Here is a 115,343-nt window from a genome sequence, read left to right as displayed (position 1 = left end):
ATCATGAACTTACTCGTTACTTTGAAACGTCCTATGAAGAACCTTGTTAGAATTGATAAGCTGCAGAGAGCTTGAAGTTGCGACCCGGCTCGTAGTCATCAAGCGTGAAGCCACGTGCAGTACCCGAACGAGACGCATGAGAGCTGTACAACTCGTCAAATACATTATCAATACCAAAGGTCACCGACAGTCCATCAATATCAGACGGCACCCATTGAGCGTATAGATTATGCACATCATAACTTGCTTTCTTTGGCTGACCATCAAAGACGTTGTCTTCCTCTAGAACAAACATTGAGTTCCACCCGAAGATCGTTTCTAAAGCGTCTGACTGGTAATCCAAAGTTAGAGCAATGCTATCACCCATATCAATGCTACGCCCATTGCCCCCAGCAACAGGACCACCAGTATTCTTGTTTTTGGTGTCCGACCTAGAGTAAGAAAGTTTGCTGTTAAACTTGTCGTAACCATAAGAAGCACTTGCCTCAAAGCCTTTAATCTCAACATCACCTAAGTTGTAAATCAGGTAAGTTTGAGTCGCGTTTTGGTACTGGTCTGCAATGTAATTATCAATTTCCGTTTGGAATATCGTAATATTCGCCCCAAAGAAATGCTTATCAAAGGTTTTATCAAAACGAACACCACCCTGCGTGTTCAATCCCGTTTCTGGCTTTAACCCATCCTCTAAAAATGCAACGTCTTGGTAAGCAATAAAGGTTTCCATTAGCTCTGGACCTTTAAATAGAGAGCGTGCACTCGCAAACAACGTCCAATCTTGCGTCACCGCCCATTCTGCTGCTAGAGCCCAAGTTACATCATCATAATTACTGGTTCCTGTCTCAGCTTTGCGTTTGTAATCATCAAAGCGCATACCTGCAGTAATAAAGAAGGCATCAGAGAAGAAGAACTGATCTTCTACAAACAGTGCGGTTGAAATCGCCGATTCGTCCATAAACTTACGACTACCGTAGTAACTCGAAGACGTTTTATCCATGTAGTCGAAGCCATAAGTGACTCGATTATCAAACTCACCTAACATAACATCTGACTGGAATTTGCCATTCAAACCAAAGTTTTGGTTTTTGGCGGTGTTCTTTGATAAACGGTTCGAGGGCCAACGAGGGGCCATCACCGTTTCGTCACGTTTAATTTCTGTCTCGGTATTATAAAGAGTGACGTTTCCTTGGTGTTGTTCGCCTCGCAACTCGTAACTCAAGGTAACGGTATCGCGGTCATAATCCGTAGGGATAAGTAACTTGCTCGACAGGCTATTATTTGCACTACCAGACATATCAGGACGCGGACTGTAATCTCCACTGTCTCGGTACATGTCATAAGAGAGCTCAAAACGATGGATGTCATTTAGTTCATACCCCAGCTTAGCCAGAATGTTGTAAACATCACCTGCAGCACCATAGGTTTTATTGCCATCACCATCTTCAAAATCATCACGCGTAACGTAATGGCCATAGACCATCGCATCAATGTTTTCGGACAAAAGTCCGTACAGTGTCAACGAACCTTGTTGGTTGTCGTTGGATGCATAGCCGCCATAAACACGCGCACCAAACTTTTCATCGTAACGAAGTAAGTCACGAGCGTCTTTCGTTTCAAAGTAGACCGAACCGCCTAACCCGTTTTGAGTCACAGAGTTATTACCTACCTGAATGTCCGCAGATTTGAGAATGTCAGGGTTCAACGTCAAGTTACCAATATGATGGAACATGCTCGCATGCTGAGAAGCACCGTCAAGACGAATGTCCAAATCGGTTTCGCTCAAACCACGAATCGTAATACGTTGATTCACAGAGTGTGTTCCACCAACATCCACACCGGGAATATCGCGCAGTAAATCAGACATATGATCCGCTTGCTTCAGTGACATGTCGTCCGCAAACATCGACTCAGTGTTGCTGGAAACTTTCGTTCCCCATACAACGACCTCTTCAAAATGTGACTCAGTATCTTGAGCTAAAACAGGGGTTGATAGCGCCATTCCCACTGCAAGGCAAAGGCTTGAAAGCTTGATAGGTGAACAAGCAGGGCTTTCCATAACTTCATTCCTAAATATTAATGATAATAATTCTCAGGTATAATAAGCATGAGTTTTATAAATACAAAGGCGATTTGGTTATGCGAAATCGCACAAGTGTTATGAGGAAGTGTCAAATGCAGGAAGTCACAACAAAACGAACTAAAATTGCCAAGATAGCTTTAACCCAAAGACTAGAGGCGACAGAGAAACAATGGATTGTCACGCAAGGCCAACCTTGTCAAACTCAACTGGCCGAAGGTAAGTTCCTATCATATCAGTATAATGATCAAATTTTTGTTCATGGCGGGCGTTGTCTAGAACTTATTGATTCGAATATTGTTTCTACTGCACACGCCTCACTGCTGGTCACTATTCTTTTAGAAGGTAGACTCTCGTTTGGCTACGACGATTTGCAATTTGATTTAGACGCGAGCGACGGCCCTAAGGGTGTAGTGGTGAACTTACTCAAACCTGCAAATTTTCGTCGTTCACTGCTCAAAGATAACCTCATTAATAAGATCAACATATTGGTTAAGCCCCAATGGCTAGAGGCCCGCCTTGAGCAAAATTGTAGCCATCGAGCCTTTTTTAACTCTCATCAGGCGTTTCAACAGTTGGAGCTTAACCAGACGCTATGCGAGCTGGCTGACACGTTAACAAATAGAGAAACACCGCAAGAGTTCCAAGAGAAGCTAGAGGTCGAAAGCTTGATCTATCAAATTTTACATCAAGCCACCAAGCAAATTCCTAAGAATTTCAGTGCTAAAAACAGCAGTATTGAACGACACATTGACGGTCGGATTGAGGATATTGTCAGCTATATTGAAACTCACCTTGATCAAGAACTACGCTTGGAAAAGTTGGCGAGCCAATTCTCAATGAGTGTTTCAAACCTGCAGCGCCGATTTAAACAATCACTTAATATGACCATAAACGGCTACATTCGTTTTCGACGTCTTGAGATTGCTAGGCAACATTTGGAACGTGGCCTAGTGACGATAACAGAAGCCGCCTATGAAGCCGGATACCACCACCCTTCTAACTTCACTTATGCCTTCAAAAAGGCATTTGGTGTGCCACCACATGAAGTGATTAAAGAGTAAGGGGACTCTAGGTAACTGACTGTTATTTAGGAGTGTCTTATCCACAACATCGGTATATACTCGCCTTAAACGTTATGGAGGTTAAACATGAATATTGGTGCTGTCGCGAAGCTCACAGGGCTTTCATCTAAGTCGATTCGATTATATGAAGACAAAGGGATCATATCTCCACCAGCGCGCAGCGACTCTGGCTATCGCGAATATTCAGATAATCATATTCAAGAGCTTAACTTGGTATCACGCGCAAAAAGCGCAGGCTTTTCGTTGCAAGAATGCAAAGAGTTCGTACAACTTGCTCATAACCCCAACCGCAAAAGTAGCGAAGTAAAAGCAAGAACCATGGACAAACTGAGAGAGGTTGAAGAAAAAATTGCACACCTCATGGAGATCAAAACGCAACTTGAAGGTTGGGTTTCTTCTTGTCCTGGAGATGCAGAGAGCCGATGCCCAATCATAGACGAGCTCACCAAGTAAGCCCGCCTATCTATTGATCTCGTTAAAAACGAACTAGCTCGCTTAATGATAAGTACACATACGCTTACCGTTTAACTCTATGATGTTAAATGGCGTTTCGTAGATGTCCTCTAGCGTAGACGCTTGAATAACCTCTTCAACCGCACCACTCGCCACAACTTTACCTTTCTTAAGCGCCAATATGACATCTGAGTAACACGCCGCGAAATTAATATCATGAATCACGACCACCATAGCTTTATTCATGTCATGGGCTAACTGCTGCACAACTTTCATGATCTGAAGAGAGTGTTTGATATCTAAGTTATTAAGAGGTTCATCAAGAAAGACATAATCTGTATCTTGTGCAATCACCATAGCAATAAATGCAAGCTGTCGCTGACCACCACTTAATTCATCCAAGTATTTGTCTTGAATATCTTGCAAATCTAAGTAGTCGATCGCTTTTTCTATGACCTCATGATCTTCTTTAGTCAGATTTCCTTTAGAGTATGGGAAACGACCAAAAGAGACTAACTCTTTTACGGTAAACCGCATTGTAATCGAGTTAGCTTGGCGAAGTACTGCCAGTTTTTTCGCTAGCTCTTTTGTGTCCCATTCCGCGATTTCCTTGCAATCAATGATAACACTACCGCCATCTCGCTCCGTTAAGCGCGAGGCCATAGATAACAACGTGCTCTTTCCCGCGCCATTTGGACCGATAATCGATGTTACCTTGCCCTTTTCAAACTGAGTATTGGCCTCGTCTACGACTTTGTTTGAACCGAAAGCCTTCGTTAATTTGTCTATTACTATCATATTTATACAACTTTGTTTTTCAGCAGCAGGTATAAGAAATACGCACCGCCGATAAAGTTAATTACGACACTCAACGTCGTCTCAAAACTGAACACGTTTTCGATTATCCATTGCCCAGCAAGTAGTGAACTGATGGATAGAAACGAACATCCGACCAATAGCGTTTTATGTTGGTAACTTCGGAACATTTCTCGGCTTAAGTTGGTCACTAGTAAACCAAAGAACATGATTGGCCCTACCAAAGCCGTAGAAATAGCAATCAAAACCGCCGAGATAATAAACACATTTCTCGTCACTTTAGGTACATCAACACCCAAACTTTTCGCATTGTCTTGGTCGAGCCAAAACACATCTAAAGTGCGATGCATCCTAAACAACAACCAACATGCAAACATCAAAGCCGGAGCACTAAAGTAAACCAAGTTCACTTTGACATTATTGAAACTGGCGTACAGTTTCGACTGAACAATTGCATATGTGTTTGGGTCCATCAGCAAAGAAAAGAATGACGCCGCATTGGAAAATAGCTGACCAAAGATCAAGCCGACCAATAGCAACGTAATCAGGTTCTTGCTGCCTTTTGAAAAGTAAAACCCAAACAGCAGTAGCGAAAACGACACCATTACAATGACTGCAATCGCGAAATTGACGTACAAGTTAAGAACTAAGGTACTCAACCCACCAAAAATCAACACGATCAAAATTTGGGTTAACACATACAGCGCATCAAAACCCATGATACTTGGCGTCAAAATTCGGTTGTGCGTAATGGTTTGAAATACAAGTGAAGACTGAGCAATGGCCACACCCGCTAGCACTATCGCCAATACTTTAGGAACTCTACGAGACAAAAAATATTGGTAGTTGTCAGCCGTTAGCCCAATACCAATAAACAGACACGCGAAAAGAATCGCAATGCCACCTAGCAGCAGGATTTTCGTTGAATCACGCATGTTGCTTACCTCGCAACAACATAGCGATGAATACCACGCCACCCAATATGCTGATCACGATAGAGATTGGCATTTCATGAGGGAAAATAATTAAACGACTCACCAAGTCGCAACACAACACTAAAATCGCCCCATACATGGCCGTAAGCGGAATGTTCTTTTTGAGATTATCGCCATAAAAGTGACTCACGAGATTCGGCACAATCAGCCCTAAGAATGGCAACTGGCCAACAATCATCACGACACTTGCTGACATGATGGACACCAATAGCACGCCAATCGTCACAACCTGCTGATAATTCAAACCCAAGTTAATCGCGAAATCTTTTCCGATACCTACGGCAGAGATCCTTGCGGCAAAAAGATAGCTGAGGATAACCATTGGTACCGCGATGTACAGCAGTTCAAAATCACCACGCAAGATGTTAGCGAAGTTTGCGACTGTCCAAGCATTCAGACTTTGAAGTGCATCATATTTGTACGCGATAAACGTAGTCATGGATTGGATGACATTGCCGAAAATAATCCCGACAAGAGGCACAAAAACCACGCTCTTAAATTGAATGCGCTGAATAAAGAAAACAAACGCTAGCGTCCCAAATACCGAGATGCCAAATACGAGCCAAAGGTGATTATCATTACCAAAGAAAACCACGCTCAGTACGTAGCCCAACATGGCACATTCGATCGTACCAGTTGTAGAAGGTGCCGCAAATCGGTTCTGGCTGATTTGCTGCATGACAAGACCCGCAATACTCAAGCCAGCACCAGCAAGCAGTATGGCAAATAAACGTGGTATACGGCTGGTAAAGAAAAGCTCTAATGCTTTCTCATCACCTGAAAAGAGTTGTTGGGGCGTCATGTTTGCCACCCCAACAAATAACGAAACCGTGCTTAAAACCACAAGGGTTAGCAATAACTTCTTCAAAGTTAACCTCTGCTATCTTGGATTACAGTTCAACGGTTTGCTTTATCTCACTGACCATTTTTTCTGTTGCTGTCACACCAGACATCGACAAATACCACGCGTCCACATCTAAATAAGTGATTTTGTGATTTTTATATGCTGCGGTCGCTTTGACTAAGTCGTTATCCATGGATTTACGAATATCGTTATCCGGCGTACCTGTCAGAGAATTACGGTCAACCACGAGAATATTTTTCGGGTTAGCTTCACGAATAAACTCATAAGAAATGACATCTCCGTGAGTGCCCGTTTTCACGTGCTCAACCGTTTCCAAGAAGCCAAAGTCGTTATAAATGACGCCAAATCGCGACTGGGCACCAAACGCGCTGATGTTGTCACCCATGCTTAAAATCGTTAATGCATCATTTTTGTTCGATTGGTTGTAGTCGCGGATTGCTTTGAATTGAGTATCTAACGCTTCAATTTTCTGCTCTACTTTTTCTTCGATATTGAAGATCTTACCAATATTGCGCCATTGCGCTTGCGTGCCTTCCCAATAGCCTTGGTTTTCTTTCGCCGCGAAAACAACTGTAGGGGCAATTTCACTCAGCTCTTCATATTTCGCAGACGCTCGCGGACCAACCAAAATCAAATCCGGTTTTTGCATGTAGATGGTTTCAAAATCAGGTTCAAACAAACTACCCGCAGAGGTGTAGTTATCTTTGCTGTATTTTGAAAGGTAACTAGGAAGATTAGAAGAGTTAGATACTGCAACGGGATCGATACCAAAGTTGTCCAGCGCATCTAGCGGGCCAAAGCCAATCACAACCACACGCTCTGGGGATTGTTCTAGCTCTGTTTGACCCATGTAGTGGTCAATCACAACTTTAGCAGCGAAAGAAGGAGAAACAGTAAATAACGACAGCATAGCCGCACCGACGAATTTTTTCATTTTGTTAAGCCTTAATGAGATCTATTATCATACGCGTTCGCAATATAACGCTACTCTTTAATGCATTCAACAAAATTTAAGGTACTTTACATTAGTTACGTTTACTCAAGACTTAGATATATCAAAGACTTATAAAACCCATCAGTTTCAATACCTGGGCGTATCATTCATGCGCTTCAATAAACGCTTTGAGTGCCAGCTCATCAATAATCTCCAAACCGTTGTCCGTTTTTGTAATCAATCCCTTTTCAATCAAGTCCTTAACTGCACGTCGATAGACTCGGCCTGAGGTGCCAAACCGCTCAGCCTCTTGGTTCACTTTATCAAAGCCACCAAGGAGCTTATCCGTCTGATTACGGACGAGAAGATCATAGGCAATGTTGTAAGTAATGGGATGCAACAAACGATTAGTGTAGATATCCATGGAGTCTTGATAATCCTCAGCCAATGCTGAAGCGAAGAACACCATCATTTGGGGATAATTTTGCAGCGCTTCGGTTAGTTTTTGGATACAGATAACATCAACCTGCATATGTTCATCTGCTATCACATTCCATTGACAAGGAGTCCGAGTGAAGAACTCCATTTCACCATAAATATGATAGTCGCAGTTAGCTTCCCCTAATTGAAAACGTCGTCCATTTGCGGCCAATATGTTCATCGAGACTCGACCTACTGGCACAACATACAAGTACTGAAGTTGCTCACCTTGGCGGAGAATTGCTTCCCCAGCATCAAAGAAACGCGAATTTATTTGGCATTGATAAATCAAATCGCGAAAGGTGGCACTCTTTTCTTCAAGGTATGTTTTGAAGCGACCAGTCGGATAAGGGCTGATTTTCATTTTCTGCTCTCTCAGAAAAAGTTACGGACAACTATTTAAGGTGGATTGTACCCCGTAACTCCAAATAAAAAAGCGACAGTGACCTGTCGCTTTACATCTATTCTGTTTATGTGACTTACTGAGATAGAGACTGGCTAACGCTGAGCAACCAAGGCTTCTAATGCCGTAATCGCGGCACTCTTCTCACCTTGCATCATTACTTTGGCTTCATCAACGTACTGACCAACACCTTCTTTCACATCTTGTTGATACAGCACCACGTTGTTTAATATCGAAGCCACATGAAGGCCTCGTAGTCGACCGACCGTAAACAGCGCAGAGGTTTCCATATCGGCACCTAAGATGCCTTTCTTGTTCCAATGTTGGCATATTGCATCTTCGTCATCGGTATAGAAACTGTCGTGAGAACGCACCACACCAAAATGATAATGCACTTTTTGCATCGACAAGTAACGCTCAACTTCCTTTAACAGTGAAAAGCTTGCGTAGGCTGGATAAGACGAATCGACATACGCTTTAGAGCCGCCCTCATCTCTTACCGCGCCTTCGGCAATGATCAACTCGCCAAGGTGAATGCCTGATTGCATTGCCCCCGCAGATCCAACACGTACCACATGAGTCACACCGCACTGTTTTAGCTCTTCCACTGCGATGATCATCGATGGCGCACCTATACCTGTACTACACACTGAAACAGGCTTGCCTTTGTAGTTGCCGGTAAACACACGGTACTCGCGGTTTTCCGACACCATTTCTGCATCATCAAATAATGCCGCGATACGATTCGCTCGATCTGGCTCGCCGCATACAATAACGAGAGGAGAGATTTGTGTTTCATCCACTCCGATATGAGGTTGTTTGGCCATTTTTCGTTCCTTACACAGCAGCGTGCGCTAAGGTTTTATCGCCATTGCGCTTAGCGCTACGAGCCCACTCACGCGTGCCATTGGCAGCGATGAACATAAGAATCGCGTACTGAACAGACATTGCGTAAACACCTTGCGTCGCGTAGATACCCACACTGATAATGTTAATCACAACCCATAGAATCCAGTTTTCGACGTATTTACGTGTCATCAGAATTTGTGCAACAACAGACAGTACTGTCATGGTTGCATCCCAGAACGGGAACGCGTCAGGTTCAAGCACCGGTTCAGCCAAGCCAGCACCAAAGAGATTCAAGCTATCAACAGCAATGTTTGCTAGCGCAAAGAAAAATGGGTCGATATAGATCGTTAATAATGCGATACATGCAACGCTAATAGAGGCAGTAGTAATAAGTTTCTGTTTATTTAACCAGCGAACTTCCAGCGTTTCACCTTGTGCGTTTGGACGGGTCCACGCATACCAGCCGTAAATGTTCGCACAGAAGAAAAACAATTGAAGAAGCAATAATCCGTATAACTGAATTTGAAAAAAGATAACGGCAAAAAGCGTGACATTCAGCAAACCGAATAAGTAGTTGATGGTTTTTTCTTGGCTGGCAAACCAAATGCAAAGCAGTCCAAAAACGGTACCGAAAGCTTCGATCCAACTCATTGCGTAGCCGTCGCCGATCGGAATGTTAAAGAGAGTATTATTAATATCGAGTAAGGCAAAGAGGTCCATAACATGTCCTTTATTATTTTGTTTGGAATACGCCTATATTAGAACGTGATATCCAACAAAAAGGAGGACATTTGTCCTCCTCTTGATGCACTCGATCATAAATCAGATTCATTACTTACTTGAAAGTACCTATTTATCTCAATTATTCATTCCAAATGAACTAGGACTCGTGTCCTAGGTAGCGCTTTTTGAACGTCGATGCTGACGCGAACAGTAAAGTCGAAGCAAATGTAAACACCACGCCAGCCAAGTATACATACTCTTCATTCGCAAGTAGTTCATAAACACTCACGACAAACACCGTTAATACTAGTGAAATATTGAAACGGTGAAACCACGGCCTCTTTACTGAATACTGTGCATATCTCTTAACTAACATAAAGATTTTCCATTCATCTCAATAATTTATAAATCTAATTATAGGCTTTATTAATAATAAGCTTTTTAAGCACTATCGACACGAAATCTTTCGAGTTACTCGCAAAAAATCACACTTTTCAAATGTTGAGTTAATAAATTAGAACATCTGTTTTGCATGCTTATTTATTTTTTAGCCCATTTTTTATAAATTATATGCACTAAATTTGTTAACCATGCGTTTGTTTTTAATTAAGAGAAATTCGTCACACTGTTGCGTACAACCAATGTTGGTTCCAGTTGAACGACTTGAGCGTCGTTAGATTTGTCGTCCAGTCTTCGTACAAGAGTCTCAACGGCAGCCTGCCCCAAACGGTACTTAGGCTGATGAATGGTAGTTAGCGATGGCGACATAAATTTCGCGATATGGATGTCATCGTAACCAATAATGGATAGGTCGTCCGGCACTTTAATACCGAGCTCATTTGCGGCGTTAATCACACCCATCGCCATCATATCGTTAGAGACGAAAATCGAGCTGGGTAATGCGCCACGTTGAGCCATTTTTTTGAACGCTTGATACCCACCCTCACATTCGAAGTCCGATTCAATGATCCAATTGGCATTAAATTCCAAGCCCGCTTCGTTCATTGCTCGCTTATAACCTTCGTATCGCATTTGCGCTTGGTGTTTAATCAAAGGGCCAGTGATGCACCCAATTTCGGTATGGCCGCAATCAATTAAGTATTTCGCCGCTAAGTAACCGCCACGAAGTGAGTTGTCTTGGATTTTATCGCTTGTAAATAGCATCGGCCCCCAGTCCATTACCACAACTGGGATATCTGGGTAACGCTCAAATACATCGATACGCTCTCCTTCTAGCGACGAGCACATCAAGATCAAACCATCGACACGCTTTTGCAATAGCGTATTAATGGATTGACGCATACGTTCGTTATCACCCTCGGTGTTACATAAAATGAGGCTGTAGCCTTTTTGGTAGCAGCTGCGTTCGACGCCTTTTACGACTTCGCCAAAGAATGGGTTGGTTGAGGTTGTCACGAGCATACCAATGGTTTTGGTACGATTGACTTTGAGGCTACGCGCCAACGCAGAGGGCGCGTAGTAGTTAAGCTCTTTTGCGGCATTGTTAACGCGTTCAGAGATCTCTTCGCTCACAAAACGCGTCTTGTTAATAACATGGCTCACTGTTGAAGTGGAAACCCCTGCCAGTTTTGCGATGTCTTTCATCGTCGCCATGTTACTACTCCTATTTCAATGAGGCGTTGTGCGCCTTATTGTTCAGCGAGAAACGCGTCCATCTCTTCGCGGGTTGGAATCGACGTTTGCGCGCCAAAGCGGGTCACAGAAATTGCAGCCGCCGCATGTGCAAACTTAATCGCTGATTCTAAAGGTAAACCTTCTAGGAGACCAGTGACGAATGCCCCATTAAATGTATCGCCCGCTGCGGTAGTATCCGTCGCTTCAACGCGGAAACCCGAGATGATTTCGCCTCGACCGTTTTGGCTTAGCCAAACGCCTTTTGCACCGAGTGTGATCATGACAATTTCTATACCTTTACCATGTAGCACATTCGCCGCTTCTTGCGCGCTTTCGTTGTCTGTTACAGTAATACCTGTCAGAACTTCAGCTTCCGTTTCATTTGGCGTAATCACGTCAATGTAAGACAGTAATTCATCTGACAATTCACGAGCTGGCGCAGGATTCAAAATTACGTTGGTTTTGGCATCTTTCGCTACACGCGCAGCTTTCTCAATGCCGCACATCGGCGTTTCCAATTGCATTAGCAAGTAATCTGCTTGGCGAATACGCTCTAAATCTGGCTCAATCGCTTCTGCTGTCAGTTTGGCGTTCGCTTCAGCTGAAATGCAAATGCTGTTCTCCCCACTGTCCGACACTTGAATCATCGCGATACCTGTCGGGCAATTTGGCTGCATCTTCACACCAGTGATATCGATGCCATCCATTTTGAAGTTTTCGCGAATGTTAATGCCGAATGAGTCGTCGCCCACACAAGCGATAAAACCGATGTCTGCATTTAATCGCGCCGCCGCGACGGCTTGGTTGGCACCTTTGCCACCTGGGATAACTTGATAGTTGCGACCATGCAGTGTCTCGCCTGGGCGAGGGAAAGAAGGCACTTGAAGAACATGGTCAGCGTTTACACTACCTAACACCACTAACTTATTCATACGGTTATCCTCGGTTCTGAATGAACCCTTTTTAAAAACTGTTTAGGAAAATACATTAGATGACTTTAACTTCTCTTCCTGACGAAGGAGTCTCGACAAAAAGCCAAAGGCATCTATACCCCACACTTTGCAGTATTTTGGGTAAGCTTGCCCTCACCTCCTAAACGACAGATATAAACGGAGGAGAGAGCAAAAATTAGGATGATTTATTGAACTTAAAACTTACTTAGTGACTACTTTTAGTGGTACTGGGATGTACTCTTCTACTTCTTCACCTTTCAAAACTTTGTCAGCCGTTTCAACACCTAAAGCACCGATAAGGTCTGGTTGCTGAGCAATAGTTGCCGCTAGTTTGCCACGGTTAACTGCTGCAATGCCGTCTTCCGTACCATCAAAACCAACGATAACGACATCTTTGCCAGAAGCTTGAACTGCGCGAAGTGCACCTAGCGCCATTTCATCATTCTGTGCAAATACCGCTTGTACATCCGGGTTAGCCGCTAGCAGGTTTTCCATTACGTTTAGACCTTTCGTGCGGTCAAAGTCAGCCGGTTGGCTAGCAAGAAGATCCATATCGCTGCCCTTCACGGCATTCATAAAGCCTTCACCGCGCTCACGCGCTGCCGATGTGCCCGCAATACCTTCAAGTTGAATGACTTTTGCTTTTTCGCCGACTTTTTCCATGATGTAGTGGCCTGCCATTTCACCACCAATTACGTTGTCCGAAGCGATGTGACTCACAACTTCACCACGGCTTGCACCACGGTCTAATGTCAACACAGGGATCTTAGAACGGTTCGCCATACGAATTGCATTAGACACTGCATCAGAATCCGTTGGGTTGATAAGAATTGCTTTTACGCCGCGAATACTTAAATCCTCGATGTTCGACAGTTCTTTACTTGGGTCATTTTGCGAGTCCAGTACAATTAAGTCGTACCCCAATTCTTTCGCTTTTGCTTCCGCACCGTCTTTCATCGTTACGAAGAACGGGTTGTTTAGCGTCGAAACCACAATCGCCATGGTATCTTGAGCTTGCGCCGCTACCGATACGGTTGAAGAAAGAAGTGCAGCAGAGATAAGAGTTGCAAGTTTTTTCATCGTTCTAGTCCTTTGTGTAGGGTGAGCCAGTACACGTCCCCTGACTCGGTTTGTATTCACTGTTATATATACAGATTGTTATGAATTACTTGTTTTTGTTGTCTACCAATACCGCAAGCAAGATAACCACTGCTTTTGCAATCATTTGGTAGTAAGAAGAAACATCAAGTAGGTTAAGTGCATTGTTCAAGAAACCGATGATCAGCGCACCAATCAAGGTACCCATGATACGGCCTTTACCGCCCATCAAGCTGGTACCGCCAAGAACAACCGCTGCGATAGCGTCTAGCTCGTAGCCCATACCCGCTGTTGGCTGCGCCGAAGAAAGACGAGACGTTACAATAATGCCTGCAAGCGCTGCTAACATACCGCAGATGGCGTAGACACCAATCTTCACTCGGTCTACATTGATACCTGATAGGCGAGTCGCAGACTCATTGCCGCCTAGTGCGTAAACATAGCGACCAAAGCGCGTGTGGTTAAGTAAATACCAAGCCGCAGCGAACACAACCACCATTAACCAAACAGGAACTGGAATGCCTAGCGCGTAGCCAGTACCAAACCATGCGAACGCATCTGCGGTGTCAGTAAAGCCTGTCGAGATTGGACGACCTTCGGTGTACACCATGGTCACACCACGTAGTAACGTCATGGTAACCAGCGTAGCGATAAATGCCTGCACCTTACCCTTCGCAATAATGATACCGCTGATCGCACCTAACGCTGCACCTGCGACTAAAGCAGTTGGAACCGCCACCAGCACCGGAACCTCAAGCGCAATCATGCTTGCCGCAAAGGCACCACACAATGCCAATACCGAACCAACACTTAAGTCGATGCCTGCTGTTAAAATAACTAATGTCATACCCACTGCGATAATGGCATTCACGGAGGTTTGACGAAGAATGTTGAGAATGTTGTCGACCGTAAAAAAGTTCGGGTTCAAAAATGACACAACAACGATCAGAAAGATCAAAGCTATCAGTGATTTTTGCTCAATCAGCCACTCTTTTGTGAACAACTTCTTGTTGCCAGTTTCGGTTGGTTTGCTCATGGTATTCGTACTCATGCTGCTTCCTCATTGATCTCTTTGCCTACGGCACAGGCGAGTAATTTTTCTTGATCGGCGTCTTTCGCATCAAATTCGCCAGTGATACGACCTTCATGCATCACTAAAATACGGTCGCTCATGCCGAGCACTTCAGGCATCTCGGAAGAAACCAAGATGATGCTCATGCCTTCGGCCTTAAACTTGTTGATGAGCTGATAAATCTCTTTTTTTGCTCCGACATCAACACCACGTGTTGGCTCATCCAGAATCAGAACTTTAGGTTTCGTCATTAACCCTTTCGCAATCGCAACTTTTTGCTGGTTACCACCAGATAAGTTGCCGATGATTTGATCTCGCGTTGGGGTTTTAATGTTGAATAACTTAATAAAATCTTCCACTGCAATCACTTCGTCGCTGTGTTGAATCTGGAAGCCTTTGGTCAGCTGGTTTAGCGAACAAAGTGACATGTTCTCCTTAACTGAAAGACCTAAAACCAAACCATCGCCTTTGCGATCTTCAGAGATGTAAGCGATACCATTTGCCAAGCCATCTTGCGGGCTAACCGGGTTAATAGTTTTGTTGTCAAGATTGATAACACCATGCTCACTAGGTAATGCGCCGTAAATGACTTTCATGAGTTCAGTGCGGCCTGCGCCCATCAAGCCAGAAATTCCGAGAATCTCACCGCGCTTGAGAGTAAAGCTCACATCCTGAACGCCAGACCCAGTCAAACCAATGACTTCAAGACAGGTTTCGCCATGTTGGACATCAATACGTGGATATTGCTCTTCTAATTTTCGGCCAACCATCATTTCAATTAGGCCATCTTCATCAGTGTCGGACACCTTGCACTCACCGATAAACTTACCATCACGAAGCACGGTAATATCATCACAGATTTCAAAGATTTCTTTAAGACGATGCGAAATGTATACGATGCCGCATCCTTGCTCGCGGAGCTCATTAATCACTTTAAACAGTGATTCCGTTTCGGTATCGGTCAGTGCGTCCGTTGGCTCATCCATAATGATGACTTTCGACTCAAACGAAAGTGCCTTTGCAATTTCCACCATTTGTTGTTCACCAAGGCTTAAATCGCCAAGCAATGTTTTTGATGAATGCTTTACATTGAGACGTTTTAAAAGCTTGTCAGCTTCGTCATACATTTTGCCCCACTGGATACGCCCTAAGGAGCCGGTGAACTCTCGTCCCAAGTAAATATTTTCGGCAATCGTCAGTTCAGGAATCAGGTTCAGCTCTTGGTGAATAATGCTAATACCAGCTTCCTGTGAATCGCGTGGACCTTTAAAGGCCGCCGGCTGACCTTGATATTGAATGCTCCCCGCATCCATGTGGTAAATGCCTGTCAACACCTTCATTAACGTTGACTTGCCTGCTCCATTTTCACCCATCAGCGCCATAACACGGCCTGGATAAACATTCAGGCTTGCTTTGTCGAGTGCTTTTACGCCCGGAAACGCCTTCTCAATTTCGCTTAGTTGTAGAATGGCTTGAGTCATAATCTGTCCTCAATATCTCTGGCTTAAAAAACCACGCCCGCTTGGAAAATAACGTTCGCATATGGCGAGCATTCGCCGGTTCTTACGATAGCGCGACTTTGGGCCGTGCGTGCTTTAAACGCTTCATGTGACACGTAGCTCACCTCAATAGATTTGCCCGTCTCTTCACTCTCTTTGCTCAGTTCGTTGAGCAACGCTTCATGCAAAACTGGGCTTGCATCAGAGAACTCTTCCGCAATGATGACCCCTTCGATTTGGGACTCAGATAGAATTACGCGAACAGTATCAAGAAAACTTGGTACCCCATGCGTTAGCGCCAAATCGATTCGCTGAACATGCTCTGGGATTGGTAGACCAGCATCACATATCGTGATCTCGTCGGTGTGGCCTAGCGTCGCCACCAAGTAAGAAATATCTGAGTTAATTAGGGTACTTTTTTTCATCTCATCGACCTTTCGGTTACACGTTCATACAACCATGAGCGCCTGTCTTAAAGTGTTTTCGTTATTAACAGAAAACTCATCGAAACGTTTCGATGAAATAATAATTCGTCATCGCAATTTGACCAGTGTGAGATCGATAAGGTGTGAGAATGATCTGTAATTCAATTGTCATTGAATAGGAAAAGTGCACTTGAGTCACACTTTATCATCGAAACGTTTCGATGATGGTATTTCCCTGTCATTACGGTTAGGTTTTATACAGGGAGGAAGGAAAAGAGACGTCCAACTACTGAGAAAACCTCTAGTTAATAAGCTCGAAACCTTTCACGTCATCACAATTCTTAGATAGCTGCCTGATTTTGGAGAACGCTCACCTTACAATCTGGTTACAATTTGCCAAAACACATCATCCGTTCAGTACCTTACCTGGTACGCGACGTTTGTAGGGACACAAACGGAAACTAAGAACCATAATGAAGTTAAGCAATAGAGTCATTTTGCTTGTCGCGCCAGTGATCTTATTAAGCGCGTTAGTATCTAGCTATATTATTTATAGCATTCAAAAAGTGACGCTCATCAAGCGGGAAGACAGCTATATTCAGTTGCAGATGGAAAAGCTGGCCGGGCAGTTTCGACAAGCGAATATTTTTCTTAATAGCTATGCCTATACGCTCAGTAAAAGTGATGTATTACAAGACTATTTGGTTAATCATAACAACCCCTATCGTGAGCGAGTCTTGTTTAATCGATTAGACGAGACCGCTGAAGTATTAAGCCATGGTTACAAAGGCGATGCGAGCATGGCGATCCTCGACGGCAAACAAAACCTTCTCTACTACACAGAAAACAAATATTACGAATCATCGGGCGTGGTCGACCCAAAGGTATTAGAGTACATATCACGAAGTTTCAATGACAGAGAGGCTTTCAGTCACACTGGCTTTATTTATAACTCCAGTGGACAAAGCATTCTTCTTCAATATGAGGTCGTCGACAAAAGAACGGGGACTCACCCTTTGAGCTTTGACTCGAAAAATGTGTTTTTTGTGGTAGTTTCCGTATCACTTGAAGCCTTTAACGAGATTAAGCATGACATCGAGTTTGACACACACAGCGTGATTACTTTCGCCGACAAACCCATTTATCTTGATATTCCTCTCGCTCAAACCATTGAGCTGCTGCCGCACTTTTATGCCGTGCTTTCTCCTGCCGAATATTTAATGTGGAATAAAGTCGATAAAGTGTGGCTAGAACTTGCTTTCTCCTTTGGCGTAGCGGCGTTTTTCACCATCACATTAATCATTTTGGTGTTGTACCGCTATGTGTTGCGCCCTGTTTCTCGCCTTGATAAGCAGCTGAACGAACTTGAATCTAATCAACGTGACAATATTGAAAAGCTAGAAACAAACGATGAAATAGGACGCCTCTCTGCACGCTTTTTTGATATGTATGAGGAACTTAATGTCATCTATAAAAAGACAAAACGCCTAGCTGAAACGGATCACCTGACGCAACTCGCCAATCGCCATCGTTTTCATGAGCTTGCCACTCGTGAACTTATCTCCCCTTCGCAGTTTCTGTGGGTTGTTTACGTCGATCTTGATAACTTTAAATACGTGAATGATAAATACGGGCATGAATTGGGAGATAACTTATTAAAAGTGTTCTCATCACACATCAAGAATGCCTGTCAAAAGTTCTCGCACGATTACAACAGCCCCTGCTTTGCCGCCAGGTTGTCTGGTGACGAATTTGCAATTTTGCTGAGCTCAAATCAAGAGGTAAAACGCTTACCTGATTTGCTTGCATCAGAGCTGCTAAAACCGATTAGTAATCTCAGTTCATCTTGGAGTAATTCATTTCCCGTTACGGCAAGCGTAGGTATTGCACAATATCCTCAAGACGGTACTGACATCGCAAAGTTACTCTCCAGTGCCGATGCGGCTATGTATCAAGCAAAACGGGCAGGGAAAAATCAATACGCCTATTATTCAGCCGCTCTCAATATTGAGTCTCAAAGACGAAGTCAACTTGAACGTGCGCTCCGAAAAAGCAATGTAGAGGAAGAGTTTCACCTTGTTTTTCAACCCTATATGAACAATCGAAGCAACGAAATTGAGGGGTTAGAAGTCTTGTTGCGCTGGGAAGCCGAAGGTATCGGCCCTATCCCTCCAAAGGAGTTTATTCCAATTGCAGAGCAAGCCGGATTATTTGATAAAATTGACCGCTGGGTTTTCGCCAATGCAACGGCGGAATACCATCAATTAAGGAATATTTTCGGTAAGGATATTGTTCTTTCGGTCAATCTTTCATCAGCAGAGCTAAACTCGATAGAAATGGCAAACTACATCCATGAACAAGCGACACTGCACAGTGTTAAACCAGAATGTATTGAGATAGAAATAACCGAAACCTTTGCCGCAGAACAACAAGGCACGGCTCTACTTGATGAGCTATCAAAACGTGGCTACCGTCTTGCAATTGATGACTTTGGTTCTGGTTACACATCGTTAACTCAGCTCGTTCAGTATCCGGTTCAAAAAATCAAATTTGATCGAGAGTTCCTCGTTACATTGATGAACACCAACAACGGCCATGTGATCAAACCTATTATTGAGCTATGCCATGCCCAAAATAAAACGGTTACAGCAGAAGGTATTGAACACAATATGATGCATGAATGGCTATCGGCATACCGCTGCGACTATATGCAAGGCTATTTATTTGGCAAACCAATGACTAAAGAACAATTGAGCTTGTGGTGGCAATCGGCAAATGACGACAGTCGATTTGATGCGTCCATGGTCAGCTCAATTAGGGTTTCAAGAACATAAGTTAAGGGGAGACATACAGCAGTCACAACTGTGGCGGCTGTATTTAGCTGTATATGAGCTTCATTGATAGATGCTCAGCTTTTGTTCCCCCATACCTATATCTATGACTTTAGTTGAGTAAATCACTATTTATTCGTTTTTAAACCAGCACTTCCTTGAAATCCAAACCGGTCAAATTCAGCGCTTTGACGCTATCGTACAAGCCACCTTTTTTGTCCGTGCAAAACGTTCTGAGCCCAGCACCTTTTACTCTGAACAAGTCAGATTCATTAACGGCTTCTCTATTCAAAACGAGTTTCTTAAACGGTCTGCACGACTTAGCTTACCATGACGAAGATTATACTCGGTAGCAGAGGTATCAATGGCATCAATTTGAGTGACAATGTTTAATGCTCGCCAAGGCTTTCCTTGTAGATTTAATGGTAAAAATTCGACATTCTCGCTCAACACATCGAGCTTATCCGCAATAGAAGCGGATACAGCAAGAGTAAAAGATCCCCATGCTGCAATATCAGGCCTGGGCAATGGCTTTTCACCCATAACGTCTAACCATTCAATATCAATACTTTTCCAACTGGCTTTAACAGACTCTCCATAGAGTTGGATAGGTTTGCTTGCCGTTACTTGAAGAGACATTTCCAATGGCGACTCTTGCAACATTGCAAAATCATTAACATTGGGAGAGACAATAAACACTTTATTAAATGCTGTCATAACCGTCCTTAAATAAATTCTAGCGCTTTTCTTAATGAGATGAGCGCTTTCACACCAAACCAAACCAAACCAAGCATAATAGATAGAGTTTAATTTCATGTTCAAAAATTTAATGAATTAAGATCTGGCGTTCTTATCTTTTAATTTCGAAGTTTTATTATTTATATATTTTAATCCACACGATAGAATTATTTTTTCAATTTTTACTATGTACCCTTCCTTATGTAATCGAATAAATTAGAAAATAAACAGTAGCACGCGTCACTTCACTTTTGTTGAGCTCATCACCCTCACTTAAATGATACATTCACAAGTTCAATTTTTGAACGACTTAGACTTAGCTTTGTCAATCGTGAATTAAAAACAACCGATTCACCGCTGTTTTACTGCCTTTTCTTACCACCCTGTTGTTTATTCATACATTATAAATGCACTTATACACATAACGATTCGGCGTTACGATTTGTTACGAGTTAAGTCACAAACTTTTGAGGTATTGGATAAAGTGTAGAAAAAGAAAACACATTGAAATAAAAAGAGTTTCTAAAGTACGAAAAATAAAACGCCGTTTTTATAAATTAGCAACTTCACAAATATCCTTAAACACAGTTTTATTAATTACATATATCAGATATTATTTACGCCGAAGTTTATAGAAACCATCGTTAAACTTCATATTTTATATAAGTTTCAATCAGTTAGTTTTTAACTCGAAAACTTATCGTCAACCCAATATCAAGCACCTAAGCGTGCAATAAGAAACATTGGGAATAGAATTATATTGATGTGCATGTTGTTTTAACGAATGCATGAAGCAATCGGTAAATTTGTAACACCATAGAGTTTTATTTAGCCAAGATGAAAAAATTAATTATATTATTTACATGTGCGCTGTTGTCTGTATCACCTTTTGCTTTTGCAAAACAATCAGATAACGAACCCAGGGATCATTTACGACCAAAGCAAGTTGAACATGTGTTTAAACAAGCCAAGCTAGATGGCATAGTAGACTTTAAGTTGTTCAGTGACGCTTACATCGCTTATCAGAAGACACCCGATAGAAAGAAGTCGGTACTAACGATCATCGACTATAGTAAACCATCAACTGAAAAGCGTTTTTATGTGGTGGATTTAGATAAAAAGAAGCTAATCTACAATACGTATGTTTCTCACGGCGTGAACAGCGGAAAGAAAACAGCGACACAGTTTTCAAATGTCGTGAACTCGCGAAAAACATCATTGGGCACTTTTTTGACTGATACCACTTACTACGGCTCAAATGGCTATTCACTTCGATTAGATGGGCTAAGCTCTGGATTAAACGACAAAGCTCGCGAGCGTTACATTGTCGTGCACGGTGCCGATTACGCAAACCCTTCCTTCATCAAGAAGAATGGATACCTCGGACGCAGTTGGGGTTGCCCTGCTTTGCCAGAGAAGTTGTCTCGCGAGATCATTGACACCATAAAAGGCGGCAGCGTTATTTACGCAAGCGCATAATATCGATGCGACACATATGGGGAAGAAAAAGAAGATTCTATTTCTTCCCTAGTAATAATCCTGTTAGCTTAATCGTCCTGTGCAACGACTCTCTTTCCATTTTCGCTTACTCGAAAGCGAAAATTATTGTGTTATTCGCTGATATACCTAAGTGCGATCAGAAAACTCTGTTCATCCCCCTTCCATCTCGTTAGTATACGCTGAGTTGATCAGACACTGGCTTTCATCGTTATCATAGTTCCACTAAGATTCCTTAATCATGGTGGGTAACTGTGGCTTTATATGTTTAGGGTTACTTCTTGCGTTATCTACACCGTATATTATTGATGCTTTCTTTGTCCCTGTTCTCAGGGCTCATCACAGCTTCATATGCGCATGAGTGGCACCACACCAAACATTACACTTCCGAGCGCCTACTTAAACTCTCTCAACAGGACGATTTTGAGCTAGCACACACTGATTTTCATGCCTCAGCTTCTCTGAGCTCTTGGGGTTCAGAAAGTTACTACCTACATATAAAGCGCGAGTTGTTCGGGCTTGTCTCCTGTCGCCGAACATCAGCTACTGATGGCGTTTTATCATCAGATTTTACTCCTGATTATTTTTTACTTATTGCTTTCTCTTCTCCACCACTACTGGAGTTGGCAAAACAAGCATCTCGCTTACCTCTAGACAGTTATGGCGGACTCATGAGTCAACGCTCTCTTTATCGCCTCTCAGGAAGAAAGGAAGCGAACTTAATGTACGTCTTTACTCATGGTCGCAACGCCTTCTCTGTTGTTTAACTTTTTATGACATACAGAGAACACAAAAATGTAACGATAAGAACCAATATGCTCATTGTTACTAGAACCAATTTGAGGTCCATATAATGACAAGAATCGCTACAACCATCGCACTAGCATTACTATTTGCAGCGGGCTCAACCTTAGCAAACACAGAAACTAAGCCAGAAGAAATGAGTAACGACACTCTGTTAGAGTGTGCCAACGTTTCTAACGCACGTATTGCAGTTCCGGAACACAGAGCGATGTTCAGACACTACTTAATGTCTGAGAGAGACTACAGCTTTGACCAGCTATCGTCTGCCGAACTTGAATTTAAAGCAGCAGATAAGAATGAGTCTGAAGTAGAGAACATCTACAAGTCTCAGTGCAAAGAAGTTGGCGAATACCTATATAGCATTGGCTATTAAATTCGAAACCCTAACGACACTCAAAAAGAAAGGCGCAATGTATGCGCCTTTCTTTTTACTGACAAAAACCTGTCGATTAGAGGTCTAATCTGCATACAAGCTTAAAAGTGCAAATCAAAGTAAACTTATTGGGAAAACTCTGACACATCCTTGGGTTTACAGGTCGCTCGACGTGCTTTAACAAACAAGAAACTAAGCACTCCAATCACAAGAGTAATTATTGGTGCCGCCATTAATAGCATTGTGATTGCTTTGCTCATATTTTCTGGTAGCAAAGGAAGTAATGAACCAAAACCGCATAATATCAGCGTCCATAAAATCGCACTCAGCCACGCAAAGTAATGGAATTTACTAATACGTTTCACTCGCAACCCCATCATTAATGGCAATAGGGAACGAACAACCGGAATAAACCGCGCGCACAAAAGCGCAACCAATCCATGTTTACTGAGTAATACGTCGACTTGTTCCAAACGCTTTTGAGGAACCGCACTCACCCAGCCTTGAACCTTAGGTAAGCGATTTAGCCACTTGCCTTGTAAATAAGCCGCCCAACTTCCCAACCCCGCACTAACAGCTATCACCAACATGATCATAATTGGGTCAAGGACGCCAACCGCCGCCAGCGTACCGGATAATACGACGACACTGTCGCATGGGAAAGGTGCAGCAGGAATAAAACCACTTTCCAAAAAGATACTCACAGCAACAACAAAATAAACCAAACCTGCACTGCCTGGCGCCATTAACGCCGTGAAATCTTGATGCCAAAAAGCACTCAAGACCTGAATGATCGAATCAAACATAAACCGCTCCTAAGCATAATTAACCAAAAGTTGCAAAAACATGGAATGTGTTAGCGAGCATGTATAAAGCGGTATATGAAATTCGATTCTTTTCTCACGCCTATTCTGTATTTAGAGTGAGTAAAAATACATTCAATACAACAATCTAAAGCCTCATTACCGATGCGTTTTAGCCGCTTCATCGAGTAAATTTCCGAACGATGCGCCCACCATGTTACATCAAGCATTTCAAACCATTCGGGTTCTACATCGTCGTTCGAGCTCATTTCCTTAGCATGGCTAACCCTCAATACATTCCGGCTGTTTAAACTCGGAAAGTCTTGTTGTATTGAAGAGATGGGATGTTCTGAAAAGTGCTTCGACTTAGCGTCAACAGCGATATTCTGGTTATGAACGGAAAGAAAATTTGGGTGTGAGTGCGCAAGGCTCATGCTCGGAGCCAACAAGCAGAAAAGTAGTCCGAGTAAAGCAATCAGAGTCGTACGCACAAAGGTAACCAGAACCAAAATGATAAGTTCTTTTAACCCTGTGCGTAACTATTGGCAATTAGTATTCTTAATCGTTAAGAATACTAATTATTTTTCACCGTAAGGGTAGCTTTCAAACATCTTCGCGATTTCTTCTTGGATGAGAGATTCTCTTTTCTCAGAGCTCATTGACTCAGACAGTTTACGACTTGAAACGCCTTTCCAAACGACTTGATTAGCCTTTGCATCAACCAGTTCAACCACCAACTTCCCATACTTACGTTCTTTATATCTTTCTGGGCTTGAAGTGATCACACCAAAGCTATTCCAGCCATAGCCAAAGCTCACCGACGATCCTGAAGAAACAAGCTCGGATTCTTCTACGATATCATGATGTACGTAAAGGTCACCGCCACTATTTACCTTAATTAAACCCTTACCCTCAAGCTGTTCAGCAAGCCCTTGCTCAATACGTCGACCATCAATACTGGTAGGAGCTTCCGCCTGAGCACCGAAGTCAAACGTTCTGTAAGCTGAAAAGTCGGCTTGTTTATCTACATCAGTTGTAACGGTAGTACAAGCAGATACCAGCATCACCACCAGCCCTAATATCAAACCTCTCATCATGTTAAATCTCCTTTGGTTAAGCTGACTGTTTCAGCAGAATTACCCTGTGTTATACATACGCATCAACAGTAAAAAGTAATCATTTCAATATCTAGTCTTGACCATGAAACGTGACTGTTCAATAAACGAGATTAACCTTTACACAGAAAATCTTGAATATCATCAACATCTAAACACCTAAGAATTCGGTGTTTACGACCTAATTGGAAGCCCCTAGGCTTAGTAGCGGAATCGCGAGTGCCACAAAAAACCAGAGACAATGAACACTTTAACATCAGTCCGATACTTTTTTAGGCAACTGACAAACATTTGATGAGAAAAGACTTTTCTTTTTCGTCCAGTGTGGCATATTAACTGAGTCCTATCGATGCGCGGGCATCGTATAATGGCTATTACCTCAGCCTTCCAAGCTGATGATGCGGGTTCGATTCCCGCTGCCCGCTCCAATCTCTTTATCTCAATTTACTCATAAAAATCCGATGGCGGAGCGAACAAACGGCGGCAGCGTTGTTTCCATGATAAGTTTGGTCGAGTTACGTCATAAAACATGTCTTTCCATTCTGCAAACGTCACGCGGATGGGATTAAAGCTGTTTACAGGTTTAGAAACCCCATACCGAACCGTTTCCACCTCTGGTTCAAACGTTCCGAACATTCGATCCCAAATAATTAATACACCCGCATAATTTTTGTCGATGTACTGACGGTTCACACCATGATGAACGCGATGATGAGACGGCGTGTTAAATACCCACTCTAGTGGCCCGAGCGAACGAATTGATTGGGTGTGAACAAAAAACTGTAAGCCCAGATTAAACAACACAACGAAGACAACCCATTTTGGCTCAAAACCAATAATCACCAAGGGCAACCAAAAAATCCACATCCCCGCTAGCGGATACATTAAACTTTGACGAAAGGCGGTACTGAAGTTCATTCTTTCCGAACTGTGATGAACAACGTGCGCGGCCCACATCCAACGAATACGATGGCTAGCCCGATGAAACCAGTAATAGAAAAAATCTTGCAGGACAACAAGTAAAAGAAAAGCTGAGACGCTCATTTCGATATCAAACAAACGCCAATCAAACCACCACAAATACAACTGAGCAATCAGTAAACCCGTGAGTATGTCTGTCGCTTGGTGTAAGCCCGCAAGAACAAAATTACACGCTACTTCAGGGAAGTAATACGTCGCGCTTTCAGGCAAGCGTCCCCTTCTTTGTCCGAACCAATATTCGGCAAGCATGCAGAAAAAGAAAACTGGAGCCAGAATCATCAGAAGTAATTCTGGGCGGTCCATCAACTGCGTCCAATCCATTGTGTTTCTACCATTTTGCATAGTGATCTTCAGTAAGACCCATAACTTCTTCTAACTGATGTTTGATGCCATTTCCATCGATAATATAGCCAGAGAAATAACCGATGTACTGACGAAAGTTACTTTTGAGAAGCCAAAAATTTTTCTTCTCTGAGCGTCGATTCAAAGGCGTGAACTGTAAGTTAACTCGTTTATCTTCAGACGTAATATGCCACTTTTGCCCTTCATCACTTCGTGAAAACTGAAACTGCACAGGTTGCAAAAAGTGACGCTGACCATTAATCCACAATACATTTTCGCAATAGCCAGTTTCATTAACGCCAGCTGCCAAGTTCAACCCCAGACGCCTGTCATCCTCAAAGCAATTGATACTTGCCCAGCGCCAACTTGTTTCTCGTCGCATGTACCCAGCGGAAAAATCGTAACCAGCAGCCACCTCTGATAGATCTTGCTCTTTTCCTAATATGAACAAGTTACCGTCTACTGCTAACGCATTGTGCTTCTGAGTATATGTCCAACCCGCATAACCTGTTGGCGTACACAACATTAATGGCAAACTCATATTTTCTGGACGTAAATAGAGATCCGCATTGACTGACTCTGTCACAAAGTGGACGTGCCAAATACCATCCTTAATAGAAAACTGAACTCTTTTGTTAGCAAGATGGGCAAGACTGCACCAACTGGAAGGCTGAGTTTGATAACCTATATTAAAAGGTTTCAACCATTGTTGCTCAATCAACTTATTCTTTTTAATATCAAACAGGTAGCAAAAGCCGGATGCTAAATACCGTATATCCGCAATCGCTACTCCAATGACGTAATCAGGTGTGACCAAATTGACGAACTGAAACTGCTTATAATCGCGGTAACGGCGCCACTTAGACACTGGCTTATCCATCTCATCGAGGTAAGTAAATTTATCTAGCTGTAACGATGTTGGAATTCCATCAAGGTGGCCAAACGCTGGTAGACCATTCTGCTGAATAAACGAGTTCAGAACCTTAAGCTCATCCATATAGTTGTCTTTTCACAAGTTATCACACACAAAAACTTTAACATGACGTTAACATAAACAATTTGCGTAACTGCACAACAACATCGACTAAAGTGATTTCTGCTTGTTATATGTGAAACTGATCACTCAACCACCCGCTTACTTAGCTCACCCTACCTATCTCAACCAACACTGCCCGGGTTATAAGCTGCACATTCTCATCCGCAGGAAATACCACTACAACCATTGAATCTTGGTCAAAATCACTATTTAATGGAAATACATTCATATAAACTGATTGCTTATTCAGATCAAGGAAGAAATCTATGTCATACATACACGATACTATTGTTGCGTTGCAACACAGTAGCCCTGCGCAAAAAGAATTTTACCAAGCGGTAGAAGAAGTATTAACTTCTCTCGCGCCGGTAATAGAAGGCAATAATAAATATAAGGAACAAGCGATTATCCAGAGGATCGTCGAGCCAGAACGTCAAATCATGTTTCGAGTTCCTTGGGTTGATGATGCTGGAAATGTACAAGTAAACAAAGGTTATCGAGTTGAATTCAACTCTGCTTTGGGGCCGTACAAAGGAGGATTGAGATTCCATCACTCAGTCAATGCGAGCATCATAAAATTTCTCGGCTTTGAGCAAATCTTTAAAAACGCACTGACTGGCCTTCCTATCGGTGGCGGCAAAGGCGGTTCAAACTTCGATCCTAAAGGAAAATCCGACGGCGAGATCATGCGATTTTGCCAATCATTTATGAACGAGTTGTACCGTCATATCGGTCCTGCCACCGATGTTCCCGCAGGCGATATCGGCGTCGGGGCGCGCGAAATTGGCTATATGTTTGGTCAATACAAACGATTGACGGGGCGCTACGAAGGTGTGCTTACAGGCAAGAGTCTTCTTTGGGGTGGATCACTCGCCAGAAAAGAAGCGACAGGATATGGCGCCGTCTATTTTGCAGAATGCATGCTCAACGACCGCAACGATTCATTGAAAGGGAAAACTTGCCTCGTTTCTGGTGCTGGCAACGTGGCTATCTACGCCATTGAAAAACTGTACCATATGGGAGCAACGCCGGTTACATGCAGCGACTCTCGAGGTACGATCTATCATGAGCACGGTATTGATCTTAAGCTCCTAAAACAACTGAAAGAAGTGAAAAGAGCAAGCTTAGAAGAATATTTAGAAACTTACCCTGAAGCAGAATACACACCAGAGGGCGACTATCCTAATGAAGGACATGCTGTTTGGCGATATCAGGCTGATGCTGCCTTCCCTTGTGCGACTCAAAATGAATTAACGTCAGACGACGCACTGGCTCTTATCGAAAACGGATGTATTTTGATTAGTGAAGGGGCGAACATGCCAACCACCCGTGATGCTGCCAATATTATCGTGGACTCGGACATAGCTTATGGGCCTGCCAAAGCAGCCAATGCAGGCGGCGTTGCAACCAGTCAACTTGAAATGGCGCAAAACGCCAGCATGCAAAACTGGACGTTTGAACAAGTGGATAGTCAGTTGCAAACCATCATGAAAAATATTTTCATCAATGCAAACGAAACCAGTAAAGAGTTTGGCCAACCTGGAAATTTAGTTTTAGGCGCCAACATTGCAGGCTTTAGAAAAGTCGCTGATGCAATGATTGAGCAAGGTGTCGTCTAGATGAACGAGCCAGCAGGATGACTGCTGGCTTAATATAACTCCGCAATAGGCCGCGCTTTTTGATAAAGAGCTCCACTTAATTCGCAATAAGCGTTGTCACTTCTGTTTTAACGGAGTTGGCGATAAAGCAATTCTCATGGGCCATGTGGTGCAGTTTTTCTAATTGAGATGGTGTCGGTTGTTTTTCACCTGAAAATGTTATCTTAGGGTTTAACGTTACCTTTGATACCCACTCTTTTCCGTTTTCGCCTTTTTCAAGCTCCCCTACCGCTTCATCTAAGTAACTGTCCACAACGTAACGCCGCTTTGCTGCAATAGACAAGAAAACGAGCATATGACAACTAGAAAGTGCCGCGACAAACGCTTCTTCTGGATCAACATTTTCTTCTACGGATAGTGGTAATGGTACTACGTGGGGAGATGGAGATGCTGGGACTTGCAACCCTCCATCAAATTGCCAAATGTGTGCCCTACTATACTTATTATCACTAAACTCTTCGCCAGCTTTACGATGCCATTTGATTAAAGCGGAATGCTTACTCATTCTAACTCCCTGATTTTCCGACGACGAATCAACACTATCCGTCCTTGCCACAGTAAACCACAACAAAATGAGTTAAGGAAAGCATCGCACTCACAGGGACTATAAAATCTGTTGAGGATCGGCATTGTTCTTCTGGATATCATCCAAAAGTCTATGAGACTGATGGATGTTGACCTGTAACCGATTGATCAGCATCTGCAACTGCTCAATCTCGGGACTTTGGTTGGCTTTAAGTTGAGTTTCCAGGGCCTCCGTTTGGCTCGCCAAAATAGGTAAACTTAGGTTCAGTGCCATCCCTTTCGTTTTGTGCAACGTCAGCTCTAATGAAGCAAAGTCTTCAGCCATAAAGTATTCAATAAGTTCATCAACAGAAGTCTCAAAATCGACAATAATGCTTTTTAGCAACTCGTCGAGCGCTTCTGGCTCATCTCGTAAAGAAGTAAACATGCCTGAACGGGAGAGTTCTTCCTCTGTTAACCTTAAGTTCTCGATTGGCTTACGTTGCAATTGAAGCACATTGCTGTCACTCGTTAGTGGCGGATTCTGTTTCGGTTCGAGTCTGGCGGCAAACTGTTTGAGAGCGTCTGAAAAGCTCTCATGCTGTAGCGGTTTCGTAAGCACATGGTCTGCTCCTGCTTCGATAAAGCTATCGTGAGCTTCACGAAATACGTCTGCCGTGTACGCAAAGAGTAATGTCTTGATACCTAACTCTTGTCGGATAACGCGTGTCGCCTCAACGCCATTCATCTCGGGCATATGGTTGTCCATCAAGATCAGGTCGTACTCGTTCTCTTTCGCCTTTTTAACCGCGATTAATCCATTTTCTGCAACATCCACTTCATGCCCAAGCTTTTCGCAAAACCCTTTTGCCACAATGGCATTCACACGGTTATCATCAGCAAGTAGTATCTTGAAATGGTGTGATTTTGCGCGAGGTTTCGGTGCTTCTTGCTGCTTTTTCGGAGCAGATTCTACCCAAGGAATTGGCAACTCAACGATAAATTGACTTCCAACGCCTTCTATACTCTTCAGAGTAATATGGCCACCCATCAAATCGGTTAGTTTTTTGACGATGGCTAACCCAAGCCCTGTTCCGCCGAACCTTCGAGTCGTTGATGAGTCTGCTTGCTCAAACGAGTTAAAAATATGCTCGTGCTTGTCTGGCGCAATACCAATACCGGTGTCGCTCACGCGCATGACCAACAACTGATTCGATTCATCTAACTCAGTTCTAACCAGCACATGCCCTTCATTGGTAAACTTCACCGCGTTACCGGCGAGATTAAACAAGATCTGTCGTAAACGCGCACAATCTCCAGTAAATTCAGTATATTCAGAAACCTCGTTTTCCAAGATTAACTCGATATTTTTTTCATCAACAAGTGGTTTTATTGCGCTACACACCGGAGAAAGCACTTGATCGAGCTTAAACTTAGCTTGCTCAAATTCCAGTTTGTTTTCTTCAACTTTAGAAAAATCCAAAATATCGTTGAGGATAGTCATCAGATGCTGGCCAGAATCAAGAATAACCCTAATATGCTCTTTCGTCGTCGGCTCTTTGGTCTCTTCTGCAATCATTTGAGAAAGCCCTAGTACACCATTCATCGGCGTCCTTAGTTCGTGACTCATTGCAGCGAGAAAATTTGATTTCGCTTTTGCCGCTCGCTCGGCTTTGTTTCTCGCCTCTTCAATTTCAAGATTCAACTGTTTTAAGTTATGCATTCGGTGATGTGACTGATAAACAAACGCGCTAACTAGAAACATCACCGCGATAAATACAAACAACCACGTAAAACGCGCCTCACTTTGAGCAATATTGAGTAACCGATGCTCTGAGCTTTCGACAAACTCAATATAAGTGTGATCAAGCAGTTCATTCGTCAGCAATTCAATTCTTTTATCACTCGTTTGAAGCCGTTTAAGGAAGTTCGCTTCTTTTTCACTCTCAACTTCAGTTTGTGTTAGAAGCAACTGGTTGAGAAATTCAAAATAACGACTGCCACCCAATGATTGACCGCTCTCGGTAGAAACCTCTTGCTGATATAAATTGAACAACATGAGTAATGCATACCGATTTTCTACCTGAACACCAATTAACATATCAAGCTTCAACGTTGTTTGAAGCACTCGCTCCTTAAACTGTTCAAGCGTATCCCTAACTTTTATACGATTGGGTGTCACGGGAAACCAAACTGATGCCTTTGATGATTCCAACAGTGCCTGTGCTGCGATTTCTATCTCTACTAAAGATGTTGTTAACTCATAGTTTTTCCTATCTTCAACGGCATATCGGTTCACGATAACATCACGCTCTTCAATCAACTCATGTCCGATATTCATTAGCCCTGCATGAAATTCTTGAGCGTTTTTTGAATTCATATACGACATATACGCCAGTGTGCAGCACGTCAGTATCCCAATAAAAAAGCAAAAGTTGATCAGTTTGAATTTATTCATTTTCCAACACCTCTAAAATTATGGGTCTAGGTGCTGTCAACGACTGCAAGAATGCTTCAATGTCCGCGACATTCTCATCGTTCATCGTTATACCGAGCTGGGTTTTAGCCATGATTTGTATCGCGTCGGATAACTTATCGACTTGCCCATTATGAAAATAAGGACTCGTTAGCGCGACATTGCGTAAACTGGCTACTCTAAAATAGAATCGCTCTTCATCTTCTATCGTAACGAGTTGCCGGCCCGAGTCCTCTACTACTGGCTTATCCTTGAAATAGGCGAACCTTTGGATCATCGCTCCGCCGATATTTTTGCCCTGATGACACTGCACACAACCTGAAGTCTGAAATGTTTTCCAACCTCTGATTTGCTGTTCACTCAGTACATGCGTGTAACCCAATAAGTAAGCATCGAATGGTGCGCCAGGCGTCTGCAGCCCTTCAACAAACTCCACAATAGCGGACTTGATATTATGAACGTTAATCGGCAATTCATCGTCACGACTAAATAGCGCTTGATAATGTTCACTCTCTTTTACATATTGCTCTATTGTTTGCCAGTTTGAGTCCATTTCCATTGGATTATGGATTGGACCATCAATCTGAGCCATCAAGGTGTTTTCCGTTCCATCCCATAAAAAACGATAATTTAACGCCGCATTAAACACTGTTATAGAATTTCTAATTCCATCACCTTTCACCCCCGTAGAGACTGGTGTATTTTCAGCGCCATTGGTTTGCAGATTGTGGCATGTCGCGCAGCTGACATTACCATTTGACGATAATTGAGGATCGCGGAAGAGATGCCAGCCAATTCTCGCTAGCTTAATATCCACATTAGGATCACCCTGTATGGGCTGAACTAGGGAGATATCACCTAACATCTTCGCGTTTCTTGCGGTTGTTGTTTGGCTCAAAATGAGTGTTACAACAGCTAGTGCGATTGCGCTGAATTGCCTCATCAACTACATACCTTAAACTTGTCATTGATATGAATTTAGTTGCATTTTGGCGTTTTTTCCACCGACAGGAAGTTGAAAAAAACGAGTTAAGTATTGCTTTGTTTAAGGCTTTGGTTGAAGAGGGAGTAATAAGGCGAATAGGAAGAAATCGATCGCCTTATGAGTAGCTAACGTATTGAAATCTGAGTTTAGTGTAGAAAAGCCAAAAACCGTTGAAACCAAGTCACCTCTCCATACGAGATCAGATCGAAAATAGTAAAGAATACGGCACAGATAACGGCCAACTTAATCAAACGCTGAACAATAAACATAAACATCACAATTACCAATAATTTGCTTTAGTTTACTATCTCACACAGCGTTTATATATAAAAAAGTAGTCTCCTAATTAGCCTCGGCAACTTATTCATTAGAACCTATACTCAAGCATCTCTAAGTTATTTGGATATACTTGAATTAGGATTTCAAAAAGTCCCTGTGACCACACAAGGAGGACTGCATGAAACGACTATGGATATGGTTCTTACCTTTACTCTTGATGGCCAGTCAAGCACTGGCGAATACCGTTTGGATTGTTCCTGTCAAAGGCGCTATAGGGCCTGCTACTAGCGACTATTTATCTCGTGAAATAGACGAAGCTCAACTAAACGGTGTCAGTTTAGTGATCTTAGAGATGGACACACCAGGCGGCTTAGACAGTGCAATGAGAGATATTATTCACGCGATTACCACCTCCTCCACTCCAATTGCGACTTGGGTTGGCCCGTCAGGATCTAGAGCGGCTAGCGCAGGGACATACATTTTACTCGCCAGCCACGTTGCCGCAATGGCTGAAGCCACCAACCTTGGCGCGGCAACGCCCGTCGCGTTAGGTGGTGCCCCTCAGCCCCCTTCATCGGATGATGGCAAAGATCAAAACGCGGAAGAAACGTCAGAAGGAACCAACGAAGGTTCAGAGAAAGTTCCCGCGAAAACCGCAATGGAGAAAAAGGTGATTAATGATGCTAGAGCCTATATTAAAGGCTTAGCAAAGCTTCATGGCCGAAATGCAGAGTGGGCAGAGAAAGCAGTGAGCGAAGCAGCGAGTTTGGACGCCACAGAGGCATTGGAATTAAACGTTATTGATTATATAGCCAACTCACCAGAGGATTTAGTCAAAGCCATTGATGGACAAACTGTTAAAGTTAACAATCGTGATGTGACATTGTCACTGGAAAATCCCGTATGGATTGAAAGAACACCCGATTGGCGAGCAGAAATGCTAGCCGTTATCACCAATCCAAACGTTGCCTACATTCTAATGCTCATCGGCATCTACGGTTTACTTCTTGAATTTTACAACCCAGGAATTGGCTTACCCGGTGTGCTAGGTGGGATTTGTCTGCTTCTTGCCATGTACGCACTACAAATGATGCCCGTCAACTACGCAGGTCTTGGTCTGCTGTTACTCGGTATTGCACTAATGATAGCGGAAGCATTCAGCCCGAGCTTTGGTATTTTGGGCTTAGGCGGCGTTGTCGCCTTTGTACTCGGTTCGATATTTCTCATGGACAGTGAGTTACCAGGATTCCAGATCGCCCTTCCTTTGATTTTTGGTATTGCCATATTTTCCGTGGCTCTAATCGTGCTGACCGTCGGCCTGCTGCTCAAAATTCGTCGCCGGCGTGTAACGACGGGTTTAGAGACTTACCCTGGGAAGGTCGCCGTGGTAAGCGATGACTTTATCGATGGCGAAGGACGCGTTCAACTCAACGGTGCGTTATGGCGAGCTAAAGCCAAAGACCATCAACAATTCAAACAAGGTGATCACGTCACCATTGTTAATGTTAAAGGGCTGACCTTAACTGTGATGCCTGATGACCGCCAAAATAAATAGGAGGCGCTTTATGATGCTCTATACCGTTGCGGTGATCGTGGTGCTGCTGTTCGCACTAGCGACCCAAATGTTCAAGGTTTTGAGAGAATACGAACGTGGGGTTGTGTTCTTTCTTGGTCGATTTCAAGAAGTCAAAGGACCTGGTTTGATCATCCTTATCCCATTTATTCAGCAAATGGTGAGGGTTGATTTACGTACTGTCGTTTTGGATGTGCCGACACAAGATTTAATTACCAAAGATAACGTTTCTGTTCGCGTCAACGCGGTCGTTTATTTTCGCGTAGTCGATCCTCAAATGGCGATTAACAATATTGAAAGCTACAGCGATGCCACCAGTCAGTTAGCACAAACCACGCTGCGCTCGGTATTGGGTCAGCATGAACTCGATGAATTGCTATCAGAGCGAGAACGCCTCAATAAGGATTTACAATCCATTCTCGATCAACAGACTGATGACTGGGGAATCAAGATTGCTACGGTTGAAGTCAAACATGTTGATTTAAATGACAGCATGGTCAGAGCCCTAGCCCGTCAGGCAGAAGCAGAACGTAACCGTAGGGCGAAGATCATTCACGCTACTGGTGAGTTAGAGGCTTCAAATAAATTAAAAGAAGCAGCGCAAATGCTCAACGAAGCACCGAATGCACTGCAATTACGTTACATGCAGACACTCACTGAAATCACTACAGACAAAACATCCACTATTATTTTTCCAATGCCGATCAATCTTGTCGAAGCTGTCAGTGATATCGCCGAAGCGGTGAAAAAGAATAAAGAGACACAAGATAAGTAAGATTCTGCCCCTAGGAAGTAACGACCACTCACGTTACTTCCTTATTTGGTACTCGCTTTAAGGATGTGCCCATCTTCTTTATCACATTCTTGTTTCATTACTTCTAAGCCCGTTTTAAAGCATGTTCGCCAAGCGGTTTCAACATCGGCATCGTACCCAGAATCACACTGCCGAACCGTTTCTAACAAACTCTCAAGCCAAACATCAAAATCCTGCGGCTCTATACCAATTTCGGCACTTGCATGCTTTTTCCCATACTTTTCCACCATTTTGTGCGCTTCGGTCGAGGTATCTGCCATCATAAAAAATACGATAGACCCTCTAAGCATTCTCACTTGTTGGTGCATGTCTATACCGTCAAACTTCTGTCTAAAGTTGGCACTTTTCGACCATAAATTTTTGTAGAACAAGTCGAAAAACTCCTGTTCTGAAGTACAACGTTCATAGCTATCATTAAAAACTTCAATCACGTTCATGTTGCTTTCCCCTACGCCTAAATATGAGTTTAATTTAATATCAGATAAAAGCTTCCAAATAAGGACTTTTAAGTTTCAAACCGATCAACCCACATCGATTTTCAACAAAAAGTAAAAAGTGATTTAAATAAACACCCTCTTATCAATGAAAAAATATCCATTATCATGAACCCATATTCGAGGTACGCATGGTTGTCGATGCTAGTGCATCCTCATCTGTCATCACATAAAGAGGATATAAACGTGTCCCATCAAATCATTACCGATCTAAATAGCCGTTACACTGCAAAAAAATATGATGAAACCAAGCGCGTTTCTCAAGAAGACATGGCGATAATCAAAGAAGCACTGCGTTTGTCGGCGTCTTCTATCAATTCACAACCATGGAAATTCATCGTTATTGAAAGTGATGAAGCGAAGCAACGTTTCCACAATACGTTTGCAAATATGCATCAGTTTAACCAACCACACGCGAAAGCCGCATCACATACGATTCTGTTTGCTTACGATCCTAAATTTACTAAAGAGAAATTTGCGAAGCGTGTGGATGCAGAAGTAACATCTGGCCACTTGCCAGCGGAGATGTACAACAACTTTATGGGTGCTTACGCTTTTGCCGATGCAAATACGGACGAAAATGGCTTCAACGGAAACTGGACAAAAGCACAAGTCTATTTGGCACTAGGCAACCTACTACACACATTGGCACGACTTGGCATTGATTCAACACCGATGGAAGGTGTCGATCCGGCTCTGATTGGAGAAGAGTTTAAAGAAGAGCTCGAGGGCCATATTTGTGAAGTTGCGCTAGCGATTGGCTACCATAAAGATGGGGAAGATTATAATCATGGTCTTCCAAAAGCGCGCCTTGCAATGGATGAGGTAATTACGACTCTATAGTCGACCATTGTCTTAGCTTAGCGACTTAAATCATTGTTTAAACTAAAAAGAGCCGCACATTAATGCGGCTCTTTTTTACTTGGTTCTGCGTCAACTTTACGCAACTTGCTCTGACTTAAAATTACCAAGCAATGCATCGTAAAGCTCATTGTCGCTTAACACACCAACCAGCTTATTATCTTCAACCATAAGCAGAGGCTGATTGCTACGCTGTTTAAGTTCAATCGCTTCTCGCATACTGATTTCTGGGCTAACCTGAACCAGAGAATTTTCATTAACTTCGTCAAGGTTCGAAGAGTCGCTCTTCCATTGAATCAACGATTTACCTTTATCCGCTAAACTTAACCCCTTGCTCTCTTGTATCACCCAAATATCTTTATCAGGGCAAATCAGAACACGCGTATCTTCGCGAACCAAATCGTCACGCATTAAGGAACGTCCCTTCAGTACATTTAATGGATTAGTGTGAGCAACAAAGTCCGCCACATAATCGTTTTCTGGAGCAAGAATGATCTGTTCTGGCTTGCCATGTTGAATCAGCTTTCCTGATTCCATAATGGCGATGTTGTTGCCGATTTTAAGCGCCTCATCCAAGTCGTGACTTACAAAAAGAATGGTTTTGTTTAGCTTTTCTTGAAGCAGAATCAATTCATCTTGAAGCTGAGCACGAATCAATGGATCAAGTGCTGAAAACGGTTCATCCATTAACAAGATATCTGTGTCCATCGCAAACGCTCGCGCTAGGCCAACACGCTGCTGCATACCACCAGAAAGCTCGTGCGGGAATTTGGTTTCCCACTCAGATAAACCGACCATTTCGAGCTGTTCACGCGCCTTTTTACGACGCTCTGCTTTACCAATGCCTTGCATCTCTAGACCAAACGCTACATTGTCTAACACCGTTAACCAAGGCATCAATGCAAACTTCTGAAACACCATGGACACGCGGTGCGTACGAAGGTGGCGCAGTTTCTGTTCGTCACAGTTAGAGAGCTCAACCATATCGTCGCCATCTTTAATTTTCAGAGAGCCACGAGAAATTTCGTTCAATCCGTTAACCGTTCGCAGCAAACTTGATTTACCCGAGCCTGAAAGCCCCATCAAGACACAGATCTCACCCTGTTTCACGTTCAGCGAAACATTATCAACCCCAACCACTTGGCCAGTTTCATCAATGATTTCTTGTCGAGACTTCCCTTGATCTAGTAGTGCTAGCGCCTGTGCTTGTTGCTGACCAAAAACGACATCAAGATTTTTAATAGTAATAGCGTCCATGATTATGCCTCCTTCTGGTTTGGTGCTTTACACAAGCGATCAAGAATGATGGCAACGAGTACAATCGCTAAACCAGCTTCAAAACCTTGCGAGATGTTTACCGTATTCAGTGCGCGTACGACTGGTTTACCAAGTCCATCAGCACCAACAAGCGCCGCAATGACTACCATAGACAGAGACAACATAATGCACTGCGTAACGCCAGCCATAATACTTGGCAATGCCGCAGGTAACTCCACCTTAAACAGTAGCTTCATGCGGCTGGCACCAAATGCTTTACCCGCTTCAAGTAGCTCCTCCGGCACTTTAATAATGCCGAGGTACGTCAATCGAATTGGCGCAGCGATAGCGAAAATGATGGTCGAGATTAGACCAGGGACAATACCTAAGCCAAACAGAACCAAGGTTGGAATTAGGTAAACGAATGTCGGTACGGTCTGCATCAAATCGAGTATTGGCCGCAACAAGGTGTATAACCAAGGACGGTGCGCCGCCATAATGCCCAACGGCACGCCAATTAATACGGAAATCGTTGTCGCTGCAAACACAAGGACAAAGGTTTCCAGCATTTCTTGCCAGTAACCAAGGTTGAGAATTGCGAGTAAGGCCAACACGATAAATACGACAAGAGGAATGCTGCGATGTAAGAACCAAGCAATTGCCGCCGTCATAATGATTGGCGCTGCAGGTGGCATCCATTTAAAAATGTCCACCACGAAAAGAATGATCGTTTCAAGTGTAATAGAGATTGCATCGAAAAAACCCGATGCATTGATGGTTAACCAATCGACGCCAGTTTCCATCCATTGGCCCAACGGTAGTTTGTTGTCCGTAATAAAATTCAAAATAAAACCTTTGTGTTAATGAAGCGGGCAAAACTCTGCCCACTTTCTTTAAAAAAACGAGCTCAAATACTGCTTATTAAGCGTTTGTTTTTAAGTAGTTTGTAATAGCTGTTAGCGCATCTTGGCCATCTACCGTTTTCACGCCCTCTAGCCACGCTTCAATTTGCTCTTGGTTTGCATTCAACCATGCTTGCGCTGCTTTTGATGGCTTCTGTTTCTGGTTAAGAATCGCTTCCATCAGTTCATTTTCCATTTCTAGGTTAAACTCTAGATTTTTCACTAGCTGACCTACATTTGGACACTCAGCGAGGTAATTTTTACGTACGTTTGTGTAGACGTTCGCGCCGCCGTAGTTAGGACCGAAGAAGTCATCACCACCCGCTAGATATTCCATTTCAACGTTACTATTCATTGGGTGCGGCGCCCAACCTAGGTACACAATCCATTGATTGCGGCGTGCGGCACGTGATACTTGAGACACCATGCCAGCTTCACTGGACTCAACTAGGCTGAAATCTTTTAGGCCGAATGCGTTACTATCAATCATTGACTGAATTAAGCGGTTGCCATCGTTTCCAGGTTCAATGCCGTAAATGCGGTCTTTAAATTTGTCGGCATGTTTTACTAGGTCAGCGAAGTTGGTTACGCCTGCGTCATAAACGTATTTTGGAACCGCTAGCGTGTACTTTGCGCCAACGAGATTCGCGCGTACGGTTTCAACAGTACCTGCATCACGGTATTTCGCGATATCACCTTCCATCGTTGGCATCCAGTTACCTAAGAAAATGTCGATATCGCCATTAGCCATAGAGGAGTAAGTTACAGGCACAGACAGAAGATCGGTCTTCGTTTTGTACCCCAACCCTTTAAGTAACTCTGATGTAACGGCAGTGGTCGCTGTGATGTCAGTCCAACCTACATCTGCGAAACGAACCGTTTCACATTGGTTGGCGTAAGCGCCTGTTGCTAAAGTACTTAGTGCAATTGTTGAGAAGATTTTTGTCATCTTAGACATGTTGAATTCCTTGTAATGATTACTGACTTTTTCATTTTATGAGATCGAATCGAGATCTCTTTTTGGCGGATGCATTCGTTGCATCTCTTGCCAGTCCGGTGCAATCCAAACTGGTACGTTGTTCGACGTTTCTAGGGCGTTATCCAAAATCATATCCGCGGCGCGTTCTGCCACCATAATCGTTGGCGCATTTAAATTACCGTTCGGAATGGTTGGGAAAATAGAAGAGTCCACCACACGCAAGCCTTGAATACCGCGTACTTGGCATCGCTCATTTAAGACGGCTAATGGGTCATTATCTGCGCCCATTTTGCAGGTACAAGATGGATGGTAAGCACTCTCGACGTTTTGCTTCACCCATTCATCAATCTGTTCATCCGTTGTGATGTTCAGACCGGGTTGGATCTCATCCCCACGAAACTCATCCATGGCTGGCTGATTGAGGATCTCGCGAGTAAGGCGAATACAATCACGCCAATCCTGCTTATCTTGTTCAGTGGAAATGTAGTTAAACTCAATCTTCGGCTTATCATTCGGATTCGCAGAGACAACTTCGACCGACCCGCGACTTTCTGGCTTGTTAGGTCCAACGTGCACTTGGAAACCATGACCATCAAAAGCAGCTTGCCCGTCATAACGCATTGCCGCTGGCAAGAAGTGATATTGAATATTTGGCCACTTTAGCCCTTTTCGAGAGCGGATAAACGCACACGATTCAAAGTGGTTAGTAGCACCAAGGCCTTTGCGAGTTAATATCCACTCAGTGCCAATCAAGCCCTTGCTCACCAAACCTAATTTGCTGTTGAGCGTGATAGGTTGTTTACAGTGATATTGGAAGTACACTTCTAAGTGATCTTGCAGGTTTTTACCTACTCCCTCCAACGAGTGTTTCACCTCAATGCCCGCTTTTTCTAATACTGCCTTAGGGCCAATGCCTGAAAGCTGCAACAGCTGAACGGAGCCAACCGAACCCGCACTCGAAATCACTTCATTATTCGCAAAACATTGCTGAATTGAACCTGACTTTTCAAATTCAACGCCTACCGCTTTCTTGCCTTCTGAATCAGTTTCTTCTAATAAAACTCGATGAACAGTCACCCTCTTCATTAGGGTGAAGTTTTTGCGTTTTTTAGCACGGCTTAAGTATGCATTAGAGGTTGAAGCGCGTACGCCTTTGTCGACGGTCATATGCATTGGGCCAAAGCCCTCTTGTTGATAACCGTTGTAATCTTTTGTTTCTGGGTAACCCGCTTCTTTGCCTGCATCAATAAAAGCTTGGTACAGCGGGTTGAGCTTCATATCGTTGCCGTTACATGTGCCGACTGGACCGTGATCGCCCCGATATTCATCAGCACCACCAATCCAAGACTCTGCTTTACGGAAATAAGGCAAACACGACTGATAGTTCCAGCCTTTCGCGCCTTCCTCTTCCCACTGGTCAAAGTCACAAGCGTGTCCGCGAACGTAAACCATGCCGTTGATAGATGAGCTACCGCCCAGAACTTTTCCGCGAGGACAATGAAGTTGGCGACCATCCAACCCTTGCTCTTCAACCGTCTCAAACTGCCACGCGTATTTTTCAGTGTTCATCGGGTAAGAAAGCGCTGTTGGCATTTGGATAAAAATACTTTTATCCGACCCACCCGCTTCGAGTAATAGGACCGAATTTTGACCACTTTCACTTAAGCGATCCGCTAACACACAGCCGGCCGAACCCGCACCGACGATGATGTAATCGTAGTGTTGTTGCATTTTTATTCTCCTAGGAGTTAATACTAATCACCCTAGATAAGTGAACGAAATTAGCGTAGGAAAAATGCTTGAGAACAAGGCGGAAATTTTGATAAGTAGTTAACCTACAATCAAAATTGACAACGTAGTTATCGAGCATTTTAACAAGCTAAAGTGGTCAGTTATCTACTATGAGTAGTATCATTTGTAAGGGCTTTCGAAGTCGCTTAGCTGAACCAGAACACTCTTCGTTTGTGTGTAATGTTTAAGGGTTTCGACTCCGTTTTCACGGCCAACACCTGATTGCTTGTAGCCGCCAACTGGCATTTCCGCAGGTGAGTCACCCCATGTGTTCACCCAACAAATACCCGCTTGAATTTGATGGATCACACGGTGCGCACGAGATAGGTTTTGAGTAAATACACCTGCCGCTAAGCCATAATCGGTGCCATTTGCACGCGCAATCACTTCCGACTCATCGCGGAATTTCAGAACTGACATTACCGGGCCAAAGATTTCTTGTTGAACGTGGCTCATGTCATCATCGCAATCGACAAATACGGTTGGAGCAACAAAGTTACCATTGGCTAGGCCATTGTCTGTTACTTTGTAGCCGCCAGTCAGTAACGTCGCGCCACTCGCTTTCGCGACTTCAATCGCTCCTAGAACTTTCGATTCATGATCTTTAGAGATTAGCGCGCCAATTTGCGTGTTCTCATCAAGCGGATCGCCGACGACTAACAGCTCGGTTCGGGCTTTAAGCTGTGCGATAAAGTCGTCATAAATACCTTCATGGACAAATACACGTGTACCGTGCGTACAAACCTCACCTTGGGTGTAGAAGTTCGCCACCATGGCCGCAGAAACGGCATCGTTTAACTTCGCATCATCAAAAATAATCAGTGGAGACTTACCACCAAGCTCCATCGTTACTTGTTTTAGTGTCTTAGCGCTGTCACTCATGACGACTTTACCGGTGCCTGACTCACCCGTGAATGACACTTTTGCGATATCAGGATGCGCCGTTAGCATCTGTCCTACTCGGTAATCCCCTTGCACGACATTAAATACGCCATCTGGCATGCCCGCTTCTGAATAAATTTCGGCGAGCTTAAGCGCCGTTAATGGTGTTTCTTCTGATGGCTTGAAGATCATTGCGTTGCCCGCAGCCAGTGCTGGCGCCGATTTCCACATCGCAATTTGAATTGGATAATTCCAAGCGCCAATACCCGCGCAAATGCCCAATGGCTCACGACGTGTATAGAAAAACTGATCGTCGCTGAGTGGCTGCTGTTCACCTTGTAGACTTGGAGCAAGGCCAGCGTAGTACTCAAGAACATCGGCACCTGTTGTTATATCAACTGCGATAGCTTCTTGAATGGGCTTACCAGTATCTGCCACTTCCAATGCAGCCAGCTCGTCATTACGCTCACGTAAAATGGCAACGGCTTTGTGTAAAATACGGCTGCGCTCAATCGCAGTCATCGCCGACCATGCAGCAAAACCTTTCTTTGCCGATTCAATCGCTGCTTGAAGATCGTCTTGGTTCGCTTGTTTAATGTTGGCCAATGGCTCACCATTCGCCGGATTGTAAGTGGTGAAGTGTTCATCTGAACACCCGTCGTACATCGCACCATTGATATAGTGTGCTTTCATTTCCATTTTGAAGACCTGTAACTTTTATATTTTTTCAGAATAAAACGTAAGTTGTTTTTCGAGATAATCGTTGATGATGATTCTCGCTCTTTCTGCATCAATGCCTTGCGGGTTGAGCGTTCCGCGCAACCAAATTCCATCAATAAGTGATGCAATACCATGAGCAACCAATTCAGCCTGCTCTGCATTTAATAATGCTTTGAGTTCTTTTCTTAGGTGGGACAATAGACGTCGTTCGTTGACACGCTGTAAACGCTTGAGCTGCTCGTCATGCATTGAGTACGACCAAAACGCCAGCCAAGTCTTAGCAACTTGGTTTTCTGCCTGATAGCCGACAAAGTTACCATCAATGATGGCGTTAATTCTTTGGTGATGAGCATCACTTGGCAGCTCACGTAACTTCTGTGTGATAGTGGACGAAAGCTGACGCAAGATTTCGCGCATCGTTTCCTCCAGCAATCCGTGCTTACCACCGAAATAGTGGTTGATAATCCCCGTTGATACACCGGCTTCTTTGCTGATTAACGAAATACTCGCCGCGTGTAAACCGACTCTATCAATCACTGACATTGTCGCTTTCACAAGCTGCGGTTTTCTGATTTCAGGCATCCCCACCTTTGGCATTTTGCGTCCCTGTTATTTTTAATTGAACGGTTAGTTAAATATAAAATGCCTGAAAATTAATTCGAACTCAAATTATTTTTAAAGGAAAATGTTAGTAAAAAAGGATGAAAAGTTGAGGGTGTACGAAAAATTGCTCAGCAAGAACTTGTCGGGATAACTAGATTTTAGTTTAAGAAAAAACAAATAATAAAAACAAAATCAAGCATTTAACTCTTGTTCCATTTTTAAAACGATGATGAACGAGTTGATTTTTGAACAACAAAAATCTGTGCCACAAAAAATTTATATCGACCACTAATCATTTCACCTGTACGCGGTTTATTTGTACAAAGAATAGACACACTAGTTTGTTATAGTTTTGTAGACACAAGTGGCATTCGCACTTTGAAGGTGAAGGAGGCAAAAAGAGAGGTTATGTTGAACGCCATGAATATGCGATTCGATATCCTTAAGCCATTTTTAAGTAATATCGCCAAGTGACTTTAAGATGTTAGATTCAGCGTTTTATATTCGAAGCAAGGATCTCAAAGTCACTTGGCTATCAAAGTAAATGGGAGGGATAAGTTCAGATTCATCGTGCGATGAGCCTGAACTTTTGATTTCTGTTACGCTAGCGAGCGACCTTTCACGCAGTTGCGTCCGTTCGCTTTTGCTTGATAAAGCAATTTATCGGCCTGATCGCAAAGTGATTTAAAACTCATCTCATTATCTTCAGTGGTAACGACTCCAAAACTACAGGTCACTCTCACTTCTTCTTTCTGTTCCGTAACAAAGCCATGTAGGGATAAAGCGCTACGTAAACGTTCTGCAGTAATAAGGGCGTTTTTATGGTCTGTATTGGGCATAACAACAACAAACTCTTCACCACCAAAGCGAGCAACAATGTCGTTCTCACGCACAGTTTCCTCCAACACTTTGGCAACGCCCGTTAGTACGGTATCTCCAAACACATGCCCATAGGTATCATTTACCTGCTTGAAATAATCCACATCGATTAACGCTAAAGTTACTGGCCCCGATTGTGGTTTATTTGGCACCATTTTCTGTTTATCGAGTTTGCTATCTACCCATTTATTTAAAGCTAGATAACCGTACTTAACTTGCTCGACTTGCTCAAAAACAAAGTGTTGTATTTTTTCTTGCTTAGATTGATGTACCGGTTTCTCTTTTCGCTCACGCCTCACTTCTACTGGCTTAGTGAACCAGTCCTCTAAAAAACGGCGATTGAACAACCCTGTCAATGTGTCTGTCTTTGCGAGGCGACGCATTCTCAAACGCGAGCGATTGACGACGAGAAATACTACCGCCATCAAAAATAGAACACCGATGAGCGCAAGTAGCGCTTCACCCAATAAGTAAAAAGTACGACGGTTATTTTCTAGCTCCATACGCTGCAAAACATTGTTCCAGTTGAGATCTTCGTTCTCATATTCAAGTCGTTCCAACTCAAATAACGTCTGCTGGCGCTCAAGATTTTCAACTTCTCTTTGATTGCTAAATTGGATAAATTTATCGTGATAGTTACCGTAAGTTTCGAATGCTAGTTTAAAGTCATTGCTTCCCGCATAGGCCATAGCGGCGACTTTTAGTAGCTCCATTTGCTGTTGCTTGACGTATCGACTCTCTATAATCTCCGGCAGCATTGGCGCGATCATCGCTAAAAGTATTTCAAATTGCTGCTGCTCTAACATATATTCGGCTTGTAACAACTTAAATGTTGCCAAATACGCGCTAGACGTTTCTCTGTACTGTAAATTCTCTGCCAGCTTCAAGTGGTTAACCATCTTCTTTTCTTGATTCGTCTCGCGATATAAAGCTGCAAGTTCAAGGTTAACTCGAAATCTAAAGCGTCCATCACCGATAATTTGAGCCAGCTTTAACGCTCGCTGATATGACGCTATCGCCTCTTCGTATTGGAACTGTGCTTTATGAAGTTTCGCTATCGTCAAAACGCTCAACAACTCATTGAACGACATACGCCTATCCCTAAAATAGCGATATGCTTGTTCCAAAAGCGCCTCAGATCGGTCGTAACCCTGAATTTTGACAAGTACGTCACCTAGCTCTAGTGCTGCACGTTCTACCAGCCCGTGAACACCTGAAGATTCAGCCGCATCCATGGACGACATAAGTGCAGCATAGGATTTTTTAAACTCACCTTGCTCATCGTAATAGCGTCCTTTTAGCAACAGGATTTCTGATTCAAGTTGCTTATCACCATTCTCACGCGATGTTTCCAACAAGCTATCCAACGCAGAAAGCGCGGTATCGATATCGCTCTTTCCAACCATAGTTCGCATCTGAATCAACTTAAACAGGAGATACTCATGGCTCTGTGGACGCACAAGCTCCAATCCTTTTTGAACGACACTCTGACTCTCTTCTACGCGCCCTAGCAGCTCTAAAACCGTGGCCTTGGCAAGCCAGTAACGCACCAACAGCGCTGTTGGTTGGTTTTGTAGTAAAGACTCTTCTTCTAACGCTTCAATCAAAGCTAAAGAACTCTGAGGTAATGCGTAAATTTGATTTTCGATGCCTTCTAACGACTGTAAAAACTTACCTTCCTGTTCCACCTTTTCTGTGGAGGCCTGAACAGAAAAACACAGACACCCCAATAATAGCGGCATAGTCCTAAGCGAATGAAATAGTGACATTATTGCTCTTCCCTAATGGGTAGTTACTTCAGTGTAATTGAGAATTCTGATTATTTATTATTAAGACAACTGAAGGTTATTCAGTCAGCCTCATATTCCCATGTATTTTGCGCTGAATAATAAATCACCATCTTTAGATGCCGAAATAGTTTTCGGTTACAATATGACCAATAAGAATGTTTTTTACACACCAAGAATGACGATCTCGTTAGTGAGACAAAAGATCGTCTTAGTTGTGAGTTGATACATTTACATGACAAGCAATATAGAACTAACCATTCACATTAGAAATAGAATCAATTTTTATACCGTTCGATGAGATAGCAGTCGACGATGCATCCAATACATTTTTCAGATAGAAGCAATAAAAGAAAGGAGAAAATGGAAGGAAGCGAACAATCAAACTCGCTCCCCTTTTTTATGTTGCAGAAGGGGTTACATTCGCATTCCGCCATCAACTTCGAACACTCGTCCGGTCACGAATTCGTTGGTTAACACGTATTTTATGGTCGATGAAATTTCATCCGCCAAACCTAAACGTCCAACCGGAATCATTCCGATTAAACGTTCCATCGCTTCAGGTTTTATTTGGTCTGTCATGGCAGTTTTGATGACACCCGGAGCAATCGCCACTGAGCGAATTCCGAAACGCCCTAACTCTTTCGCCCACACCGTTGCCATGGTGGCTACCGCCGCTTTAGATGCTGAATAGTTGGTTTGACCAATATTCCCGGCACGCGCAACGCTGGATATGTTGATCAGAACCCCTTTGCTATCGGTGTTCAGCATTACCTTGCTCGCTTCACGGCCACACAGGAAAGTGCCTGTTACATTCACATCTAGAACAGACTGAAATTGTTCCAGCGACATCGTGTTAACCTGACCATCTTTGACTTTAATGAACATACCATCACGCATAATACCTGCGTTATTGATAACGCCATTGAGCTGCTTGAAATCTGCCTCAATTTGCTCAAAAGCAGTGCATACCTGCTGTTCGTCAGTCACGTTCGTCACATAAAAACGAGCGGTAACGCCGAGAGATTCACATTCCGCTTTCGTTTCAGCCAGTTGCTCTGAATTGAGGTCGATAAGCGCAAGATGAACGCCATTTTCCGCCAGTGACAGTGCCATTTGTTTACCCAGCCCCTGCCCTGCCCCCGTGATCGCAATAACCTTATTTGCTAGATCCATACGCACTCCTTAGGCCTGATTTTGCTTTTGGTAGAACTCAAACAAGCTTGAGAAATCTTTTTGCCCGTTGTCCTGACCGTTGTGAAAATTAAACAGGTTACGAGCCAAGCTGCCCATTGGCGTCGATGTTTGACTGGCAACTGCCGCTTCCATCGCAAGACCCAGATCTTTAGCCATTAACTGGCTCATAAAGCCGCCTTGATAACCATTGCTTGCAGGCGTATTTTCCATCACACCTGGACAAGGGTTATAAAGCTCTAGCGCCCAGTTACGCCCTGAACTTTGCAACATGATGTCGGAAAGCACTTTGGGATCGAGTCCGTTTTCCATCCCTAAATTGAGTGCTTCACAGGTGCCGCTCATCAAAATGCCCAACATCAAGTTATTGCAGATCTTCGCGACCTGACCAGCTCCAACATCGCCCGCATGGAAGATGTTTTTACCCATGTGGCTAAGCACCGCTTTGGCTTGAACAAAGTTCTCTTGTGAGCCGCCAACAATGAAAGTTAACGTACCTGCTGCTGCGCCCGCAACGCCACCAGATACTGGTGCATCAACAAAACTGATACCAAGTTGCGATGCTTTTTCGCCAACCAAACGAGCAGTCGCAGGATCGATGGTGGATGAATCAATCAGCAAGGTGCCTGATTCGACGCTATCTAATATGCCATCTTGACCAAGATAAACGCTTTGAACGTGTTGGCTCGCTGGCAGCATAGTGACAACCACCTCCACACCTTGTACTGCCTGCTGAACGGAACCGGCACTTGAAGCGCCCAATGCGGTCAACTCCTCAACTGCGCTTGGGTTCAAATCAAATACTTCGACATTCAAGCCCGCTTTGAGTAGATTCTTAGCCATAGGCGCACCCATGTTACCAAGGCCAATAAATGCAATTTTGTCCATATCGTATTTCTTCCTTGTACTAAAGTGCCGCTATAGCTACCGACGATGCGGTCAGTGGGTATTCTGCTGAGTCAATTGGCGAGAAGAAGCGCTCCAAAACTTGTGGCGTTACGTCAGAAACCGTGCGATGTTGCCAAGTCGGTTGATTGGTTTTATCAATAATCAGCGCACGAACCCCTTCTCTAAAATCACCTTCTAAGCCACAACGTAGTGTTAGGTTAAATTCCATATCAAAACACGCTTTCAAAGAGAGGTTTTGATACTGCGTTAACTGCTGATAAGTGATACTGAGCGACAACGGACTGCCATAGTTCAGTGCTTTTTGCGCATTGACGAACCACTTGTTATCAACGTTAGCACGGCTGATTGCATCAACAATTGACGCTAAGTCACCCGAACATAATTGCTCAATCAATTCCGCATAGGGCATCAACATCCCTTCGGTTGGCTCGTCCACGTGTACCGAACGCAGCGTAGTGGCGATTTTTTCGTTGATGTTCGCTTCACCTTTCCAACTTACCGATGCAAGCAGATCCAGCAGCACTTGCTTGTTTTCTGGCTGTGCAATCCATTGGCTTAACCCCAACTCTTTCATATCTGTTGCGTTAATTTGACAAGCAGTCAAACTTAAGAACAGTGCCAAATGTTTTGGCAACTGGTTTAGGAAGTACGTCGCACCTACATCTGGGTAAAGGCCAATTTTAATCTCTGGCATTGCAAAGCGTGTGGTCGTTTCTGCAACGCGATGGCTGGCACCCATAAATAAGCCCACACCGCCGCCCATCAAATAACCATGTCCCCACGCGATGATCGGTTTTGGATAAGTATGAATAAGATGGTCACAGCGATATTCGAGGTCAAAGAAGGTTTCCATCGCTGAAAACGCAGAATCAAAATCTTGCTCTTTGTTTTCAAGTGCGCGATAGATCGCTTGAATATCTCCGCCAGCACAAAACGCTTTTTCACCTTGAGCATGCAAGAATACCGCGACGACGCTGTCGTCCGTTTGCCATTCATTAAGCTGTTTGTACAACTTCTCAATCATCACGTAACTCAACGCGTTGAGAGCTGCTGGGTTATCAAGCTCTAGCACACCAATAATAGAGCCATCAGCGCACTCAAGTTTTGAAACATTTACTGTACCTGTCATTTGGCCTCCGCTAGCTGTTTGTCCATTGTGGCTTGCGCTTTTGCAAAAACGCATTCACACCCTCAGTCTGATCTTGTGTATTGAACAGCTGTAAAAACAGTTCACGCTCCAAAACCAACCCAGCTGCATGAGTTTGGCTGCGTCGACCTTGAATTAGCGTTTTGCACGCAGACACAGATTTCGGTGATTGACCTGCAACACGCTGTGCTAGCTCCATAGCCGCTTCGAGTGCTTGACCTTTCGCCACCACCTCTTCGACTAACCCAATTTTTTCCGCTCGCTCGGCCGTCACACGCTCGCCACACAGGATCATACGCTTCGCCCAACCTTCACCTACCAACGCGGTCAGGTTTTGCGTCCCACCCGCACACGGCAACAAACCTACCGATGCTTCAGGAAGTGCCATTTGTACTTGTTCTTCTGCGATACGAATGTCACACGCCATCGCCACTTCCAGACCGCCGCCCATCGCATAGCCATTAATCGCTGCGATAGAAACCCCATCGAATGCAGACAGCGCTTCAAACGCTTCACCAAATGCGAACGCCATGTTTGCTGCTTGTGATTTATCACCCGATGCAAAGTTATTAAGATCTGCTCCAGCAGAAAAGAATTTCTCGCCTTCGCCTGTTAAAACCAACGCATAAATAGAGCGATCATTACTGAGTTCAATCGCCAACTCTTTTAGCTGATTCAAAGATTCAAGCGTCCAAGTGTTTGCTGGCGGGTTACTAATCGTGAGCTTGGCGATATGCGCTTCACGCTCTAATTTGATTTGTGCCGTCATAATCTTTCAGTCCTTTGTTATTTCTTTAGGTATGGCTGTGTCTCGCTGACTAAAGCAGCTCTACGCCTTCCGTGAGTAAACGTCTTGAAATGATCAGACGCATGATTTCGTTGGTACCTTCAAGAATTTGGTGAACACGAACGTCTCGGAAATGGCGCTCGACTGGATATTCTTTGATGTAGCCATACCCACCGTGAATTTGCAGCGCCTGATCGCAGACTTTAAAGCCCACATCAGTAGCAAAGCGTTTTGCCATGGCACAGTACGCACTTTTTTCTGCGTGCTGAGCATCGAGTTTAGCGGCAGCGAGTCGCACCATTTGACGCGCAGCGACCAGCTCAGTCGCCATATCAGCAAGCTTGAACTGCAACGCTTGAAATTGCGCCAGTGAACGGCCGAACTGTTTGCGTTCGTTCATATATTGCTTGGCTTCGTTCAGTGCTTGTTGCGCAGTACCGACGGAACAAGTAGCGATATTGATTCGACCGCCATCAAGGCCAAGCATGGCGAACTTAAAGCCCTCTCCCTCTTCACCCAACAGATAGTCAGCCGGAATGCGGACATTTTCGAAGGTAATCATGCGAGTTGGCTGGCAGTTCCAACCCATTTTGGCTTCTTTTTTACCGTAGCTAATGCCTTCGCAATCAGCAGGAACAACGAATGCAGAAACGCCACCCGCTCCTCCACCACACGAACGCGCCATCACGACCAATACATCTGTATCACCCGCACCCGAGATAAACACTTTTGCGCCATTGAGGACAAACTCATCGCCATCACGCACTGCGCTAGTCGTTAGAGAAGCGGCGTCAGAGCCGGCATTAGGTTCGGTTAAACAGTAGGAAGCGAGCTTTTCACCAGAAATTAGATCCACGCTAAATTGCTGCGCCACTTCGGCTTTGGCAAAGCTGGTGATCATCCACGTCGCCATGTTGTGAATGGTCATAAACGCAGTAGTCGCGGTACAACCCATAGCCAACTGCTCGAAAATGATCGCCGCATCCAAACGAGATAACCCCAAGCCACCATGCTCTGGAGGCGTATAGATGCTCAGAAAACCAAGCTCACCTGCTTGACGCAGTACATCTTTAGGGAAGTGATGGTTTTCATCCCACTCGGCCGCATGAGGCGCTAACATTTGGTCTGCAAACTGCTTTGCTACTTCGGCAAACGCGAGTTGATCTTCGTTTAATTCAAAATCCATCTTGAAGTCCTAAGGTCTAATTCGTTGCATTTGTATCCGAGCCAAGCCCTCTAAAAGGATGAAGGGCTTGGCTAGAGGTGTCGCTAATCCAGTAATTAGCTAAGTTGAATAGTCATGTTTGGACCGCTTGGAATGTCATCTTCAAACCAACGCGCGGTGACAGTTTTCGTCTCGGTGTAGAAGCGAACCGCTTGTTTACCGTAAGCATGCAGGTCGCCGTAGAAGCTGCCTTTCCACCCAGTAAACGAAAAGAACGGCAATGGCACCGGAATCGGTACGTTGATTCCTACGTTACCTACTTCGATATTGTGTTGATACTTTCTCGCGGCAGCGCCGTTCGCCGTGAAAATAGACGTACCATTACCAAAGCGGTTTGCATTGATCAGTTCAATCGCTTCATCTAGGTCATCCACTTCCATAGTTAACAGTACAGGCCCGAAAATTTCTTCCTGATAAATCGACATGTCTGTGGTCACGTTAGTAAACAGTGTTGGCCCCACCCAGTTACCGTTCGGGAAGCCAGGTACTTGGCAGTCTGTCCCGTCCAGAACACAATTCGCGCCTGACGCTTTGCCTTCATTAATCAGATTCACCACTCGCTGCTTCGCTTGAGGGCTAATCAGTGGACCATAACCAGCGGTTTCATCATCCCACGCGCCAGGCTGAACCTGAGCTAACGCCTCTTTAAGCTCTGGAATCCATTCTTTGGTTTCGCCGACAAATACGGCAACCGAAATAGCCATACAGCGTTGGCCTGCAGCACCAACTGACGCGCCAACTAGGTTATTGATGACTTGCTGTTTGTTTGCATCCGGCATGATGACCATGTGGTTCTTAGCACCTGCAAATGACTGCACGCGTTTCAGGTTGTCTGTACCTGTTTTGTAGATGTACTCACCAACGGGCACAGAGCCAACAAAAGAGATCGCACGAACAACTGGATCAGTCAGAATGCGGTCGACTTGCTCTTTGGTCCCGTGAACAACTTGCAATACGCCTTTTGGTGCACCAGCTTGTTCAAATAGCTCTGCCAATTTCATTGCAGTCAGCGGAACTTGTTCCGAAGGTTTTAGAATAAAGGTGTTGCCACAAGCGATCGCCATCGGGAACATCCACAATGGGATCATCGCAGGGAAGTTAAAGGGTGTGATGCCAGCACAAACACCGAGCGGTTGAATGTAAGAGTAACCATCAATATTGGTCGCGACGTTTTCCACCGTTTCGCCCATCATTGAGCTACAAATGTTCGCCGCTTGTTCTACGACTTCAATCCCACGCCAAATGTCACCCTTTGCATCCGCGAGGGTTTTGCCTGTCTCACTTGAAAGCAGTATCGCCAACTCATCGTGTTGCTCTTTTAGCAGATGTTGGTAACGCAACATCAATCTAGCACGCTCCGGCGCTGCAACTTCTTTCCAGCGTTTGAACGTTTCTGTTGCGCTGGCAATCGCCGCATTCATTTCCGACTCCGTGGCACAAGGTACTTGTGCAATCACTTCGTTGGTTGCCGGGTTGGTTACATCTAGCCATTGTTTTGAATCGGAGATGGCAAATTCACCACCGATATACTGCTTTACTTGTTCTGTCATGATGACATCCTTGTATTTTTCAGCTTGTTACTGACTACTGTTATGTAAGTGAAACTTTGTTGAGAGTGATTTAGCAGATTTCAATCGCGATAGCGGTAGCCTCACCACCACCAATACAAAGCGATGCAACGCCACGCTTACCACCAGTTTGTTTTAGCGCATGAATCAAAGTGACAAGGATTCGATTGCCACTTGCGCCTATTGGATGCCCCAGCGCACAAGCCCCTCCGCGAGGGTTCACTTTGCTCTCGTCCAGTTCAAGTGCTTTCACCGCGTATTGAGTCACAACAGCAAAAGCTTCATTGATTTCCCAAAGGTCCACGTCCGATTTGTCCCAGCCCGTTTTTTCCAGCAGCGATTCAATCGCGAAGACTGGTGCGATGGTGAACTCATCAGGCTGTCTTGCATGCGAGCTGTACGCGACAATTTTGGCTAGAGGCTGAAGGTTTTCCTGACGACCAAACTCACTATCGACTAAGATCATTGCCGACGCACCATCCGAAATGGAACTAGAGTTTGCTGCGGTTACGCCGCCATCTTTGGCAAACGCAGGGCGTAAGGTAGGAATTTTAGTGACGTCGAGTTTGCTCGGTTGCTCATCATCTACAACCAAGGTTTCGCCGCGTCGACTTTTTACGTTAACGGGCACGATCTCTTCTTTGAACAAACCTTGTTCGATTGCTTGCTGCGCACGAGTCACCGACTGCTGCGCCCAGGCATCCATACTTTCACGGCTGAACTGATACTTTTGCGCCGTCTGTTCTGCAAAGACACCCATCAGCTCGCCTTGGTAGGCATCCTGCAACCCGTCATAAAACATGTGATCAAGCACTTGCTCGTGACCTAAACGGAAACCATCACGCGCTTTCTTTAATAGATAAGGAGAAGACGACATGTTTTCCATGCCACCAGCGATGACAGCATGCGCATTACCAGATTGAATAAGGTCATATGCCAGCATCACGGTTTTCATACCCGATCCACAAACTTTGTTCAGTGTCGTACAACCAATCGATTGTGGCATTTCAGCTTTAAGGCTTGCTTGTCTTGCAGGGGCTTGCCCCACACCGGCGGGTAAAACGCACCCCATCAACACTTCGTCTATTTTGTGCACATCGAGTTGGCTTTCGGCTAGCGCCCCTTGAATGGCTTTCGCACCGAGTTCCGTGACATCTGTTGAAGCTAATGCACCTTGAAAAGAGCCGATAGGCGTTCGCTTAGCGGCAACAATCCATGTTTCATTTTTCATTCCATTAACCTTTTGTTGACGTTTACGTCATAACTATACTAACATTTACGTTAACGTCAAGTTTGAGGTTATTGTTTGTTCGAGTAATTCTTTGATTTCGAGTAAATGCGAGTGATATCAAGGCTCAAGAGTGGATGTTGTTTGTTTACTTTAACGTTAACGAATTGTATATTCATGTAAATGTTATACGAAAGTCGTAAGGTTAAGGAATGAACACATTTAAGATCAGCGAGCTCGCGAAAGAGTTCGACATTACTACTCGAAGCATTCGCTTCTACGAAGATTTAGGTCTCCTAACTCCGGAACGTAAAGGCAACACACGAATCTACAATGGTCGCGATCGAATTCGACTAAAACTGATTTTGCGAGGTAAGCGATTGGGCTTTTCTCTTGCAGATATCAAAGAGTTATTTGAACTCTACGATACCGATCAAAGTACTGAGCAGTTGAACTATATGATTCGGTTGATCGAAGAGAAGAAGGCAGCATTGCAACAGCAAGCAAACGACATTCAAGCGGTAATGATGGAGTTAAATGCTGCGCAGTTGCGATGCCAAAACACACTGAGATCCATGAAAGGCGAAAAAGTCACCTAACACCTCAACTCTGGGATGTAGGTGACGTAAAGGCAAGGACACGCAATGAAATCTACCTACTCTTCCCTGAACTTTGTTTATGACGAAAATACCGATTTGCTTCGCGAGCAAATCAATAGTTTTGCTGCAAGAGAAATTGCGCCGCTAGCGCAATCTATCGACCAAACTAACGACTTTCCAAACCATCTTTGGTCCAAATTAGGTGACATGGGTCTTTTAGGTGTAACCACCAGCGAAGAGTTTGGTGGTGCAGGCATGGGCTATCTCGCCCACGTTATCGCTATGGAAGAAATCAGCCGAGCATCCGCTTCGGTTGCGTTAAGTTACGGCGCTCACTCCAACCTTTGCGTCAACCAAATCCACCGTAACGGCTCACAAGCGCAAAAAGAGAAATACCTACCTAAGCTCATCTCCGGTGAACATATCGGCGCCCTTGCTATGAGTGAACCCGGCGCCGGCTCTGATGTGGTCTCTATGCAGCTTAAAGCCGAACGTAAAGGCGATATTTTCCTATTAAATGGCAACAAAATGTGGATCACCAACGGCCCTGATGCACACACCTATGTTGTCTACGCAAAAACCGACCCAAGCCAGCACTCCAAAGGCATCACGGCGTTTATTATGGAACGCGGATTCCCTGGATTTACTCAAGCACAAAAACTCGACAAGTTGGGCATGCGCGGCTCGAATACGTGTGAGCTGGTCTTCCAAAACTGCGAAGTCCCTGCGGAGAATATTCTCGGCGAAGAAAACCAAGGCGTGAAAGTATTGATGAGCGGCCTCGACTACGAACGTGTGGTGCTTGCAGGCGGCCCACTTGGCATCATGCAGGCGTGTATGGATATCGTTGTGCCTTACATTCACGACCGTAAACAGTTCGGTAAATCCATCGGTGAATTCCAGCTAGTTCAAGCAAAAATCGCGGATATGTACACACAAATGAATGCCGCTAAAGCGTATGTTTACGCCGTCGCTGCCGCTTGTGATCGCGGTGAAACCACACGTAAAGATTCTGCTGGCGCGATCCTCTACGGCGCAGAGCTGGCAACCAAGATGGCACTGGATGCGATTCAACTACTTGGCGGTAACGGCTACATCAACGAGTTTGATACGGGCCGTTTGTTGCGAGATGCCAAGCTGTATGAAATCGGTGCGGGCACGTCAGAAATTCGCCGCATGCTTATTGGTCGCGAATTGTTTAACGAAAGCGCCTAATCATCATACCTAGGCGGTTCGAACTCGAAACAACTTCCTTATTCAATCTAAATCTTATTCAACCTAAATAAAGACGGGTGGTGACACCCGTCTACCGAATGGAGATCGGCTATTTATGGCTTGTTTGACGACCAATATTAATACCCATTCAGAGCAGTATCAGGAAAACTACCGCTCTATGGCGTCACTTGTAGATCAACTTTATACCGTGACTGCGCAAATCGAAGATGGTGGCGGTGAGAAAGCCCGCGAGCATCAGCAGAAGAAAGGCAAACTTCCGGTACGTGAGCGCATTCTTGCCCTACTCGACCCTGGTTCGTCCTTTCTAGAAATTGGTCAATTTGCTGGCTGGGATGTGTATCCAGATTACGTTCCATGTGCTGGAGTGGTTGCCGGTGTGGGTGTAATTGACGGCACCGAGTGTATGATCGTTGCCAACGACGTGACGGTAAAAGGCGGCAGTTACTACCCACTCACCGTGAAAAAGCACTTAAGAGCACAAGAAATTGCAGAAAAATGCCAACTGCCGTGTGTTTACTTAGTCGACTCTGGCGGCGCTAACCTACCCCGCCAAGATGAGGTATTCCCAGATAAAGACCATTTTGGCCGTATTTTCTACAACCAAGCCCGTATGTCGGCCAAAGGCATTCCACAAATTGCGGTGGTGATGGGGCTGTGTACCGCTGGCGGTGCTTATGTTCCTGCCATGTGCGATGTTTCCATCATTGTAAAAGAACAAGGCACGATCTTCTTAGCGGGCCCTCCTCTGGTAAAAGCAGCAACAGGCGAAGAAGTCAGTGCGGAAGATCTTGGCGGCGCAGACGTTCACTGCCGTACATCTGGTGTGGCGGACTATTACGCAGAAAACGACCACCATGCATTAGAGCTGGCAAGACAAGCGGTTTCACAAATCAACCACTTGAAACCCGTCCAACTCAAGCAAAAAACGCCACAGGAACCACGCTTTCCTGCGCGAGAGCTGTACGGCATCGTCGGAACCGATCTTAAAAAGCCGTTTGATGTAAAAGAAGTGATTGCCAGAATTGTTGATGATTCACAATTTGATGAATTTAAAGCCTTGTTCGGTGAAACCTTAGTCTGTGGCTTTGCCCATATTCACGGTATGCCGATTGGCATTGTCGCTAACAACGGCATTCTATTTTCAGAATCCGCACAAAAAGGCGCGCATTTTATTGAGCTGTGCGCACAGCGCAAAATTCCTCTGCTTTTCTTGCAGAACATCACTGGCTTTATGGTCGGTCAGAAGTACGAAGCCGAAGGCATCGCCAAACATGGCGCGAAAATGGTAACTGCTGTTGCGTGTGCAGACGTGCCGAAGTTTACCGTAGTGATTGGTGGATCGTATGGCGCAGGAAACTACGGCATGTGTGGCCGCGCTTATGATCCAACCATGATGTGGATGTGGCCAAACGCGCGCATCTCCGTCATGGGTGGAGAGCAAGCGGCTGGCGTGATGGCGCAAGTGACCCGCGATATCAAAACTCGTAAAGGTGAAAGCTGGAGCGTAGAGGAAGAAGAAGCGTTCAAACGTCCAATTGCGGAGCAATATCAGACTCAAAGCCATGCATACTACGCCAGTGCTCGTTTGTGGGACGACGGCATTATTGATCCCGCCAAAACCCGTGATGTTGTCGGCATTGCTCTGTCTGCTGCGCTTAATGCGCCAATAGCAGACAGTAAATTTGGCATCTTCCGCATGTAGTCGGATGCAAGGCAAGCCTTAACTCCTCGCGAATACCGATGTTTAAAAAGTAATGGTTAGCGAGCATTGAAATACAGACTGAAATGTCAGACAAAGGAAGTCACATGACCGGACTACTGCTTGAAAAAGACAGCAATGGCGTTGCTTGGTTGAGCCTCAATCGACCAGAGAAACACAACGCGTTTAATGATGAATTAATTGCTTCACTTATCGACACCTTGGAAAAACTTGAGAGAGACAACTCTCTACGTGCATTGGTACTAACGGCGCAAAGTAAACACTTTTCTGCGGGTGCGGATCTTGGCTGGATGCAGTCAATGGCCACCAAAACCGAGGGGGAAAATCTGCAAGATGCACAGCAGTTAGCGTTGCTCTTGCACAAACTGGATACCTTTAGCAAACCAACCATTGCTATGGTGCATGGCGCTGCATTTGGCGGCGCACTTGGGCTTATCTGCTGCTGCGATATCGCTATCGGTACACCTGAAAGCCGCTTCTGTTTGAGTGAAGTGAAACTCGGTTTGTTACCCGCGACAATCGGACCCTACGTCATTCGAGCGATTGGACAACGACAAAGCCGACGCTACTTTTTAACCGCGGAACTGATTGATGCCGAAACCGCACTATCGATGAGTATTCTTCATCAGATAGACTCTCAACCACGTGAAGCCGTCAATCGCACCATTGATCACCTGCTCAACAACGGTCCACAAGCCATGCAGGCTGCAAAAGCACTTTGTTTACGCTGTGATAACCAACCTATCGATCATTCATTAATTGAATACACCAGCCAAACTATTGCAACCGCTCGCGTGTCCAGTGAAGGACAAGAAGGACTAGCTGCATTTTTTGAAAAGCGCGCCGCCAATTGGAGGAATCATGTTTAAAAGAATACTGATCGCAAACCGCGGTGAAATTGCCTGCCGAATCATTAAAACCGCAAAAAGCATGGCTATCGAGACGGTTGCCGTCTATTCCGAAGCGGATCGCAGCAGCTTACATGTTAAACAAGCGGATTTCGCTGAATTCATTGGCCCCGCTCCGGCGAGTGAATCGTATCTCGATATCGATGCGATTATCGGTGCTGCGAAAAAATGGCAAGCCGATGCTATCCACCCTGGGTATGGTTTTCTTTCCGAGAACCCGAAACTGGCGAAAACGTGCAGCGAAAATGGCATCGCCTTTATTGGCCCTTCCACCAGCGCAATTGAGGCAATGGGTTCTAAATCTCAAGCCAAGGCAATCATGTCAGAGGCGAACGTGCCCTTGGTTCCCGGCTATCACGGCACAGACAACAGCGTAGAGCACTTATTAGCGGAAGCTGAAAAAATCGGTTACCCAGTGATGCTTAAAGCAACCCAAGGGGGCGGCGGTAAAGGCATGCGAGTGGTCAATAGCGCAGCCGAAATGCCTCTGGCCATCGACGGTGCGCAGCGTGAAGCACTTTCAAGCTTTGGCGATAAGCAGCTTCTAATCGAAAAATGTATATTGCAGCCTCGCCACGTTGAAGTTCAGGTATTTGCTGACCAACATGGCAACTGTGTCTATCTTTCTGATCGCGATTGCTCCATTCAACGCCGTCACCAAAAAGTAGTCGAAGAAGCACCAGCTCCCGGTCTTAGTGATGAACTGCGTAAACAAATGGGTGAAGCTGCGGTTCAGGCCGCTCAAGCGATCGACTATGTTGGCGCTGGCACGGTGGAGTTCTTACTCGATAGCCGAGGTCAGTTCTACTTCATGGAGATGAATACCCGTCTGCAAGTTGAACACCCTGTCACTGAATTGATCACCGGCGTTGATTTGGTGGAGTGGCAATTCAAAGTCGCAGCTGGCGAGCATTTACCTATTTCGCAATCGGAAATCACCCACAACGGTCATTCAATTGAGCTGCGAATTTACGCAGAAGATACAGACAATGACTTTATGCCGTCGACTGGCCGCATTGATTACTTAAAAGAACCCGTATCAGACAGTAGTGTGCGCCTAGCGTGCGTACGCGTTGATAGTGGTGTTACCCAAGGCGATAGCATCAGCGAATATTACGATCCAATGATCAGCAAACTGATCGTCTGGGGGCAAACTCGTGATATCGCTCTAAAGCAGATTAAGCAGGCGTTAACTCAATATCACGTACGTGGCGTAACGACAAACATTGGTTATCTGCACAGTATTATTTCGCAGCCAGCCTTTGCCGAGATTGAGCTCGATACAGGTTTCCTCGTCACACATCAACAAGGCATAAATGAGCAGCAAGACGTGCCGGATTCTATTTGGCTAACGTTGGCGGCTGTTGCTCACTGGAATGATCTCATTTCAAAATCAGACAACTCAACGTTACCCGCGCCAACCAAACGAGGTTTTAGACTGTCAGTTGACAACGTTTACCGATTTAACTTCACGGATGCCAATGCCAACCATCAGGTACGTTTGCAACAATCATCGCAAGATACAGGATCTCACTTCACTGTCCGATGCGGTGAGGAGTTGCATCAGGTCATCCTGCTTGAAAGTGGCAACCAGTTTATCGTCGATATTGATAATGTGCGTTACACCTTTAATGCACTTAGCGACGAGCAACAAACAACACTGTTTTATCTTGGCCAGCAACGCACGTTTGCTCATCAACCTAACTTTGACTCTGCAAAAGATATTGACGATGAGCTAAGTCCAACCGCGCCACTCAACGGCATAATTTCGGCTGTCATGGTGACTAAAGGTGACGAAGTGGCGGCGGGCGATCCGCTTTTGGTACTCGAAGCAATGAAAATGGAATACACCATCACGGCTCCGGTAGCAGCAAAAGTCGACGAATTGTTTTATCAGCACGGGGACCAAGTACAGCATGGCTCCATACTGCTGCATTTGGCTTCGTCATCGGATAACACCAGTGAAGATAAGGAGCTCGCGTATGCTGCCAACGAAAGTTAATATTGTTGAAGTCGGTGCACGCGATGGCCTGCAAAATGAAACGGCAGTGTCGCTGGTCGATAAAATACGTTTGATCAATCAACTAAGCACCAGTGGTTTAAAACACATTGAAGCAGGGTCTTTCGTCTCCCCAAAGTGGGTACCACAAATGGCCGATTCCGATCAGGTGTTTGCGGGTATCACTCGACAGCCTGATGTAGTGTACAGTGCGCTAACACCGAACCTAGCAGGGTTGGAACGTGCGCTCGAAAGTGGTGTAAAGCAAATTGCTGTATTTGGCTCTGCTTCAGAGGCGTTCAGCCAGAAGAACATTAACTGCAGCATTGCGGAGAGCCTAGCCCGTTTTGAGCCCGTTATCGAATTGGCGAACCAGCACAACATTCCTGTGCGCGGGTACTTGTCTTGTACCATGGTGTGCCCATATGAGGGAGTAATCAAGCCAGAGCAAACTACCAAGGTCGCCAATACGTTGTTTGATATGGGATGTTATGAGATTTCGCTCGGTGATACTGTCGGTAAAGCAACGCCTAATCGCGTTATCGCCATGCTGGATTCGTTGTTAACGCTACTGCCAAAAGACGCGCTCGCAGTACATTTTCATGACACTTATGGGCAAGCATTAGCCAATATCTATCAAGCCTTGTTAATGGGCATCAACACCATTGATAGCGCAGTAGCGGGGCTCGGCGGCTGCCCTTACGCGAAAGGAGCCAGTGGTAATGTTGCAACGGAAGATGTACTTTATCTGTGTGAGCAACTTGGGATTGAAACGGGCGTTGACCTTAGCGTCATCAATGAAGCGGGTTGGCAAATTTGCCGTGCGTTAGGAAAGTCTCCTGCTTCTAGGGTCGCATTAGCTCTGGGCGATCCGTATAGCTTGTAAATCATCAACAACCAATCAGGTAATGTATTTCAACGGGCATGCAGACGTACGTGCCCGTTTTTTGTTGTTACTCATAAAAACCTTAACGCTCAACGGTCTTCATCACATTAATTAGTGTCTGATTTCAGCTACAATTTAGTTTCAAACCGAACATATAAAACAGGATCAGGTAAATGCTCATAACATTTCGTTGTCGAAGCCACTCAAACGTCACAATGTTTGGTGATATTGCATTAGATATGCTCAAAATGATGGGTCACAGCGGCACGGTGCCGGGATCAATTTCCGCTCAAGATGTTCCTGACGCGCTATCAAGATTAACTTCTGCTCTATCTGCGAAAAATGCAGCTGAAGAAAACCTCCCTACTGATGTAGACGAAGAGGAAGAACAAGCAGAGCCCGCGGTAAGCCTAGGACGCAGAGCGTTTCCACTGATTGAGTTGCTAAAATCAGCAATCAAAGAAGAATGCGAAGTCATGTGGGACAACCAATAACGCCTTCAAACTGGTTTCTAGCGAGGTGAATCCGTGTTGTGACCGCCTCGCTATGGTTACTCGACACCAAGATAAGAACACCAATACCGCTTATCGCCCTATCCGTTTCTCTCCCTAGACAACTTGATTTGCCCATCAATGTGCACATCTCGTTGTGGAAACGCGATTTCAATGCCGTGCTTTTCGAAAGCTTCGTAGATTTCAAAACGTATGGCACTTGCGACCGAGCGAATACCGCCCTCAACCGTTGAGTTAATCCAAAAATAAGATTCGAAGATCAAAGCATTGTCACCAAAGTCTTGAAAAAACACATCTGGCGCTGGCGAACTCAGAACTTGCGCTTGCTGCGAAGTCACCTCCGCCATTAAGGCAGCAACCTGTTTGACATCGCTCCCATACGCGACGCCGACGACGACCGAGCCACGGACTAATCTGTCGCATAACGTCCAGTTGATCACCACGTTCTCAATCAATTGACTGTTGGGAATGAGCATGTGAACGCCATCGGTTCGCCTGATTCGCGTTGAACGCGTATTTATTTGCTCGACAGTGCCTTTGGCGCCCTCAACCTCTAAAAAGTCCCCAATTCGGATTGGCTTTTCACCAATCAAAATCCAGCCACTTATGAAGTTGTTAATGATGTTTTGCGCACCAAAACCGAAGCCGATAGCGATGGCACCAGACAGAAAGGCGAACGCGGTGATTGGCACATTGATCATCGAAAGTGTGGTCATAAAAATAATGGCGAGAGCGATGACAAATAATATCCGTTTAACCAAATGAATAACGTTTGGATCTTTCCCCGATGAGGACATTCTTGACGTAACGGTTTTGATTAAAATTTTGGACAACCATAAAGCGACAATCACCCATGTCGGCACCATCAATATCGCCCACAACGTGATAGGTTGTTCGTTAAAGGTAAACAGTGTTGTTTCTAAAAATGAAATGACCCGTTCGAACATAAAGTGCTCACTCTTGATTCATCGTTGCCAGCAAGCCAGAGCGCATAAGTCATAAATTTTTGGATCAATCGATAGCGCAGCGGCTCAATTAAGTTCTTCTTATTAACTATATTGTAATCTACGTAAAACGCTTCGAGTGGTTTCCCACTTTGGCTTCAACCGATTAAGCCATTTAGGGAATACGTCTTTGTGAACTAAACGAGCCAATCAACCAACTGGATACGCAAGGCAAATCAGTGATAACTTTCTGATTTTTAAGCATCAAATTTTCACTTCGAATCACTCTCACCTATTATGCACCTTATTGCAAATAACATTGATGGAATGATTGTTATGTCAGAACTGACTCGGATGCGCTCTGGAGAAACCTATAATTGTCTGGATGAAGAACTAAAGCTAATGCGCGCCAAAACTGCGCAGCTTGTCTTCCAATTTAACCACGAGCCAAACCCAGATATCCGTAGACAACTATTGGCGGAAATGGGCGTCCAATTAAAAAACAGCGCCTGTATAGAGCCACCGCTACAACTTACCTACGGTTGTCACTTGTCCATCGGAGAAAACACCTACATCAACTGGGATGCCATTATTCTGGACAATGGGCAGGTTGAGGTTGGCGCGAACGTCATGATTGGGCCTAGAGTGCAAATTTACACAGCCGCTCATTCACTCGATACACAAAGACGCTTAGCCGGAGATGAGATCGCCAAACCGGTAACAATTGGCAATAACGTTTGGATTGGTGGGGGCGCAATCATACTGCCGGGCGTGACCATTGGCGATGAGGCCATCGTCGGCGCTGGTTCTGTCGTAACCAAAGACGTTGCGCCGGGCGATCGAGTCGTTGGAAATCCGGCGCGCTCCATTAAACCAAAAAACTGAAGAAAGTCGCTATTTCGCCAAATGATCGCGAATAATGTTGGCAAGCAGATTGAGAGCATGAACGTATTTGTCATTGAGCTCAAAAGAAGCGTTAAGACGAATACAGTGATCGTATTGTTCTGTCAGGCTGAACATCTTTCCCGGTGCGATGCTGATATTATCTTTTAGCGCTTCTCGATATATCTGCAAGGCGTCGATATGCTTGGGAAGCTCTAACCAAATAAAGTACCCGCCGCTTTGGCTTAACACGTTGACTGCTTCAGGTAACAGCTCACTAAGCAGATCCGTCATCTTACTTTTACGTTCAAACAGCTTTTTCCGTAACTGCTTCAAATGCGATTCATAATTGCGGCTTGTTAAATAGTGCACCAATGTCATTTGCACTGGTGCACTCGTCGCTAATGTACTCATTAACTGTAACTTCTGTACCTCTAGCGCCCGCTTTCCCGCCGCAACCCAACCAATACGTAGCCCTGCTATTAATGATTTTGAAAACGAGGAGCACAACATGGTATTGCCCGTGTCATCAAACATTCTTAGTGGGTAAACCGAGTCATTCCCTGGATGCAGTTCGCTGTACACATCATCTTCAATCACTGGCACGTTATATCGCTGTGTCAGCTCAATCAGCTTTTGTTTTTTCTCGTTGGTGAGCGTAAAACCCAGAGGATTTTGGAAGTTCGACATCAGCCAACATGCTTTCACATCGTGTGTTTGCAGCGCTCGTTCCAGTGAGTCTAGGTCAATGCCCGTGACTGGGTCTGTTCTTACTGAGAGCGCTTTCAAACCTAACCGCTCTAAGGATTGCAAAGCACCATAGAAGGCAGGCGACTCCACAACCACCCAATCTCCCGGTCTTGTACAAGCTTGCAAACTGAGCGTTAACGCCTCCAGCGCGCCTGCCGTAATGACAATTTCATCGGGTGAAATTTCAATGCCTTTCGCAGCATAACGCTTCGCGATGATGGTGCGTAATTGTTCGTTTCCCGGCGGTAAGTTATCAAAGGTGGTGGAAATCGGCATATTGCGAGCGGCTGCGCTCATCGCCCGATTCACGTGATAGCGTGGGTACAAACTTGGGTCTGGATAGGCAAAGCCAAAATTGATCATGGATGGATTTTTACTCGCCTGCAGAACATCAAAGATAAACTCATTGATGTCTACCTGCTCTGTCCACGAAACCGCGGCTGGCGCTTGGGGTTCATTTGAGCTCTTAATATTGGGCGCGACTCGATAACCAGATCGCGGCTGTGACGTTACCCAGCCTTGAGATTCCAGAATTTGATAGGCATGCAACACCGTCATCAAGCTTAAACCCGAGTGTTCAGATTGGCGACGCAGCGAAGGCAGCTTGTCACCCGGATGCCATATCCCCGATTTTATCTGCCTTTTAAGCTGTTCCACTAACTCTTGATACTTCGCCAAACGCAAATCCCCTTCCCTAAAGCCGAATTCAAAATAATAACACTTCAATATTTAATCTGTTATAGGTTTATAGTCACTGTCTGTACCTACTTCCCTCATTCCGCTCCTCTTAAAATAGCTCTCTCATAAAACTTAAAAGATCAAAGGAAGTTTAATGTTTGGCCTCGACGCATTTATGCTTGCACGGATACAGTTCGCCTTTACGGTATCCTTTCATATTATTTTCCCCGCTATCACCATAGGTTTGGCCACCTATCTCGCCGTGCTGGAAGGCTTATGGCTAAAAACACGTAATCCCGATTACCAAAAGCTCTATCACTTCTGGTCGAAAATTTTTGCGGTTAACTTTGGAATGGGTGTTGTATCTGGTCTTGTCATGGCCTATCAATTCGGCACCAACTGGAGTGGTTTCTCCGACTTCGCTGGTTCTATCACAGGCCCATTACTGACTTATGAAGTGTTAACGGCTTTCTTTCTCGAAGCCGGATTTCTTGGCGTAATGCTGTTTGGGTGGCGTCGCGTCGGCGAAAAGCTGCACTTTTTTGCAACCTCGATGGTGGCGTTAGGAACGATCATTTCGACGTTCTGGATTCTCGCCTCCAACAGTTGGATGCAAACGCCACAAGGCTATGAAATTGTCGACGGACGTGTGGTGCCAACCGACTGGTTTGCTATCGTTTTCAATCCTTCATTTCCTTATCGTTTGGCGCACATGAGCGTCGCGGCTTTCGTCAGTTCAGCACTCTTTGTAGGCGCGTCAGCCGCTTGGCATTTATTGAGAGGCAATCAATCGACTGCGGTAAAAACCATGTTTTCGATGTCGCTCGGGATCTTAGTGTTCCTTGCGCCACTCCAAGCCGTGATTGGCGATGTGCACGGGCTAAACACCTTGGAACACCAGCCCGCCAAAATCGCTGCCATCGAAGGACATTGGGATAACAGCGATGGCAAACCAACCCCATTGATATTGTTCGGCATGCCAAACATGGAACAAGAACGCACAGACTATGCCTTAGAAATTCCTGTTTTAGGAAGTTTGATCCTACGCCACAGTTTAACTGAGCCAATCCCGGCGCTGAAAGACTTCCCGAAAGAGGAACGACCGAACTCACCTATCGTCTTTTGGTCATTTCGAATCATGGTCGGGCTAGGACTTCTGATGATGTTTCAGAGCTTCTACAGCATATGGTTACGAAAAAAGAACACGCTTTATACTTCGCGTTGGTTCCTCAAGTTTTCATTGTTTATGGGGCCATCTGGTCTTATCGCAATACTCGCTGGCTGGTTTACGACAGAGGTTGGTCGGCAACCTTGGGTCGTGTATGGCGTACAAAAAACGCGTGATGCGGTTTCTGCACACGGAGACCTACAAATGAGCATCAGCCTGCTGTGTTTCCTTGTTGTATACAGCTTGGTATTTGGTTTTGGTTATTACTACATGATCCACCAAATCAAGAAAGGCCCCGATGCAATCGAACACGATGAGCACGACATGACGACCGTTTCAGGTCGCATTTAGAATTTGTCACAAAGTGAAGGTAGAAAATATGCATTTTGATTTATCCGTGATTTGGTTCGCGATCATCGTTTTTGCCACTTTGATGTACATCATCATGGATGGCTTCGATTTGGGTATTGGAATACTGATGCCCTTCATCAAGGATGAAAAACAAAAAGACGTCATGGTCAACAGTGTCGCGCCAGTTTGGGACGGCAACGAAACTTGGATTGTGCTTGGAGGCGCATCTCTATTTGGCGCTTTTCCGATGGCTTACGCGGTGATTATTGAAGCGCTAACCATCCCTTTAACGTTGATGTTGATTGCTTTGATCTTTCGTGGCGTCGCGTTTGAGTTTCGCTTTAAAGCATTGGAAAGCCACTTAAAGTTCTGGGATCGCTCTTTTATGGTCGGCTCGATTTTAACCACGTTTTTCCAAGGCATCGTTGTTGGCGCGGTAATTCAAGGCTTTGCGGTGGAAAACCGCGTCTTCGTAGGTAGCCAACTCGACTGGCTCAGCCCTTTTCCCATCTTTTGTGGTTTGGGTTTAGTCGCAACGTACGCGCTGCTTGGTAGCACATGGCTCATCATGAAGACGGAAGGTGAACTGCAAAACACGATGTACCGCTTCACTAACAAAACACTACTGGCAATGATCTCCGCATTAGTCATTGTGAGCGCTTGGACTCCACTTGCTTACCCTGCCATTGCGGAAAGATGGTTTTCTCTGCCTAATTTGTTCTACTTACTGCCCGTAGCTGTCATTACTGGGCTGGTATGTTTGAAGATTGCCGACTCCGTTAAAAAGCGTAAAGAGCGCAGCCCTTTCGTGATGGCGTTAGTGATCGTGATTCTCGGGTTCGCTGGGCTTGGCATCAGTATCTGGCCAAATATCATTCCTCCTAGCATATCAATATGGGAAGCAGCGGCTCCTGCAAGCAGTCAGCGCTTTATGCTCGTTGGAGCAGTGATCATCATCCCGATCATTCTGGCTTACACCTTTTGGAGTTACTACGTCTTCTCCGGAAAAGTAAAAGAAGGCGAAGCGTACCATTAACGAGTTGATAAGGAGTGAGTATGAAAATCAAAAATTGGTGCCGCCAATGGGCTTGGATGGTTGGAATATGGGTCGTTAGCGTCGCTGCATTAGGGTTAGTGTCTATGTTATTTCGCGTCATGATGACCGCTGCCGGGTTAAAATCTTAGCTCGGCACTTTTAAGTCAATAAAAAATGGATGCCTCTAGATCTTGTGTAAGAGCTAGAGGCGTTGAACCTAATACTCAATCTTAATGAAAAAGCCAAGCGTTAAGAATCTACTCAAAACATTCTTTCATAAGTCTACATTGCCTGAAGTCGTTCATGCATGCTTACGAGATCAAAAGGTTCAAGCTTTTTCGCAATGCTCAGTAATGCTTCCTTTTTATCTTGCGGTAAACTTTGAAACTTCGACTCTAAACGTAAATCCACTTTGCTAAAAAGTAGCTTTCTAATTTGACTAGCTTTTGCCTTTGATAATTGCAATCCATCATTATCGGAGGTTTCAATTATCATGATAATTCTTGCTAAATCACTGAATTCATCATCAGAGCATAAATAAAGTGATTGTTTGTATAAATAGCCAACCGAAATTTCAAAATCAATATTAAGCGCTTGAATCTGAACGACAATGTTTTCACTCACATCATTTTGAGAAGCAGAGTTGATACAATCATCAAATCGCCTTTCAAATGTAACAAATCGATTATTGAGCTCGTCCAACATAGTCGTATCTTTTGCGAATGATTCTATAGGTAAAACCAATAAGAACATTGGCAGTAGGTATTTTTTCAGCGACCGACTATTCACAATCAAGTCCTTCTTCTAAAAAACTTTCATGCGGTATTGGTGCAATTGTTTCTTTCAAATTCAAGTCCATTAAACTCGCCAAATGGCTTTCATTAAACTCTGATAGCTTTTGCAGCTTTAGACTGGCTTCATTAAACTCTTGGTAGAACTTATCAGGTTGAGGTATCACGACTGTTTTTATGTTTGCTCGTGTTGCCGCAAGCATACCCGAATAAGAGTCTTCAAAGGCAATACAGTTACTTGAATCTACACCTAGTTTATTGATTGTTAAAAGGTAGACATCTGGCTCTGGCTTACCCTGCTCTACATCGTCTGACGATGATATCGCGTCAAAGTAACTGGCAATACCGAGTTTGTTCAAAATGATGGGAATGAGTTGATAAGGTGAATTAGTAGACAACCCTATCTTAAACCCTTTTTCCTTAAGCAATTTGAGTGTTTCTGTAACACCCTCTAATTCGCATCCTTTTTCAATTATTAATGCCTCCACTTTATCCACAACAGCATTCTCTACTTCCTCTAGGCTCTTTTCTTGCCAAGGATTACGTTCATACCAAAACCTTGTTACTTCACCTGTCGTCATAGTTGCAGTCTGCTTTGACAGCACTTCGGTCACTTGGACACCAACTGATGAAAACACCTGCTTTTCCGCTTCCTTCCACAAAGGTTCTGAATCAATCAGCAACCCGTCCATATCAAAGACCGCAGCGTATATCATTGGTACATCCTCAGTAAGTTCTATTCGTTGAGTAAGATTTGTCTATTCAACCAAAGCATAGCTTTGCATATAACGAGTGAGAGTATCACATTTGCCTGTGGCTATCAGAGCCAGTTCGATGACTCATCTTTAAGCCTCAACATGACCGATATGCATGGCTACTTTTAGCGCTTGTTTATTGAGATTAGATGCCTCCCAAGCAACAACAACATGACTAGTGAGAGGGATATCCTCAATCTCGGCGACTGTCGCGGAATCATCGAGATGTTCAGCCAGTGAGCGCGGAACGAGAGCAATACCTAACCCAGCCTGCGCCATGGCAATCGTCGTGCGAAGTTGCGGTGCTGCGAACTGTGGTTCGAGCCTTACTCCTGCGTCGGCAAAAAGTGTACTCATGCCATCAAACAGTGCGGGTCCAGTCTCTCGTGGAAACAGTAAAATTTTATGACCTCTCAACTGTTTCATCTGGATACAGGGATATTTTGCCAGTTCGTGCCCCGCCGGAATCACCGCGACAAACGGGTCGTTAAACAACACCTTGTGCTCAAAAGGCTCACTGGCGTAACACGGTAGCCGCATGATTGCGAGATCAAGTTGTTTGCTTTTTAACTGAGTGGCAAGCTCTGGCATTGATAGTTCCGCCGTCTGTAAATGAACCCCATTCTCTTGAATACGCCCAATCCTCTCCAATACCTTAATGCAGGTTGATGTTGACGTCGCGAACCCAATTTTAACCTGCGTATTTTCACCACGGGCAATCTGTCGGGCTTTTGCTTTAGCGCGTTCCACATCAGCAAGAATATTTACCGCATCCGTATAAAAGACTTGCCCTGCATGGGTCAGTTCTACTCCTCTAGACAAGCGCTTAAATAAGTCCACGCCAAGCTCGTGCTCTAGCTTTTTGATTTGTTGACTCAAAGGAGGTTGCGCAATCCCTAACTGTTCAGCTGCTCGGGTAAAGTGACGAGTCTCGGCGACCGAGACAAAATACTTCAGGTAGCGAAATTCCATATATTTTCCATATCAAAATAAATCTTTTTTATATTGGATTTAGCACCGTGTAGAAGTCAATCTAAATATACTCTTCATTGCATAACTGGTCTTACTCATGCGTGGATTTTATAACCCTCTATGTGCTTGTTCGCTTGAAGTAGCGAAAGAATTTTCTGAATACCATCACGTTACCGGAGATGGTGAGATTTATCAGACTTCGTTAATGAGTGCTTTGATCGCTGGTGTTTACGAAGGCTCGACAACCATAGAAGAACTACTGAAACATGGGGATTTTGGTTTAGGTACGTTCAATGAATTGGATGGTGAGTTGATTGCGTTTGATAAGGAAGTTTTTCAACTCAAGTCGGATGGCTCCGCAAACCCGGCAGACCTGGCGCAAAAAACGCCCTTTGCTGTCATGACTTTTTTTAAGCCTGATATCGAGCTGCCACTAACATCGCGCATGTCACGTCATGAAGTCCATAGCCTCATAGACGACATGGTTCCAAGCGATAACCTATTTTGCGCAGTGCGCATTGATGGCGTTTTCGATTCAGTTCGTACTCGTACCGTACCTAAACAAACACGCCCTTATCGACCAATGCTTGAAGTGGTCAAAGAACAACCAACATTCCGCTTCACACATAAGCAAGGCGTGGTCGCCGGCTTTCGCAGTCCTAAATATACGACTGGCATCAATGTGCCCGGCTATCACGAACACTTTATTACTGATGACCGCCAAGGAGGTGGTCATATTCAGGATTACAGCATTTCGTCAGGGTTCCTCCAGATTGGCAAAGTCTCGCGGCTAGTGATTGATACCCCGGTATCGACAGACTTTCTCAACGCCAATTTGGCTCCGGAAGATATAAATACCGCTATAGAAAAGGCGGAAAAGTAACAAAGTCAGGCAAATAATAAGGACAACAAATGCAATCCAAATCTTCAAATAAGAATGGAGCTCAGTTGATCGCTCAACAGCTAGAGTCTCTCGGCATTAAGTACATATTCGGTATTCCCGGTGCAAAAATCGATCGACTGTTCGATGCGATTGAAGACACTAACATCCAAATGATTCCGGTACGCCACGAGGCTAACGGCGCATTTATGGCGGGCGTTATGGGAAGACTAACCGGCAAAGCAGGCGTCACCATGGTTACGTCAGGCCCTGGCTGTGGAAATCTAGTTACGGGGGTGGCAACAGCAAACTCCGAAGGCGATCCGCTGATTGCTATCGGTGGTGCGGTGAAACGAACTGACCAGCAAAAACAAACACACCAGAGCATGGATACCGTCAGTATTTTTCGCTCTATAACTAAGTTCAGTGCTGAAGTGCAGCATGTGGACGCCGCAAGCGAGATCATGGCGAACGCATTTCGTATCGCAGAGTCAGGTCGTCCTGGGGCTTGCTTTTTGAGTCTCCCCCAAGATGTTTTATCCGAGCAAACCCAAACGGACATTATTGTCCCCTCGCCTTACACACAGCCTGGTTGCGCAGACATCGCAGCAATCGAAGAAGCGGTCAGTCGAATCAGTAAAGCAAAGCGCTGTGTGGTTTTACTTGGCCTTCACGCGAGCCGCAGTAAAAACGCTGCTGCTATCGCCCGATTTCTTCAAAATACGCAGCTACCCGTTGTCGGCACTTACCAAGCCGCCGGCACGGTAGACATCAATTACTATCATCACTTTGCTGGGCGTGTCGGTTTGTTTAATAACCAACCTGGCGATGTTTTACTGCGGGACGCCGATTTAATTCTCACCATCGGCTTTAGCCCAATAGAGTATGACCCTGAGCTTTGGAACAGCCACCGCAACCCAGTGATTCACCTCGATATTGAACCGGCAGAATACCAACTTAATTATCAGCCTTGTGTTGAAATCGTCGGAAACATTGCGCAGTCATTAGACAAAATGGGCAGCTATATCTCTGAATATGCTCGCCTTTCCCCAACGGCACTTTCAGTACTGGAAGAGGTAGCACTGCAACGGCAAGTGATCAAGACCTATCCCAATGTCTATAACAAGCAAGGGTTTCATCCACTGGCGCTAATTAAAGCCATGCAATCTATCATCACACCAGATACCACGCTATGCCTTGATATGGGGAGCTTCCACATCTGGATCGCTCGTTACTTAAGCTGTTTTCGAGCTCGCCAAATGCTGGTGTCTAACGGCCAACAAACAATGGGCGTTGCACTACCATGGGCCATTGGTGCCAGCCTACTAAAACCTGGTAGCAAAGTGGTATCGATATCGGGAGACGGCGGTTTTATGCAATCGAGCATGGAGTTGGAAACCGCGGTTAGACTGAACTGCAATATCGTCCATATTGTGTGGGTTGATAACGCCTACAACATGGTAGAAATGCAAGAGATCAACAAATATCAGCGCTGCTCTGGTGTGAAATTTGGACCAATTGATTTCAAGGCCTACGCCGAATCATTTGGCGCGAAAGGCTTCGCAGTGACTAGTCAACACGAATTGCTACCGACATTGAATAAAGCCATGGACGTTGAAGGACCAACAGTGGTGGCTATCCCCGTAGATTACAGCGACAACGACAAACTGATGTTGCCGCGCACAGAGAAAAATCAAGATCCCGTTTTTGTAAGTTTCGAAGGAGAAATCGCATGAGAGGATTAAAAAATAAAGTCGCACTCGTGACTGGCTCTGCCAATGGCATTGGTTTGGCCATCGCAAAACGTTTGTATGAAGAAGGCGCAAACGTCGCTCTTGCCGATTGGAATGAAGAGCAGTTGGCAAACGCCGTTGAGGGCTTTGATAAACAGCGTGTGTCTGCGCATTCTATTGATGTTTCTGACCCAGACAAAGTCGCAGCACTGATTTCTGGTGTTGTTACCCGTTTCGGTAAACTGGATATTTTAGTAAACAATGCTGGCGTACATGTCCCTGGTTCCGTGATTGAAGGTAGTGTGGAAGACTGGAAGAAGATCTCTGGTGTAAACATTGATGGTGTTGTTTATTGCGCGAAGTTTGCTTTGCCTGAACTCTTAAAAACGAAAGGTTGTATGGTAAATACCGCGTCCGTTTCCGGTTTGGGTGGCGACTGGGGTGCCGCATTCTATTGCGCGAGTAAAGGCGCAGTGGTGAACCTTACCCGAGCGATGGCATTGGACCATGGTGCGGATGGGGTAAGAATTAACGCCGTATGCCCAAGCTTAGTAAAAACCAACATGACGAACGGCTGGCCGCAGGAAATCCGCGATAAATTCAATGAGCGCATTGCGCTTGGCCGAGCAGCCGAACCTGAAGAAATTGCGTCTGTCGTGACTTTCTTGGCAAGTGATGACGCATCTTTCATTAATGGCGTAAACCTACCTGTAGACGGCGGTGCCACCGCATCAGATGGTCAACCTAAAATAGTATAAGCATTAACACTGACTGAGCAGAATTTTTAACTGTAAGGTATCCACGCCAAAAAAGAGCCGAGTTTGTACTCGGCTCTTGTGTGTCTGTTCTTAAGCCTGCGACGTTGCTAAACCTGCCGACGCGCCGCCTAATAACACATGATTAAACTCCATTCGAGATTCTTGGGCTTGTTCAGACAGTTCTTGCTTCTTCTGTTGAGCCAACTCAAGCGCTTCGGTTAGTTGCTGTAGCTCTGCTTGCATCTCTTCTGGTAAATGATGGTCCGAAAATCCAGATTCACAGCTGTGTTCTAAGGCAAATGCGCGAATTCTCTTACGCATGCTCATCAGGGCCGCCATTGCTTCGCGCTCTTCTTCAGCCGCCTGTTGAGCTAAGTCTTTAAAGCGCTCAAATTTCGCCAAAGCCATTCCCTCTGTTGACCAAGGGTCAATTTCCGGCAGTTCTTCAATGTTAATGGTTGGCTCTTCGTATTCTGCTTGATGTTTAATATCTAGGCTCGCCGCGCGAACAAAGGACACCATCAACATCACCGAGATAACTAACAACGGTAAACCGCCCACGATCGCAGCGGTTTGTAATGTCGATAAACCTCCCATGAACATTAGAACGGTTGGCAGAAAAGACAAAGTAAACGCCCAGAACAAACGGTTCCAGCGCATCGGTTCTTCCGTCACATCATTTTGAACCACAGACGCAAGAATGTACGAGATAGAGTCAAACGAAGTCGCCGTAAAAATGATACACAATAGTGTAAAAACACCAATAACGATTGGCCCTAACGGTAATGTGTCTAACGTTGCAAAAATAGCCGCTGGCGCGCCTGATTCGTTGAGGATTGCGATGACATCAAGCTCACCCGTCAATTGCAACGATAAACCATAGTTACCTAAAACAATGAAGAATAAGAAACAACCTAAAGAACCGTAAAATATAGAACCTACGACCATCTGTTTGATCGTTCTTCCACGCGAGATACGCGCAACAAACAATCCCATACAAGGAGCAAAGACTAACCACCATGCCCAGTAGAAAATAGTCCAGTCTTGCGGGAAGTGTGTATCTGTAAACTCACCATAACCACCAAACGGCTCCGCCCAGGTAGCCATAACAAAGAAGTTAGACAACATACGACCAATAGAATCTAAGCCTGTTTCTAACATGAACACGGTTGGCCCAAGGGCGAGTACAAAGAGTAACAAGCCCATCGCACCCCAGAAGTTAATGTTACTAAGGAATTTGATCCCCTTCTCAAGCCCTGCATACGCGGAGTAACCAAAAATCGCAGTACAGAGAAGTAATACAGCCACTTGGCTGAAGGTATTGTTTGGAAGACCGAAGATATGATGTAGACCACCGTTGATAAGAGGTGCTGCTAAGCCAAGCGTAGTCGCCGCGCCACCCAACATACCAAAAATAAACAGCACATCAATAAACTTGCCAATACCACCGTTTGCGCGCTTTTCTCCTAATACAGGCATTAACGCACTAGAGATTTTCAAAACAGGTTGTTTGCGTACATAAAAGAAGTAAGCGATAGGCAGAGCAGGAATAAGGTAAATTGACCAAGCGATCGGTCCCCAGTGAAACAGACCATAAGTCGCGGCCCAGCGAATGGCTTCTTCACTGCCTGCTTCCAACTGAAATGGTGGTGATTGATAGTAGTATGCCCACTCGATACACCCCCAATACAGAATACTTGCGCCAATACCTCCACAAAATAGCATTGCAGCCCATGAGGCGTTACCAAATTCTGGTTGCTCGTCGGCTTCACCAAGTTTGATTTGGCCAAGATCGCTGAACACGGTGTAAATCATAAAACACATTGCTGCGATACCCAGTGCGAGGTATAACACACCAAGCTTATCGGTCATGAAAAATTTGGCCGAAGCTATCCAATCCGCACCTTGTGTGGGAAATAAAATTAAGGGTATAACGACGCTGAGTAAAAGAAAGAGTGAGCCTAAGAAGGTAGGCTTATCGATGAGAGAAAATGATTTGTCCATATTATATATCCTTATGTTTTCAAAGGACATGATCTACACTTCTCACAACTTCGCCAATTCACAACACTTATCGTTACCACAAGAATAATTGTCTTTAAAAGATGCATTATGTGACGCTGATTTTGTATTCATTATTTGATGCCATAGCGTTTAAATACGGCAACTTTTCTGCCACACCATCCAGCGCTCTCTACCTTTAAAAACCTCAACACTGTTTGCCACCACTGAGGCTTCCACAAGCTTAAACGTCGGTTCTAGATAACCCTCCAACTCCCCACTTCGCAAACAAAATGGAGGGAAGCGAGAGTGGTACTTATCATCTATAACGAAATAACCAATTAACAAACCGTCTCTTGGCAGCAATTTATCCACCATAGCAAAGTAATCTGGCCACTGGTCTCTCGGTAGTTCAGCGAGAAAGGATTGATTTTGGCGCAACATGGATGGATGCAGAACTCGCAGCCCCAGCCAATGACAGCGCTTGGCAGACGTTTAACGCCAAAGTGACATTCCCCAAAGCGGGCTACTACGAAGTTTGGGCAAAAGCGACTGATGACCAAGAGGTGGGCCAACCTTTTGCTATCGCATGGAACCCGAAAGGTTACCTCAACAACACCTTCCACCGAATCGCGCTGATTGTTAAGGGTTAAACATGAAGGGGGAATAACAGTGAAAGCAACATTCTTAAATAAGCGGGTTTTCCCGCTCTCGTTTACTTTTCTCGCGCTGTTAAGTTACTCAGCCTTAGCAAACACTGACGAGTTGATAGCCGCAGGCGAACAGCAAGCGATGGTGTGTAAAGCTTGTCACCAGTTTGAAAAATGGAGGAAGTGTTTGTGGGGCCGCCGCCTCTTTGGGGCTTAGCAGAGCGTGATATTGCCGGCGTCAATTACAGCGAAGCCATCAAACAGCATCAAGGTCAATGGGACGCAGAAAAACTGGATGCTTTTTTTGGCGTCACCACCGGAGTTTGCTCCGGGCACAAACATGGTCTTTCCCGGCGTAAAAGACCCGGGTGCGTGAGCCGCAATCATTGCATGGCTAGCAACCCAAAACCCTACGCCACCAGATTGGAATACTGTTTCATCTGAAGTGGAGGTCAAATCAGCTGGTGATGGGATATTAGCGCCAGGAGAGAATATGGAACTCGTCGCGGCAGTCTGCTCAGCCTGTCATTCGTTACACATGGTCACACAACAATGACTAAGCCATTCTGAAATACCTTTCGACCTATTATGGGGGGTAACTCCCGCCTTTAAAACTAACGCTTATTGATATTTTACATACGTATTCTTCCTATGTGAGTATCCCCTCAACAGGAATAGATTGAAGTAACCTCTGTTATTTCACAGTATGTATCGATGAGGTTTAAAAGATTGAAGGCAGAAGAGTTTTTTGACAACCATTACCTTTCTATTTGGGTTTTTCTTGTTGGCGTGGCAGTCATTACCTTGATTATGATGGGAGGCGGCATTGCAGTAACGTTGCTGGCAATATTGATTGACCAGTCGTCTGAGCACTTAACTACTGATACTTTCTTGGCTCTAAACTTTTCTTTTGCTGGGGTCATGACTCTACTGCTTGTTATCCCAAACATGATGATTGTTAGAGGCAAACCTAAAGCGGCAGAAATCAACTTAATCAATATTTACTTTCAGTTCCTTGTTTACGCTCTTGGCCTATTCCTTCTTGAAGATGAACATAAACTTTTTTTTTTAGTTTTGTACTTTTTCCTATTATCGGTCTCTGGCTCATGGCATCGACCAAATATCATACATTTGTGACTTACTTTTCAGCGATTAAAAAAGAACCAGACAGTTTCCGCGAATACTTTCTAAAGAATTCTCATTGACGACTAACGTTTCTGCCACACCATCCATTGCTCTCTGCCTTTAAAAACCTCAACACTGTTTGCCACCACTGAGGACTTCACAAGTTCAAACGTGGGCTCTAGAAAAGCTGCCAACTCCCCACTTCGCAAACAAAATGGTGGGAAGCGAGAGTGGTAATCATCATCTATAACGAAATAACCAATTAACAAACCGTCTCTTGGCAGCAATTTATCCACCATAGCAAAGTATTCTGACCACATGTCTCTCGATAGTGCTGCGAGAAAGGCCCGCTCGTAAATGACATCAAACGAGTGAGAAAAATCGGCATTAAATACATCACCCAATACGACTTTATCTTTGTAGTTACCTAACGTTGATTGCGCCATTTTTACCGCTTCTTGGCTGTAATCCATCGCGATCACGTCATGCCCATATTGAATAAAAGTGCTCAGTTCATAAGCGGCACCACACCCAGGAATAAACACTGAATGGCCTACATGAAGTGAATTGTCGAGATAATCCTTGAGTTCTTGAGGTGTCGATTGGGCATCCCAAGGCATAGTGCCTCGGATAAACAAATCATCCCAGAATTGTGTGTTAATCATTGGTGCCTGTTTCATTTACCCGCTCCCTGATTGCGGTAGTAAAAAATAAAGGGATACGCAGCGCAATGTGGTATCCCTTTTCTAGCCTTTTGTCTGACGTTGTTAGTTTTTTATGACAACCACTTTCTACTGCACTTATGCCACCAATGAGTTAACTGCGAAGATCATTGATTAACGGCTGCTCCGCTTGGTTCGGTACAAACTGGACATTGCCTTTCAGTTTAGTGACTGACTGTAGTGTTGCTTGAATGTCCTCTGCTGATACATGCACATCATGACAACAGAAAGTAATGGCATCGTTGAAGCCATCGCGCTCAATTTTCAAGGAGCCTTTAATATCGTGGCGACGACAGACTTCTTGGATCTGATGCGGATAAACAAACAGCCCTTTTACTTTCACCGCAGAGTCTGCTCGTCCCATCCAGCCCTTAATTCGTGCATTCGTGCGTGAAGAATCAGAACTAATCTCTAGATATGCCGATAAATCTCCCGTTGCGTAGCGAATCAGCGGGAACTTCTCATCAAGCGACGTTACAACGACTTCACCGACTTCTCCCGGTTGTACAGGAACACCATCAGGATCAACGATTTCAACAATAATATCTTCGGCAATCACTAATCCTTGTTCACCAGACACTTGATAAGCAATCAAACCAAGCTCTGCACTTGCGTAGGCTTGAAAGACTGCAATGCCTTTTTCCTCAAACATCTGTTCCATGTCTGCTGTAACCGCTTCACCAGAGACCAGAGCTTTCTCAAAGCTAGGCAGCTCATCGTATGTCTCTTGGTACTTTTGTAGCAACGTCAGCAAATACGAAGGTGTGCCAGTGTAACCATTAGGTTGAAGCTGTTTAATTGCCTCTATTTGCGCTTCGGTATTGCCTACTCCAGCCGGAAATACAGCGCAACCACAAGCTCTTGCGCCACCATCCATAATAAATCCGCCAGGAGAGAAATGGTAAGAGAGCGTGTTATGCACTAAATCACCCGCACAGAACCCAGCAGCGTGAAACGCGCGCCCCATACGCCAGAAATCGGCCTCATCCGTTTGAGCCTCATATAAAGGCCCAGGAGACTGAAAAACACGCGCCATTTGACCAATGGCAACGCTATTTAAGCCACCAAACGGCGGTTTAAGTTGCTGCTGATTAGGTACATTGAACTTACGTGTAATCGGGAACTGAGCAAGCCCTTCACGATTGTTTGCCAATGTAGGCTCTAACCCAGAAAAATGCGCCGCGTAATGTTCGCTATTGACTTTCGAATTTTCAATCAACGTTGGCAGACGTTGAAACAACGACTCTTCTCGCGCCTGTAGAGACAACGATTCTTTCGCATCAAATAGTTCGTTCATCCTTGCTCCTTACAACCAACGCTTACGACGTTTGTAAGATTTCAGATTCTTAAAGCTCTTGCGATCTTCATCGCCGCCGCCAAGGTAGAATTCTTTTACGTCTTCATTGTTTAGCAATTCGTGCTTGCTGCCATCTAGTACGATTTTGCCTGATTCCATGATGTAACCGTAATCGGCCGCTTGAAGAGCGAAGTTGGCATTCTGTTCAACCAAAAGCATGGTAATACCTTGCTCTTTGTTGATCTTGTTAATAATGCTGAATACTTCTTTAACTAGCAGTGGAGAAAGCCCCATAGACGGTTCGTCCAACAAAATCATCTTCGGTCGAGCCATTAACGCTCGGCCAATCGCTAACATTTGTTGCTCACCGCCAGACAAATAGCCCGCCAGGCCAGTGCGCTCTTTGAGTCGCGGGAAATAGTCAAACACCATTTCGATGTCTTGTTCAACTTCGTTGTCAGTGCGTGTATAAGCGCCTAAGCGAAGATTTTCTATTACCGTCATATCTTCAACAATTCGGCGCCCTTCCATAACTTGGAAGATGCCCGAACGGACGATCTCTTCCGGGCTTTTGTTGTCTATACGCTCGCCCATGAAGTTGATTTCGCCGCGCGTCACTTCACCATCTTCGGTTTTCAATAAACCAGAGATGGCTTTCAACGTTGTGGATTTACCCGCACCGTTGGCGCCCAGTAAGGTCACAATCTGCCCTTTTGGAACTTCTAAACTCACACCGCGAAGTACTAGTATTACTTCGTCGTAGACGACTTCAATGTTGTTCACTGAAAGCAGTATTTCTGCCGGTTCGATATTCGTTGCTAATTCAGCCATCAAGCTACTCCTTGCTAGGGTGAGAGTGTTCTCTCACCCATCCTTATTTTCAGTAAGCTTTGTTATTAATAAGTCGTAGATTAGTAACCTAGCCAATCGTCACGACGTGACAATGTCACCTGTGATACTTTCTTGATATCAACTGCGCCGCCATCGTTGTTGCCCATAAAGACGTTCACGGTTGTTGTGCCTCGGTGATCTTCCGGTTTCCAGTTCGCAGGGACACAAACACCTTCTAAGCCTTGTGGTACCCAGTTGTCATAGACATACATGCCCTTCTTGATGTTTTCACCTGTGATGCCACCATTATCTTTCGCCCACTCCATCGTTTCTTTCATATAGAACGCAGAACAGATACCGCGAATGTAATGGTGAGTTCTGAATTCGCCCGGCTCTGATTCAGACTGCTTAGAAATCTCACGGACCAGTTTCATGCCCTCATTATCATCTCCCCAAAACGCCGTCATACCTGGGAAAACGTAATCTTTAAGGCCATCGCCTGCTGCTTCAAGCACTGGCTTGTCGCCGCCCCAAATGTTTGCCATGTACTGGAACTCTGTCCCAACCGTGTTACAAGACTTCACTAGTGAGATAACCGAGCTACCGATATTGGCAATGTAACCGTAGTTGGTGCCTGACTCTTTCAGCGACAAACATTGCGCTTTGAAGTCCCCTGGTTTTAGTGACACAACGACTGGGTTTTGCACATCAAAACCAAGCTCTTTGGCGTACTCTGCACACGCTTCTTTTGGCGCATTCGGGAATGGATGGTTATCGCCAATGTGCGTAAATTTCGGCGCACCTTGATTGCCCTTAGATTCCCAATCTTCTTTCGCCCACTTAACTAGCGCACGGCACGCATCTGAGTACGACGCACCATAAAAGAAGTTATAAGGCGCTGGTTTCGCGGTTTTTGGGTTTTTACCGGTTGGGTCAGTTAAGTGACCAGAGTAAGAAGCAGAGAACACCGGCACTTTGTCTTTGGTGACAAACGAAATAAGTGCTTCGGTATCCGCCGTACCCCAGCCTTGCAGCGCAACCATGTCTTTACGCGCCACCCAACGTTTATAGTTAGAAATCGCCACTGGTACTTTGTACGCCATGTCTACTGTTTCAAATTCGAGCTCGGTACCGTTAATGCCACCGTTTTGGTTAATCCAACGCAATGCGTCTCGCACGCCAGAACCATAAGGCTTGCTCACATAGGCCGTTGGTCCAGAAAAATCGACTAATTGTCCGACAAACACAGAATCTTTTGCCCAAGTTGCGGTAGTAAACAGTGCAGATGACAGCACCAACGTTGTCGCTAAATGTCCTTTGTTCATAACTCGTTGTCCTTGTTATTGAGGTATATTCCACTTAATTCCACGTTAATATGAGAACGGATAGTGTTTCCAATATGCTCGAATCTGTTGCCAGCGATGCGATAATCCTTGAGGTTCGAAAATGAGGAACAGCATGATGACTAAACCAATCGCCATCTCTTTGAAGTAAGCCAGACCATCAGTGAAAGCGGTGGTATCACCAAACGCTGAAAGCCCCGTTACGCCAAACTCTAAAACTTCAGGCAGAAGTACGATAAATATCGTACCCATCAGCGTACCTTTGACTGAGCCTAAGCCACCAATGATGATCATGGCCAAAAACTGGATAGACATCATGATGGTGAAACCTTCTGCTGATACAAACCCTAGATAATGTCCGTAGAGTGCACCCCCGATGCCCGCATAGAATGCACACACTCCAAATGAGAGCAGACGATACTTGGTTAGGTTGATGCCCATGATCTCTGCTGACAGATAGTGATCTCGTACTGAGACAAACGCGCGACCGTCACGAGAACGGATTAAGTTTGATGCCCACATATACATGAAGATCAGCGCAAACAGAGCGATGTAGAAGAAGCTTTCGTCAGTCGTAAACTCAAAGCCAAACAAATTAATTGGGTTCGCGCTTGCACCGTATGAGCCGCCACTGAACCAATCTGCGCGAGCAAAGAAGTCCTCTAAAATAAACTGCGCCGCCAACGTTGCGATAGCTAGATATAAACCTTTAATTCGAGCCGCTGGCAGACCAAACAGCATCCCCACAATCATGGTTAAGTAACCCGCAAGCGGAATCGCAAACACGACTGGAATGTTAAACTGGTTATTTAGCCAAGCCGATGCAAAGGCGCCAAAGCCAAAGAACGCACCGTGACCTAGCGAAATTTGTCCGGTAAAACCAACCAGAATGTTTAAGCCCAATGCCGCGATACCGAGGTATGCAATCTGAATAAACAGGTTTAGGAAGTAAATATCCAAGACCAGCGGTGCTGCCAGCATGGCGATGACACCTGCAATCGCAAGGCTTCTGATGGTTTTGGTTTCAAAAATTGGCGTATCGCTTTTGTATGTGGTTCGAAAATCCCCACACGGGCGCATGCTAAGTTGAGCCATGTTATTTCTCCTTAAATACGCTCAATATCTTTGGTACCAAACAGGCCATATGGCTTGAAGGCAAGAATGATTAACAGCACATAGAATGGTGCGATGTTGTACAAGTTACCCACTTGCAGGTATTGGCTATCAAAAAACTCAGCCAAGTTTTCTAGCACCCCGATGGTGATACCACCGACAATTGCGCCGACTACCGAATCTAAGCCACCTAAAATAACGGCTGGGAAAACTTTGATACCAATAATGGATAGCGCGTCAGATACGCCGTTAACGATACCGATAACAATCCCTGCTGTTGCAGATACCATTGCCGAAATGGCCCAACTGATGGCGAACACTTTCTTGATGGAAATGCCAAGACTCTGGGCTACTTGCTGGTTGAATGCCGTTGCGCGCATTGCCAGACCCATTTTGCTGAATTTGAAGAACCAGTAGAACGCGCCCATGATGAGCATTGAGAAGATCAAGCTCAGAATGTAAGCAAACTCAACATTCAAACCTCCGATATTCACCACGTTGGTTTCGAACACTTGCGGGTACGACACAGCAGAGACACCGAATATCCACTTCATCAGCGCTTGGAAAAACATCGATAGACCAATGGTCACCATGATCACAGAGATAATCGGTTCACCAATCAACGGTCTGAGCACAATGGTTTGCACGGCGATACCAAAAATCATCATGAACGCGAGCGTGAGTAAAAAGCCTATAAAAAACGGTAACTGTAGGTGTACCAATGCCGCCCAACATACCCATGCGCCAATCAACAGGAACTCACCCTGAGCAAAGTTGACCACCTGGGTCGATTTGTAAATCAATACAAAGCACATGGCGACAACGCCATACAACATGCCAACGATCACGCCATTAATGACGAGTTGCAGTAATAAATCCGTATTCACTATGCGATCCTCCGTTGTTCGCTATCCACTAGTGTTGGCTCATGCTCAATAAGCGTTTCAATAACTAGCGACGTTTGAATGCGTGTTTTGGTGCCATCTTGATAAGTGATCACTGTATCGACATCGACTTTTGGATCGTCGCTGTAGATGGTTTCGATGATGTCTCCGTATTTCTCTGCAACCACACCACGGCGTACTTTACGTGTGCGAGTTAGCTCTCCATCGTCGGCATCCAGCTCTTTGTAAAGTAGAATGAATTTGCTGATCTTCTGTGCATCCGGTAGGGATTCGTTCACTTTTTGAACTTCTTCACGAATCGCTTGGTACACTTCTGGTTGAGCAGATAAGTTGGTGTAGTTGGTAAATGCCAAGCCGCGTTGCTCTGCCCACTTCGCGACGATCGCATAGCGAATACAGATGATGGCAGACAGCCAAGGTCGACCTTTACCTACCACCACGGCTTCTGCAATAAACGGCGAGAACTTGAGTTTGTTTTCAATGAACTGCGGAGAGTAGCGGTCGCCGTGGCTGGTTTCCGACATATCTTTCAGACGATCAATCACCACCAAGTGACCGGAATCTTTAAAATAACCCGCATCGCCTGTGTGCATCCAACCATCTTGAACATCTTCATCATATGCTGCTTGGTTGTTTAAGTAGCCAGTAAACATGCCTGTACTTTTCGCGATGATTTCACCAACGCCATTGCTGTCCGGGTTGATGACTTTCACTTCTGCATTATCAAACGCAACACCAACGGAATCGTAATCCACATCATCCGCTTGGTGCACGGTGTATGCGCCACACATTTCGGTCTGACCATAAAGCTGCTTAAGTGGCACACCAATAGCTTGTAGGTAACGGAAAGTGTCAGGCCCCATCGCCGCACCGCCCGTTGCAGCAGATGTTAGGTTCGAAAAGCCTAAACGGTCTCGCAAAGCACGCAAAAGAATCCATTCGGCGAGTTTAGAACGTTTGCCCTGCTCTAACGCTTTGTTGGCTAAGCTCATGCCCAGTTTGTACATCTTTTGCTTAAACGGTGTCGAATCCATCATTCGTGCAGACACGTCTGCCACAATGTTTTCCCACACACGTGGCGCTAACAGCACAAAGTTTGGACCGATTTCACGCAAGTCGGACATCATGGTTTCTTGTTCTTCCACAAAGTTAACGATTTGACGAGAAATCAACGCCTGACCAACCACGTAAACCTGCTCCATAATCCAAGGCAAAGGCAGAACAGAAACGTAGTTGTCGCCTGGGGAACGAGGGTCTGCACGCAAGTAAGCCGCACAGTGATCCAAGAACGTGCCACTGTGTAGCTGAGCCAATTTTGGTTTAGAAGTCGTACCCGACGTTGTACAAAGAATTGAAAGATCGCTGCCTTTGGTTTCAACAACCATATTGAGATATTTGTCTGGGTCCGCTTTATCAATCAGCTGACCTTTTTTGTAGACCTGTTCAACATCAATCAATCTTGGATCATCGTATTTACGCATTCCACGAGGATCGCAGTAAATAATGTATTCAACGCTAGGAATTTCATCACCAAGCTCAAGCAGCTTGTCGCATTGCTCTTCATCTTCGGCAATCACGACTTTTGCTTTGGCATAGTTGATAAGGTACGCCACCTCTTCGTGCATAGAATCTTGATAGATGCCCAGCGAGAAACCTTTGATCGCATGTGCCGCTAACTCGCCCCATACCCATTCCGGGCGGTTATCACCTAACAAACCAACGACATCTTGCTCACCAATACCCAAATCTCGTAGTGCCAGTGCCATCCACTTGACGCGGTTTTCATAATCCTTCCAAGTGAACTCTCGCCATATACCAAACTCCTTTTCACGCATTGCGACTTGTTCGGGCCAGTTCTTGGCATTGTGTTGCAACACTTTTGGAAAGGTATCTAAGCGGGTTATATCTGCCCAATCATTATGTTGCTGTGCCATTATGCACTCTCCTCTAATGTCGGTAACTCTTCGCCTAAGTACGCTTGTTTCACATGTGGGTTGGCCATCACTTCTTCAGGCTCACCCGTAGCAATGTGTTTACCGAAATCCAAAACCAAAACGCGATTAGAGATGTCCATGACCACGCCCATGTCGTGCTCAATCATGATGATCGTGATATCTAATTCTTCATTCAGATCCATGATGTAACGTGCCATGTCTTCCTTTTCTTCCAAGTTCATACCTGCCATTGGTTCATCAAGCAGCAGTAACTTAGGTTTTAAGGCAATGGCACGAGCAAGCTCTACACGCTTACGTAAGCCGTAAGATAGGGTGCCTGCAGTCGCTTTTCGGATGTGCTGGATTTCTAGAAAATCGATCACGTCTTCCACATATTTGCGGTGCGCCATCTCTTCTTTCTGCGCATTGGAGAACCAATAGAGTGGCCCCGTGACGAAGTTGTTTTTTAGTAGGTGGTGTCGGCCAACCATGATGTTGTCCAGTACCGACATGTGAGAAAAGAGCGCTAAGTTTTGGAAGGTTCTTCCCAACCCTAACTCAGCTCGTTGGCTAGGTGTCCGTTTAGTTACATCATCTCCAGCGAAGATTACAGAGCCTTTGTTTGGTGTGTATCGACCAGAGATGCAATTGAGCATTGAGGTTTTACCTGCACCGTTTGGGCCAATGATTGAAAAAATTTCCTTTTCATTCACATGGAAGCTCACGTCAGTTAAAGCTTTCACCCCACCAAAAGCCAATGAAATATCGTTTACCTGCAACAGAGGCGATTCCGATACCATAGTTGATCTCCCTTTCGTTATTTTAAGTGCGTTCCATTGAGCACTATTTGATCAAACCTAACTTTGATACTGGTAACCGCTTTTATACCTATGCATCAACTTTGTATTCAGTTTACGTAAACGTCAATTTAAAATCAGAATAGTGCCTGAAAGATTAAGTTGCAATCGAGTTCATCGAGAAAGATTTGAACTAACGCAAACTTTAAGTAAATAAATTGTTAATAAAAATTATTCTCAAACGCTTACATATTTGGATAGTTCGGACCACCACCACCTTCTGGCGGAGTCCAGGTAATATTTTGACTTGGATCTTTGATGTCGCAGGTCTTACAGTGGATACAGTTGGCCGCATTTATTTGCAGCTCTGGCTGCTGCTCCCCCTGTACGATTTCATACACGCCAGCCGGACAATAGCGCTGTGCTGGCTCTGCATATAATTCAAGGTTCTGCTCAATAGGGATCCGCTGGTTCTCCAGTCGTAAGTGGCATGGTTGATCTTCCTCATGGAAGATATTGGATAGATAAACAGAAGAGAGGCGATCGAAACTTAACACGCCATCAGGCTTCGGATAGACAATTTCATTGCTGCTTTCCGCCAATAACAGAGACTGATGATCAGGCTTATCACAGCGGATATGCCACTTAGCTTTGCCTTTTAATACGTTATGTTCCAGCAGCGCTAAACCACCGCCCAGCCACGATCCAAAGCGGTGAATGCCACTTGAGAAGTTACGTGCTTGATAAAGCTCTTCATACAGCCAAGACTGTTTGAAATGCTTTTGATAATCAGCAGTAACTGACTGACTCTCAAGGGCTTCACATACTGCTTCAGCGGCAAGCATGCCAGATTTTATTGCCGTGTGTGTGCCTTTGATTTTAGCGCCGTTAAGTGTTCCTGCATCGCATCCAATTAATAAACCACCAGCAAATTGCTGAGTGGGAAGCGAATGAAAGCCACCCTTGGTGATCGCCCTTGCGCCATAGCTAATACGCTTCCCATTTTTGAGGTATTGCTCAATCAACGGGTGGTGTTTAAAACGTTGAAACTCATCAAATGGACTCAAGTGCGGATTCTTATAATTCAAGTCAACAATCAACCCGACGGCAACTTGGTTTCCCTCTAAATGGTAGAGATAACTGCCACCTGTAGCTTCATTTGATAGCGGCCAACCTAATCCGTGCACTACTAAACCTTGCTGATGCTGCTCTGATGGGATTTCCCACAGCTCTTTAAAACCGATAGCGTAATGTTGAGGCGTTTTCTCTTCAGCAAGATTAAATCGGTTAATCAACTGCTTACCAATATGCCCCCGTGCGCCTTCAGCAAATAAAGTAAACTTCGCTCGCAGTTCAATACCAGGTTCGAAATTTCCTTTTTGTTCACCATTTTTGTCTAACCCCATATCGCCCGTGATCACGCCACAAACACGACTATCTTCATCGATGATCGCTTGACTGGCGGTAAAACCTGGGTAGATCTCCACCCCCAAGTTCTCAGCCTGCAACGCCATCCATCGGCATAGACTGCCCAAACTTATGATGTAATTACCTTTGTTATGTAACGTATTAGGCACCGCCCAAGAAGGCAGTTCATGACCATTGATGTCATTGCCTAGATAGTAGGTTTTATCTTGGTTTACTTTGGTATTGAGCGGAGCGCCTTTCTCTTGCCAGTCGGGAAAAAGCTCATCCAAACTTCGCGTTTCAAACACCGCACCCGATAAAATATGCGCTCCAACTTCAGAGCCTTTTTCTACCACGCAAACAGAGAGGTCTTGTTCTTTTTCTGCTGCTAATTGTTTGATTCGGCATGCCGCAGACAAGCCTGCGGGACCTGCGCCTACAATCAGAACATCAAATTCCATGCAGTCTCTTTCCATGATTGCATTCCTTTTTCTTTGCATGTTGCCAACTTGTTAATCAACAATATATTTAAAGTTGACGCAAACGTAAAGGTAAATTAACATCATTTTAAAGACGTCATCACATCGTCTTCACTGTAAACACATAGTCTTCACTGTAAAAGGAATCTAACGTGAAAATACTAGTGCCAATCAAAAGGGTCATTGATCCCTACGTTAAAGTTCGCGTGAAAGCGGACCATAGCGATGTTGAAACCAATAACGTCAAGATGACGATTAATCCATTTTGCGAAATAGCCGTTGAAGAAGCCGTACGACTAAAGGAGCAAGGTATTGCAGATGAAGTCATCGTTGTCAGTGCCGGCGGTAGCCAGTGTCAGGAGCAACTACGTACTGCGCTTGCGTTAGGTGCCGATCGCGCTATTCATATCGATACTGAAGACAAAATAGAGCCATTGGTCGTCGCTAAGCTGCTCAAAGCTCTGGTTGAGCAAGAACAAGCACAGCTTGTGATTACGGGTAAACAATCCATTGATACGGACAACAACCAAGTGGCTCAGATGCTGGCCGCCCTACTTGACTGGCCTCAAGCAACTTTCGCTTCCGACGTGAAGATAGAAGATCAAAAAGTTCAGGTCGTGAGAGAAGTGGACGGCGGCTTGATGACGGTCGCGATGAACTTACCTGCGGTGATCAGTACTGACTTACGCCTGAATGAACCGCGTTTTGCCTCTTTGCCTAATATCATGAAAGCTAAGCGCAAGCCGTTAGATACCATCACACCTGACAGTCTGGGTGTTGAAGTGGTATTTAGCCAAACCATTCAAGAAATCACACCGCCAGCGCAAAGAAAAGGTGGCATCAAGGTTGAATCTGTCTCAGAGCTTCTCGATAAGCTGCGTAACGAAGCGAAGGTGATTTCATGAAGAACTTAATCATAGCAGAGCATGACAATAACCAATTGCATGCTGACACACTCAAAGTGGTTAATGCAGCAAAACAAGTCAGCCAAGACAATGTTTTGATCGTAGTGGGCCACCAGTGTGAAGAAGTCGCTCAACAAGCTTGTCGCGTTGATGGTATATCAAACGTAATTTGTGTCGATGATGAGCAACTTAAGCATCAATTTGCCGAGAGTATCGCACCTATTGTAGTGAGTGTTGCTGAAGGTTTTGACGCAATCTGGGCTAGCTCATCATCAAAAGGGAAAGATCTTGCACCGCGAGTAGCAGCGAAGTTCGGCGTTGGGCAAATTTCCGATATTGTCCAAGTTATCGATGAAAACACTTTTATCCGCCCTATTTACGCAGGAAACGCATTTGCCAAAGTGACCACCAGCGACAAGGTTCGCGTCATCACCGTGCGCGCGTCTGCGTTTGAGCCGGTTACTTGTCACAACCAAGCTGATATTAAGCATCAGCAGGTCACTATCTCAGCTCCAATGGTTGAATTGGTTTCTGTCGATAAAACCGTGTCAGAACGTCCTGAATTAAGCGCGGCAGAGGTGGTTGTGTCAGGTGGACGCGGGGTCGGTAGCAAAGAGAACTTCGCGTTGATCGAACAAGTTGCCGATAAACTAGGTGCTGCCATTGGCGCTTCTCGCGCGGCAGTTGATGCCGGGTTTGTTGCCAACGACTTACAAGTGGGTCAAACCGGTAAAATCGTTGCACCTAAGCTTTATATAGCGGTTGGGATTTCCGGTGCCATCCAGCATCTTGCAGGAATGAAGGAATCCAAAGTGATTGTCGCGATCAACAAAGATCCAGAATCTCCTATCTTTGAAGTTGCCGACTATGGATTGGTTGGTGATTTATTTGAGGTACTACCTCAGCTTGCCGAACAACTTTAAACGATCAGATAAGGGGCGAACACCGCTATGTTCGCCCCTTTATTTTGTTTTTGGTCATATTCAAAAGAATTGAAATTAGAGGGACCTATGCCAAATTCTGCACCTATTTGGTCACCATCTGCTGAGCGCGTCAGCAATAGCAACTTATTACGGTTCATCGAAAAGGTTAATAAAGACAAAGCCGAAGGTACCGTAATCAACAATTACACGTCTCTACACCAGTGGTCCATTGAGCACAATGATGAATTTTGGCGACATACTTGGCAGTTTTGCAACGTAATCGGAGATATAGGTTCGCAAATCAAGAGCCTTGGCAGTCCCAAATGGACACAAACAGGTTCTAATCATCACCATGTAAATAGAGACACAGTATGGTTTGCTGACGCCACGCTGAACTACGCAGAGAACCTCCTATCTCAGGCTGAGCAATCACCAGAGCGTGAGTTTATTGTTTTTAGCAATGAAAGCGGTGAACACCGACAACTCACCGGTAAACAGTTGCTTGAACAAGTTTCTGCCATTCAACAATGGCTACTCAATTGTGGTGTCGGTAAAGGCGATGTCGTTGCGGGTTATTTGCCCTACCTTCCTGAAACCGTTATAGCCATGTTGGCTACTACAAGCCTTGGCGCTATTTGGACTTCAACCTCTCCTGATTTTGGTATCGATAGCGTCGTAGAGCGTTTTGGTCAGGTTAAGCCGAAAGTTCTTTTTTGCTGTGATGGCTACCAGTTCGGAGGCAAAGCTTTCGATATGACGGACAAGAACACCACTCTTAGTAGTAAGTTAAGCAGTGCCTCCGAAGAGACTACTATTAGCGTATGCCAAATCGAATATTTACAAAACGCTAAGAGAGCTACCACTTCTGACTTTGTCTCTTGGTCCGATATTACTCACCACTTTTCTCCACAATCAATTCAATATCAACCAATGCTGTTTAATGACCCGTTATTCATTTTGTATTCTTCTGGTACAACAGGTCAACCTAAGTGTATTGTCCATTCCGCAGGCGGTACCTTGCTCAATCACCTCAAAGAACATCAACTGCATTGCGACATCAAATCGCAAGACAAGGTTTTCTACTACACAACATGTGGTTGGATGATGTGGAACTGGCATGTTTCCGCTCTTGCGAGTGGAGCAACCTTAGTGATTTACGACGGTAGTCCGGTTTATCCTGATCACTCCGTCTTATGGCGATTAGCAGAAGAACATAACGTGTCGCTGTTTGGTACTTCAGCGAAATACTTAGAAGCACTGGAACAGGCAAACTGCTCTCCAAAACTAGAACATAACCTGAAGTCACTCAAAACTCTTTGCTCAACTGGTTCGGTGCTTTACCCAGAACAATTTAGTTATGTCTATCAGCACATCAAGCAGGACTTGCATCTCGCTTCTATCGCTGGCGGCACGGATATTTGCGGATGCTTTGTACTGGGAAACCCTATCTCACCAGTTTACAAAGGTGAATGCCAAGGCGCAGGGCTGGGAATCGACGCACGTGCTCTAGAGGATGATGGACATACTATTACGCAAAAACGCGGCGAACTGACTTGTAATAACTCGCTACCTAACTTCCCTATTGGCTTCTGGCACGACAACGGCGAACTTTATCACAACGCTTATTGGAGCAAGTTTACCGATATCTGGCACCATGGCGACGATGTGATGCAAACCGAACATGGCGGCTTTATTTTTTATGGCCGTAGTGACGCAACCTTAAATCCAGGCGGCGTACGCATCGGTACCGCTGAAATCTATCAGAAAGTGAACGCGTTACCCGAGGTTGAAGACTCCATCGCTGTCGGCAAGTTAAACCAGCAGTCTGAAGAAATCTGGTTACTAGTAAAACTCGCTCACAACGTCGAGTTAACCCAACAACTCACCGATTCAATTCGCCAAACATTGAAAACAAAATGTTCACCGCGCCATGTCCCACGACAAATTTTTGCTATCAGTGATATTCCTAAAACGCGCTCAGGCAAATTGGTTGAGCTAGCAGTGAAACAATTGGTAAACGGACAAGCTGTAAAAAACATTGGTGCTATTGCTAACCCAGAAGTGCTGGAAGAAATTAAAACGCTTTTCAACATAGAAAGTGACGCCACTGTCACTTAGAGACTCAACAAGTCTTCCAACAATACAGACGGGTATAACCTAACTGTATTTTTAGCTCGCTCAATAACTCCTCCCCACTTTCGTGGAAACTGCGCGAAATATGCTTCATGTACACAAAAAAGGTGAGATAATTCTATCTCACCTTTGAGCCATATGAGCTGGAGCATTAGTTTGGGGGTTAAGCTTTTATCAGTTGGCTCATATCTTCGCGAACTTGTGGCACCGTTAAACCAACGATGATTTGAAGGCTCTCTTGATTTCTAACAATATTCACCGCTCCGTGCTGTGTGAAAAATGCGTTCTCCTTTACAAGAGAGACATCTTTAACTTTAACACGCAAACGCGTCGCGCAATTAGTTAACAATTCAATGTTTTCTTTTCCACCCAGACCTTCAATAAAGGCACTAGCTTGTGACGGACTTGCGCTACTGTTATGGACCGCTTTCGCTTCTTTGTAGTCAGCTTTGGAATACAACTTACTATCTGCACCTTCACGTCCCGGAGTAAGTATGTTGTATTTTAAAATAAGCGCGCGAAACGTAACAAAGTAAACACCAGTAAACATGAGACCAATAATAATCTGAATCACGTATGTTCCTGCATGGTTACCAGCCAAAGGCAACCAGTTTTGGAAAATGAAGTCTATCAAGCCAGTCTGAAAGTTACCGGAAACACCAAACATAAAGGCGATCGTTGCCATTGTCGCAGATAACAACGCATGCAAAGCAAACAGCGCAGGTGCGATAAATAAGAATGTAAACTCTATTGGTTCGGTTATCCCTGTAAGAATTGCTGTGATTGCGGCTCCGAGCACTAACCCCATCACCATCTTTTTATTTTCTTTTTTCGCAACTGAATAGAGTGCTAGTGCGATACCCGTACAACCAAACACTTTACCCATTCCCGTCAACATCAAACCACCCTGAGGAAATTGTGTCGTTAAACTTTCCGAGCTCTGGGCGAATGTCTGTATATTTTGAATCCAATAGGCAACCGTTCCGCCATCGACTGCAACTGGCCCATAAAAAACGGGACCATATACGAAATGATGCAACCCCGTTGGTATCATGATTCGCTCTAAAAACGTAAATAGCCATACCCCTAACGATCCAGCAGAAACCAAAAATGATTGCAGATTGTTAATACCATGCTGAATACTTGGCCAAGTCAAACAAGTTAGAATTGCCATCACGACCATAATGGGGAAACTAATGATCACAACCAATGGCGTTCCGCCAAATACAGCCGCCCAATCCGGTAGCTTTTTATCAAAGAATCGGTTGTGAACCCAAACAGAGAGACTTGCAATTAAAATGGCACCTAGTAAGTTGGTATCAAGCGTTAGAATGCCACCAACTTCAGTCAAACCTCGCTCACCTTCCGTATAGTTCACGCCCAGTTCTGGTCCCCAAAATTGAAGGATTCCACCAATAACGTAGTTAAACGTAATGTAGGAAACGAGTGTTGCAAGTACAGCGCGACCAGATGCTTTTTTAGCTAAAGCGATAGGTAACCCAACGGCAAAAATAAGTGCCATATTTTTAAATACAGCGAGAGATGCCTGTAAAATGATCGTCGAGACTTTAACCCAAGCACTCCCCTCTAGTGCCCAAGGAAACACTTCTTGATTTAACAGCACAACAGAGAAACCCAATAACATGCCCGCTGCTGGAAATAATAGAACGGGAACAAACATCGCGGCTCCGAACCTTTGAATAATGTCTTTCATATAAACCTCTTGTTTCATTCACGGAGCCTACAAGTAGGCCCCGAACGTCCAGTTGTTATTGAAAAAATTGAGGAAGGTAGGCTTTATTTTCTTCTAGTAATTGTTTTGTTATTTCTTTAGCTTTTGGCACATTAACCACGGTACGGTTAAGTGTGAGTGCATTAATCAGCTTTTGCTGACTTCCTTCGTACCAAGCATCCACAACTAATTTCTCGTAACCAAGTTGGCTCTCAATCATGGCTTTTTGGAAGGTTGGGATTTTTCCTACAGTAAAAGCTTTCGGTCCATCACTAGTTAGCGCAGCTGGAACTTCTACCATGGCGTCATTTTGTAAATTTGTAATAGCACCATTATTCGGTACGATGACGAGATACACATCGCTCAAGTTGTAGGCAAGCGAAGCCGCAACTCTCACCATGTATCGACCATGGATATCGGCATGCAGTGTTTCGTGCTTCGTGGTGCCCGCTTCAATTATTCTTGCGTTCAATTCGAACACTCGTTTCTCACGGCCGTTAATTACCTGCCTTGCGCGGGTATTGTTGATATCCTCTTTCGCCACCATTTTTTCAGGGTACAAATAGTACTGAAGATACGTATTCGGCAAAAACTCTGGATTATCAGCAAGCATTGTTCTCATGTTTTTGAATGTGGCTTGCCACGATGGGTCATCCGCTATTTCCGCATCAACCGCACTGATCCCTTCTTTTAGGATGATATTTTTAATTTTGTCCGTTAAGTCTTCACCCTGTTTGTTACGAATTTTGGTAAACCAGCCATAGTGATTAAGCCCAAAATATTCAGGAACGAAGTCCCAAATTTCACATCCTAACAATTGCGCATAGCTGACCATAATCGCTGCTGGCATATCACAGATATTTAGAATTCGCTTATCATGCGGAAATTCACGATTTAAAGCTTCAGCGACAATTGCCGCCGGGTTGGTGTAATTAAGAATCCACGCATCTGGACACGTTTGTCGGATCTCGTTCACTAGCTGGATCATGTCGCCGATAGAGCGAAGTCCATATGCCATTCCTCCCGCGCCACATGTCTCTTGCCCAACACAAGAGTTGGATAGCGGGATTTGTTCATCGCGCTCGCGCATGGCCAACCCACCAGTGCGGATCTGGATAAAGAAAAAGTCCGAATCTGCGAATGCGACAGATTTATCCGTTGTATAAACAAACTCTTCAACTTCTGGATAGTGTTCTCGCAATAGAATTTCAGTAGCTAATGCATTCGATTCTTGGCGTTTCTCATCTATGTCGTAAAACACGACTTTTGCGAGTGGAAAGTTATCTTTTTCGGCAATAAGGCTGTTCATCATACCAAGTGTGTATGTACTGCCAGCACCAACAATCGTTAATTTTTGACGTTTCATTTCGCTACCTCAAATGTTTATCCTGAAAATGTATAAAATAAGTATTAATACTTTTATGATACATTTAAAGTGTAAGCACAAAGATACGAGATAAAAATCACACAAAGATCCTAAGGAAAAGTATTAACTACATCTCAGATCACATTCTTGCTATCATGATCCAAGACTTAGCGAGGTATTATGAAACCCAAATACATAGACATTGCGGAACGATTAGAAAAAAAGATCAAAGATGGGGAACTACAACCTAAATCGATGCTTCCAAAAGAGAGTAATTTGCAAGAAGAGTTTTCCGTAAGCCGCGTAACCATCAGAAAAAGCTTACAAATTCTGGTCGACAATAATTTAATTAGTCGGACAAGAGGTAGTGGAACTTATGTAAACGATCTAAAAGCCCAACATGATGCCTTACATTTGCTGGGTTTTATCGAGGAAGTCAGTAAACAGGGGAAAACGCCTAGCTCTCAAGTCATAAAGTTCGAACTTAAAAAACCGAATGAACAGGTTGCTAAGCAGTTAAATCTCTCGCCCAATGATGATACATATGAAATACATAGACTCAGATGTATTAATGATGAGCCTGAAATTTACGAAGTCACTCATATGCCAGCAGTGTTATTTCCAGACTTGAGCATAGCCATAATGAATGGTTCTAAATATGAGTACATTGAAAATAGCAAAGGATTGAAAATTGCGAAAAGCAGTCAGTCTGTCAAACCGTATTTGTTAGATGCAGAGACGGCCTCATACCTGAATGAATCAGAAGCTTCCCCTATTCTAAAAGTTGAGTCCACTGGTTACCTAGAAGATGGTCGTGCATTTGAATATACCGTCAATTACTTCCGACTTCATCAATACAGCTTCGAGTTTATTTCAACTAGGACGTAGTACTATTCGACGCTAATGGTTAATCATTGCGCCAAATCTTATATCCGACCTCTCGCATTGCTCTGCCGAGCAGGTGGGAGGCGACTGGCGCAGTGAGAACGATAAACAACATCGTACCGATAACCCGAGAGATCACGGTAACTTCAGGGAGTGAGAAAGCGACCGCTAATAACAAGCAGCTCACTCCGACAGTTCCAGCTTTGGTCGCTGCATGCATTCGGGTATACAAATCAGGAAGCCTCAGGACACCTAGACTTGCAACCAAGGTCAACAATGTTCCTAAGCATAAAAATAGTCCAATCAACACGTCCATTATTCTTTCTCCTTTCTTTTAACGATCAAACGTGCAAATGCGATCGTGCCGAGAAATGCGACCAAACCTAATGTAATGGCGATGTCTAACAGAGCGTCCTCACCGCTGTCTAAGGTGTAAACCGTAATAAATCCGATAGTGATAAATGAAATCAGATCTAACGCCACAACTCGATCAGCTAGCGTTGGTCCTAGAATTAAACGAGCAAAAGCCATAACAAAGCTGAGTAGTAGCCCAGAATAGGCAAAAGTGACCGTTATTTGCAGCCAACTATCCACGCGTCACCTCCAAAATTCGATGCTCTAACCCATCTTTAATTCCGCGAATAACCTCTTCATGTTCAGGTGCAAACATGGCATGAACGATAAGATACTTTTTATCAGCCGTAACATCCAAACTAAGCGTGCCCGGTGTTAAAGAAACCATGTTCGCCAGTAATGTGATTTCTAGATCAGAATCGACCTCCAGAGGGACATAAACGATATCAGGCTGACTCAAATGAGTAGGTGTCACAACGTCCCACACCACTTTCGCAACCGATATAACCATTTCATAAGCGAAGTACATCAATAACTTCAATGCAGATGCAAAACGTTGAAAATAGCTCGTTTTCAATCCAAATGGTTGACTCAACCTTAAAGCAAAAAAACCGACCGTAAATCCGACAACAAAATTCAGACTCGAATAGCTGCCGTTAAGCATCATCCACGCTAACGCTAAGAAAAAATTGAGGAATAGATAGATCATGCATTTCCTCCTAACACCACTCTGATGTATTCAGTCGGATTTAACAGTTGTTCTGCAGCTTGAACGGAAAATTGATAAAAAGGCTCCGCCACTAAGCCAATGATTAGCGTCAACGTTGTCAATACAATAATTGGAACGCAGTACAACCAATGTACTTTGGCCTGCAGAGTCTGTTCTGGCTTCTCTCTAAATGGCTTTTTCCAAAATGCCTCACTCCAAATTTTCGTCATCGAGTAGACAGTAAGCAACCCCACCAATAACGCGGTACCTGCTAACCAGTAATACTCAGCCTGTATGCTCGACTTGATGACCAATAGCTTTCCCCAGAAACCCGATAGCGGTGGGAAACCGGCCAGAGAAAACGCAGGGACAAGAAACAAGAACGCTAACCAAGGCATAGCTCTGTATACCCCACCCAAATGTTCAAGTTGACTAGAGCCATATTTGCGCTCGATGAATCCACCTATTAAGAACAAATTCGCTTTTACAATGATGTGATGAACAATGTAGAAAATGGCACCGGCTAAAGCTAAGGGAGTGTAAATAGCCAACCCCATGATCATATAACCTATTTGGCTAATAATATGAAAAGAAAGAATTTTCTTAATGTCGAATTGGCTAGCCGCTCCTAAAACGCCCGTTAACATGGTTAGCCCTGCGACCCAAATTAACGTCGGTTGCCAACCACTCTCGGCGAGCGGAAATACCAAGGTAAAGACTCTTATCAACGCGTATACACCGACTTTAGTAAGCAACGCGGCAAACAGTGCCACCACACCGCTTGGTAACGTGTGATAAGAAGCTGGCAACCAAGCAAATAAAGGAAAGAGTGCCGCTTTAATAGAAAAGGCAAACAAAAATAGCGCGGACAGCATCATGTTGATGCTCAATTCATTTTCCCCTACTTTGGTGTAGAGATCGGCCAAGTTCAAGGTGCCCGTTGCGCCATACAATAAACCGATAGCAAGCAAAAATACCAGCGTCGAAATCAGGTTCAACATCACGTACTTTACTGCACCATCAACTTGAGTTTTCGTTGCATCTAACACCATTAAACCAAATGATGAAATGAGCATGACCTCAAACCAAACATACAGATTAAAAATATCTCCAGTCAGGAAAGCACCATAAACGCCAGCAAGCAACACGTGCATTAACGCATGGTAATTGCTATAGGAGGGCTTTCGGTGAAGGTCCGCCATCGCGTAGAAAACACATATCGCACCAATCACCGCCGTTATCATCACCATAGCAACGCTGAGGTAATCTGCGACAAACACGATACCAAATGGCGCACTCCACTGACCAAAAGCAACGGCTTGAATACCATTACTTATGATGTTTTCTGTGAGAAAGCCCGCAACGAAAAGGTTCGAAATCGCACTTACACCGCTCAACCACTCAACACTTTTTGTTGAGCGACGGACGAAGAAGATAGTCAACGCCGTACTCAGCGAGAGAACAACCGGTAACGTAAGCAAAATCGAACTCATTGACCCTCCTCAGAACGTTGCATTTCATCGACGTTTGCAGTTCCAGTGTCTTTATAAGCTCGATAGAACAGCATTAAAGCAAAAATAAGTAGTCCAAAACCGATGACTATCGCAGTTAAGATAAGCGCTTGAGGTAAAGGATTTGCCGCGCTATCTGGTGGTAAAAGAGCATTATCGCCAATCAATGGCGGTTCTCCGGGCGTCAGCCTCCCAGCGGTAAAAATAGCAAGGTTAACCGCACTACTGAGTAACATGATGCCGAACAAAAGGCGCAAGATATGCTTTTCAAGCATTAAATAAACACCTGCTGCGACAAATACTCCAACGACAACACTCCAGACTATTTCCATCACTCTAGCTCCTCATTAATACGAAGCAGCATACCCATCACGCCACCTATAACGGCAAGGTAAACACCAACATCAAAAACCAATGGCGTCCCTAGTGGTATCACGTCTTTCCACCACAGTCCGGTCAAAAACGGTTTATCAAACGCAAAGCTCAAAGCACCAGAAACTAAGCTCAATGCGATGCCAGATAACGCAATGAGAAACGGTTTGAAATACAACCTAGAACGAACGTATTTCGGTGATTCCGCGAACATGAGAAGTGATAAACCAATAACGGCAATCAACGCACCAATAAAGCCACCACCCGGTTCGTTATGACCACGTAACAACAGATACACTGAAAATACGAGCATGAGTGCCGAAACGATGTGTGCCGTGGTTGCAAAAATTAATGATTGGATACGATTTTGCTTTTTCGCTCTTGTCTTAAGCAAACTCACTGCCGCAATCCCAGCAATAACAACGACGACAACTTCTCCCAATGTATCAAATGCGCGAAAGTCGACCAGAATAACGTTAACAATGTTTCGCCCATGTCCACCCGGGACACTGTTTTCTGCAAAGAAATCTGACACCGAAGAGTCCATCGGCTGAGACGTGATTCCTAACAAAAGTAAAGTAACCGAAACACCTATCACACCTGCTATGCAAATATTCGCTACTTTACGTTTTATTGAATGCTTGGGCACGGTGGTTAGACGTGGCATATGACGCATTAACAATGCAAGAAAGACCACCATTAATGTTTCCACTAACAGTAAAGTCTTCGCAACGTCCGGGGCGCTATAAATCATAAAAACAAGCGTAGTCATGAAGCCAATCATACCAAGCGCAGAAATCGCAAGAAGTCTTGCGTGGGACAACGTACATACGAGCGCAGCACCAATCAACAATAAGGCAATACCAATCTCATAGAAAGTGACACTTGAAAGTTCGCCAACCAAAGGCAGAGGAATAAGCGCTACCTGACTCAGTAACGCAACGGCAAGTACCGTGAAAAATAATAGGACATAGCGACTCAATTTCTTTTGCTGTAACCGCGCCGTTTGCCACTTCGCCACTGTCATCATGCCATCTAATAGTCGTTCAAAAATATTCTCCGCTTTGGGGACGAATAGATGTAACCGCTGAAAAAATGCAGACACAGTAGGATAAACACGGTACACCACATACCCCAACGCTAGCGTAATAACGCTTAACACTAACGGTACATTCACGCCATGCCATAATGATGTCGCTTTAAGAGCTACTGTGGGCAGAATGTCAGCAGAGCCCGGAAAAATAATATTGCGATCTAACCAATTTAAACCGAATAACGGGACTAGGAGACTGCCAAGAGCCAGGAGCAAAGGCGAGATCCACATGGCTTTTTTTGTCTCAACTGGCTTAGTTTCAATCGGCACGACATCACGGCGAGCAAAGAATGGTCTCGCAATAAGCATAATGGTTAGCGCGACCATCAGTATATTCACGATTAATAGTACAAAGGCGATCCAGTTATTGAGCTCTACTGCGGACTTGTACATGTATTCTTTGCTCAAAAAGCCTAACAACGGCGGGAACCCCGCTTTAGACAATGCAGCTAAACTCCCCGCAACCATGCTGATGACGAGAACTGACTTCAGACCGTACAATTGATCAATATCTCGTGTTCCTGTCGCTTTGTCGATATTACCCACCACCATAAACAGCGCAGCTTTATAGAAAGAGTGAGCGAGAATAAACATCAATACTGCACTAACGGCCAAATCTGTGCCCATACCTAGTAATAATGTTAATTTACCCAAAGCAACATTCGTGCTGTAGGCTAGCATCAGCTTCAAGTCAGTTTGTTTTAATGCGACAAATGTGCACCAAATGGCCGTGATACTCCCAGTGATGACTAAAGCATAAAACCAGATCTCGCTGTGGGCATAAACTGGCGATAAACGTGCTAATAGGTAAATGCCTGCCTTTACCATTGTTGCCGAGTGTAAATACGCACTGACCGGAGTGGGAGCTGCCATCGCGTTAGGTAGCCAAAAATGAAACGGGAATTGCGCAGATTTAGTAAATGCACCGAGTAGTATGAGCACTAGAGATGGGATAAACCATTCATGCTGCGCAATAGTGTCTGCCTGCTCGATAATGGTATTTAGCTCATAACTCCCTGCCATTGCTCCCAGCAAGATAAGACCAGCTAGCAACGCTAGCCCACCAGCACCGGTAACAATCAGCGACTGCAAGGCGTTTTTCCGAGACGTTTTATTTTCGTGATTAAACCCGATCAGTAAGTAAGAAGTGATGGTGGTGAGTTCCCAGAAAACAAATAACAACAGAATGTTATCGCTCATCACAATCCCTAGCATGGCAAGCATGAATAGGGTTAGATACAAATGAAAGGAAAACCGGCTATCACTTTCTCGTAAATAAGCCAACGCGTAGATTTGAATCAGTGCGCCAATCCCACTGATCAGTCCCGCAAAAAGAAATGAAAGACCATCTAATCTAAAGCTAAGGTTGATATCGAGGCTTGGTATCCATTCCGCATTCCAGCTCACGCCTGCAGGAGTATAGATATAGAAGAGAAAAGAGAAGATTAAAACTGGCAGCGCAGGGAAAATCAGTAAGACCAACTGATTATCTAGGTTTTTCGGCAGGTTTTCTTTACCCGTTATGTTATTCAACATCGCAGCCCATTCGTTATTATAAGAAGGTACGCGCTATTCGGCGCAAATGACAAACTCCACTGTATTGTTTTAGCCCAAGCGCTTCAAAAACGATCATGAAACCAAGGGAAAAGTAGCAAACAGTAATCACTGAGTGCTACTTAGAGGAACGCCGATACAAACCGCTATTTGCTGTCTGCTACGGCATAAGAACGTAGGTCACTACTTACGTGTTCTTGGCTGAATGTATATGGATTATCGTCATCAGCTAACTCGAATGCATCGTAGGTGCAGTCACCGATATCATTTCTCGGACAAACATAAACATTCGAACGTTCTATCATTTCTGTGTGGCATTTCGGGCATAGGTTTTTCATGTCACTCTCCTCTGATAACTTATTGATACATTGATAATTCCATGTTCTAGAGATCCATCTCCCTCCTTTACCTAAAACATCACTTAAACCCAACTTTGTTACACCCCAATTACTGAATCGGTGAGACAAAACCATCGGGCTTAAGAGCGACCAAACTACAGTTAATCGATTGCAAAATATTTTCAGCCGTATTACCAATGACATAACCAGATATACCAGTCCTCGCTAAGGTACCCATGACCAACACGTCTACCTCAATACTTTCTACGTAATCTGGAATCTTTTCGTCGGGTTTTCCATGAAGGTGGTGAATCACAATTTCACCTGTAATCCCAGACTCCTCCAACAGCTGTTGCAGAGCTTGTTTATGATCGGCTTTTGCCTTATCGAGTTCATGTTTCAACTCAGCATCATCGACTTGAATCCAAGCGTTACCATTAAGGTAGTTTTCTAAGTAATACTCCCAGCAAGAAATCACGTGTAAACGACTATCGCAGGTGTCGGCTATCGAACGCGATAATTCGAGTAAGCGCACGGCTAATGAGTGCTGTTCATCGCTTGCCGTTAATGGGTCGATAGCCACAGCAACACGGCGTTTATCTCTTGGCTTATCAATTGGTCGGTGCAACCAAAGCGGACAAGGGCATTTTCGTAACAGAGTCATATCAATAGCTTTGAAACCCTCAGCACCTTCACCGAGCGGTTCAGCTTCTTTGATGATGAGATCTTTGTTATCAGCTAATGCTTCTTGAATAATACAGACAGCGGGCTTTTCACTGCTTTTCACAGTAAGAGGAAATGCGAGATCCTCTTCAGAGAGTCCCAGCTTCTGTCTATATTCGTGAATACTTTGTTTGAGGGAGTCTTGCAGCGATTGCTCATAACTTTGCTGATACTGGATCATGTCTGTTGGGAAATCAGGACACGCTATTAGCCCTGAGACAGGCACTTTGTTGCTAGATGCAATCCTCATCGCTTGTTCGAGGGCGTCACTATGGCCTGGCAATCCTTGTGTTGCAAAAAGTATGTTTGCGAATCGTTTCATACACACCTCCTTGTTTGGTTAAATATTAACCACCCACAAAGTATAATACCTAACGGATAATTGTAACGGCTTGTGACGTTGATGAAATCAATTCTCATTAAGAGACGGATATTGCTTCATTTTGTTTTACGTCACACTCTCCTTTCTTCACAACTATCGCCTTCGACCTAAATAAATTCCGCTACCTAAAGTTGAGACCAAATAAAAACCCAAATTACTCAAAGTTTTTTCTCACCTTGAGTAACTTGGGTATAAGCAATAACACACTTAGTGTCCGGATTTAAATGGATGACCTAAATTTTCACGCAACTTAGTTTAAAGATGCCATCTCAATCACGAATCGATATGCAAAGTTTTACGGCTTTAGTGACCTAAAATCGCCGTAACTCAATGTTAAGGTTGTTGTTTTGTCGGTGCCAAAGCAATTTCACGAACACATACACCTTGCGGTTGCTGATAAGCAAACAGCACTGCGCGTGCGATGTCATCTGCGGCCAACACACCGCCCATATCCACCTTCCAGGCGTCATAACCATCTTTAATATCTTGAGACGTTGTATGTGAAAGTAATTCCGTTTCCACTGCACCAGGTGCAATCGTGGTAACGCGAACATTCGATGACGCAACTTCTTCACGTACGTTTTCAGAAATAGCATGAACCGCAAATTTGGTACCGCAATAAGCAGCATGATCAGGGAATGTTTTCTTGCCCGCAATAGAGCTGATGTTAATGATCGTACCACTGTTACGTGCTTTCATAGGTGCTAGGACGGACTGCATGCCATTGAGCAAGCCAATTACGTTCACATCAAACATGCGCTTCCACTCCGATGCTTCCTGAGTATCTATCTGACCGAGAAGCATAACGCCTGCGTTATTTACAAGTGCATCTACCGGACCATACAACGCTTCAGCTTTCTCTATTGCAGCCTCGAAAGAAGCTTTGTCGGTCACATCTACCTTTTCACAAAGCGTATTTGGTAAGTTTAATGCTTCCAAACGTTCTACACGTCTTGCTAACAAAAGAAGAGCATGGCCCTGGTCACTGAAGTGACGTGCAATCGCTTCACCAATGCCTGAACTAGCGCCTGTAATAACAATTAACTTTTTCATTTTGAATCCTTAATCGAACGGTTTACATCAGTGGCGGTAAGTTTAAGAAAACTTTGTTTGTTGATATATACCGACCTAGTTGAAACACTGTTGTTATACTGCAACAATACTTTTTTGAATTATGAAGAAGTCATCATGCAAACACACATCAACCTTGCGGATATTCGCTCTTTCGTCCTAATCGCTCAACTAGGAAACTTCACGAAAGCAGCAGAGCAACTTGGCGTTTCTCGCTCACACGTTTCACGTCAAATAACAAATCTGGAGCAACAGATTGGTGTCACTTTGCTACAAAGGACCACTCGAACACTGAACCTCACCGAAGCAGGCAAGGTTCTGTATAAACAGTGTGAAACTGCCCTTCACAATATTGATCAAGCTGTTATGGCAGTGGTTGATGATGTAGAAGACTTAAGAGGTGACATTCGTATCAACTGTGTGGGGGGCTATTTAGGAGAAGACGTTGTCGCAGATATCGTTGCTCAATTTCTAATCCAACACCCACAAGTGAGCATTAACTTAGATTTTAGTAGCCATCGTGTCGATTTAATCGCGGATGAATTCGATATCGCTTTTCGAATGGGAAAGTTAGACGACTCCAACTTTATCGCTCGCAAACTGATCGATGTGGAAATGGGGACATACGCAAGCCCAAACTATTTAGAAACATATGGCTATCCTTCGCATCCAAAGGACTTAGAAAAACACGTTTGTTTGACAGGTAGTGTGACACGGTGGGCATTTGAGAACACGAATACAAAGCAGTCAACGGAACACCAGATACGTGGACAGTTACGATGTAAGAGCGGCAGAGTAATGATAAAAGCAGCCTTGGCGGGAAATGGCATCATCCGTGTGCCAACACTTTATTGCCAACAAGAACTCCAGACAGGCAAGCTAAAAGAAGTGTTTACCGACTGGAGCATTCCGAGTGTGGAATTTTCACTCCTTTATCATCACGACCGACATCAACCAAAACGCATCCGAGCCTTTGTTGATTTTACCACGCAATACTTTCGCAAACTGCAGAGTAAAGACAAGTAACCTGCACGTTGGTACCTGTCTATGTATGTTTTATAGGCTGAGCCTGCGAACCTGGGGTTTGTTCTAGAAAGAGTGTGAGCATTTTGACGCTTAAGGCTTGGTTTTCATAAACGTCAGAGGTGTTTGTCCAGTTTGCTTTTTGAAAAATGCAATAAAAGCACTGTCTGACGAAAACTCCAGCCAATCGGCAACTGCGCTGACTGGCATTCCCGTTGATAACAATTCAACTGCTTTTAAAAGCCTCCACTGTTGCCGCCAATCTTGATAATTCATGCCCGTTTCCGACTTAAATAATCGTGTTACCGTCTTGGTGCTTGCCCCAACTTTGCTTGCAAGAGTAGTAAGCGAAGGAGCCAGAAATGAAGGTTCAACCAACTCTCGACGAAACGTTGTTAAGCGCCGATGCGATGGCAAAGGCAACTGAAACGAATAACGTTTCGCAGCATAAAACTCCTCCCAAAAAAGCGCCGTCGTATTTACCATCTCGCTGCTAGGCTTATCCCACTCCCAAAATGACATTTTATCAATAAGAGCTTGGAGTAAATTATTCACTTCTATCATCGTGATCTTACTCGGACAGGCAAACTCCTCACAATCAAAATACAAAGATCGATACGCCACCACATTCGTCAGTAGTGCGCGATGCGGCGTATTAGGTGGGATCCAAACCGCCTTTGTCGGTGGCAAAATACAAATCGAGTCTTCCAGAGCAAAACTCATACAACCTTGAGGTGCGTACAATAACTGCCCTTTCTTGTGCATATGTATACCTGACTCGTGCTTGCCAATATCCGCAGCAATTCCCACTACACAATTAGAAATTTTGTCTGCATCAAATTGTGTTTTTTCGTTAATAAGCGCCATTTTGTCCGAATGTTGATGTATTTGGTTTTTATGTTGTTATTAGATCAATCATAGCCTCATTTATACTGCCCGCCAACTTCATTAACGATGGGTAACAATATGAATACTAAGCCCTCCTTATGGCTCATGCTGGTTATGTTGATGTTTCCGCAAATTGTAGAAACTATTTATAGCCCAGCGCTGAGCTCAATCGCTCTTTCATTTGATGTAAACCACGCACAAGCAGCCCAAACATTGTCGATTTACTTCCTAGCTTTTGCCATTGGCGTTGTAGTTTGGGGAGTTCTCGCAGATAAACTGGGAAGAAGGCCCACCATGCTTATTGGGCTCTTTATCTATGGTTGCGCATCTTTACTCGCAACTCAAACCGAAAGCTTTGCTGTTGTCATGACCGCGCGAGCCCTAAGCGCATTTGGTATCGCGGTAGGATCCGTTGTCACACAGACCATGCTTCGTGACGCGTTTGACGGTCAAGAACTGAGTAAAGTCTTTAGCTTAATGGGGATGGGTATATCAATCAGCCCGGTAGTTGGCATGCTATTAGGCGGGCAGCTTACAGCGCTTGGTGGATACCGTTATGTGTTTTTTGCCTTGTTTTTAATCGCGTTAGTATTGCTCTCTTTTAACGTTATTAAGCTTCCTGAAACACAGAAGGAACAGACACCAGTACGGTTGCATCAACTTAGCTGGAAAATGGTAAGAGACGCGCGAATTTGGCGCTCAGGATTACTGGTTGCTTTGTATAACATTGCTCTATTTTCTTATTACCAGCTTGGCGCATTTACTTTCTCAGCACTTGGGTATAACTCCGAACAATTTGGATACAGTGGCATGGTACTGGGGTTAGGCACTCTGCTTGGAAGTTATTTAAACAAATCCCTAGTGTCCAAAAATGTTCGAAAAAGCCAGCTACTTTGGTTCTCAGCAATATTGATTAGCGTTGGATCAGTCGGTGTGTTGATTCTGAACCAATCAATCTGGTTTGTTGCTCCAATGGTGTTAGTCGTCATGTCTTATGGGATTGCGATACCCAACATACTCAGTGATGCACTCGTTAATTATAAACAACAGGTTGGCAGCGCAGGCGCTTTATTTGGGCTCATGTACTACATCATGATCGGGACGGGATTAGCGATGGCTGGAACAGCACAAAACTTAGGTGTCGTTCTATTAGCATGTAGCTGTTTAGCGATTTTATTAGCGTTTTCTAAAAGGCAAGTTCATACCAACTTGTGACCAGATACTACGCATTGCTTGCCTAATCTTCCGAAGATTGGTCTACATCTTTTCTAACGGTTAACTAAAACGTAAATAAAAAGCGCCTGTCGGCGCTTTTTATCTGAACATTTCTTATCCAAACATCTCGAGTAAATTTTCTAGAAAAGCTAACTCTTTATTACAATGAATTTTATTTAGGCTCTCACTGGAATCTATTGCTATTTAACCCCAAGCTTCAAACTCATTGGGCTTTACGTGCTTTATTTTTAATCTAACGTTAGGATCCAGAGCTGTTTCAGTCCCCATTTCACAGAAGTATTCAACAGCATCTTCGTCTTCAATCATGTCAACGGAGTTCTCAACGACACTCAACCGTCCACCACCTCTAGTCAATGAAAAGTACGCATTCTTGTTTTCATTTACTTCAAATTTCAAAGGAATGAATTCAGGCTCTTCAAGAGAAATATCTATCCATTTATAGTTATCTAAACTCTTCCCTTGTCGTGGGGTATAAACTCTTTTCAACCCATTTTCGTCAACTACAAAGTACATCGAATTCTCGGCTTGATTAAAGCAAGCTTTCAAACTGCCACCTTTATTTTCTAAATCACATGCGAATACGACAGATTCTTGATCACAGCCTTCGCTTGCGTGAGCGCTTGTAAAATATGGCAGCAGTACCACTAGTATTAAATTAAGTAATCTCATTCAAAAGTCTCCAGCTTCAAAAGTCTTTGTAAATTTTCAAACCGCTTAATATAGCTATCAGTATTCTTATTTACGATGGCTGTGATAGCCTGAGAATCGGAGTATTCAACACCGTTATCAGCCAATTTATAAAGATTATTAGTTACCCAAAAAAACGCTGCGGAGCGAACGGCATACTTGGCTTCAAATAAGAGATCTGGATTATCTAAAAAAGATACGTTTATATCTTCACTCCACTCTCGCTTATTTTTCGAGTGCCATTTATCAAAGGTTGCATAGTTGTTTTTACCAGTTAGTTGTTTTAGTCCTCTACCTCTGAATTTCCAACCGTCATTTACTTTATCATTACCCATACGACCACCATATGCTATGTTAGCAACTCTGATAAAGTCAGCTTTGGTTAAAGTACTACCATCGCGCTTCGTGTTCTTACCTGGCACACTTTCATCATAAGAAAGCTCTTTAGCGGATACCTTGTCACGTGCAAAATTTCTAAACGTTAATACTAATCCTCTAAAACTATATCTAAATAGTTCCTCCGTTGATAGGTTAGAACCAGTTTCTTGCATTATTTGTGCAAAGAAATGAGCACGTCTTAAAGGCGTATCAAGTTTGTAAAACTCCACATGGGCATTTAATTCATTCACAACCCCCCGCAAGAACTCAATCTTAGAGTTTTTAACCCTAGGGTATACCTCTTGTAGCATTGCTAGAGTAAACTTAAAGCCACCTTGAGTTTGAGGAACAAAAGGCCAATAATGCCAAAGGCTCTTATCATCGCTTAGTTGCAAATCACCATGTAAATCTTGCATCCATGAGAACTTATCTGCTCTTTCCAGTTCGAATTGTGAGAAAAGATCAAAGCTATCCATCACTTGATCGCGCCATGGGGAGTTACGGTAGTCTTCTTCAGTCACAAAACCAGCGGAGCACTTAATATCTAGAGCTTCCTTCGCAGTCTGATGGATTGATTCATAAAGACTTTGTGACGACGCTGTATGCCAATCTGTAGGATGTTTCACAATAAATCGCTCAAAGTGTTTACGCTTACCGTCTAAGTATACTTTGGCATCGCGAGCAGTGAACGAGGAGAAGTCCGTTACTTGATCTTCTGTCACAGATTCAAGTAATTGCTGAATAAACGAATTACTCATATCAACGGCACCGCTACTATCGGCCCCATCGAGAACAACAAGTGGATTTTCTTCCGCATTTTTGGGAGAAATCTGTTTTTTGAAAAATTCGGGCGGCTCCTCAAAAGAGAACATCTCGATATGCACACGATTATCTTCTTTCTTAGTTCCAATTGCATCGTTACTGTACTCATGCAGTCCCATGTAACCGATATCTTCCCCAGCTGAAACCTTTATCCCCTCTCTAAATAGGAGTGGGAGTAAAGAAACCACACTACCGTCCCTAATCATTGCCGCCTTGTCCGACATCCATTTAGGTTCTGAAACTGGTTCTGATAGGACAGCAGAGGAATCTTCTAAAATGTCAAAGTCACTATTGAGACCCGAAGCAAACCAAACAATCTTGTTTAACAGTGCTTTTTCGCTACCACTTGCCGATTTACCATTCTCTACCACACGGCACTTTATCATTTTGTAGGTATTTTTGTCGATCTGGTATGGATGGGTCTCCTTCTCTTCTGCATACAGGTATTCAAGTAATGTTCCTTTAGACATCGACTGTTTTTTTTCACCAGAATTAGTAGGCACATCACTATGTTTGAAAGTGCGTACATTTCTCGCTTCTTGTAAACGGTAACGCGTGGTTATAGATGAATTGGCGCCAATATCTGAAGGTGGCGCAAGGTGCATATAAAGTGTATAGAACTTAAATACATCTTCATTATCTTCGGGGTTTACAGCCTCATGCTCGATAAGCACAAAGTTATTACTATACTTAAACTCTTGCTCTTGGTACGTTGATGTTAGGTAATCAGGATTTATGCGAAATGCCACTATTTTTCCATCAAGCATCGCTTGAATAGGTCTGAGCCCTTTCCCCCACGGTAACATTTTTGATGTTAAGTGAATGCCACTATGCCAACCGTACCCTTGTCCTATTAAATAACGACCGCTCTTAGCTTGATCAAACAATTTCGTAAAATCACTGAGCGTGTAGTAAGCGTCACCTTCTCGTTGCGCTATCGGAAAAACTGCATCCATGATTTAAATGTCCTAGTCAGAAAAGTTATCGTCAAAAGTGACAAATGATGGGCGGTTCAAGTTGTTTGACTTCGTGTACACCACCGCATTAACCCTACCTAAATTAGTAGCAAAGCTAGATTGGCTCGCTATGTTAACGGTACTCCCAAGGGCCATTGCCGATATAGAAATTAGGGTGTCATTTTTGGTTTCGAAAATTTGGCTAATGACGTCAGGAAGTGCTTGTTTGAAGTGGTTAAGTGCTTTTTTATAACCGTTTATACCCTCTTCAACAGAACTCAACGATCTTGCAGAAGCTTGGCTTTGTATGAAATCTAAACGACCGATGATTTCACTGTTTAGCTCATCGATGTATGAACAGATTTGATTGTTTATCAACGTCCATAAAACAAACTGCAAATACTTCACAGTATTCCCAGTCCCTAAAAAGCGAAGCTTCGCTAATAATTCATAGGGAGGCTCAAACACATCAGCTTGATATAAGACTCTCAATATATCGCCATTTTCGTGCACTTGCTCCAAGAGCAGTTCAACTAAAGGTTCATATTTCTCTAGCGCAGTAGTATCAGTTTGGATGTGATAAAGTGCCGAAACATAAGCATCAGAAAAATCTTTAGAGTGATTTTGACTAATCGCATAAGGAGACGATATACGGCTTTGCTCTAACACAATATCTTTAAAGTCATCATCACTGAAGGATGGGGACATCAATATGCCCCAGTCATTAGCAACCCCAACACGATCTTCCCAAAATGGCGAGCGGCGACCTGCGACAAACGTACAAAAATCATTCGGATCAGGGTAAGTTTCCGTAACAATATTTTCAGCTAAAGATTGGTTCGGGGTGTAAGAGTCTTGAGTTTCGCTGAGCACTAACCTGCATTCTTTTAGAGCGAGACCATTAACAGATGCTTTTCCGCTAGAATCCAGCACTCCACTCCCAATGACAGCACCTGAAGGTTCGACTAAAGAAAATTGTGCATTAGAGTAAGGGAGCCCATTTGGATATTTGCATTCTATATCCAGCGTATACGTCCCTTCCTGCTCTTCACTCACAGAAACCGATGGGTTTTGTACGCCGCCAAGACACACAGTGTTGGCTTTGTTCATGGTCATTTGATCGGACAGGCGACATACGCCCTTACCTTCAAATTTAACCGTTGGTGAGGCTGAAATGAATTTTGCTTCAGCTTCTATCGTGCCAGAGGAAACGCCTTTTCTGTCACCGCCCGCATCGCCGGTACTTTTTGAGAACGTACTGCCCTTGATAGCGACACTGTTACCGCCATCCATAGAGACTGTCGTAGTCCCACCAGCAAGGTCTACTGATTTAGCATTGTTGCCATAAGGGATAGGAACGACTGGCTTGCCGACCTTAGTTAAACAAACATCTGGGAGCGTTGCATTCGCTTCACCACCTGAGCCTTTATGAACTACCGAAAGTCCATTCGCACCAACTGTTACGCCCATAACCAATCCATTTGAATTTTATTGATTGAATGATAAAAGAGATCGCAAACTACAATCTCTCTAAATAACTAGTGAATTTCACTAAAAGACCAGTGATATTCACAATAAGCCCTAAAACTGGCAGAAGATCTCATTTTTAGATTTCTGGTTATCTATACACTTCAAGCAGTTGCTGGAATTTTAAGTCTATGACGATGTAGGTTGCCGCATACATAAGCGCAAACGTCATCGCACTAAGACTTAAGATCAGCTTGGGTGAAATTACCCTTTTTAACGGCTTCTTTAGGTATTTAGCTTTAAGGTTGATTAAAGAAACTTTTTCTTGTTCTGCTAGGCGGTCATCTCGCACTAATCGATAAATGGTGCTGCCAATTTCCGCTAACTTTTCGTTGCCACGCTCTTCACGGCCGTACTTGCCTTGGAAACCAAGTTGAAGCAATAAATAGAGAAACTCTATAACGTGACGGTATTTGCGAGGGTCGGCTTTTAAGCGGTCGAGAATAACGAAAAACTTGTCACCACCAGATGTTTCGTTGTGGAATTCAGACAGTAAGCTGTTCTGGCTCCAGTGACTATTTGCCCCCCACTCTTGTCGACAAACAGATTCATCAATCGCCGCACACAAGCAGTAACGAATAACAAGAACCGAAGCACGATCGAGCTCCATTTCATTAAGTTTTCGTTCACCTTTTCGAATCTCACGTGCCACTTGTTCACGAAATGGCATCGGGTCATCAAGCCAAGGGATCGAAGACATACAAGACAGACTGGCGATCAACCATGAGAACTGGTCCACTAGCGGGTTAATACCCATGTTGTCGATAGATAGATCTTGTACTGCGATGTTTCTCGACAAGTCAGGCGCTGGCATTACCTCCATTGGTTTGCCAGGCTCTGGTTGGAATAAGACTACGGTGACGTCGGTTTCTGCGTAACTCATAGACGAACGGCCCAAAGTTGCAATGATAAGTTAGCGAAATCGCCCGCAACGTGAATCGCAATCGCAGCAGTGTTCTTCAATGCCATCCACTCTTCGCCCGTTTTATCGAGCTCGAAATAGGTGTAGCCAGCGTGATACGGCAGCGCGCGTGGCACAACTGGCATTGGTTTGATCTCAATCCCAGGCAGTTGAAGGTTAATCAAGTCACGTATGTTATCGATAGAACCGATCTTCGTTTGGCTGACAAACTGGGTATGCAGAACATCCAAGGTCACGTCGGCTTTAACTGCGAGGATAAAGGTTGTCGTATCAATGATCTTATTGTCAGGGATTGCTGCCGTTCTGATGCCATAGTTCTGATCTTTTAAGGTCAGTGGAATTGCTCTTTGCTCAGACATCACGCTCAATGTCATTTTCGCACTGTCTAGGACGCGAGAAAGACAGCTAGTAAGATCACCATGATTGTACTTCGTAAACTCAATAGGTCGGCGTGTCGTTGAGCACAGCGTCGAAAGCTCACCCTCTGCCTGAAGAAGAATTCGATACAAAGACTCAGGATGCACAGCTTCTGTGCTGGCGAAATGCCAAAACAAGGGTTCGTATCGGTTGAGCGCTTGCAATAGCATAAAGTCAGAAACCGATGATACACCTTGTTGATCCACCACCCCTAATCGCTGGACTATCGATTCCGCGCGATGCTTCAACATAGAAGCAAACTCGGTCCCAAATTTACTCAGTACTGTCGACGCATGAATATCGATACAGGTAGGAATGAAACTATCATCTAAGATCACGCTGCCATCAGGCTTCACTTCTGAGATCTTTAAGATCGGAATAGACGTGTAAGCACTCTTATCTTCATGATCGTACATCAAGCAAAAGTTAAGCTTACCGACGACGATATTTGCCATGTCTTCCGAATCATAACAAGCGTCAACCGCTTCTTGAGATTCCATCGTATAGCGCGCACCGTCTTTTTTGGTACCAAATAACTCAGAACGTTCCGATGGTAACGGACAGCACAAATAAACGACTTTATCGGCAATCGAAGGATCTACATCTTTCACTTCAGGCAGCTCAGCAAGCAACGGAAGCTCAAATGGTGTCCGGTCTTGTAAAATACCTTCAGCACGAGTAATACCGATTTTACCCAGTGCTAGTAACTGAGAGTTGATTTCTAAACGTTTAATTCCCCAATGCAAAGGCGATGCATTGGCACTCAGTAGGCTCGATAGTTTACTTTGCGAACGATCGAGTTGTTGAAAATGCTGCGGCTTCATGAACATTCCATCTTGCCAAACAACTGGATTGTATAAAGACATGTTTCTATCCCTTAAAAGTAAACCTGTTCAATGCCGCGAGTGTTATCAGAAATTAACTCACTGCCCTCTAACTTGAGCTTGATGTAGTACTCGCTCTTCTCTTCAATAACTTCCACTTTTCGCCATGACGAACCATCAATATCACGAAAAGCCACTGAAAAACCGACGGCACGAGTGTCAGGGTCTAGCGTTAGCATTTCATGAACTTTTCCACCTGGCTGTATTTGATATTCGTAACGTTTGATGTACTCATCACCCAACGACGCTTTATCGCTCTCAAACAAGGCAAAGAAATCTAAGCTTCGGAACAATACTGGCGAACTTAATTCGTGAAGACGGAGAATAACTGGAGATGACTGGCCCCCATTTCTCACATTGAGTACAGGTGATGCCTCAATAACCAATTCAATCGACGAAGTTTCTGGTGTGATACCTGTGGACTCTTTAAATTGATCCCACATGGAACAACCGGACAACATGGCAAATCCGAGTAATACGGCGATACTACGCATGGTTTCCCTTAATCACTTTGTTATAGTTTTTCTTAATCAGCCCTTTTAAGGATGTTTCATTAAGCAGGCGACGATTATTAGTGTAGAAATCTAGGTATTCGGCCCACAGCTTTGACTTAGTTGAGAACAAAGACTGGCTAGCGACCCTGTTAGCAAATGCTACGGGATCGTTCGTTTCAGACTGTTCTAAAACGAGCTCATTCAGTGCTTTGTTAAACATAACTTGGTGGTCGTTCAGCTCATCGAGCATTTGTTCAACCAGTTCATTTGGAGCCAGTAATTGCTGACTATTCAAAGTGAGCATTAGCTCTGCAATGTTCGAGTTAGCCTCACTCGCACTCTGCTCATCCTTTAACGATTCCACTTCGTGCAACTCTTTCTGTAGGTTATCAATACATAAACGCAAGCAAGTGCCCATTTGCTTGAATAACTGCGCCTCGTTTGTCATCAACTCTGGATTTCGAATACCCAAACCATCAAAAAACGCTTGCGCTATATCTTGAGAGCAAACGGCC

Annotated in this window: 105 protein-coding genes, 1 tRNA gene and 3 pseudogenes (2 of these 109 running past the window's edge); 34 read left to right on the top strand and 75 right to left on the bottom strand. The window is 44.4% G+C overall.

What is annotated here, in order from left to right; genetic code table 11:
* Together R7Z78_RS09315 and R7Z78_RS09310 are read right to left on the bottom strand one after the other, a co-directional pair.
* Window positions 1-5: the start of a DUF2218 domain-containing protein gene (locus tag R7Z78_RS09315; protein WP_005376622.1), read on the bottom strand. Its footprint begins 277 nt before the window's first position; the window shows 5 of its 282 coding nt (coding positions 1-5); the start codon lies at window positions 3-5; its stop codon lies off the left edge, out of view.
* Window positions 6-46: 41 nt separating this feature from the next.
* A complete protein-coding gene (locus R7Z78_RS09310; protein WP_104976155.1) occupies window positions 47-2,053 on the bottom strand; it encodes a TonB-dependent siderophore receptor in 2,007 nt (668 codons plus the stop codon).
* Window positions 2,054-2,169: 116 nt separating this feature from the next.
* Between R7Z78_RS09310 and R7Z78_RS09305 the strand changes: the two genes are divergently transcribed.
* Both R7Z78_RS09305 and cueR read left to right on the top strand, forming a co-directional pair.
* On the top strand, window positions 2,170-3,138 hold the full coding sequence (locus R7Z78_RS09305) for a helix-turn-helix domain-containing protein (RefSeq protein WP_005376626.1): 969 nt from the start codon (window positions 2,170-2,172) through the stop codon (window positions 3,136-3,138).
* Window positions 3,139-3,225: 87 nt separating this feature from the next.
* A complete protein-coding gene (cueR, locus tag R7Z78_RS09300) occupies window positions 3,226-3,612 on the top strand; it encodes a Cu(I)-responsive transcriptional regulator (protein WP_005376627.1) in 387 nt (128 codons plus the stop codon).
* Window positions 3,613-3,654: 42 nt separating this feature from the next.
* Here the strand turns inward: cueR and vctC are convergent, their stop codons facing one another.
* From vctC to rbsD, 14 genes are all read right to left on the bottom strand, one after another.
* The gene (vctC, locus tag R7Z78_RS09295; RefSeq protein ID WP_005376629.1) at window positions 3,655-4,410 is read right to left on the bottom strand and encodes an iron chelate ABC transporter ATP-binding protein VctC; all 756 of its coding nucleotides are present in this window, start codon (window positions 4,408-4,410) and stop codon (window positions 3,655-3,657) included.
* A gap of 2 nt (window positions 4,411-4,412) precedes the next feature.
* On the bottom strand, window positions 4,413-5,363 hold the full coding sequence (gene vctG / locus R7Z78_RS09290; protein WP_005376631.1) for an iron chelate uptake ABC transporter permease subunit VctG: 951 nt from the start codon (window positions 5,361-5,363) through the stop codon (window positions 4,413-4,415).
* Complete coding sequence (gene vctD / locus R7Z78_RS09285; protein WP_017820306.1) at window positions 5,356-6,291, bottom strand: iron chelate uptake ABC transporter permease subunit VctD; 936 nt, start codon at window positions 6,289-6,291, stop codon at window positions 5,356-5,358. The genes vctG and vctD overlap by 8 nt, the downstream gene beginning before the upstream one ends.
* A 22-nt stretch (window positions 6,292-6,313) precedes the next feature.
* A complete protein-coding gene (locus tag R7Z78_RS09280) occupies window positions 6,314-7,222 on the bottom strand; it encodes a siderophore ABC transporter substrate-binding protein (protein ID WP_065275234.1) in 909 nt (302 codons plus the stop codon).
* Window positions 7,223-7,385: 163 nt separating this feature from the next.
* Window positions 7,386-8,066, bottom strand: coding sequence for a Crp/Fnr family transcriptional regulator (locus R7Z78_RS09275; protein WP_104976156.1), 681 nt, complete (start codon window positions 8,064-8,066; stop codon window positions 7,386-7,388).
* A 134-nt stretch (window positions 8,067-8,200) separates the two neighbouring features.
* Window positions 8,201-8,932: a nucleoside phosphorylase gene (locus R7Z78_RS09270; protein ID WP_064354716.1), complete on the bottom strand. Its 732-nt coding sequence runs from the start codon at window positions 8,930-8,932 to the stop codon at window positions 8,201-8,203.
* A gap of 10 nt (window positions 8,933-8,942) precedes the next feature.
* The gene (pnuC, locus tag R7Z78_RS09265; RefSeq protein ID WP_104976157.1) at window positions 8,943-9,674 is read right to left on the bottom strand and encodes a nicotinamide riboside transporter PnuC; all 732 of its coding nucleotides are present in this window, start codon (window positions 9,672-9,674) and stop codon (window positions 8,943-8,945) included.
* A 160-nt stretch (window positions 9,675-9,834) separates the two neighbouring features.
* Window positions 9,835-10,053 (bottom strand): hypothetical protein, encoded by a 219-nt coding sequence (locus tag R7Z78_RS09260; protein WP_005499106.1) that lies wholly within the window; start codon window positions 10,051-10,053, stop codon window positions 9,835-9,837.
* A 230-nt stretch (window positions 10,054-10,283) separates the two neighbouring features.
* Window positions 10,284-11,291: a substrate-binding domain-containing protein gene (locus tag R7Z78_RS09255; protein ID WP_064354714.1), complete on the bottom strand. Its 1,008-nt coding sequence runs from the start codon at window positions 11,289-11,291 to the stop codon at window positions 10,284-10,286.
* A 35-nt stretch (window positions 11,292-11,326) separates the two neighbouring features.
* A complete protein-coding gene (gene rbsK, locus R7Z78_RS09250; RefSeq protein ID WP_104976158.1) occupies window positions 11,327-12,244 on the bottom strand; it encodes a ribokinase in 918 nt (305 codons plus the stop codon).
* A 222-nt stretch (window positions 12,245-12,466) separates the two neighbouring features.
* Entirely contained in the window at window positions 12,467-13,345 is an 879-nt protein-coding gene (gene rbsB, locus R7Z78_RS09245; RefSeq protein ID WP_005373143.1) for a ribose ABC transporter substrate-binding protein RbsB, read from the bottom strand.
* Between the two features lie 85 nt (window positions 13,346-13,430).
* Window positions 13,431-14,414 (bottom strand): ribose ABC transporter permease, encoded by a 984-nt coding sequence (gene rbsC / locus R7Z78_RS09240; RefSeq protein WP_005382618.1) that lies wholly within the window; start codon window positions 14,412-14,414, stop codon window positions 13,431-13,433.
* Window positions 14,411-15,916, bottom strand: coding sequence for a ribose ABC transporter ATP-binding protein RbsA (rbsA, locus tag R7Z78_RS09235; protein ID WP_005373147.1), 1,506 nt, complete (start codon window positions 15,914-15,916; stop codon window positions 14,411-14,413). The genes rbsC and rbsA overlap by 4 nt, the downstream gene beginning before the upstream one ends.
* A gap of 23 nt (window positions 15,917-15,939) precedes the next feature.
* A complete protein-coding gene (gene rbsD, locus R7Z78_RS09230; protein ID WP_005382620.1) occupies window positions 15,940-16,359 on the bottom strand; it encodes a D-ribose pyranase in 420 nt (139 codons plus the stop codon).
* 473 nt (window positions 16,360-16,832) lie between these two features.
* Here rbsD and R7Z78_RS09225 point away from each other — a divergent pair, with 473 nt between their 5' ends.
* A complete protein-coding gene (locus R7Z78_RS09225; protein ID WP_053307610.1) occupies window positions 16,833-19,193 on the top strand; it encodes an EAL domain-containing protein in 2,361 nt (786 codons plus the stop codon).
* Window positions 19,194-19,332: 139 nt separating this feature from the next.
* On the opposite strand, the gene R7Z78_RS25030 is transcribed toward R7Z78_RS09225, so the two are convergent.
* Complete coding sequence (locus R7Z78_RS25030) at window positions 19,333-19,452, bottom strand: hypothetical protein (protein ID WP_392392183.1); 120 nt, start codon at window positions 19,450-19,452, stop codon at window positions 19,333-19,335.
* 26 nt (window positions 19,453-19,478) lie between these two features.
* On the bottom strand, window positions 19,479-19,907 hold the full coding sequence (locus tag R7Z78_RS09220) for a hypothetical protein (RefSeq protein WP_225452372.1): 429 nt from the start codon (window positions 19,905-19,907) through the stop codon (window positions 19,479-19,481).
* 858 nt (window positions 19,908-20,765) lie between these two features.
* Between R7Z78_RS09220 and R7Z78_RS09215 the strand changes: the two genes are divergently transcribed.
* From R7Z78_RS09215 to R7Z78_RS09205, 3 genes are all read left to right on the top strand, one after another.
* Window positions 20,766-21,407, top strand: a complete 642-nt coding sequence (locus R7Z78_RS09215; protein ID WP_017633652.1) for a murein L,D-transpeptidase catalytic domain family protein — start codon at window positions 20,766-20,768, stop codon at window positions 21,405-21,407.
* Window positions 21,408-21,733: 326 nt separating this feature from the next.
* Complete coding sequence (locus R7Z78_RS09210) at window positions 21,734-22,192, top strand: hypothetical protein (RefSeq protein ID WP_104976159.1); 459 nt, start codon at window positions 21,734-21,736, stop codon at window positions 22,190-22,192.
* A gap of 86 nt (window positions 22,193-22,278) precedes the next feature.
* Window positions 22,279-22,602: a hypothetical protein gene (locus R7Z78_RS09205; protein ID WP_005373158.1), complete on the top strand. Its 324-nt coding sequence runs from the start codon at window positions 22,279-22,281 to the stop codon at window positions 22,600-22,602.
* A gap of 125 nt (window positions 22,603-22,727) precedes the next feature.
* Here the strand turns inward: R7Z78_RS09205 and R7Z78_RS09200 are convergent, their stop codons facing one another.
* Window positions 22,728-23,408: a DedA family protein gene (locus tag R7Z78_RS09200; protein WP_054577812.1), complete on the bottom strand. Its 681-nt coding sequence runs from the start codon at window positions 23,406-23,408 to the stop codon at window positions 22,728-22,730.
* Between the two features lie 575 nt (window positions 23,409-23,983).
* Window positions 23,984-24,502: a DUF4136 domain-containing protein gene (locus tag R7Z78_RS09195; protein WP_005382627.1), complete on the bottom strand. Its 519-nt coding sequence runs from the start codon at window positions 24,500-24,502 to the stop codon at window positions 23,984-23,986.
* A gap of 371 nt (window positions 24,503-24,873) precedes the next feature.
* Here R7Z78_RS09195 and R7Z78_RS09190 point away from each other — a divergent pair.
* Window positions 24,874-24,948 (top strand) — tRNA-Gly (locus R7Z78_RS09190).
* A 16-nt stretch (window positions 24,949-24,964) separates the two neighbouring features.
* Here the strand turns inward: R7Z78_RS09190 and R7Z78_RS09185 are convergent.
* Both R7Z78_RS09185 and R7Z78_RS09180 read right to left on the bottom strand, forming a co-directional pair.
* Window positions 24,965-25,822: a sterol desaturase family protein gene (locus R7Z78_RS09185; RefSeq protein WP_005373167.1), complete on the bottom strand. Its 858-nt coding sequence runs from the start codon at window positions 25,820-25,822 to the stop codon at window positions 24,965-24,967.
* A 7-nt stretch (window positions 25,823-25,829) separates the two neighbouring features.
* A complete protein-coding gene (locus tag R7Z78_RS09180) occupies window positions 25,830-26,840 on the bottom strand; it encodes a DUF2804 domain-containing protein (RefSeq protein WP_017633657.1) in 1,011 nt (336 codons plus the stop codon).
* A gap of 305 nt (window positions 26,841-27,145) precedes the next feature.
* On the opposite strand from R7Z78_RS09180, the gene gdhA reads away from it, so the two are divergent.
* Window positions 27,146-28,498, top strand: a complete 1,353-nt coding sequence (gdhA, locus tag R7Z78_RS09175; protein WP_017633658.1) for an NADP-specific glutamate dehydrogenase — start codon at window positions 27,146-27,148, stop codon at window positions 28,496-28,498.
* Between the two features lie 76 nt (window positions 28,499-28,574).
* On the opposite strand, the gene R7Z78_RS09170 is transcribed toward gdhA, so the two are convergent.
* The 3 genes from R7Z78_RS09170 to R7Z78_RS09160 all read right to left on the bottom strand — a co-directional run bounded on the left by R7Z78_RS09170 (window position 28,575) and on the right by R7Z78_RS09160 (window position 32,460).
* Complete coding sequence (locus R7Z78_RS09170; protein WP_005373176.1) at window positions 28,575-29,042, bottom strand: OsmC family protein; 468 nt, start codon at window positions 29,040-29,042, stop codon at window positions 28,575-28,577.
* Between the two features lie 99 nt (window positions 29,043-29,141).
* The gene (locus tag R7Z78_RS09165) at window positions 29,142-31,499 is read right to left on the bottom strand and encodes an ATP-binding protein (RefSeq protein WP_005373178.1); all 2,358 of its coding nucleotides are present in this window, start codon (window positions 31,497-31,499) and stop codon (window positions 29,142-29,144) included.
* Complete coding sequence (locus R7Z78_RS09160; protein ID WP_005373180.1) at window positions 31,492-32,460, bottom strand: cytochrome-c peroxidase; 969 nt, start codon at window positions 32,458-32,460, stop codon at window positions 31,492-31,494. The genes R7Z78_RS09165 and R7Z78_RS09160 overlap by 8 nt, the downstream gene beginning before the upstream one ends.
* Before the next feature lie 499 nt (window positions 32,461-32,959).
* Here R7Z78_RS09160 and R7Z78_RS09155 point away from each other — a divergent pair, with 499 nt between their 5' ends.
* The gene (locus tag R7Z78_RS09155) at window positions 32,960-34,336 is read left to right on the top strand and encodes an NfeD family protein (RefSeq protein ID WP_017633661.1); all 1,377 of its coding nucleotides are present in this window, start codon (window positions 32,960-32,962) and stop codon (window positions 34,334-34,336) included.
* Window positions 34,337-34,346: 10 nt separating this feature from the next.
* Window positions 34,347-35,129, top strand: coding sequence for a slipin family protein (locus R7Z78_RS09150; RefSeq protein WP_005373196.1), 783 nt, complete (start codon window positions 34,347-34,349; stop codon window positions 35,127-35,129).
* A 41-nt stretch (window positions 35,130-35,170) separates the two neighbouring features.
* Here the strand turns inward: R7Z78_RS09150 and R7Z78_RS09145 are convergent, their stop codons facing one another.
* Entirely contained in the window at window positions 35,171-35,605 is a 435-nt protein-coding gene (locus R7Z78_RS09145) for a globin (protein ID WP_104976160.1), read from the bottom strand.
* A 243-nt stretch (window positions 35,606-35,848) separates the two neighbouring features.
* Between R7Z78_RS09145 and R7Z78_RS09140 the strand changes: the two genes are divergently transcribed.
* Window positions 35,849-36,505: a nitroreductase family protein gene (locus tag R7Z78_RS09140; protein ID WP_005373200.1), complete on the top strand. Its 657-nt coding sequence runs from the start codon at window positions 35,849-35,851 to the stop codon at window positions 36,503-36,505.
* Window positions 36,506-36,601: 96 nt separating this feature from the next.
* On the opposite strand, the gene choV is transcribed toward R7Z78_RS09140, so the two are convergent.
* From choV to R7Z78_RS09070, 14 genes are all read right to left on the bottom strand, one after another.
* The gene (choV, locus tag R7Z78_RS09135) at window positions 36,602-37,780 is read right to left on the bottom strand and encodes a choline ABC transporter ATP-binding protein (protein WP_104976162.1); all 1,179 of its coding nucleotides are present in this window, start codon (window positions 37,778-37,780) and stop codon (window positions 36,602-36,604) included.
* A 2-nt stretch (window positions 37,781-37,782) separates the two neighbouring features.
* Window positions 37,783-38,625 carry a choline ABC transporter permease subunit gene (gene choW, locus R7Z78_RS09130; RefSeq protein ID WP_005392552.1) on the bottom strand — a complete coding sequence of 281 codons (843 nt, stop codon included), beginning with the start codon at window positions 38,623-38,625 and terminating at the stop codon, window positions 37,783-37,785.
* Between the two features lie 76 nt (window positions 38,626-38,701).
* Window positions 38,702-39,640, bottom strand: coding sequence for a choline ABC transporter substrate-binding protein (locus R7Z78_RS09125; protein WP_005382646.1), 939 nt, complete (start codon window positions 39,638-39,640; stop codon window positions 38,702-38,704).
* 36 nt (window positions 39,641-39,676) lie between these two features.
* The gene (gene betA / locus R7Z78_RS09120; RefSeq protein ID WP_104976163.1) at window positions 39,677-41,392 is read right to left on the bottom strand and encodes a choline dehydrogenase; all 1,716 of its coding nucleotides are present in this window, start codon (window positions 41,390-41,392) and stop codon (window positions 39,677-39,679) included.
* Between the two features lie 180 nt (window positions 41,393-41,572).
* On the bottom strand, window positions 41,573-43,033 hold the full coding sequence (betB, locus tag R7Z78_RS09115; RefSeq protein WP_104976164.1) for a betaine-aldehyde dehydrogenase: 1,461 nt from the start codon (window positions 43,031-43,033) through the stop codon (window positions 41,573-41,575).
* Window positions 43,034-43,051: 18 nt separating this feature from the next.
* Window positions 43,052-43,651: a transcriptional regulator BetI gene (betI, locus tag R7Z78_RS09110; RefSeq protein WP_017820329.1), complete on the bottom strand. Its 600-nt coding sequence runs from the start codon at window positions 43,649-43,651 to the stop codon at window positions 43,052-43,054.
* Window positions 43,652-44,256: 605 nt separating this feature from the next.
* The gene (locus R7Z78_RS09105) at window positions 44,257-46,278 is read right to left on the bottom strand and encodes a tetratricopeptide repeat-containing diguanylate cyclase (protein ID WP_373924804.1); all 2,022 of its coding nucleotides are present in this window, start codon (window positions 46,276-46,278) and stop codon (window positions 44,257-44,259) included.
* 462 nt (window positions 46,279-46,740) lie between these two features.
* Window positions 46,741-47,499, bottom strand: a complete 759-nt coding sequence (locus tag R7Z78_RS09100) for an SDR family oxidoreductase (protein ID WP_065275226.1) — start codon at window positions 47,497-47,499, stop codon at window positions 46,741-46,743.
* A 9-nt stretch (window positions 47,500-47,508) separates the two neighbouring features.
* Window positions 47,509-48,405, bottom strand: coding sequence for a 3-hydroxyisobutyrate dehydrogenase (gene mmsB / locus R7Z78_RS09095; RefSeq protein ID WP_104976166.1), 897 nt, complete (start codon window positions 48,403-48,405; stop codon window positions 47,509-47,511).
* A 19-nt stretch (window positions 48,406-48,424) separates the two neighbouring features.
* Window positions 48,425-49,555 (bottom strand): enoyl-CoA hydratase/isomerase family protein, encoded by a 1,131-nt coding sequence (locus R7Z78_RS09090; RefSeq protein WP_104976167.1) that lies wholly within the window; start codon window positions 49,553-49,555, stop codon window positions 48,425-48,427.
* Window positions 49,556-49,565: 10 nt separating this feature from the next.
* A complete protein-coding gene (locus R7Z78_RS09085; protein ID WP_017633670.1) occupies window positions 49,566-50,342 on the bottom strand; it encodes an enoyl-CoA hydratase in 777 nt (258 codons plus the stop codon).
* A gap of 49 nt (window positions 50,343-50,391) precedes the next feature.
* Complete coding sequence (locus tag R7Z78_RS09080; protein WP_104976168.1) at window positions 50,392-51,546, bottom strand: acyl-CoA dehydrogenase family protein; 1,155 nt, start codon at window positions 51,544-51,546, stop codon at window positions 50,392-50,394.
* A gap of 95 nt (window positions 51,547-51,641) precedes the next feature.
* Window positions 51,642-53,135, bottom strand: a complete 1,494-nt coding sequence (locus R7Z78_RS09075) for a CoA-acylating methylmalonate-semialdehyde dehydrogenase (RefSeq protein ID WP_005382664.1) — start codon at window positions 53,133-53,135, stop codon at window positions 51,642-51,644.
* A 70-nt stretch (window positions 53,136-53,205) separates the two neighbouring features.
* Complete coding sequence (locus R7Z78_RS09070; RefSeq protein ID WP_104976169.1) at window positions 53,206-54,384, bottom strand: thiolase family protein; 1,179 nt, start codon at window positions 54,382-54,384, stop codon at window positions 53,206-53,208.
* Window positions 54,385-54,593: 209 nt separating this feature from the next.
* On the opposite strand from R7Z78_RS09070, the gene R7Z78_RS09065 reads away from it, so the two are divergent.
* The 7 genes from R7Z78_RS09065 (at window position 54,594) to R7Z78_RS09035 (ending at window position 62,223) form a co-directional block, all read left to right on the top strand.
* On the top strand, window positions 54,594-54,980 hold the full coding sequence (locus tag R7Z78_RS09065) for a MerR family transcriptional regulator (RefSeq protein ID WP_005373242.1): 387 nt from the start codon (window positions 54,594-54,596) through the stop codon (window positions 54,978-54,980).
* Window positions 54,981-55,025: 45 nt separating this feature from the next.
* The gene (locus R7Z78_RS09060) at window positions 55,026-56,195 is read left to right on the top strand and encodes an isovaleryl-CoA dehydrogenase (protein WP_104976170.1); all 1,170 of its coding nucleotides are present in this window, start codon (window positions 55,026-55,028) and stop codon (window positions 56,193-56,195) included.
* Between the two features lie 115 nt (window positions 56,196-56,310).
* Window positions 56,311-57,918, top strand: a complete 1,608-nt coding sequence (locus R7Z78_RS09055) for a carboxyl transferase domain-containing protein (protein WP_104976171.1) — start codon at window positions 56,311-56,313, stop codon at window positions 57,916-57,918.
* A gap of 104 nt (window positions 57,919-58,022) precedes the next feature.
* Window positions 58,023-58,805 carry an enoyl-CoA hydratase-related protein gene (locus R7Z78_RS09050; protein ID WP_169644429.1) on the top strand — a complete coding sequence of 261 codons (783 nt, stop codon included), beginning with the start codon at window positions 58,023-58,025 and terminating at the stop codon, window positions 58,803-58,805.
* Entirely contained in the window at window positions 58,798-60,846 is a 2,049-nt protein-coding gene (locus R7Z78_RS09045) for an acetyl/propionyl/methylcrotonyl-CoA carboxylase subunit alpha (protein WP_169644427.1), read from the top strand. The genes R7Z78_RS09050 and R7Z78_RS09045 overlap by 8 nt, the downstream gene beginning before the upstream one ends.
* A complete protein-coding gene (locus R7Z78_RS09040) occupies window positions 60,827-61,729 on the top strand; it encodes a hydroxymethylglutaryl-CoA lyase (protein ID WP_169644425.1) in 903 nt (300 codons plus the stop codon). The genes R7Z78_RS09045 and R7Z78_RS09040 overlap by 20 nt, the downstream gene beginning before the upstream one ends.
* 173 nt (window positions 61,730-61,902) lie before the next feature.
* The gene (locus tag R7Z78_RS09035; protein WP_005373256.1) at window positions 61,903-62,223 is read left to right on the top strand and encodes a DUF1840 domain-containing protein; all 321 of its coding nucleotides are present in this window, start codon (window positions 61,903-61,905) and stop codon (window positions 62,221-62,223) included.
* 98 nt (window positions 62,224-62,321) lie between these two features.
* Here the strand turns inward: R7Z78_RS09035 and R7Z78_RS09030 are convergent, their stop codons facing one another.
* The gene (locus R7Z78_RS09030) at window positions 62,322-63,188 is read right to left on the bottom strand and encodes a mechanosensitive ion channel family protein (protein WP_104976175.1); all 867 of its coding nucleotides are present in this window, start codon (window positions 63,186-63,188) and stop codon (window positions 62,322-62,324) included.
* A gap of 333 nt (window positions 63,189-63,521) precedes the next feature.
* On the opposite strand from R7Z78_RS09030, the gene R7Z78_RS09025 reads away from it, so the two are divergent.
* Entirely contained in the window at window positions 63,522-64,070 is a 549-nt protein-coding gene (locus tag R7Z78_RS09025; RefSeq protein ID WP_104976176.1) for a sugar O-acetyltransferase, read from the top strand.
* A 9-nt stretch (window positions 64,071-64,079) separates the two neighbouring features.
* Here the strand turns inward: R7Z78_RS09025 and R7Z78_RS09020 are convergent, their stop codons facing one another.
* On the bottom strand, window positions 64,080-65,495 hold the full coding sequence (locus R7Z78_RS09020) for a PLP-dependent aminotransferase family protein (protein ID WP_104976594.1): 1,416 nt from the start codon (window positions 65,493-65,495) through the stop codon (window positions 64,080-64,082).
* Window positions 65,496-65,649: 154 nt separating this feature from the next.
* On the opposite strand from R7Z78_RS09020, the gene R7Z78_RS09015 reads away from it, so the two are divergent.
* Genes R7Z78_RS09015 through R7Z78_RS09005 form a run of 3 tightly spaced genes read left to right on the top strand, consistent with a single transcriptional unit; the run spans window position 65,650 to window position 68,199 of the window.
* The gene (locus R7Z78_RS09015) at window positions 65,650-67,014 is read left to right on the top strand and encodes a cytochrome ubiquinol oxidase subunit I (RefSeq protein ID WP_104976177.1); all 1,365 of its coding nucleotides are present in this window, start codon (window positions 65,650-65,652) and stop codon (window positions 67,012-67,014) included.
* A 28-nt stretch (window positions 67,015-67,042) separates the two neighbouring features.
* Window positions 67,043-68,050 (top strand): cytochrome d ubiquinol oxidase subunit II, encoded by a 1,008-nt coding sequence (gene cydB, locus R7Z78_RS09010; RefSeq protein WP_104976178.1) that lies wholly within the window; start codon window positions 67,043-67,045, stop codon window positions 68,048-68,050.
* A 20-nt stretch (window positions 68,051-68,070) separates the two neighbouring features.
* Entirely contained in the window at window positions 68,071-68,199 is a 129-nt protein-coding gene (locus tag R7Z78_RS09005; RefSeq protein WP_005373267.1) for a DUF2474 domain-containing protein, read from the top strand.
* Between the two features lie 133 nt (window positions 68,200-68,332).
* Here the strand turns inward: R7Z78_RS09005 and R7Z78_RS09000 are convergent, their stop codons facing one another.
* The 3 genes from R7Z78_RS09000 to R7Z78_RS08990 form a co-directional block, all read right to left on the bottom strand.
* Window positions 68,333-68,839 carry a hypothetical protein gene (locus R7Z78_RS09000; RefSeq protein WP_104976179.1) on the bottom strand — a complete coding sequence of 169 codons (507 nt, stop codon included), beginning with the start codon at window positions 68,837-68,839 and terminating at the stop codon, window positions 68,333-68,335.
* Entirely contained in the window at window positions 68,832-69,557 is a 726-nt protein-coding gene (gene hxpB, locus R7Z78_RS08995) for a hexitol phosphatase HxpB (protein ID WP_104976180.1), read from the bottom strand. The genes R7Z78_RS09000 and hxpB overlap by 8 nt, the downstream gene beginning before the upstream one ends.
* A 129-nt stretch (window positions 69,558-69,686) precedes the next feature.
* Window positions 69,687-70,568 (bottom strand): LysR family transcriptional regulator, encoded by an 882-nt coding sequence (locus R7Z78_RS08990; protein WP_104976181.1) that lies wholly within the window; start codon window positions 70,566-70,568, stop codon window positions 69,687-69,689.
* Window positions 70,569-70,665: 97 nt separating this feature from the next.
* Between R7Z78_RS08990 and budA the strand changes: the two genes are divergently transcribed.
* From budA to R7Z78_RS08975, 3 genes are read left to right on the top strand one after another with little or no spacing between them, the layout of a single operon-like run.
* Entirely contained in the window at window positions 70,666-71,451 is a 786-nt protein-coding gene (gene budA / locus R7Z78_RS08985; protein ID WP_005373273.1) for an acetolactate decarboxylase, read from the top strand.
* Window positions 71,452-71,480: 29 nt separating this feature from the next.
* On the top strand, window positions 71,481-73,184 hold the full coding sequence (gene alsS, locus R7Z78_RS08980) for an acetolactate synthase AlsS (RefSeq protein ID WP_104976182.1): 1,704 nt from the start codon (window positions 71,481-71,483) through the stop codon (window positions 73,182-73,184).
* Window positions 73,181-73,939 (top strand): SDR family NAD(P)-dependent oxidoreductase, encoded by a 759-nt coding sequence (locus R7Z78_RS08975; RefSeq protein WP_053304712.1) that lies wholly within the window; start codon window positions 73,181-73,183, stop codon window positions 73,937-73,939. Before alsS ends, R7Z78_RS08975 begins: the two co-directional genes overlap by 4 nt.
* 90 nt (window positions 73,940-74,029) lie before the next feature.
* Here the strand turns inward: R7Z78_RS08975 and R7Z78_RS08970 are convergent, their stop codons facing one another.
* Together R7Z78_RS08970 and R7Z78_RS08965 are read right to left on the bottom strand one after the other, a co-directional pair.
* Window positions 74,030-75,943, bottom strand: coding sequence for a BCCT family transporter (locus tag R7Z78_RS08970; RefSeq protein WP_053304711.1), 1,914 nt, complete (start codon window positions 75,941-75,943; stop codon window positions 74,030-74,032).
* Between the two features lie 150 nt (window positions 75,944-76,093).
* On the bottom strand, window positions 76,094-76,384 hold the full coding sequence (locus tag R7Z78_RS08965; protein ID WP_017633689.1) for a hypothetical protein: 291 nt from the start codon (window positions 76,382-76,384) through the stop codon (window positions 76,094-76,096).
* On the opposite strand from R7Z78_RS08965, the pseudogene R7Z78_RS08960 reads away from it, so the two are divergent.
* From R7Z78_RS08960 to R7Z78_RS08950, 3 genes and pseudogenes are all read left to right on the top strand, one after another.
* Window positions 76,369-76,593: pseudogene (locus R7Z78_RS08960) on the top strand (molybdopterin containing oxidoreductase); the annotation flags it as partial. The gene R7Z78_RS08965 and the pseudogene R7Z78_RS08960 sit on opposite strands and share 16 nt — an antisense overlap.
* A 76-nt stretch (window positions 76,594-76,669) precedes the next feature.
* A pseudogene (locus R7Z78_RS08955) lies at window positions 76,670-77,143 on the top strand (c-type cytochrome); the annotation flags it as partial.
* A 161-nt stretch (window positions 77,144-77,304) separates the two neighbouring features.
* Window positions 77,305-77,727, top strand: coding sequence for a hypothetical protein (locus R7Z78_RS08950; RefSeq protein WP_104976183.1), 423 nt, complete (start codon window positions 77,305-77,307; stop codon window positions 77,725-77,727).
* 71 nt (window positions 77,728-77,798) lie between these two features.
* Here R7Z78_RS08950 and R7Z78_RS08945 read toward each other — a convergent pair whose 3' ends face one another.
* From R7Z78_RS08945 to R7Z78_RS08905, 9 genes are all read right to left on the bottom strand, one after another.
* A complete protein-coding gene (locus tag R7Z78_RS08945; RefSeq protein WP_053304709.1) occupies window positions 77,799-78,395 on the bottom strand; it encodes a methyltransferase domain-containing protein in 597 nt (198 codons plus the stop codon).
* A gap of 136 nt (window positions 78,396-78,531) precedes the next feature.
* Window positions 78,532-79,734 (bottom strand): phenylacetate--CoA ligase family protein, encoded by a 1,203-nt coding sequence (locus R7Z78_RS08940; protein WP_104976184.1) that lies wholly within the window; start codon window positions 79,732-79,734, stop codon window positions 78,532-78,534.
* A 9-nt stretch (window positions 79,735-79,743) separates the two neighbouring features.
* The gene (locus R7Z78_RS08935; RefSeq protein WP_005373283.1) at window positions 79,744-80,565 is read right to left on the bottom strand and encodes an ABC transporter ATP-binding protein; all 822 of its coding nucleotides are present in this window, start codon (window positions 80,563-80,565) and stop codon (window positions 79,744-79,746) included.
* Between the two features lie 80 nt (window positions 80,566-80,645).
* On the bottom strand, window positions 80,646-81,890 hold the full coding sequence (locus tag R7Z78_RS08930) for an ABC transporter substrate-binding protein (RefSeq protein ID WP_169644423.1): 1,245 nt from the start codon (window positions 81,888-81,890) through the stop codon (window positions 80,646-80,648).
* 45 nt (window positions 81,891-81,935) lie between these two features.
* Window positions 81,936-83,003, bottom strand: coding sequence for a branched-chain amino acid ABC transporter permease (locus R7Z78_RS08925; RefSeq protein WP_005382737.1), 1,068 nt, complete (start codon window positions 83,001-83,003; stop codon window positions 81,936-81,938).
* Window positions 83,004-83,014: 11 nt separating this feature from the next.
* Window positions 83,015-83,908, bottom strand: coding sequence for a branched-chain amino acid ABC transporter permease (locus R7Z78_RS08920; protein ID WP_005373295.1), 894 nt, complete (start codon window positions 83,906-83,908; stop codon window positions 83,015-83,017).
* Window positions 83,908-85,860 (bottom strand): long-chain fatty acid--CoA ligase, encoded by a 1,953-nt coding sequence (locus R7Z78_RS08915; RefSeq protein ID WP_005373296.1) that lies wholly within the window; start codon window positions 85,858-85,860, stop codon window positions 83,908-83,910. The genes R7Z78_RS08920 and R7Z78_RS08915 overlap by 1 nt, the downstream gene beginning before the upstream one ends.
* The gene (locus R7Z78_RS08910) at window positions 85,860-86,660 is read right to left on the bottom strand and encodes an ABC transporter ATP-binding protein (protein ID WP_005373297.1); all 801 of its coding nucleotides are present in this window, start codon (window positions 86,658-86,660) and stop codon (window positions 85,860-85,862) included. Before R7Z78_RS08910 ends, R7Z78_RS08915 begins: the two co-directional genes overlap by 1 nt.
* 242 nt (window positions 86,661-86,902) lie before the next feature.
* A complete protein-coding gene (locus tag R7Z78_RS08905) occupies window positions 86,903-88,540 on the bottom strand; it encodes an electron transfer flavoprotein-ubiquinone oxidoreductase (protein ID WP_005373299.1) in 1,638 nt (545 codons plus the stop codon).
* A 155-nt stretch (window positions 88,541-88,695) separates the two neighbouring features.
* Between R7Z78_RS08905 and R7Z78_RS08900 the strand changes: the two genes are divergently transcribed.
* The 3 genes from R7Z78_RS08900 (at window position 88,696) to R7Z78_RS08890 (ending at window position 92,489) form a co-directional block, all read left to right on the top strand.
* Window positions 88,696-89,448, top strand: coding sequence for an electron transfer flavoprotein subunit beta/FixA family protein (locus R7Z78_RS08900; RefSeq protein WP_005373300.1), 753 nt, complete (start codon window positions 88,696-88,698; stop codon window positions 89,446-89,448).
* A complete protein-coding gene (locus R7Z78_RS08895; RefSeq protein WP_005373301.1) occupies window positions 89,445-90,371 on the top strand; it encodes an electron transfer flavoprotein subunit alpha/FixB family protein in 927 nt (308 codons plus the stop codon). Before R7Z78_RS08900 ends, R7Z78_RS08895 begins: the two co-directional genes overlap by 4 nt.
* Window positions 90,372-90,458: 87 nt before the next feature.
* On the top strand, window positions 90,459-92,489 hold the full coding sequence (locus tag R7Z78_RS08890; RefSeq protein ID WP_169644421.1) for an acetoacetate--CoA ligase: 2,031 nt from the start codon (window positions 90,459-90,461) through the stop codon (window positions 92,487-92,489).
* A gap of 178 nt (window positions 92,490-92,667) precedes the next feature.
* Here R7Z78_RS08890 and R7Z78_RS08885 read toward each other — a convergent pair whose 3' ends face one another.
* Complete coding sequence (locus tag R7Z78_RS08885) at window positions 92,668-94,218, bottom strand: alpha-glucoside-specific PTS transporter subunit IIBC (RefSeq protein ID WP_017633701.1); 1,551 nt, start codon at window positions 94,216-94,218, stop codon at window positions 92,668-92,670.
* Between the two features lie 55 nt (window positions 94,219-94,273).
* Window positions 94,274-95,602, bottom strand: a complete 1,329-nt coding sequence (locus R7Z78_RS08880) for a 6-phospho-alpha-glucosidase (RefSeq protein WP_005373308.1) — start codon at window positions 95,600-95,602, stop codon at window positions 94,274-94,276.
* A 180-nt stretch (window positions 95,603-95,782) separates the two neighbouring features.
* Here R7Z78_RS08880 and R7Z78_RS08875 point away from each other — a divergent pair, with 180 nt between their 5' ends.
* A complete protein-coding gene (locus R7Z78_RS08875) occupies window positions 95,783-96,490 on the top strand; it encodes a GntR family transcriptional regulator (RefSeq protein WP_104976187.1) in 708 nt (235 codons plus the stop codon).
* 19 nt (window positions 96,491-96,509) lie between these two features.
* Here R7Z78_RS08875 and mnhG read toward each other — a convergent pair whose 3' ends face one another.
* The 9 genes from mnhG to R7Z78_RS08830 form a co-directional block, all read right to left on the bottom strand.
* Window positions 96,510-96,803, bottom strand: coding sequence for a monovalent cation/H(+) antiporter subunit G (gene mnhG, locus R7Z78_RS08870; RefSeq protein WP_005373314.1), 294 nt, complete (start codon window positions 96,801-96,803; stop codon window positions 96,510-96,512).
* Window positions 96,803-97,081, bottom strand: a complete 279-nt coding sequence (locus R7Z78_RS08865) for a cation:proton antiporter (RefSeq protein WP_005373317.1) — start codon at window positions 97,079-97,081, stop codon at window positions 96,803-96,805. Before R7Z78_RS08865 ends, mnhG begins: the two co-directional genes overlap by 1 nt.
* Window positions 97,074-97,550 carry a Na+/H+ antiporter subunit E gene (locus tag R7Z78_RS08860; protein ID WP_104976188.1) on the bottom strand — a complete coding sequence of 159 codons (477 nt, stop codon included), beginning with the start codon at window positions 97,548-97,550 and terminating at the stop codon, window positions 97,074-97,076. The genes R7Z78_RS08865 and R7Z78_RS08860 overlap by 8 nt, the downstream gene beginning before the upstream one ends.
* Window positions 97,547-99,043, bottom strand: coding sequence for a Na+/H+ antiporter subunit D (locus tag R7Z78_RS08855; RefSeq protein WP_104976189.1), 1,497 nt, complete (start codon window positions 99,041-99,043; stop codon window positions 97,547-97,549). The genes R7Z78_RS08860 and R7Z78_RS08855 overlap by 4 nt, the downstream gene beginning before the upstream one ends.
* Window positions 99,040-99,393: a Na+/H+ antiporter subunit C gene (locus R7Z78_RS08850; protein ID WP_017633704.1), complete on the bottom strand. Its 354-nt coding sequence runs from the start codon at window positions 99,391-99,393 to the stop codon at window positions 99,040-99,042. Before R7Z78_RS08850 ends, R7Z78_RS08855 begins: the two co-directional genes overlap by 4 nt.
* A complete protein-coding gene (gene mbhE / locus R7Z78_RS08845) occupies window positions 99,393-102,062 on the bottom strand; it encodes a hydrogen gas-evolving membrane-bound hydrogenase subunit E (protein WP_104976190.1) in 2,670 nt (889 codons plus the stop codon). The genes R7Z78_RS08850 and mbhE overlap by 1 nt, the downstream gene beginning before the upstream one ends.
* A 164-nt stretch (window positions 102,063-102,226) precedes the next feature.
* A complete protein-coding gene (locus R7Z78_RS08840) occupies window positions 102,227-102,418 on the bottom strand; it encodes a hypothetical protein (protein WP_005373328.1) in 192 nt (63 codons plus the stop codon).
* Between the two features lie 109 nt (window positions 102,419-102,527).
* Window positions 102,528-103,463 (bottom strand): universal stress protein, encoded by a 936-nt coding sequence (locus R7Z78_RS08835; protein WP_005373330.1) that lies wholly within the window; start codon window positions 103,461-103,463, stop codon window positions 102,528-102,530.
* 393 nt (window positions 103,464-103,856) lie between these two features.
* Window positions 103,857-104,576 carry an SDR family oxidoreductase gene (locus R7Z78_RS08830; RefSeq protein ID WP_053307575.1) on the bottom strand — a complete coding sequence of 240 codons (720 nt, stop codon included), beginning with the start codon at window positions 104,574-104,576 and terminating at the stop codon, window positions 103,857-103,859.
* Window positions 104,577-104,711: 135 nt separating this feature from the next.
* Between R7Z78_RS08830 and R7Z78_RS08825 the strand changes: the two genes are divergently transcribed.
* Window positions 104,712-105,620, top strand: coding sequence for a LysR family transcriptional regulator (locus tag R7Z78_RS08825; RefSeq protein WP_053349221.1), 909 nt, complete (start codon window positions 104,712-104,714; stop codon window positions 105,618-105,620).
* Window positions 105,621-105,710: 90 nt separating this feature from the next.
* Here R7Z78_RS08825 and R7Z78_RS08820 read toward each other — a convergent pair whose 3' ends face one another.
* Window positions 105,711-106,484: an AraC family transcriptional regulator gene (locus R7Z78_RS08820; RefSeq protein ID WP_104976191.1), complete on the bottom strand. Its 774-nt coding sequence runs from the start codon at window positions 106,482-106,484 to the stop codon at window positions 105,711-105,713.
* A 99-nt stretch (window positions 106,485-106,583) separates the two neighbouring features.
* Between R7Z78_RS08820 and R7Z78_RS08815 the strand changes: the two genes are divergently transcribed.
* The gene (locus tag R7Z78_RS08815) at window positions 106,584-107,720 is read left to right on the top strand and encodes a multidrug effflux MFS transporter (RefSeq protein WP_104976192.1); all 1,137 of its coding nucleotides are present in this window, start codon (window positions 106,584-106,586) and stop codon (window positions 107,718-107,720) included.
* A 204-nt stretch (window positions 107,721-107,924) separates the two neighbouring features.
* Here R7Z78_RS08815 and R7Z78_RS08810 read toward each other — a convergent pair whose 3' ends face one another.
* From R7Z78_RS08810 to R7Z78_RS08780, 7 genes and pseudogenes are all read right to left on the bottom strand, one after another.
* Window positions 107,925-108,410 (bottom strand): hypothetical protein, encoded by a 486-nt coding sequence (locus tag R7Z78_RS08810; protein WP_224721231.1) that lies wholly within the window; start codon window positions 108,408-108,410, stop codon window positions 107,925-107,927.
* Entirely contained in the window at window positions 108,407-110,584 is a 2,178-nt protein-coding gene (locus R7Z78_RS08805; RefSeq protein WP_104976193.1) for a hypothetical protein, read from the bottom strand. The genes R7Z78_RS08810 and R7Z78_RS08805 overlap by 4 nt, the downstream gene beginning before the upstream one ends.
* A gap of 1,022 nt (window positions 110,585-111,606) precedes the next feature.
* A pseudogene (locus tag R7Z78_RS25025) lies at window positions 111,607-112,054 on the bottom strand (DUF4150 domain-containing protein); the annotation flags it as partial.
* 148 nt (window positions 112,055-112,202) lie between these two features.
* Window positions 112,203-112,994, bottom strand: coding sequence for a type IVB secretion system protein IcmH/DotU (gene icmH / locus R7Z78_RS08795; RefSeq protein ID WP_025767903.1), 792 nt, complete (start codon window positions 112,992-112,994; stop codon window positions 112,203-112,205).
* A complete protein-coding gene (tssK, locus tag R7Z78_RS08790; RefSeq protein WP_104976196.1) occupies window positions 112,991-114,316 on the bottom strand; it encodes a type VI secretion system baseplate subunit TssK in 1,326 nt (441 codons plus the stop codon). The genes icmH and tssK overlap by 4 nt, the downstream gene beginning before the upstream one ends.
* Before the next feature lie 11 nt (window positions 114,317-114,327).
* Window positions 114,328-114,828, bottom strand: a complete 501-nt coding sequence (gene tssJ / locus R7Z78_RS08785; RefSeq protein ID WP_005386118.1) for a type VI secretion system lipoprotein TssJ — start codon at window positions 114,826-114,828, stop codon at window positions 114,328-114,330.
* Window positions 114,821-115,343, bottom strand: partial view of a type VI secretion system-associated FHA domain protein gene (locus R7Z78_RS08780; RefSeq protein WP_047101282.1) — the end only. Its footprint extends 971 nt past the window's final position; the window shows 523 of its 1,494 coding nt (coding positions 972-1,494); its start codon lies off the right edge, out of view; it ends in the stop codon at window positions 114,821-114,823. Before R7Z78_RS08780 ends, tssJ begins: the two co-directional genes overlap by 8 nt.

The organism is Vibrio sp. 1167, from assembly GCF_033340375.1.
Classification (GTDB): Bacteria; Pseudomonadota; Gammaproteobacteria; order Enterobacterales; family Vibrionaceae; genus Vibrio; species Vibrio alginolyticus.
This window is presented reverse-complemented; position numbering and strand designations above follow the sequence as displayed.

Excerpts from the sequence above, each read along its gene's own strand:
- R7Z78_RS08820 (WP_104976191.1), bottom strand. The coding sequence starts at position 106,484 with ATGGCGCTTATTAACGAAAAAACACAATTTGATGCAGACAAAATTTCT.
- R7Z78_RS08885 (WP_017633701.1), bottom strand. The coding sequence starts at position 94,218 with ATGAAAGACATTATTCAAAGGTTCGGAGCCGCGATGTTTGTTCCCGTT.
- R7Z78_RS08970 (WP_053304711.1), bottom strand. The coding sequence starts at position 75,943 with ATGGACAAATCATTTTCTCTCATCGATAAGCCTACCTTCTTAGGCTCA.
- R7Z78_RS09005 (WP_005373267.1), top strand. The coding sequence starts at position 68,071 with ATGAAAATCAAAAATTGGTGCCGCCAATGGGCTTGGATGGTTGGAATA.
- mbhE (WP_104976190.1), bottom strand. The coding sequence starts at position 102,062 with ATGTTGAATAACATAACGGGTAAAGAAAACCTGCCGAAAAACCTAGAT.
- R7Z78_RS09075 (WP_005382664.1), bottom strand. The coding sequence starts at position 53,135 with ATGACAGAACAAGTAAAGCAGTATATCGGTGGTGAATTTGCCATCTCC.
- R7Z78_RS09310 (WP_104976155.1), bottom strand. The coding sequence starts at position 2,053 with ATGGAAAGCCCTGCTTGTTCACCTATCAAGCTTTCAAGCCTTTGCCTT.
- choV (WP_104976162.1), bottom strand. The coding sequence starts at position 37,780 with ATGGACGCTATTACTATTAAAAATCTTGATGTCGTTTTTGGTCAGCAA.
- R7Z78_RS09065 (WP_005373242.1), top strand. The coding sequence starts at position 54,594 with ATGAACACATTTAAGATCAGCGAGCTCGCGAAAGAGTTCGACATTACT.
- R7Z78_RS08975 (WP_053304712.1), top strand. The coding sequence starts at position 73,181 with ATGAGAGGATTAAAAAATAAAGTCGCACTCGTGACTGGCTCTGCCAAT.
- R7Z78_RS09050 (WP_169644429.1), top strand. The coding sequence starts at position 58,023 with ATGACCGGACTACTGCTTGAAAAAGACAGCAATGGCGTTGCTTGGTTG.
- vctG (WP_005376631.1), bottom strand. The coding sequence starts at position 5,363 with ATGCGTGATTCAACGAAAATCCTGCTGCTAGGTGGCATTGCGATTCTT.
- R7Z78_RS09160 (WP_005373180.1), bottom strand. The coding sequence starts at position 32,460 with ATGAGGCAATTCAGCGCAATCGCACTAGCTGTTGTAACACTCATTTTG.
- R7Z78_RS09080 (WP_104976168.1), bottom strand. The coding sequence starts at position 51,546 with ATGGATTTTGAATTAAACGAAGATCAACTCGCGTTTGCCGAAGTAGCA.
- R7Z78_RS08855 (WP_104976189.1), bottom strand. The coding sequence starts at position 99,043 with ATGAGTTCGATTTTGCTTACGTTACCGGTTGTTCTCTCGCTGAGTACG.
- mmsB (WP_104976166.1), bottom strand. The coding sequence starts at position 48,405 with ATGGACAAAATTGCATTTATTGGCCTTGGTAACATGGGTGCGCCTATG.
- R7Z78_RS09030 (WP_104976175.1), bottom strand. The coding sequence starts at position 63,188 with ATGTTCGAACGGGTCATTTCATTTTTAGAAACAACACTGTTTACCTTT.
- R7Z78_RS08950 (WP_104976183.1), top strand. The coding sequence starts at position 77,305 with ATGAGGTTTAAAAGATTGAAGGCAGAAGAGTTTTTTGACAACCATTAC.
- icmH (WP_025767903.1), bottom strand. The coding sequence starts at position 112,994 with ATGAGTTACGCAGAAACCGACGTCACCGTAGTCTTATTCCAACCAGAG.
- R7Z78_RS09100 (WP_065275226.1), bottom strand. The coding sequence starts at position 47,499 with ATGGATCTAGCAAATAAGGTTATTGCGATCACGGGGGCAGGGCAGGGG.
- R7Z78_RS09185 (WP_005373167.1), bottom strand. The coding sequence starts at position 25,822 with ATGGATTGGACGCAGTTGATGGACCGCCCAGAATTACTTCTGATGATT.
- R7Z78_RS09085 (WP_017633670.1), bottom strand. The coding sequence starts at position 50,342 with ATGACGGCACAAATCAAATTAGAGCGTGAAGCGCATATCGCCAAGCTC.
- betA (WP_104976163.1), bottom strand. The coding sequence starts at position 41,392 with ATGCAACAACACTACGATTACATCATCGTCGGTGCGGGTTCGGCCGGC.
- R7Z78_RS08875 (WP_104976187.1), top strand. The coding sequence starts at position 95,783 with ATGAAACCCAAATACATAGACATTGCGGAACGATTAGAAAAAAAGATC.
- R7Z78_RS09225 (WP_053307610.1), top strand. The coding sequence starts at position 16,833 with ATGAAGTTAAGCAATAGAGTCATTTTGCTTGTCGCGCCAGTGATCTTA.
- R7Z78_RS08905 (WP_005373299.1), bottom strand. The coding sequence starts at position 88,540 with ATGGAAAGAGACTGCATGGAATTTGATGTTCTGATTGTAGGCGCAGGT.
- hxpB (WP_104976180.1), bottom strand. The coding sequence starts at position 69,557 with ATGATATACGCTGCGGTCTTTGATATGGACGGGTTGCTGATTGATTCA.
- tssK (WP_104976196.1), bottom strand. The coding sequence starts at position 114,316 with ATGTCTTTATACAATCCAGTTGTTTGGCAAGATGGAATGTTCATGAAG.
- R7Z78_RS08805 (WP_104976193.1), bottom strand. The coding sequence starts at position 110,584 with ATGGATGCAGTTTTTCCGATAGCGCAACGAGAAGGTGACGCTTACTAC.
- R7Z78_RS09215 (WP_017633652.1), top strand. The coding sequence starts at position 20,766 with ATGAAAAAATTAATTATATTATTTACATGTGCGCTGTTGTCTGTATCA.
- R7Z78_RS08835 (WP_005373330.1), bottom strand. The coding sequence starts at position 103,463 with ATGAAACGATTCGCAAACATACTTTTTGCAACACAAGGATTGCCAGGC.
- R7Z78_RS09180 (WP_017633657.1), bottom strand. The coding sequence starts at position 26,840 with ATGGATGAGCTTAAGGTTCTGAACTCGTTTATTCAGCAGAATGGTCTA.
- R7Z78_RS08840 (WP_005373328.1), bottom strand. The coding sequence starts at position 102,418 with ATGAAAAACCTATGCCCGAAATGCCACACAGAAATGATAGAACGTTCG.
- R7Z78_RS08880 (WP_005373308.1), bottom strand. The coding sequence starts at position 95,602 with ATGAAACGTCAAAAATTAACGATTGTTGGTGCTGGCAGTACATACACA.
- rbsB (WP_005373143.1), bottom strand. The coding sequence starts at position 13,345 with ATGAAAAAACTTGCAACTCTTATCTCTGCTGCACTTCTTTCTTCAACC.
- R7Z78_RS09155 (WP_017633661.1), top strand. The coding sequence starts at position 32,960 with ATGAAACGACTATGGATATGGTTCTTACCTTTACTCTTGATGGCCAGT.
- gdhA (WP_017633658.1), top strand. The coding sequence starts at position 27,146 with ATGTCATACATACACGATACTATTGTTGCGTTGCAACACAGTAGCCCT.
- R7Z78_RS08925 (WP_005382737.1), bottom strand. The coding sequence starts at position 83,003 with ATGGCTCAACTTAGCATGCGCCCGTGTGGGGATTTTCGAACCACATAC.
- R7Z78_RS08890 (WP_169644421.1), top strand. The coding sequence starts at position 90,459 with ATGCCAAATTCTGCACCTATTTGGTCACCATCTGCTGAGCGCGTCAGC.
- R7Z78_RS09125 (WP_005382646.1), bottom strand. The coding sequence starts at position 39,640 with ATGTCTAAGATGACAAAAATCTTCTCAACAATTGCACTAAGTACTTTA.
- R7Z78_RS08815 (WP_104976192.1), top strand. The coding sequence starts at position 106,584 with ATGAATACTAAGCCCTCCTTATGGCTCATGCTGGTTATGTTGATGTTT.
- R7Z78_RS09145 (WP_104976160.1), bottom strand. The coding sequence starts at position 35,605 with ATGAACGTGATTGAAGTTTTTAATGATAGCTATGAACGTTGTACTTCA.
- R7Z78_RS09195 (WP_005382627.1), bottom strand. The coding sequence starts at position 24,502 with ATGATGAGAGGTTTGATATTAGGGCTGGTGGTGATGCTGGTATCTGCT.
- R7Z78_RS09045 (WP_169644427.1), top strand. The coding sequence starts at position 58,798 with ATGTTTAAAAGAATACTGATCGCAAACCGCGGTGAAATTGCCTGCCGA.
- R7Z78_RS09035 (WP_005373256.1), top strand. The coding sequence starts at position 61,903 with ATGCTCATAACATTTCGTTGTCGAAGCCACTCAAACGTCACAATGTTT.
- R7Z78_RS09305 (WP_005376626.1), top strand. The coding sequence starts at position 2,170 with ATGCAGGAAGTCACAACAAAACGAACTAAAATTGCCAAGATAGCTTTA.
- R7Z78_RS09055 (WP_104976171.1), top strand. The coding sequence starts at position 56,311 with ATGGCTTGTTTGACGACCAATATTAATACCCATTCAGAGCAGTATCAG.
- cydB (WP_104976178.1), top strand. The coding sequence starts at position 67,043 with ATGCATTTTGATTTATCCGTGATTTGGTTCGCGATCATCGTTTTTGCC.
- rbsA (WP_005373147.1), bottom strand. The coding sequence starts at position 15,916 with ATGACTCAAGCCATTCTACAACTAAGCGAAATTGAGAAGGCGTTTCCG.
- R7Z78_RS09150 (WP_005373196.1), top strand. The coding sequence starts at position 34,347 with ATGATGCTCTATACCGTTGCGGTGATCGTGGTGCTGCTGTTCGCACTA.
- R7Z78_RS08915 (WP_005373296.1), bottom strand. The coding sequence starts at position 85,860 with ATGGCACAGCAACATAATGATTGGGCAGATATAACCCGCTTAGATACC.
- rbsC (WP_005382618.1), bottom strand. The coding sequence starts at position 14,414 with ATGAGTACGAATACCATGAGCAAACCAACCGAAACTGGCAACAAGAAG.
- R7Z78_RS08910 (WP_005373297.1), bottom strand. The coding sequence starts at position 86,660 with ATGGTATCGGAATCGCCTCTGTTGCAGGTAAACGATATTTCATTGGCT.
- R7Z78_RS09025 (WP_104976176.1), top strand. The coding sequence starts at position 63,522 with ATGTCAGAACTGACTCGGATGCGCTCTGGAGAAACCTATAATTGTCTG.
- R7Z78_RS08965 (WP_017633689.1), bottom strand. The coding sequence starts at position 76,384 with ATGTTGCGCCAAAATCAATCCTTTCTCGCTGAACTACCGAGAGACCAG.
- R7Z78_RS09260 (WP_005499106.1), bottom strand. The coding sequence starts at position 10,053 with ATGTTAGTTAAGAGATATGCACAGTATTCAGTAAAGAGGCCGTGGTTT.
- R7Z78_RS08935 (WP_005373283.1), bottom strand. The coding sequence starts at position 80,565 with ATGGCTGAATTAGCAACGAATATCGAACCGGCAGAAATACTGCTTTCA.
- R7Z78_RS09280 (WP_065275234.1), bottom strand. The coding sequence starts at position 7,222 with ATGAAAAAATTCGTCGGTGCGGCTATGCTGTCGTTATTTACTGTTTCT.
- R7Z78_RS09060 (WP_104976170.1), top strand. The coding sequence starts at position 55,026 with ATGAAATCTACCTACTCTTCCCTGAACTTTGTTTATGACGAAAATACC.
- R7Z78_RS08990 (WP_104976181.1), bottom strand. The coding sequence starts at position 70,568 with ATGGAATTTCGCTACCTGAAGTATTTTGTCTCGGTCGCCGAGACTCGT.
- mnhG (WP_005373314.1), bottom strand. The coding sequence starts at position 96,803 with ATGGACGTGTTGATTGGACTATTTTTATGCTTAGGAACATTGTTGACC.
- R7Z78_RS08930 (WP_169644423.1), bottom strand. The coding sequence starts at position 81,890 with ATGAACAAAGGACATTTAGCGACAACGTTGGTGCTGTCATCTGCACTG.
- R7Z78_RS08860 (WP_104976188.1), bottom strand. The coding sequence starts at position 97,550 with ATGATCTATCTATTCCTCAATTTTTTCTTAGCGTTAGCGTGGATGATG.
- betI (WP_017820329.1), bottom strand. The coding sequence starts at position 43,651 with ATGCCAAAGGTGGGGATGCCTGAAATCAGAAAACCGCAGCTTGTGAAA.
- R7Z78_RS09040 (WP_169644425.1), top strand. The coding sequence starts at position 60,827 with ATGCTGCCAACGAAAGTTAATATTGTTGAAGTCGGTGCACGCGATGGC.
- R7Z78_RS09165 (WP_005373178.1), bottom strand. The coding sequence starts at position 31,499 with ATGAATAAATTCAAACTGATCAACTTTTGCTTTTTTATTGGGATACTG.
- tssJ (WP_005386118.1), bottom strand. The coding sequence starts at position 114,828 with ATGCGTAGTATCGCCGTATTACTCGGATTTGCCATGTTGTCCGGTTGT.
- pnuC (WP_104976157.1), bottom strand. The coding sequence starts at position 9,674 with ATGGACCTCTTTGCCTTACTCGATATTAATAATACTCTCTTTAACATT.
- R7Z78_RS09090 (WP_104976167.1), bottom strand. The coding sequence starts at position 49,555 with ATGACAGGTACAGTAAATGTTTCAAAACTTGAGTGCGCTGATGGCTCT.
- R7Z78_RS09170 (WP_005373176.1), bottom strand. The coding sequence starts at position 29,042 with ATGAGTAAGCATTCCGCTTTAATCAAATGGCATCGTAAAGCTGGCGAA.
- rbsK (WP_104976158.1), bottom strand. The coding sequence starts at position 12,244 with ATGAATAAGTTAGTGGTGTTAGGTAGTGTAAACGCTGACCATGTTCTT.
- R7Z78_RS09270 (WP_064354716.1), bottom strand. The coding sequence starts at position 8,932 with ATGGCCAAACAACCTCATATCGGAGTGGATGAAACACAAATCTCTCCT.
- R7Z78_RS08940 (WP_104976184.1), bottom strand. The coding sequence starts at position 79,734 with ATGAACGAACTATTTGATGCGAAAGAATCGTTGTCTCTACAGGCGCGA.
- R7Z78_RS08895 (WP_005373301.1), top strand. The coding sequence starts at position 89,445 with ATGAAGAACTTAATCATAGCAGAGCATGACAATAACCAATTGCATGCT.
- R7Z78_RS08830 (WP_053307575.1), bottom strand. The coding sequence starts at position 104,576 with ATGAAAAAGTTAATTGTTATTACAGGCGCTAGTTCAGGCATTGGTGAA.
- R7Z78_RS09210 (WP_104976159.1), top strand. The coding sequence starts at position 21,734 with ATGCTTTCTTTGTCCCTGTTCTCAGGGCTCATCACAGCTTCATATGCG.
- R7Z78_RS09255 (WP_064354714.1), bottom strand. The coding sequence starts at position 11,291 with ATGGCGACGATGAAAGACATCGCAAAACTGGCAGGGGTTTCCACTTCA.
- R7Z78_RS09070 (WP_104976169.1), bottom strand. The coding sequence starts at position 54,384 with ATGAAAAATGAAACATGGATTGTTGCCGCTAAGCGAACGCCTATCGGC.
- R7Z78_RS08810 (WP_224721231.1), bottom strand. The coding sequence starts at position 108,410 with ATGAGATTACTTAATTTAATACTAGTGGTACTGCTGCCATATTTTACA.
- betB (WP_104976164.1), bottom strand. The coding sequence starts at position 43,033 with ATGGAAATGAAAGCACACTATATCAATGGTGCGATGTACGACGGGTGT.
- budA (WP_005373273.1), top strand. The coding sequence starts at position 70,666 with ATGCGTGGATTTTATAACCCTCTATGTGCTTGTTCGCTTGAAGTAGCG.
- R7Z78_RS09200 (WP_054577812.1), bottom strand. The coding sequence starts at position 23,408 with ATGTTTGATTCGATCATTCAGGTCTTGAGTGCTTTTTGGCATCAAGAT.
- R7Z78_RS09205 (WP_005373158.1), top strand. The coding sequence starts at position 22,279 with ATGACAAGAATCGCTACAACCATCGCACTAGCATTACTATTTGCAGCG.
- R7Z78_RS09220 (WP_225452372.1), bottom strand. The coding sequence starts at position 19,907 with ATGACAGCATTTAATAAAGTGTTTATTGTCTCTCCCAATGTTAATGAT.
- R7Z78_RS09275 (WP_104976156.1), bottom strand. The coding sequence starts at position 8,066 with ATGAAAATCAGCCCTTATCCGACTGGTCGCTTCAAAACATACCTTGAA.
- R7Z78_RS09105 (WP_373924804.1), bottom strand. The coding sequence starts at position 46,278 with ATGCCGCTATTATTGGGGTGTCTGTGTTTTTCTGTTCAGGCCTCCACA.
- R7Z78_RS08850 (WP_017633704.1), bottom strand. The coding sequence starts at position 99,393 with ATGGAAATAGTCTGGAGTGTTGTCGTTGGAGTATTTGTCGCAGCAGGT.
- alsS (WP_104976182.1), top strand. The coding sequence starts at position 71,481 with ATGCAATCCAAATCTTCAAATAAGAATGGAGCTCAGTTGATCGCTCAA.
- R7Z78_RS08825 (WP_053349221.1), top strand. The coding sequence starts at position 104,712 with ATGCAAACACACATCAACCTTGCGGATATTCGCTCTTTCGTCCTAATC.
- cueR (WP_005376627.1), top strand. The coding sequence starts at position 3,226 with ATGAATATTGGTGCTGTCGCGAAGCTCACAGGGCTTTCATCTAAGTCG.
- vctC (WP_005376629.1), bottom strand. The coding sequence starts at position 4,410 with ATGATAGTAATAGACAAATTAACGAAGGCTTTCGGTTCAAACAAAGTC.
- R7Z78_RS08945 (WP_053304709.1), bottom strand. The coding sequence starts at position 78,395 with ATGAAACAGGCACCAATGATTAACACACAATTCTGGGATGATTTGTTT.
- R7Z78_RS09015 (WP_104976177.1), top strand. The coding sequence starts at position 65,650 with ATGTTTGGCCTCGACGCATTTATGCTTGCACGGATACAGTTCGCCTTT.
- rbsD (WP_005382620.1), bottom strand. The coding sequence starts at position 16,359 with ATGAAAAAAAGTACCCTAATTAACTCAGATATTTCTTACTTGGTGGCG.